104 protein-coding genes and 3 pseudogenes are annotated in these 93799 nt (G+C 50.0%); 40 read left to right on the forward strand and 67 right to left on the reverse strand.

Features of this window, described 5'->3' with window-relative positions; all coding sequences use genetic code 11:
• The first annotated feature begins 228 nt into the window (after positions 1 to 228).
• Complete coding sequence (locus NNN64_RS06150; protein ID WP_271440819.1) at positions 229 to 900, forward strand: SOS response-associated peptidase; 672 nt, start codon at positions 229 to 231, stop codon at positions 898 to 900.
• A gap of 175 nt (positions 901 to 1075) precedes the next feature.
• On the opposite strand, the gene NNN64_RS06155 is transcribed toward NNN64_RS06150, so the two are convergent.
• Both NNN64_RS06155 and NNN64_RS06160 read right to left on the reverse strand, forming a co-directional pair.
• Positions 1076 to 1462 carry a hypothetical protein gene (locus NNN64_RS06155; protein ID WP_271440820.1) on the reverse strand — a complete coding sequence of 129 codons (387 nt, stop codon included), beginning with the start codon at positions 1460 to 1462 and terminating at the stop codon, positions 1076 to 1078.
• A 95-nt stretch (positions 1463 to 1557) separates the two neighbouring features.
• Positions 1558 to 1866 (reverse strand): annotated as a pseudogene (locus tag NNN64_RS06160) (HumD family translesion DNA polymerase).
• A gap of 65 nt (positions 1867 to 1931) precedes the next feature.
• On the opposite strand from NNN64_RS06160, the pseudogene NNN64_RS06165 reads away from it, so the two are divergent.
• Positions 1932 to 1997, forward strand: a pseudogene (locus NNN64_RS06165) (DinI family protein); the annotation flags it as partial.
• Between the two features lie 104 nt (positions 1998 to 2101).
• Here NNN64_RS06165 and NNN64_RS06170 read toward each other — a convergent pair.
• The 9 genes from NNN64_RS06170 to NNN64_RS06210 all read right to left on the reverse strand — a co-directional run bounded on the left by NNN64_RS06170 (position 2102) and on the right by NNN64_RS06210 (position 10882).
• Positions 2102 to 3319: a tail fiber domain-containing protein gene (locus NNN64_RS06170; protein ID WP_271440821.1), complete on the reverse strand. Its 1218-nt coding sequence runs from the start codon at positions 3317 to 3319 to the stop codon at positions 2102 to 2104.
• A 65-nt stretch (positions 3320 to 3384) separates the two neighbouring features.
• Positions 3385 to 3615, reverse strand: coding sequence for a phage exclusion lipoprotein Cor (gene cor / locus NNN64_RS06175; protein WP_271440822.1), 231 nt, complete (start codon positions 3613 to 3615; stop codon positions 3385 to 3387).
• Between the two features lie 108 nt (positions 3616 to 3723).
• A complete protein-coding gene (locus NNN64_RS06180; RefSeq protein WP_271440823.1) occupies positions 3724 to 4386 on the reverse strand; it encodes a hypothetical protein in 663 nt (220 codons plus the stop codon).
• Positions 4387 to 4713: 327 nt separating this feature from the next.
• On the reverse strand, positions 4714 to 7923 hold the full coding sequence (locus NNN64_RS06185) for a host specificity protein J (protein ID WP_271440824.1): 3210 nt from the start codon (positions 7921 to 7923) through the stop codon (positions 4714 to 4716).
• A 53-nt stretch (positions 7924 to 7976) separates the two neighbouring features.
• On the reverse strand, positions 7977 to 8345 hold the full coding sequence (locus NNN64_RS06190; protein ID WP_271440825.1) for a hypothetical protein: 369 nt from the start codon (positions 8343 to 8345) through the stop codon (positions 7977 to 7979).
• Between the two features lie 79 nt (positions 8346 to 8424).
• Positions 8425 to 9018 carry a tail assembly protein gene (locus NNN64_RS06195; protein WP_271440826.1) on the reverse strand — a complete coding sequence of 198 codons (594 nt, stop codon included), beginning with the start codon at positions 9016 to 9018 and terminating at the stop codon, positions 8425 to 8427.
• Complete coding sequence (locus tag NNN64_RS06200; protein ID WP_271440827.1) at positions 9006 to 9737, reverse strand: C40 family peptidase; 732 nt, start codon at positions 9735 to 9737, stop codon at positions 9006 to 9008. Before NNN64_RS06200 ends, NNN64_RS06195 begins: the two co-directional genes overlap by 13 nt.
• 12 nt (positions 9738 to 9749) lie before the next feature.
• A complete protein-coding gene (locus tag NNN64_RS06205; RefSeq protein ID WP_271440828.1) occupies positions 9750 to 10523 on the reverse strand; it encodes a phage minor tail protein L in 774 nt (257 codons plus the stop codon).
• An 8-nt stretch (positions 10524 to 10531) separates the two neighbouring features.
• Entirely contained in the window at positions 10532 to 10882 is a 351-nt protein-coding gene (locus NNN64_RS06210; protein ID WP_271440829.1) for a phage tail protein, read from the reverse strand.
• 191 nt (positions 10883 to 11073) lie between these two features.
• On the opposite strand from NNN64_RS06210, the gene NNN64_RS06215 reads away from it, so the two are divergent.
• Positions 11074 to 12687: a DUF4041 domain-containing protein gene (locus NNN64_RS06215; RefSeq protein WP_271440830.1), complete on the forward strand. Its 1614-nt coding sequence runs from the start codon at positions 11074 to 11076 to the stop codon at positions 12685 to 12687.
• A gap of 60 nt (positions 12688 to 12747) precedes the next feature.
• Here the strand turns inward: NNN64_RS06215 and NNN64_RS06220 are convergent, their stop codons facing one another.
• From NNN64_RS06220 to NNN64_RS06295, 16 genes are all read right to left on the reverse strand, one after another.
• Positions 12748 to 13230, reverse strand: coding sequence for a hypothetical protein (locus NNN64_RS06220; protein ID WP_271440831.1), 483 nt, complete (start codon positions 13228 to 13230; stop codon positions 12748 to 12750).
• 102 nt (positions 13231 to 13332) lie between these two features.
• On the reverse strand, positions 13333 to 16380 hold the full coding sequence (locus tag NNN64_RS06225; protein WP_271440832.1) for a phage tail tape measure protein: 3048 nt from the start codon (positions 16378 to 16380) through the stop codon (positions 13333 to 13335).
• The gene (locus NNN64_RS06230) at positions 16380 to 16667 is read right to left on the reverse strand and encodes a DUF1799 domain-containing protein (protein ID WP_136391998.1); all 288 of its coding nucleotides are present in this window, start codon (positions 16665 to 16667) and stop codon (positions 16380 to 16382) included. Before NNN64_RS06230 ends, NNN64_RS06225 begins: the two co-directional genes overlap by 1 nt.
• A gap of 17 nt (positions 16668 to 16684) precedes the next feature.
• Positions 16685 to 17023 carry a phage tail assembly chaperone gene (locus tag NNN64_RS06235; protein WP_271440833.1) on the reverse strand — a complete coding sequence of 113 codons (339 nt, stop codon included), beginning with the start codon at positions 17021 to 17023 and terminating at the stop codon, positions 16685 to 16687.
• A gap of 41 nt (positions 17024 to 17064) precedes the next feature.
• A complete protein-coding gene (locus NNN64_RS06240) occupies positions 17065 to 17997 on the reverse strand; it encodes a phage tail tube protein (protein ID WP_271440834.1) in 933 nt (310 codons plus the stop codon).
• Between the two features lie 46 nt (positions 17998 to 18043).
• Positions 18044 to 18493 carry a phage tail terminator-like protein gene (locus NNN64_RS06245; RefSeq protein ID WP_271440835.1) on the reverse strand — a complete coding sequence of 150 codons (450 nt, stop codon included), beginning with the start codon at positions 18491 to 18493 and terminating at the stop codon, positions 18044 to 18046.
• On the reverse strand, positions 18483 to 19082 hold the full coding sequence (locus NNN64_RS06250) for a hypothetical protein (RefSeq protein ID WP_271440836.1): 600 nt from the start codon (positions 19080 to 19082) through the stop codon (positions 18483 to 18485). Before NNN64_RS06250 ends, NNN64_RS06245 begins: the two co-directional genes overlap by 11 nt.
• A 2-nt stretch (positions 19083 to 19084) precedes the next feature.
• A complete protein-coding gene (locus tag NNN64_RS06255; RefSeq protein WP_271440837.1) occupies positions 19085 to 19438 on the reverse strand; it encodes a hypothetical protein in 354 nt (117 codons plus the stop codon).
• A gap of 1 nt (position 19439) precedes the next feature.
• A complete protein-coding gene (locus NNN64_RS06260) occupies positions 19440 to 19922 on the reverse strand; it encodes a DnaT-like ssDNA-binding protein (RefSeq protein ID WP_271440838.1) in 483 nt (160 codons plus the stop codon).
• Between the two features lie 2 nt (positions 19923 to 19924).
• Positions 19925 to 20146 carry a hypothetical protein gene (locus NNN64_RS06265; protein ID WP_271440839.1) on the reverse strand — a complete coding sequence of 74 codons (222 nt, stop codon included), beginning with the start codon at positions 20144 to 20146 and terminating at the stop codon, positions 19925 to 19927.
• A gap of 39 nt (positions 20147 to 20185) precedes the next feature.
• On the reverse strand, positions 20186 to 21325 hold the full coding sequence (locus NNN64_RS06270) for a P22 phage major capsid protein family protein (protein ID WP_271440840.1): 1140 nt from the start codon (positions 21323 to 21325) through the stop codon (positions 20186 to 20188).
• Between the two features lie 16 nt (positions 21326 to 21341).
• The gene (locus tag NNN64_RS06275) at positions 21342 to 22094 is read right to left on the reverse strand and encodes a DUF6651 domain-containing protein (protein WP_271440841.1); all 753 of its coding nucleotides are present in this window, start codon (positions 22092 to 22094) and stop codon (positions 21342 to 21344) included.
• A 124-nt stretch (positions 22095 to 22218) separates the two neighbouring features.
• Positions 22219 to 23322: a hypothetical protein gene (locus tag NNN64_RS06280; protein WP_271440842.1), complete on the reverse strand. Its 1104-nt coding sequence runs from the start codon at positions 23320 to 23322 to the stop codon at positions 22219 to 22221.
• Between the two features lies 1 nt (position 23323).
• Positions 23324 to 24727, reverse strand: a complete 1404-nt coding sequence (locus tag NNN64_RS06285; protein WP_271440843.1) for a DUF4055 domain-containing protein — start codon at positions 24725 to 24727, stop codon at positions 23324 to 23326.
• 4 nt (positions 24728 to 24731) lie between these two features.
• On the reverse strand, positions 24732 to 26303 hold the full coding sequence (locus tag NNN64_RS06290; RefSeq protein WP_271440844.1) for a terminase: 1572 nt from the start codon (positions 26301 to 26303) through the stop codon (positions 24732 to 24734).
• Complete coding sequence (locus tag NNN64_RS06295) at positions 26300 to 26872, reverse strand: terminase small subunit (protein WP_271440845.1); 573 nt, start codon at positions 26870 to 26872, stop codon at positions 26300 to 26302. Before NNN64_RS06295 ends, NNN64_RS06290 begins: the two co-directional genes overlap by 4 nt.
• 34 nt (positions 26873 to 26906) lie before the next feature.
• On the opposite strand from NNN64_RS06295, the gene NNN64_RS06300 reads away from it, so the two are divergent.
• Positions 26907 to 27098, forward strand: coding sequence for a hypothetical protein (locus NNN64_RS06300; RefSeq protein WP_271440846.1), 192 nt, complete (start codon positions 26907 to 26909; stop codon positions 27096 to 27098).
• A 208-nt stretch (positions 27099 to 27306) separates the two neighbouring features.
• Positions 27307 to 27933 (forward strand): hypothetical protein, encoded by a 627-nt coding sequence (locus NNN64_RS06305; RefSeq protein ID WP_271440847.1) that lies wholly within the window; start codon positions 27307 to 27309, stop codon positions 27931 to 27933.
• Positions 27934 to 28066: 133 nt separating this feature from the next.
• Here NNN64_RS06305 and NNN64_RS06310 read toward each other — a convergent pair whose 3' ends face one another.
• Positions 28067 to 28291: a hypothetical protein gene (locus NNN64_RS06310; RefSeq protein WP_271440848.1), complete on the reverse strand. Its 225-nt coding sequence runs from the start codon at positions 28289 to 28291 to the stop codon at positions 28067 to 28069.
• A 119-nt stretch (positions 28292 to 28410) separates the two neighbouring features.
• Complete coding sequence (locus NNN64_RS06315) at positions 28411 to 28581, reverse strand: hypothetical protein (RefSeq protein WP_271440849.1); 171 nt, start codon at positions 28579 to 28581, stop codon at positions 28411 to 28413.
• Between NNN64_RS06315 and NNN64_RS06320 the strand changes: the two genes are divergently transcribed.
• Positions 28560 to 28772, forward strand: a complete 213-nt coding sequence (locus tag NNN64_RS06320; RefSeq protein WP_071684699.1) for a KTSC domain-containing protein — start codon at positions 28560 to 28562, stop codon at positions 28770 to 28772. The genes NNN64_RS06315 and NNN64_RS06320 overlap by 22 nt on opposite strands.
• Here NNN64_RS06320 and NNN64_RS06325 read toward each other — a convergent pair whose 3' ends face one another.
• From NNN64_RS06325 to NNN64_RS06405, 17 genes are all read right to left on the reverse strand, one after another.
• Complete coding sequence (locus tag NNN64_RS06325) at positions 28773 to 29309, reverse strand: DUF2514 domain-containing protein (protein ID WP_271440850.1); 537 nt, start codon at positions 29307 to 29309, stop codon at positions 28773 to 28775.
• The gene (locus NNN64_RS06330; protein ID WP_271440851.1) at positions 29306 to 29854 is read right to left on the reverse strand and encodes a lysozyme; all 549 of its coding nucleotides are present in this window, start codon (positions 29852 to 29854) and stop codon (positions 29306 to 29308) included. Before NNN64_RS06330 ends, NNN64_RS06325 begins: the two co-directional genes overlap by 4 nt.
• Positions 29826 to 30104: a phage holin gene (locus NNN64_RS06335; RefSeq protein ID WP_001568784.1), complete on the reverse strand. Its 279-nt coding sequence runs from the start codon at positions 30102 to 30104 to the stop codon at positions 29826 to 29828. Before NNN64_RS06335 ends, NNN64_RS06330 begins: the two co-directional genes overlap by 29 nt.
• 157 nt (positions 30105 to 30261) lie before the next feature.
• Positions 30262 to 30450, reverse strand: a complete 189-nt coding sequence (locus NNN64_RS06340) for a hypothetical protein (RefSeq protein WP_271440852.1) — start codon at positions 30448 to 30450, stop codon at positions 30262 to 30264.
• A 176-nt stretch (positions 30451 to 30626) separates the two neighbouring features.
• A complete protein-coding gene (locus NNN64_RS06345; protein WP_271440853.1) occupies positions 30627 to 31316 on the reverse strand; it encodes a bacteriophage antitermination protein Q in 690 nt (229 codons plus the stop codon).
• Entirely contained in the window at positions 31313 to 31450 is a 138-nt protein-coding gene (locus tag NNN64_RS06350) for a YlcG family protein (protein WP_016156248.1), read from the reverse strand. The genes NNN64_RS06345 and NNN64_RS06350 overlap by 4 nt, the downstream gene beginning before the upstream one ends.
• Positions 31447 to 32055: a recombination protein NinG gene (locus NNN64_RS06355; protein ID WP_271440854.1), complete on the reverse strand. Its 609-nt coding sequence runs from the start codon at positions 32053 to 32055 to the stop codon at positions 31447 to 31449. Before NNN64_RS06355 ends, NNN64_RS06350 begins: the two co-directional genes overlap by 4 nt.
• Positions 32056 to 32057: 2 nt before the next feature.
• Positions 32058 to 32264, reverse strand: coding sequence for a hypothetical protein (locus NNN64_RS06360; protein ID WP_271440855.1), 207 nt, complete (start codon positions 32262 to 32264; stop codon positions 32058 to 32060).
• Entirely contained in the window at positions 32264 to 32863 is a 600-nt protein-coding gene (locus tag NNN64_RS06365) for a DUF1367 family protein (protein WP_271440895.1), read from the reverse strand. The genes NNN64_RS06360 and NNN64_RS06365 overlap by 1 nt, the downstream gene beginning before the upstream one ends.
• Positions 32864 to 32959: 96 nt before the next feature.
• The gene (locus NNN64_RS06370) at positions 32960 to 33160 is read right to left on the reverse strand and encodes a hypothetical protein (RefSeq protein ID WP_075847211.1); all 201 of its coding nucleotides are present in this window, start codon (positions 33158 to 33160) and stop codon (positions 32960 to 32962) included.
• Between the two features lie 141 nt (positions 33161 to 33301).
• The gene (locus tag NNN64_RS06375; protein ID WP_271440856.1) at positions 33302 to 33688 is read right to left on the reverse strand and encodes a hypothetical protein; all 387 of its coding nucleotides are present in this window, start codon (positions 33686 to 33688) and stop codon (positions 33302 to 33304) included.
• Between the two features lie 147 nt (positions 33689 to 33835).
• On the reverse strand, positions 33836 to 34699 hold the full coding sequence (locus tag NNN64_RS06380) for a DNA adenine methylase (protein WP_271440857.1): 864 nt from the start codon (positions 34697 to 34699) through the stop codon (positions 33836 to 33838).
• Positions 34696 to 35235: a hypothetical protein gene (locus tag NNN64_RS06385; protein WP_271440858.1), complete on the reverse strand. Its 540-nt coding sequence runs from the start codon at positions 35233 to 35235 to the stop codon at positions 34696 to 34698. Before NNN64_RS06385 ends, NNN64_RS06380 begins: the two co-directional genes overlap by 4 nt.
• Entirely contained in the window at positions 35232 to 35570 is a 339-nt protein-coding gene (locus NNN64_RS06390; protein WP_048235134.1) for a DUF977 family protein, read from the reverse strand. Before NNN64_RS06390 ends, NNN64_RS06385 begins: the two co-directional genes overlap by 4 nt.
• A gap of 2 nt (positions 35571 to 35572) precedes the next feature.
• Complete coding sequence (locus NNN64_RS06395) at positions 35573 to 36484, reverse strand: replication protein (RefSeq protein WP_271440859.1); 912 nt, start codon at positions 36482 to 36484, stop codon at positions 35573 to 35575.
• Between the two features lie 84 nt (positions 36485 to 36568).
• The gene (locus NNN64_RS06400; RefSeq protein WP_271440860.1) at positions 36569 to 37108 is read right to left on the reverse strand and encodes a toxin YdaT domain-containing protein; all 540 of its coding nucleotides are present in this window, start codon (positions 37106 to 37108) and stop codon (positions 36569 to 36571) included.
• A 30-nt stretch (positions 37109 to 37138) separates the two neighbouring features.
• The gene (locus NNN64_RS06405; RefSeq protein WP_016156713.1) at positions 37139 to 37366 is read right to left on the reverse strand and encodes a hypothetical protein; all 228 of its coding nucleotides are present in this window, start codon (positions 37364 to 37366) and stop codon (positions 37139 to 37141) included.
• A 68-nt stretch (positions 37367 to 37434) separates the two neighbouring features.
• Between NNN64_RS06405 and NNN64_RS06410 the strand changes: the two genes are divergently transcribed.
• The 4 genes from NNN64_RS06410 to NNN64_RS06425 all read left to right on the forward strand — a co-directional run bounded on the left by NNN64_RS06410 (position 37435) and on the right by NNN64_RS06425 (position 39558).
• Positions 37435 to 38157, forward strand: a complete 723-nt coding sequence (locus tag NNN64_RS06410; protein WP_271440861.1) for an XRE family transcriptional regulator — start codon at positions 37435 to 37437, stop codon at positions 38155 to 38157.
• A gap of 87 nt (positions 38158 to 38244) precedes the next feature.
• On the forward strand, positions 38245 to 38556 hold the full coding sequence (locus NNN64_RS06415) for a hypothetical protein (protein ID WP_271440862.1): 312 nt from the start codon (positions 38245 to 38247) through the stop codon (positions 38554 to 38556).
• Positions 38549 to 39142: a type II toxin-antitoxin system HicB family antitoxin gene (locus tag NNN64_RS06420; protein WP_271440863.1), complete on the forward strand. Its 594-nt coding sequence runs from the start codon at positions 38549 to 38551 to the stop codon at positions 39140 to 39142. Before NNN64_RS06415 ends, NNN64_RS06420 begins: the two co-directional genes overlap by 8 nt.
• The gene (locus tag NNN64_RS06425; RefSeq protein ID WP_271440864.1) at positions 39136 to 39558 is read left to right on the forward strand and encodes a hypothetical protein; all 423 of its coding nucleotides are present in this window, start codon (positions 39136 to 39138) and stop codon (positions 39556 to 39558) included. The genes NNN64_RS06420 and NNN64_RS06425 overlap by 7 nt, the downstream gene beginning before the upstream one ends.
• A 30-nt stretch (positions 39559 to 39588) precedes the next feature.
• Here NNN64_RS06425 and NNN64_RS06430 read toward each other — a convergent pair whose 3' ends face one another.
• Positions 39589 to 39795 (reverse strand): hypothetical protein, encoded by a 207-nt coding sequence (locus NNN64_RS06430; protein ID WP_271440865.1) that lies wholly within the window; start codon positions 39793 to 39795, stop codon positions 39589 to 39591.
• A gap of 332 nt (positions 39796 to 40127) precedes the next feature.
• Here NNN64_RS06430 and NNN64_RS06435 point away from each other — a divergent pair.
• From NNN64_RS06435 to roxA, 12 genes and pseudogenes are all read left to right on the forward strand, one after another.
• Positions 40128 to 40244: pseudogene (locus tag NNN64_RS06435) on the forward strand (hypothetical protein); the annotation flags it as partial.
• Positions 40237 to 40401 (forward strand): YdaE family protein, encoded by a 165-nt coding sequence (locus tag NNN64_RS06440; protein ID WP_271440866.1) that lies wholly within the window; start codon positions 40237 to 40239, stop codon positions 40399 to 40401. The pseudogene NNN64_RS06435 and the gene NNN64_RS06440, both read left to right, overlap by 8 nt.
• 139 nt (positions 40402 to 40540) lie before the next feature.
• Positions 40541 to 43372, forward strand: a complete 2832-nt coding sequence (locus NNN64_RS06445; protein ID WP_271440867.1) for a RecE family exodeoxyribonuclease — start codon at positions 40541 to 40543, stop codon at positions 43370 to 43372.
• Positions 43373 to 43386: 14 nt separating this feature from the next.
• The gene (locus NNN64_RS06450; protein WP_271440868.1) at positions 43387 to 44427 is read left to right on the forward strand and encodes a RecT family recombinase; all 1041 of its coding nucleotides are present in this window, start codon (positions 43387 to 43389) and stop codon (positions 44425 to 44427) included.
• A gap of 34 nt (positions 44428 to 44461) precedes the next feature.
• Positions 44462 to 44815, forward strand: coding sequence for a hypothetical protein (locus NNN64_RS06455; protein ID WP_271440869.1), 354 nt, complete (start codon positions 44462 to 44464; stop codon positions 44813 to 44815).
• Complete coding sequence (locus tag NNN64_RS06460) at positions 44808 to 45434, forward strand: morphogenetic protein (RefSeq protein ID WP_271440870.1); 627 nt, start codon at positions 44808 to 44810, stop codon at positions 45432 to 45434. The genes NNN64_RS06455 and NNN64_RS06460 overlap by 8 nt, the downstream gene beginning before the upstream one ends.
• Positions 45421 to 45663 (forward strand): DUF4060 family protein, encoded by a 243-nt coding sequence (locus tag NNN64_RS06465; RefSeq protein ID WP_005121071.1) that lies wholly within the window; start codon positions 45421 to 45423, stop codon positions 45661 to 45663. Before NNN64_RS06460 ends, NNN64_RS06465 begins: the two co-directional genes overlap by 14 nt.
• A gap of 64 nt (positions 45664 to 45727) precedes the next feature.
• On the forward strand, positions 45728 to 45943 hold the full coding sequence (gene xisR, locus NNN64_RS06470) for an excisionase family protein (protein WP_040231984.1): 216 nt from the start codon (positions 45728 to 45730) through the stop codon (positions 45941 to 45943).
• Entirely contained in the window at positions 45943 to 47229 is a 1287-nt protein-coding gene (locus NNN64_RS06475) for a site-specific integrase (protein WP_271440896.1), read from the forward strand. Before xisR ends, NNN64_RS06475 begins: the two co-directional genes overlap by 1 nt.
• Positions 47230 to 47302: 73 nt before the next feature.
• On the forward strand, positions 47303 to 47974 hold the full coding sequence (gene phoP / locus NNN64_RS06480; protein WP_137382962.1) for a two-component system response regulator PhoP: 672 nt from the start codon (positions 47303 to 47305) through the stop codon (positions 47972 to 47974).
• Complete coding sequence (phoQ, locus tag NNN64_RS06485; protein ID WP_271440871.1) at positions 47974 to 49437, forward strand: two-component system sensor histidine kinase PhoQ; 1464 nt, start codon at positions 47974 to 47976, stop codon at positions 49435 to 49437. The genes phoP and phoQ overlap by 1 nt, the downstream gene beginning before the upstream one ends.
• 92 nt (positions 49438 to 49529) lie before the next feature.
• Positions 49530 to 50651: a [50S ribosomal protein L16]-arginine 3-hydroxylase gene (roxA, locus tag NNN64_RS06490; RefSeq protein WP_271440872.1), complete on the forward strand. Its 1122-nt coding sequence runs from the start codon at positions 49530 to 49532 to the stop codon at positions 50649 to 50651.
• 106 nt (positions 50652 to 50757) lie between these two features.
• Here roxA and pepT read toward each other — a convergent pair whose 3' ends face one another.
• On the reverse strand, positions 50758 to 51981 hold the full coding sequence (gene pepT, locus NNN64_RS06495; protein WP_271440873.1) for a peptidase T: 1224 nt from the start codon (positions 51979 to 51981) through the stop codon (positions 50758 to 50760).
• A 249-nt stretch (positions 51982 to 52230) separates the two neighbouring features.
• On the opposite strand from pepT, the gene potA reads away from it, so the two are divergent.
• The 4 genes from potA to potD are packed head-to-tail and all read left to right on the forward strand — an operon-like array spanning position 52231 to position 56055.
• The gene (gene potA / locus NNN64_RS06500; protein WP_202038886.1) at positions 52231 to 53367 is read left to right on the forward strand and encodes a spermidine/putrescine ABC transporter ATP-binding protein PotA; all 1137 of its coding nucleotides are present in this window, start codon (positions 52231 to 52233) and stop codon (positions 53365 to 53367) included.
• A complete protein-coding gene (potB, locus tag NNN64_RS06505; protein WP_271440874.1) occupies positions 53351 to 54208 on the forward strand; it encodes a spermidine/putrescine ABC transporter permease PotB in 858 nt (285 codons plus the stop codon). The genes potA and potB overlap by 17 nt, the downstream gene beginning before the upstream one ends.
• Positions 54205 to 54984 (forward strand): spermidine/putrescine ABC transporter permease PotC, encoded by a 780-nt coding sequence (gene potC / locus NNN64_RS06510; RefSeq protein ID WP_003030794.1) that lies wholly within the window; start codon positions 54205 to 54207, stop codon positions 54982 to 54984. The genes potB and potC overlap by 4 nt, the downstream gene beginning before the upstream one ends.
• Positions 54985 to 55008: 24 nt before the next feature.
• Positions 55009 to 56055 (forward strand): spermidine/putrescine ABC transporter substrate-binding protein PotD, encoded by a 1047-nt coding sequence (gene potD / locus NNN64_RS06515; RefSeq protein ID WP_005121082.1) that lies wholly within the window; start codon positions 55009 to 55011, stop codon positions 56053 to 56055.
• Between the two features lie 88 nt (positions 56056 to 56143).
• Here potD and cobB read toward each other — a convergent pair whose 3' ends face one another.
• The 5 genes from cobB to lolC all read right to left on the reverse strand — a co-directional run bounded on the left by cobB (position 56144) and on the right by lolC (position 61175).
• The gene (gene cobB, locus NNN64_RS06520; RefSeq protein WP_040231971.1) at positions 56144 to 56965 is read right to left on the reverse strand and encodes a Sir2 family NAD+-dependent deacetylase; all 822 of its coding nucleotides are present in this window, start codon (positions 56963 to 56965) and stop codon (positions 56144 to 56146) included.
• A gap of 15 nt (positions 56966 to 56980) precedes the next feature.
• Positions 56981 to 57892, reverse strand: coding sequence for an N-acetylglucosamine kinase (gene nagK, locus NNN64_RS06525; RefSeq protein WP_137382946.1), 912 nt, complete (start codon positions 57890 to 57892; stop codon positions 56981 to 56983).
• A 145-nt stretch (positions 57893 to 58037) separates the two neighbouring features.
• Positions 58038 to 59282, reverse strand: a complete 1245-nt coding sequence (gene lolE, locus NNN64_RS06530; RefSeq protein ID WP_271440875.1) for a lipoprotein-releasing ABC transporter permease subunit LolE — start codon at positions 59280 to 59282, stop codon at positions 58038 to 58040.
• Positions 59282 to 59983 (reverse strand): lipoprotein-releasing ABC transporter ATP-binding protein LolD, encoded by a 702-nt coding sequence (gene lolD / locus NNN64_RS06535; protein ID WP_003832278.1) that lies wholly within the window; start codon positions 59981 to 59983, stop codon positions 59282 to 59284. Before lolD ends, lolE begins: the two co-directional genes overlap by 1 nt.
• Positions 59976 to 61175, reverse strand: coding sequence for a lipoprotein-releasing ABC transporter permease subunit LolC (gene lolC / locus NNN64_RS06540; RefSeq protein WP_137382949.1), 1200 nt, complete (start codon positions 61173 to 61175; stop codon positions 59976 to 59978). Before lolC ends, lolD begins: the two co-directional genes overlap by 8 nt.
• Before the next feature lie 260 nt (positions 61176 to 61435).
• Between lolC and NNN64_RS06545 the strand changes: the two genes are divergently transcribed.
• The 3 genes from NNN64_RS06545 (at position 61436) to ldtC (ending at position 67180) form a co-directional block, all read left to right on the forward strand.
• Positions 61436 to 62500 carry an acyltransferase family protein gene (locus tag NNN64_RS06545; RefSeq protein ID WP_271440897.1) on the forward strand — a complete coding sequence of 355 codons (1065 nt, stop codon included), beginning with the start codon at positions 61436 to 61438 and terminating at the stop codon, positions 62498 to 62500.
• A gap of 119 nt (positions 62501 to 62619) precedes the next feature.
• Complete coding sequence (gene mfd, locus NNN64_RS06550; protein WP_271440876.1) at positions 62620 to 66066, forward strand: transcription-repair coupling factor; 3447 nt, start codon at positions 62620 to 62622, stop codon at positions 66064 to 66066.
• Between the two features lie 148 nt (positions 66067 to 66214).
• The gene (ldtC, locus tag NNN64_RS06555; protein ID WP_271440877.1) at positions 66215 to 67180 is read left to right on the forward strand and encodes a L,D-transpeptidase LdtC; all 966 of its coding nucleotides are present in this window, start codon (positions 66215 to 66217) and stop codon (positions 67178 to 67180) included.
• 84 nt (positions 67181 to 67264) lie between these two features.
• Here ldtC and bhsA read toward each other — a convergent pair whose 3' ends face one another.
• Positions 67265 to 67522, reverse strand: a complete 258-nt coding sequence (bhsA, locus tag NNN64_RS06560; RefSeq protein WP_040231961.1) for a multiple stress resistance protein BhsA — start codon at positions 67520 to 67522, stop codon at positions 67265 to 67267.
• Between the two features lie 243 nt (positions 67523 to 67765).
• Here bhsA and comR point away from each other — a divergent pair, with 243 nt between their 5' ends.
• A complete protein-coding gene (gene comR, locus NNN64_RS06565; RefSeq protein WP_271440878.1) occupies positions 67766 to 68401 on the forward strand; it encodes a TetR family copper-responsive transcriptional repressor ComR in 636 nt (211 codons plus the stop codon).
• Between the two features lie 254 nt (positions 68402 to 68655).
• A complete protein-coding gene (locus tag NNN64_RS06570; RefSeq protein ID WP_271440879.1) occupies positions 68656 to 70836 on the forward strand; it encodes a TonB-dependent siderophore receptor in 2181 nt (726 codons plus the stop codon).
• 56 nt (positions 70837 to 70892) lie between these two features.
• Here the strand turns inward: NNN64_RS06570 and NNN64_RS06575 are convergent, their stop codons facing one another.
• From NNN64_RS06575 to hinT, 8 genes are all read right to left on the reverse strand, one after another.
• Positions 70893 to 71432 (reverse strand): glycine zipper 2TM domain-containing protein, encoded by a 540-nt coding sequence (locus NNN64_RS06575; protein WP_048211960.1) that lies wholly within the window; start codon positions 71430 to 71432, stop codon positions 70893 to 70895.
• Between the two features lie 168 nt (positions 71433 to 71600).
• A complete protein-coding gene (ndh, locus tag NNN64_RS06580) occupies positions 71601 to 72905 on the reverse strand; it encodes an NADH-quinone dehydrogenase (protein ID WP_271440880.1) in 1305 nt (434 codons plus the stop codon).
• Positions 72906 to 73874: 969 nt separating this feature from the next.
• Positions 73875 to 74417, reverse strand: a complete 543-nt coding sequence (gene ycfP / locus NNN64_RS06585) for an alpha/beta hydrolase YcfP (RefSeq protein ID WP_061067733.1) — start codon at positions 74415 to 74417, stop codon at positions 73875 to 73877.
• Positions 74418 to 74438: 21 nt separating this feature from the next.
• Positions 74439 to 75464 (reverse strand): beta-N-acetylhexosaminidase, encoded by a 1026-nt coding sequence (gene nagZ, locus NNN64_RS06590; protein ID WP_137382957.1) that lies wholly within the window; start codon positions 75462 to 75464, stop codon positions 74439 to 74441.
• A 10-nt stretch (positions 75465 to 75474) separates the two neighbouring features.
• Positions 75475 to 76299 carry a thiamine kinase gene (gene thiK / locus NNN64_RS06595; RefSeq protein ID WP_271440881.1) on the reverse strand — a complete coding sequence of 275 codons (825 nt, stop codon included), beginning with the start codon at positions 76297 to 76299 and terminating at the stop codon, positions 75475 to 75477.
• On the reverse strand, positions 76280 to 76912 hold the full coding sequence (gene lpoB, locus NNN64_RS06600) for a penicillin-binding protein activator LpoB (RefSeq protein ID WP_048212601.1): 633 nt from the start codon (positions 76910 to 76912) through the stop codon (positions 76280 to 76282). Before lpoB ends, thiK begins: the two co-directional genes overlap by 20 nt.
• A 22-nt stretch (positions 76913 to 76934) precedes the next feature.
• The gene (locus NNN64_RS06605) at positions 76935 to 77309 is read right to left on the reverse strand and encodes a YcfL family protein (protein WP_137382959.1); all 375 of its coding nucleotides are present in this window, start codon (positions 77307 to 77309) and stop codon (positions 76935 to 76937) included.
• Positions 77310 to 77311: 2 nt separating this feature from the next.
• The gene (gene hinT, locus NNN64_RS06610; protein WP_005121105.1) at positions 77312 to 77671 is read right to left on the reverse strand and encodes a purine nucleoside phosphoramidase; all 360 of its coding nucleotides are present in this window, start codon (positions 77669 to 77671) and stop codon (positions 77312 to 77314) included.
• A gap of 348 nt (positions 77672 to 78019) precedes the next feature.
• On the opposite strand from hinT, the gene fhuE reads away from it, so the two are divergent.
• The 6 genes from fhuE (at position 78020) to NNN64_RS06640 (ending at position 86114) form a co-directional block, all read left to right on the forward strand.
• Positions 78020 to 80206, forward strand: coding sequence for a ferric-rhodotorulic acid/ferric-coprogen receptor FhuE (fhuE, locus tag NNN64_RS06615; protein WP_271440882.1), 2187 nt, complete (start codon positions 78020 to 78022; stop codon positions 80204 to 80206).
• Positions 80207 to 80592: 386 nt separating this feature from the next.
• Positions 80593 to 80970: a RidA family protein gene (locus NNN64_RS06620; protein WP_271440883.1), complete on the forward strand. Its 378-nt coding sequence runs from the start codon at positions 80593 to 80595 to the stop codon at positions 80968 to 80970.
• Between the two features lie 510 nt (positions 80971 to 81480).
• Positions 81481 to 82704, forward strand: coding sequence for an ABC-three component system protein (locus NNN64_RS06625; protein WP_271440884.1), 1224 nt, complete (start codon positions 81481 to 81483; stop codon positions 82702 to 82704).
• Entirely contained in the window at positions 82701 to 83189 is a 489-nt protein-coding gene (locus NNN64_RS06630; RefSeq protein WP_087816416.1) for a three component ABC system middle component, read from the forward strand. Before NNN64_RS06625 ends, NNN64_RS06630 begins: the two co-directional genes overlap by 4 nt.
• Positions 83186 to 85147, forward strand: a complete 1962-nt coding sequence (locus NNN64_RS06635) for a DUF3732 domain-containing protein (protein ID WP_271440885.1) — start codon at positions 83186 to 83188, stop codon at positions 85145 to 85147. The genes NNN64_RS06630 and NNN64_RS06635 overlap by 4 nt, the downstream gene beginning before the upstream one ends.
• 190 nt (positions 85148 to 85337) lie before the next feature.
• Complete coding sequence (locus tag NNN64_RS06640) at positions 85338 to 86114, forward strand: hypothetical protein (protein ID WP_271440886.1); 777 nt, start codon at positions 85338 to 85340, stop codon at positions 86112 to 86114.
• A 360-nt stretch (positions 86115 to 86474) separates the two neighbouring features.
• Here NNN64_RS06640 and NNN64_RS06645 read toward each other — a convergent pair whose 3' ends face one another.
• The 4 genes from NNN64_RS06645 to NNN64_RS06660 form a co-directional block, all read right to left on the reverse strand.
• On the reverse strand, positions 86475 to 86825 hold the full coding sequence (locus tag NNN64_RS06645) for a hypothetical protein (protein WP_271440887.1): 351 nt from the start codon (positions 86823 to 86825) through the stop codon (positions 86475 to 86477).
• Positions 86806 to 87666, reverse strand: coding sequence for a hypothetical protein (locus tag NNN64_RS06650; protein WP_271440888.1), 861 nt, complete (start codon positions 87664 to 87666; stop codon positions 86806 to 86808). Before NNN64_RS06650 ends, NNN64_RS06645 begins: the two co-directional genes overlap by 20 nt.
• Positions 87656 to 88570, reverse strand: a complete 915-nt coding sequence (locus tag NNN64_RS06655) for an MvdC/MvdD family ATP grasp protein (RefSeq protein WP_271440889.1) — start codon at positions 88568 to 88570, stop codon at positions 87656 to 87658. The genes NNN64_RS06650 and NNN64_RS06655 overlap by 11 nt, the downstream gene beginning before the upstream one ends.
• A gap of 356 nt (positions 88571 to 88926) precedes the next feature.
• Positions 88927 to 89799: an integrase domain-containing protein gene (locus NNN64_RS06660; RefSeq protein ID WP_271440890.1), complete on the reverse strand. Its 873-nt coding sequence runs from the start codon at positions 89797 to 89799 to the stop codon at positions 88927 to 88929.
• Between the two features lie 243 nt (positions 89800 to 90042).
• On the opposite strand from NNN64_RS06660, the gene NNN64_RS06665 reads away from it, so the two are divergent.
• Positions 90043 to 90225, forward strand: a complete 183-nt coding sequence (locus NNN64_RS06665) for a hypothetical protein (RefSeq protein ID WP_271440891.1) — start codon at positions 90043 to 90045, stop codon at positions 90223 to 90225.
• A 601-nt stretch (positions 90226 to 90826) separates the two neighbouring features.
• On the opposite strand, the gene NNN64_RS06670 is transcribed toward NNN64_RS06665, so the two are convergent.
• Positions 90827 to 91762, reverse strand: coding sequence for a LysR family transcriptional regulator (locus NNN64_RS06670; RefSeq protein ID WP_271440892.1), 936 nt, complete (start codon positions 91760 to 91762; stop codon positions 90827 to 90829).
• 116 nt (positions 91763 to 91878) lie between these two features.
• On the opposite strand from NNN64_RS06670, the gene NNN64_RS06675 reads away from it, so the two are divergent.
• Positions 91879 to 92850 carry a transporter substrate-binding domain-containing protein gene (locus NNN64_RS06675; RefSeq protein ID WP_271440893.1) on the forward strand — a complete coding sequence of 324 codons (972 nt, stop codon included), beginning with the start codon at positions 91879 to 91881 and terminating at the stop codon, positions 92848 to 92850.
• A 29-nt stretch (positions 92851 to 92879) separates the two neighbouring features.
• Entirely contained in the window at positions 92880 to 93770 is an 891-nt protein-coding gene (hilA, locus tag NNN64_RS06680; protein ID WP_271440894.1) for an L-isoleucine 3(1)-dioxygenase, read from the forward strand.
• Positions 93771 to 93799 lie beyond the last annotated feature (29 nt).

The raw sequence follows: 93799 nt of genomic DNA on the forward strand, positions 1-93799 counted from the left end.
CAATCACAGGCAATATGAGTCATTTCATCGCCCCAAATCATGCCCCTAACTGATTTTTGCCCCCAAATTTGCCCCCAAAAAAGTAACAATGGGTAGTGGTTTATCGGCCATATAACAGCCTCGAAAAGGTAGCAAAACGTAATGGAATATTAGTGGTGTGGAGGTTCAAATACTCTCGTACTAACCAATATCCTATACTTTCAGTCTGACAGTTAACTGGAGGTTTCTATGTGTGGACGCTTTTCACAGTCAATGACACGTGAAGACTATCTCGCCCTGCTCTCAGATGAAGCTGAGCGCGATATTCCATACGATCCAGAACCCATCGGGCGTTTCAACGTAGCGCCAGGCACCAAAGTTCTGCTTCTGAGTGAACGTGATGAACAACTGCATCTTGATCCAGTTATCTGGGGTTACGCCCCTGGGTGGTGGGATAAATCACCGCTAATTAACGCAAGGTCTGAAACTGCGGCCACCAGCAGAATGTTTAAACCGCTCTGGCAGCATGGCCGCGCAATTTGCTTTGCTGATGGTTGGTACGAGTGGAAAAAGGAAGGCGATAATAAACAGCCCTACTTCATTCATCGGACCGATGGTCAGCCAATATTCATAGCGGCAATTGGCAGCACACCATTTGAACGAGGTGATGAAGCAGAAGGTTTTCTGATAGTTACAGCTGCAGCTGACAAAGGACTGCTTGATATTCACGACAGGCGACCGCTAGTACTATCGCCAGATGCAGCTCGCGAATGGATGAGGCAGGATGTTGGAGGGAAAGAAGCTGCGGAAATTGCAGTCGACGGTGCCGTGCCGGCTGAAAAATTTATATGGCACGCCGTAACACGTGCCGTTGGGAATGTTAGGAATCAAGGACCAGAGTTAATAGACGCTATCCGTTGATACAGCGTGAGAAAATGCCTGTTTTGAGCGAGAGGCAGAAGTTCGTAACCATAACCACATCGTGTGTATCACTAACGATTCATTGTATATCATCATCCATGAGCAGATCCAAGTCACATAGTTCGTGGCTTTTCACCTGATGAGCACTGTCATTAAGGTAAATTGAACCAGTAAACTACTGGCCTACATTATGGGAGACCAATGCCTGACACCTGTCTGATACTTGCCGAGATAGTGCAAGGGAAAAATCACGAGTGATGTCATCCGGTACTCCCTTCATTGGGATATTTAAACCGCTAAGGATTTCTTTTTCCAGTTTATCGCATTCGCTATATGCTCCTTTACTGGCGGTATCAAGAATCACACCCTGCATCTTATCGATCAATTCATCATTTAATTCGGCTGCTTCCTGCGCACTTGGCCCATTATCAATACGTAACAGTGCATTTATGGCATTCTGCCGTTCAATTTGTTCCGCAGTGATGAAATTACTTTCGTTACTTCCGTATGCAGCGCCAGCTGTGAAAATCAGAGTAAGGAATACTGCGTTAATCACTTTCATGTTATTTCTCAGTTTTGTCGATAGTATATAGTGCTCTATTACTGTGTCGATTGTAAATCCTGAGCACATCGACTTTACCGTAAAATTTCAGCGATTCACATCACTGGGCAGTCATCAAACTCCGCGTTCCTGGCATCATTAATAATGTACGTGATCACCCCGAATATAGCGGGTGCAGAACTGTAACCGTCATCATCTACTGGCAGCGCCTCCCTTCTCCCGTTCTCCAGATTAACCAGGTGGGGCTGAGGATGAGTCCGATATCGCTTGATCCTGAACTCTCCGTCTATCGCGCATATCAGCAGCGAGCCATCGCATGGCGATAAGGATTAATCGATAATCAGAAGCGCACCGTTCAGTATCCCTTCACGATAATACGAAGCCGCAGGTGATGGGATTCCCATGTCGGCACCCTCTCTTGAATACCGGATAGAAATACAGCACAAAAACTGCATATACATCCAGCAATGAGCAGATAAGCCGTACTGTTCAGGAAATGTTTGAAGAGGCTGAGTTCTGGCTGGTTTCAGACTAAGAAATGGCGCTGCTGTCCTGGATAAATATAATCTGCGACGACTGGTGGCTATTTGTTGCCAATCGCCGCAACTACTCCTGTCAGAGCTTCGCATTCAATCAGGTTCACTGTGAGCTACCCATATTCTTTAGAATGCTAATTTCTCGCCTCAACTCCTGAACAACCACGACCAGATCTGCAATGACTGCGCGGTCATCAACATTCATCACTGCAAAGTCATCACCGTTTTCATCTGTCGCCGTACCGCCGAAAAATGTGTAGCGATCATCTATGTTTGTCATTTGCTGCGCCAGGAAACCGCGACGCCGTATATTGCTCCCTTTATAGCAATATTCCATAACACCAATTTGGTCTATACGTTCGCCCGCTCCGTCAGAAGCAGGTTCAAAGCCATACTTAATACGTACATCTGATCCATTCCACTGTACAGATCCGTTTCTTCCATTGATGTTTCCATCCTCAACAAAAGCAAAGTTGGCAGCTACAGAAGCATCGCTGGTTATCTGGATTAGGGCGCGGCGGATAGAACCACCATCGAAATTGGCAAAGAACTGGGCTTCACACCTGCTGGTGTCGTTAGTAGCAATTCTTGATACTAATAATGGCCCTTGTGTATTAGCTAATGACCCATCGGGAACATTTTTAATCATGCCAATATTGGCATTACCAGTAGCTGAGCTTGTGAATAAACCACCAGTAAACACCTGAGGTGCAGACCAGGCGTTAGCTCCGCTCAGTAGCGGGATCGAATTACCACTGGTTCCGATACTGGTAGTGGCTGCACTGGTTAATTCCAAACCGGTGCGTGCAGTCGCTGGATTGTTCCCTCCCGTGCCTCCTTGAGTAACACTTAACGGCGTCGTCAGCCCTGTAAGGCTGGTAATATCTGAGTTGTTCCCTTTTTTAGCCTTGTCACTGACGCTGTTTATTAACTTTTTCGCTGATGGTCCTGTTGTCTGGCTGGTATCAGGGAGCGTAATGGTTACATCACCATCTGCAGTGAAAAATTGCTGCCAGTTCTGTTTGTCGTAGTTCAGGCCGCGAAGCGCCTCCGCGCTCTGGGTCACCAGCGCGGCAGTAACCATATTCTGTGCCACACGTGGAACTGCTGACCATGCTGCACCCGATTGCGTGGGACCGGTAAAGTTACTGGCCAGCGTCAGCCCCGTATTGCTTTCGATTGTTTTGACCGGGAGCGTATACGAGATGCCGCCTACAGTAGCAACAACAAAATCGCCTACCGCGAGTTCGGTAGTAAATGAAGTCCCTGCCCCTGATACCTGGGCAGAGTTATTCGTCAGGGTGAGTGTTCCTGCTGACATAGATTTTTCCTGAATTTAGATAATAAAAAACCCTGCCGGAGCAGGGTTCGATATTCATAATTTGATTACTGACATGTGGTACGTGTGAAATTAGTCTTACTGACCCATTTCCAGTTAAACGGGTAGCCAGCCTGATATTGTGTCTGGTTTGCAACCTTGCGGACACCATAAATAGAAACAGCCGTTTTCTGACCACCAACTATTGCGGTTGCAGTGCATACTGGCGATTGTCGTTCGAGAATACCAGAGCATGCAGACAAGGCTAAAACCGCAGGGATAATTAATAAAGTTTTCATATTTTCACTCAACGTGAGTTATTTATAATGAAAATAACAACAGCATGTAATAATAGATAATTGATTTAACAGATCGTTTTAATGATATTGATCGTCAGAAACGATCAATTAATCATAAATATCAACTCTGGTGATAATGACATTCCCATGCCCGTTGGTAAATCCAAGCCCTGACACTCCTGTCGAGGAGCCACCATCACTGTAAGCAACTATCCGTGTGCCCGCCCCCTCACCGCACGCTATGACGCGTATATTCGACTGCCAGGGGCGCGGTAACGGGTCATTAATAACCCCGACAGCAATCCCCAGATACTCAGGTACAACACCCCACTTGCCTGATTTTAAGATATTAGTATTAATCCCGTTATCTGACGCCGTTCCGACGCCCCCTACTTTTTCCAGGTCGGATAAGGTTCGGGTCTCGTTGGTTAAAATGCAGGTTCTGGATGCATCCCAGATGGCGAGACCATAATCAGGCAACGACTGCGGGAATATAGAGAAGAAATAAACGTCCATCCGCGTACCGACTGCGGCATTGCGCAATGATATCGTGCAGGTTCCGTTGGCAATATCTGACCATAGCGCCCCCTGGCCAGTGGTATAGACAAACGGGATTATAGGCTGACTGACATCATAACTTTGTGTTACTGACGTGATTGTGGACGCCGTTGCAACGGTAACGCTTTTCTTCACAAACAGCGCCAGAGGAATGCTTTCCGGGCTAACCCATACTTCACCGGATGATGTTGCTAATAAAACCCCGTATGACATATCACCCCTTCTCTATGGTAATGACCAGGAATGCGCGGGCTGCCTGGAATGTATCGGCGGCGTACTCCGTATCGCCGGCAGCGGACACTGTTATCGTATTACCTGACACGCTAACTCTGCGTCTGCCACTACCCATCCCTCCGGAGCTCGTCTCCGATGCGTTTGCGACGTGGTAATAATTTAACTTTAAGCCTGGCGGCAAAGGGACAGTCCATGAACCTGACTTCTGCCCATTGGCTAATACTTGCGTCCCGTATACCGAAACAGGCTTTATGCCATAGTTATTAGGGACGCCGCTCGCGTTCCATGTTTGTACGCCCCATACCATCAGAACACTCCCGTTATTTTTCCAATTTGTACACGGAGAACGCCATTCCCGTCCTTAACGCTCTGGGTTGTGTTGGTGATTTTCATTGCCCCCTCACCGGCCACAGCCCCATTAACCTCAAACGTTCCGTCTGATTTCATGATGGTTCCCGTTTGCCCCTGTACATAATTTGCAGACCGTAGTTCACCAATTTTTGCCAGCGTTATATTTCCGTACTGGATAAACGCATCACTGATAAAGACCTGACCATTGACCACCGCAAAGGGTGAATATTGCGTATCACCGCTACCACTCATCAGGACAAACTGATTAGCATTAAACCCGACACGGGTGACTACCGGCTTACCCGCGTCAGCCAGCACTGCTATCGACATCCCGGCGTTATACATCACGCCGTTAATACGGACACCGGTTTTGAGGGTATAAATCGCAGATGCCCCGGTAGCGTCAACGACAGCGGTGAGCTTATCTTCCAGTGCGGCGGTCACGCCATTAAACTGGGCCTGCACCTGCGTGGACATTTCCGCCATAGCCTGACTCACATCGGCGATCGTGGTTTTCACCACCAGAATGTCTGCGCGGACCTCGCCGTACTGCGCAAACTGATGTTCAACGGTTCCATGGTTGGCCAGCGCATTCTGCAGAATACCTTCAAGGTTGGTATTAATATCCCCCGTAAGACGGTCGCCATCAGCAGATGTCAGGAAGTCATCAGCGATATCACCAAGATAATCATCGGCGTTATCGTTGGACATACCGCGAACCCAGTCCGTCCAGTCACTCTGATTACCAATGCGGTCAATCAGACGAGCCCGATACCAGAATTCAACGCCAGCCTTTAAGCCCAACTGGGTATATGTGTGTTGCGGATACGGAACACCGGCAAGCAACAGAGGGTTATCTCCATTACCATTCACTGAATACTGCAGTTCGGTCTGGAGGGTGTCGCCTGTATCTGCCGGGAAGGACCAGTCGATCTGTATGCCCCAGTTAATGGCAGTGGTACGCAGACCAACGGGTTTTGGTACATCCCCCGCACGCCCAGTAAGGTGTGTCAGGACAGAAGAGGCCCACAAACTGGACGCTCCACCGGAGTTAATGGCGCGGACTCGCACGAGGTAATCGCCTGAGAAAATCCCGGAAACCTCTATATTGCGCAAGCCTGTTTCGGGAATATTGATCCACTCATTATTACCGCGTTTCCACTGTACCTGGTAAGCAACGATATCTGCCTGAGGTTTCCCGTTTTTATCTACTGGCGCATCCCAACTCGCAACCATGGTGGCGATACGTTGCCCCTGACGAACGGAATCATAGCTGCTGATCGTGATATTCATCGGTTGCCCCACCAGGCCTGTCGGTATCAGGCTAATCGGTGGAGTATCCAGCCGGGCGTTGTTATCAACGGCATCATATTTCGCCCCGTTGTATTCTGCGCCGGTGATGGTATAGGTGTTCTCCTCATCGTTAAATGTCAGATTGGTGACGCGGAAATACTGAAGTCGCAGCTGACCAGCATCGATAACAAAAATGGCATTTGGTAATGGTTCAGCGGTAAACGACATCGCCAGTATCAGTTGCTGACCGTTAACCGCCTGAATGATCCGACTCTCAACAATGCCGCCTTTGGTTCGAATCATCAGCGTATCCCCAGCGACCGCACTTGTTCCGCGATCAGTAGTTACTGATTTCAACCCTGAATTGTAATCAGTGATACGTCCACCATAGACACGACCAGACAGCCGTTCATCGGCAAAAGCGAACACAGTACCAGGAACGTATGCGAATCCATCCAGCCCGGTCTGAACACTGATAATGCGGTCCAGAGAATTGGAGTACACTGCCCAACCACCTCGGCGCTGTGCTTCGCTTTCACGTGTACAGCCAATGGCCGTCAATTGCGTCTGCTTAAACTTGAACTGCTTAACCAAATCGGGAAACATCACTGCCGTTGTGCGGTCCTGATAGTGGTTATCCGGATCGCTAAAGTTAATCAACGCTGAGCTATAGCGGTTCTTCTCACTACCACTGGAATAGGTCGGTTTCCCGACCACTGAGGCGCGCGTGAGGATCTGGAGTTTTGAGGTATCTGCCGGCATATCCGAGACAACATTGAACATATTGTTGCCCCAGAACGTCATACCATTGAAACCGGCAGCGATGTCCTTAATCACCTGCCAAGCATCGGCCTGTGACTGGATATAGGCATCAAACATAAATCGCGGTTCTGTCCCGCTGCCACCCTTCCCGTCTGGCACTTTCTGATCGCAGCGCTGGGCGATACGGTAAAGCTCCCATTTGTCGAGCATATCCATCGATACACGACGACCTAGACCAAAACGAGGTTCGGTCAGTGCATCGAACCAAATCCATGCAGGGTTATTGGTCCATCCCCATTTGAAAGTACCGTCCCATGAGCCACCGTATGTGCGTGCAATCGGATCGTAATTCTGGGGGATACGGATTATCCTTCCTTTCGGCTTACACGAAATCTTCGGGATGTTGCTGAAAGCTTTTGCATTAAATGACACATACAGCAGCGCGGTGTGAGGATAACGCAGACGAGCGTCTATCACCTCAGTGATAGCCTGCACCTGGGTTTTGTTCTGAAGCATCTGGCTGGTGCTGTCATCAGTATCGCGAACAACCCGGATTTGCCAGCCGGTGTTTGCTTTCGGCAGATTAATACGATGGGTGATCTCGTACAGTGAACTTAGCTTCTCCGTAACCGTTTTGGTCATCACCGTAGAATACGCGCCACCATCAACGGCGAGATCAATATGGTATTGCACGGTTGTACCAACGATATCACCATCATTTTCCTGCTGCTGAAGTCCTGGAATACCAATGCGCACCAGTACGGCATCGATCTGGGTATTGCTGATAGCTCGAGTCCATGGGGTGACTTTCGTCAGCGAAACACCAATGCTGGTTTCATTTTCAACTGCCGGGAATCCGGGGATTGGTGTCTGAACCTGAGTGCCAGGACGAAAATCCCAGGATACATTCTCAAAATTCATTGAGCCGTCGGCATTGCCCAGCGGTGTGCCATCCAGGAATATGCGCGTAGCGTCCAACCCACCTGCAAACTCACCTTCCCCGAGCGCCAGAAGCATGCGGCAGCGAGCCATTGATTGCGCAGAGTCCGGCTGTTCTACAGGTGTATGCTGTTTTTGGCTACCACCCTTCGCACCAGTAATCGTTGCCATATTGCATCCATAAAAAAACCCGCCGAAGCGGGTTGGAGTTTTCTGAGGTTATATTATTCAAAATACGTTATTGAGACTATTTTGTAATTGTACGTATGATCGGCTCCGGGCTTTTCCACATGGGTGATGATTTCCCCTGGATGTAACTGCCTTCCAAGTACATCAATTGTTGAATTATATTTCTGATAATCTCTACCCCAGTCCATTCTTAGGCATTTCTCATCGTCAGCAATTTTACTGACAAATGAATAATCACCTGGCGGAAGAGAACCGTGTCCATATCCTGTTATTACGCCATAAACCCGGTTTTCAGGTTTGATATGTCCATTTGCCCCTATCGCTGCAACAAATTCTAGGGTAGAACTGAGAATGATATCGTTTTCCGGCTTGCACCATTCTGCAATTATTTTGATGGCTGGCATCTATGTTTTTCCTTTAATGAAATGCCAAAGAAAGTAGCATAGTACTTTACTGATTGACCATGACCTATGATGCTGAAATCTAAATGTCCTCAGCAACAATACCGGCACTAATGATGGCGCCGCCAATCTCGCGCTCACCGTAGAGCACCGCTACCGGGTTACCCATGGCAAGAGTGTTTACCGAACCACCGAAAGCATAGCTGGGTTTGTTATCGGGGTCATCTCGTCCCTGTAGCCCTTTGGGCTGTGGAGAAAGCATCTGATAGATACCTCCGGCCATCATGCCGATACCAGCGGATATCATGGCACCACCTACAGGGGAAGCCCAACCATACGAAAGACCAGTTACCACGATACCTGCAACTATCATTACAGCCCCCAAAATTGTCTGGAAAACCCCCGCCTTCTTAGAGCCTTCCATAATCGGCGCAATACGGATGTCGCTCGTGCCGGAAAGCTCTTTGTAGTCCTCTATCCCTATGTTTCGCTTTCCACGGAATACTGCGAATGTCATGCCGTTCTGTTGTGCATTGCGGAGATACTCTTCCAGCCCGTCAAAGTTCACGCATAGTGCCTTTACCGCCTCCGCTGACGTCTGTACTGCCATTTTATGCACCCGGCCAAATCGAGCCCCTAATGCGCCATACAGGCGAATCGTTGTTAACCGCGCCATGGTTTTATCTCCTGAGGTAAGTTTTTATGTCGGACGCATATCATCGTCCGGTCTTTGAAATAGCCACGCACATACGGAGTAATGGAGGAGGGCTGTCCATACAGATGGTGAAGCAGTTCACCTTCCTCGGTGAGAATTCCCGCATGATTCCACTTTCCGGATTCAACCTGCATGATGACCATGCAACCAGGCGCAGGATCGCACTCGACGAACCCTTCCTGCTCCCAGTTATCGAAGTAGAGGTTGTCCGGATACTGGCTTTCCCACCAGGGGTACTCGACGCGGAAATCGGTCAGCGTTACTCCCTGAGTAGCATGCCAATCCATTATCAGCCCCCAGCAATCGTGCGAGCCAAGGATGAATGGGCGACCAATTAGCGGGATGGAGCCCGGTGTTATCTCGGCATATTCATCACAGTCTGGCGCGTAGACACCCCAGACCACACCGGACTGGTTGCACTGCTGCCGGTCAAGGTCTGATGGGATAGCTCTGGCACCATCGCCTGGGTGCGAGTGAATCACGCGGATAATAGTGCCGATGTCTTCAGCATTCGCCCACTGCTCAGCATCGATGCGGAAATGCTCTGTCGGATTATCGTGGCTATTCGGTACCGGGAAGTAACGCTGACGCCGTCCTGACTGAATGACAAAGCCGCAGCACTCGCGTGGCGATTCCTCCAGAGCATGCTTCCGGATGGCATTCATTATCGTTTTGTTCATTTTGAAGTCCGGTTATCGGGAGAAGAGAACAGTTGCCGGGAACCCACCAAAATCAAGAATAGCAGCGTTTGGCTCAGCCAGCCCCGCGCCAAAGCGCTTGCGGCAATCGCTCAGACAGCCGCCGCATACATCGAGCGCAGGGTCAGCGACCGAATTCCCCTTCGCATCAAAATACACCGTGCCGTTGTAGGTGCAGCCGTCTCCGCTACGGTATTGGCCGCGCAGCGACCACTCACAGAGTGATGTGATCTGTCGGGTGGGAATAACCATGTTCTGCAAATCCGCCGGGCTAGTCAGCGTCCAGGAGACCACCTCATCATCCTCTGAGGTTTTCATGTCCAGCCAGAAAGTCTGAAGTGTATACATCGTCGGATCTGCTGTCTGGTTTATGCCCCCGGGGAAGTTGGCCGCATCAAGATAAACAGCATAGGTATCGATGATGCTCACCTTCGCATTCACCATGTCTTTAAATTGCAGACAGAGCGCAGTGATATGACCATCGAGATTAGACATGCTCAGCTTCGGTTCTGCAGTCTGGTCGGTTGACAGTGCAAGATCGTAAATCTGGAAGGGCCAGAAATCGAAGATTTTTCCATCCCAGATGATGGGTTTTGGTCCTAGCTTTGCCTCATCGCCGTTCGCAGCATCAATCTCGGCGGGAGAATGAGGAAATGGTGAATAATGGAAGCGGTGAATACCGCCGCTGAACTCTGAAGCATCTACTTCAACCAGCCGGACTCTACCGCCCGGCACCAGCATTGCAGCTGTATCAATCAGTACTGTCATGCTCCACCTCAGGCATAGACGCCATAGGCACGCTTAATCGTGAATGTCAGCTCAGCGAATTTGCTGCTGAGTTGGTTTTTACGTACAGAGTCGGACACCACCCGATACAGCCCCATCTCCTCGCCAGGCGGCGTGATGACAAATGCTTTAACGGTATGCGCCAACAGGAAGTCGCGAACAGTATTCACTTCAGAGTCAGCACCCACATGCTTCATCGGTACCTGAATGGCGGTAGAGTTAATGCCGTTCTCGGCTACCTGCTCATAACCATCACCGAATTGCGCAGACCGTATCGTTTGACTGTATTCGACAGCACCCGCACCGAGCTGCGAGTGCCAGTTGTAGGTATCTACTGCCATTTTTACTCCATAAAAAACCCATCCGGAGCTGGGTTAAAAGTTAGGTTATTTATTTGGCTAATGAAAAATTGACTTGAAACAACGTCATTGAAAAAAGAATTAGTTACTTCACATATATAAAATGATGAAATATGCGACACTCCGTCGATATTTTTATCCATCATAGCTAACCAATTCACAGGGATAGTTTAATGAATATTGTGCATTATGCAGCCATTGGAGCTGTAGCTTTCGTAGTTGTTCTAACGATTTTGGTGATTAACATTATTAAATTAAAGTCAGCCAGGGCTGATGCAGCAGAAAAGGCAGCAAAACTTGAGCGCTACGCGACAATCACCAATGCTGAAACAGAAGCTGAGCGAATCGTGAATGCAGCTAAGCAAACCGCAGAAGAGTTAATTATTGATTCGCAAAACAACCTTGACGAAGCAAAAGCTGTGGCAGCCAAAACTATTGCAGCCAGTGAAAAAGATGCAAAATCTATAACTCAGCGTGCGGAGGATATTCTATCAGATGCTCGTTTAGCAGCTAAGCGAATGAACACAGAAGCGCTGACTGCTGTAGAAACACAAAGAGTCAAGCGTACAGAAATTGAGAAGCAGATTGATGAGCTGCGCAAATCCTATCGTGAGAAAAAAATCACTTACGATGAGTTGGAAGAAGCACTATCAATCTATAAAGATGATATGGAATTTGCCGACATGGGGTTCTATGCACCACACTTCGATTTTGAAACATCGGCCAGTTTTCAGGATGCGATCAAGGCATGTCGCGAACGACAAAAAAATCTGCTACGTGACAAAACTGAATTTGGCGCAATACATTGCCCTACTGAATGGACGGTAGGTGGCTCTAAAAGTGAAGGTCGGAAAATGACCACTCGCGGCATTCAGATGACAGCACGTGCATTCAATGGTGAATGTGATGCAGCTATTGCAAACTGTACATTTAAAAACGTTTATCAAATGGAGCAAAGAATTTATAAAGCATTTGATGCCTTGAATAAGATGAATGAGGTTAACCAGATTTATATCAATCGTGCTTTTTTAGATTTGAAGCTAGATGAACTTCGACTTACACATGAATATCGTTTAAAAAAACAAGAAGAAAGAGAAGAACAACGTGAAATCCGCGCTCAGATGGCTGAGGAGAAGCGAGCTCAAGCCGAAATTGATCGTGCACTTCGAGAGGCTGAAGATGAAGAACGTCGCGCCAAAAAAGCGTTGGATAAAGCCCGTAAAGAAATGGAATCGAAGCTAGCCCAAATGACAGCTGAGCAAGTAGAGAAGCACCAAGCGAAGGTATCCGAACTAGAGCATGCCTTAGAAGAGGCGTTGTTGAAAGGTCAAAAAGCTCTTTCAATGGCTCAGCAAACTAAACGCGGCCATGTGTACGTTATTTCTAATATTGGTTCGTTTGGTGATGATGTTTTTAAAATAGGAATGACGCGTCGACTTGATCCTCAAGATCGAGTCGACGAACTGGGTAGTGCATCAGTCCCATTCCTATTCGATGTTCATGCAATGATTTTCAGTGAAGATGCCCCAGCAATGGAAAGCATGCTCCATCAGCGTTTCAATGAGCAACGCACTAACCTAGTTAATAAGCGTAAGGAGTTTTTCAATGTAAAATTGAGCGATATCAAAGATGCTGTATTTGAGATCGCAGGAAATGATGTAGATTTTATCGAAACAGCAACTGCTCAGCATTACTATGAAACAAAGGCAATTCGTAAGCAGAAAGCGGATATCATTTCAGTTGTTCCTCAAGAGGAAAAACTACCTAGATTTGCGGACGCAATATAACATTTCAATGGCAAATTTAAGGGCGATTTTTTATCGCCCTTTTATATTAAAAGTAATTAGTTACATGTTTTTGTAATAACCGACTTTAGAATCGAAACTCTGCTTAGATAGTGGCGTTTGGCTTGTCACATAAGCCTCCCAAGAGCTGTACGCCTCAACAAGCGCGCGCTTTTCATCTGCATTAATGGTGCTCGCTTTCATCCACTCGAAAGCACCTGATGCCATTTGCTTCCGCTTATCTTTTCTTGCTGCCCCACACGATGCAATGGAGTCGGCTACAGAATCACTCCACCCAACCAACTGCAGGATCTCCAACCTCTTTTGAATCACGAACTGATCCGCAGACGCATTCCGTGCCTGAGTCGACAGGTATTCAGCAAACTCCATTTTGTTCTTTGGGGCCTGAGAGGGGTTATCAATATTTACATCACACTTCGAAAGCTCATCATACTTGGCTTGTTTTTGTTCGTTATTGCCTGAACCATTCCCGGCACACGCAGAAAGAGCCATTGCTAACACAACAGTCGTGAAGACCTTTTTCATTATCATCCCCTGATTAGTATGGTTTTGAGCATAATAACCAAGGGATGCTGTGGTGTAACCAGGTGCGGGTGATATTACTGTCTCAGGATCAGAGTCAGACTACTACTTTGACTGGAACTGCCTGCCAAGCAACCCATCGCTGCGGGCGGCTCTCGCCAGGATCTCAGTCACTTTAGCTTCGATTTCCTTTCCTAAAGCCCTCGCGGCGGCATTCCCATCTCCAGATGTGGTTGATGATGCGTTGCCCTTGTTGTCCACATAGATGTCTATGTTGACCTGCGGTTGCGTACCCCCTCCACCTTGCGCCCTAACACCAAGCCGCCCGGCGGAATCTCGCGTCAGCGGCATGATCGCCTCTGCTCCGGCCTCTGCAAAAACACCGCCTTTAGCAAACTTTGACGCACCCTGAAAGGTAAAATACTGAGGTGAGTCGTATACCCCGTTTACGTACTGATGTAGGCCTTGTGACTCATACACCCCACCTTTTGCGTTCGGGGCAAATGACGGAACCGCGAAGGATTGCCCAGCACCCGCCGAAGCGCTAGAGCCACCACTAATCCACCCCATGGCCGCCTGCAAGGTGTATGCGACCATAAGCCTGTTGGTAACATCCAGGATCATCCTGAGCATGGACTTGCCGAACTCTTTTATCGATGCCTTTCCTGTCATCATGAGGTCGGTAAGCATGTCAGATAGCCCGGTCAAAGTTGAACCGGCAACACCTTTCACAGCGTCGTATGTATTTGTCGCTGCTTCCAGATACTCATTCCACCCACTAACGGCGCCATCCTTCCAATCACCGCGCAGCTTATCCTCTTCGGCATAGTAACTTCGAAGCGCTGCCAGCTCTTTCTCGTAGCCAGCATCTTCAAGTTTTCCGCCGCCGTTCAGCCATCCCTGACGTAGCTGAGCCTCCTCAGTCATTCGTTGAGCCATGCGGCTACTCAAGCCAGACCCGCTTCTGAGTGCCCCGGACTTCTCTGTCATCTGTGTGACGTACTTGTTAGCCTGCTTTGCCAGGCTGTTAATCTTCTGCTGGGCCTCTACTTCCTTGTTTTTCTGATCCACAACCTTGGCTGCGTTCAGAATGGCTTCACGGCTCGACAGGAGAGATTTCTCCTGCGCGGTGAGGGCCCGGGTTTTGGCAGCCACATCCAGCTCAGCAAAGTGGGATTGCTGTTTGCTGAACTCAGTATTTTTGGCGTGCGTTTCCCCAGTCTGACGCAGGGTCTCGAGGGTTTCCGTTAACGTTCTGGCCTGTGCCCGGTAGTTCTCAAGGGTGCGATCGCCTGCATCGAGTGTTGCTTTCGCTTCTTTGGTCTTTTTGGCTGAGTCTTCGGCTAATTTCGAAACCGCATTCCTGGACTCGCGGCTGGTACCACCGTCCCCGGAAACTCCTGCCCCCTTTGCTTCAGCCTCATAATTGGCCTGGGCATTAGGAGCGGAAACACGTTCCAACAACTTGTTGTAACGCTTTTTATTCTCGGCGATCTGTTTATCTGCTTCTGCCCCGGCCTTTTTCATTGCCTCGACGTCCATACCGAGGAAATTAGCTAATGCCCCGCCGCCAGGTATCTTTTCTGCCCACCCAGCAACAGTACCAGTGAATTTGGCATCCAACGATGTGATATTGAGAAACAGGTCTTTTATCGACGCTTCTACCAAGTTGAAGATATCGATCACCTGGTTCCCCCAGGCACGGACAGTAATACCAATATCCCGGAAGTTGTCGGATGCGCTTTTTTTCAGCGTATCCCATACTCTGCCGATGTTATCAGTAGCCTTGTTCGTTTCTTCAGCGCGCCTGGACATAACATCAGCGTAAAGCTGAATGGCCTCTGCTACGGCAGCCTCTTCACCCTTCTGCTTACGCAACTGGATGATGTGCTTCATCATGGCTTCATCAACAAAGCCATATTGCTCATTCAGGCTGGACAGCCCTTTCACCGGGTCGCTGACAATCTTGCCGAAGTCGGACATCGCCGTTTTAGTGTCACTGCCAGCCTTACCCATCAGGGTGATGGACGTGGCGATCTGCTTCATCTGGCTGGCGGTATATTTACCAGTGTCATTCAGCGTAACCAGCGTATCTACTGTGGAACTGATGGATGTATTCGTCTTGCCGGCCACCTCTTCAGCAGCCTCATTTAGCTGCTGCATTGAGGCGAAGCCAGCGCCGCCCATCATGATGACCGATCGCGCCACCTGGTCGAATTGCTCGGATGAATTGTACGCGGCGGCAGCCAAGAGTCCGATCGTACCAATCAGACCGGCCAGAGCGATCGTGGTTGGGTTAATCATCCCGACCATGCTGCGGATGTATTCACCAACACCCGACAGCGCGCCCTGTACTGAGCCAAACTGGTCTTTAATTTGCCCGCCCTGCTGGAGCAGAATCAGGAACGGAGACTGCCCACCAGCTAGCTGTGTGGCGATATCGGTGAACTGTGCAGGAAGTGTGCGCATCGCGGCGCTGTACTGACCCACGGAGATACCGGCACGACGCGCCGCTGCCTCCTGGCGGGATAGTGCCTCTGGCAGCACGTCGGCCACACCGGTGAGTCGCTCACGCGTCTGGTTCAGGATGGTGTTGAAGTGCTCGAATTGAGCACTATTGATGCGCCCTGACTCGAAATGCGCCACCAGCTGAGCGTGCTGTTCATCCAGCGAGTTGAATGCCCGGATCGTCGGGTCGATGGAACCCAGGAGGTTTTTCAGCGCTGCGGATTGTTTCTCGGAGGCCTGGGTGGCTGCCAGTTCTGCCTGCGCTTTCGCCGCAGCTTCGCCAGTGTCGGTCAGCTTTAGGCGGGTGTCATCGAGGATTTTGTTGTAGTACTGGAAATCGTCGGTATCCAGTAAGCCTTTAGTCTGGAAGTTACGCAGCGCGGCCTGCTGTTCATCAAGCCTGTTCAGTGCCTTGTTTACCGGGTCGATATTATCCAGCAGACCTTTGAGTGCTTCTCGCTGCTCCCGAATTCCCTCTGCGCCTTCCTGAGCTGATGGTTTTACCCGTTTCGCCGCATTAGCCAAAGCATCAGCACCTGCTACCGCACCCGCAGCAGCCTCATTCAGTTTATCCAGTTCATTGCTGGCCGTTTTCAGCTCAGAAACATCAGCCCGCAAAGTAATCGAGGCGATTTGGTCAGACATTATTTCGTCTCCTTGTGCATTACTTTGAGAGCCTCGCTTTCCATGACTTGAAGGTCAGCCATGCAGGCCGCCGCATCTTTTACCCCGTGTAGTTCAAAAATCCAGGGGAGAACGTTGTAATCAAGACCGGTCGCACCACTCGCGCCGACGCGCCATTGGGTAGCCAGCGCGGAGAAGACGGTGAAGGCCTCCCATATGGATGGCAGTATCCTCACCTCCTCTTCGACGTCCTCAGGCGTTAAACCAAAAGCACTTAGCTCCGCCAGAGTCGGCCCTGGCGTATACAAAGCTGCGGCGACCTGTCTCAGTTTTTTTCGCGGATGCCCATCAGCTCTTTGGTGTAGGCCAAGCCGATGCTGTCGAACGCACGAGGGTAGTTTTTCAGAAGGACAACCACGTTTTCGCGGTTGAATTCGTCCGGTAGCGCCCAGCCATCGACGATCTCCATCAGATAGTCAGCCTGCGGTTCGACGGGGGCTTTTTTACCTTCAGCTGATTTCTGCAACTTCTCATCCATTACGCGCAGCTCTTCGAGCGTCTTATGGCGAAAGGTGAAGGTCAGTTTGCCGTCTTCAGCGCCGGCGCGCGGGATGCTGGCGGTTACGGAAAAGGTAGGATTCGGGATCAGAGAGAATTTGGTCATGAAGTTATCTCAGAATGGCCCGGCGAACCGGGCATCATTGGTTAGCTGATAGTGACAACGCACGCAGCAGATGTGATGGTCTTGCCTGCGGCGTCGGTGACTTCGCAGGTGTAAGAGCCAGCATCACCGGATGCCACAGACGGGATGTTGAACGTCGAGGCCGTTTTGCCCGGAATGGCTGTGCCCCCCTTCTTCCACACGTAGGTGTAAGGCGCTGAACCACCCTGCATGACCACAGCCAGGTCCAGTGCTGCGCCAGTAGCAACAGATTGTGTTGGGGGCAGGTCGGTCAGGAACGCCAGCGGCACAGCGGAGGAATCAGCGATCGGGTAAATCTGCATATCCGATTCGAAGTTCATGCGCGCTTCGTTGCTTTCTACGGCATTGATTTCGGTACGTGGTACCTTCTGGAAGGACACTTTGGCAGAGTAGTAGCGATCAGCTTTACCGCGTGGGTTATGGAACCATACCGCCGTAGTATCGCTCGACTCGTCGAGTTCAATCAGGCGCTTGTAGATAGCCAACTGCGGGTCATGAGCGAAAGTGTAGACCTGCACCACGGCGTTTTTAAACGTCGGGATAGTACGAGCCTTATCATCCTCCAGGAACTGGATGCTGATGGTCTGCTGGTCGCCACCTTCGGTAGATAAGGTCATGACCTGAGGCATGGTGATCCACGAATCGATTTTACGCAGCGTACCCGCACCGGTACCTGCCGGAAATTTCGTGGTATCGGTGGTATCGAACGCTTCCAGCACGATTTTAGTACCGGTGACTGATTTGACGCGCACCACCATGTTGTCGAGCTTCAGCCAGCCAGAGCTGACCTGGACGACATCACCCGCGAGGATGCCAGCCGCAGAGGCAACGGTCAGTTCGCATTCCGTTGCATTGGATGCCGCTGTGAAGACAATCGGCGCAAGATAGGCCTTGGCCACGTTTACACGCGACCCATTGGGGATTGCGAATGCCATTGCATTCTCCTGAATTTAGGTAATAAAAAACCCGCCGAGTGACGGGTCAGTAATCAGCGCGGTATTGCATGCTGATGGGGATGGTATAGGTTATGGAGCCGCTGCTGCCGTTTGGTGCAGATGTCGGACGGTCCTGTATTGGTGAACGAATCTGTGGCGGCCCGTTGATGTAAGTCGTGAGGTCACCATCCACCAGCGGTAGCCCTTCGGGGAAAGCGTCAGCGATGTACTGAGCCAGTCCTCTGGCCTGAGTCACGCCGCTACCCGCCGGAGCGATGATGTTGAGCTGGAGAATGCCCTGATATGTTCGCAGTTGGCCTTCCATATCTTGCCCAACTGTTTGAGCCGGCAAGATGTAAACGCGCCCGTACGGCGCATTATCCGGAGGGGTGAACGCGATGTTCGGCCAGGCGACAGGCAGACCGAGCGATGAGCAGATAACCGCGACACGGCTTTCCAGCAGGTCAGCGATCCGCATTGACTGTTCACCGACCATTTCGCACCTCGCTCATTGCCTCACGGAACAGCTGCGCGGCATCCAGCGCAGTTATACCAACCATGCCGCCAGGCGCCTGTCCAGAATGCCCATTCTCCAGGGCTACGGCATAAGGCAGGTTATTGGTGAAGTAAATCGAATTAACCTGCCCTACCCGGAACACCTCGAGCACCGTCATTCCACGTGAGTTAGAACCCTGCCCGGACGCATCTGGCGTCTCGTTCGATTCGGTTGGCTGACTATCAAATCCCACGTACCAGTTATTTTTGAAACGGCCTCCAACATACCCGTCAGGCTTTTTGATATCCATCGAGTCATTAACACGCAGCCCGCGCTTAAGTCGCCCTGACTTTGTGAGGTTGTCCGGGTCATCACGCAAAGCCGCGTTATGTTCCCGAACCGCAGTGTTGTAAGAGGTTGCCGTCTGGTTCACCTGCCAGATATCCGGCTGCCCGACGGGGGACATATCCACCAGCCGTCCGAGTATTTTGATACCTGTCCGGCGCACCACCTGGTCTATGTCCTCCTTTGAGCCATCGACGAACAGCTGAATAGCAGCCAGGAACGGCTGATTAGCAGTGTCAGCCATAGTTACGCCCTCAGTTGGATGTTGTAGGAGATAAGCACATCAGCAGGCTTAACCGGGTTCGGTTGAACCACTCGCCATTTCTTGCCGTCGATTTCGATGTGGTCATCGATACGCACTTCCGTTTCAAACGTGGCCGCCAGTTTTTTATCGCCCGTGGCAATCAGGGAACCGTCGATTTCTCGGGATGAATACTCGGTGATAACACCGGTGACGGTCGCAGTGATTTCCGGAGTGGTGATCTCTTTCCCAAACTGGTCGCGGATAGTCGTGCCGCCACGGGAAAGCTGATATGCCTTCCCGTTTTCGGTCAGCAGCCGAGTGGCTGTCGCACGCATGCGCAGATAGTTAATTGCCATTTCAGCCCCTTTCAATACGGACCTGATTGCCGCCGACCACCAGCCCTCGCAGCAAGGAGTAGAGCCAAGGGAATGATGGTGCAGCCTTGTTGGTACCCGCTTCGTACTGAACGGTTACCGCACCCTCGACGCGTTCCATCGTCACCGCGCCGCCACCAGCAACCGAAGGCGTTAAGTCAATCTCCTGCGATTCGATGGCCAGTCGGCACTGAGCATCAACCAGACGCTGCGGGATGGCGTCGTCCGGCAGGTCAACACCGTCGAAGCGAACACCTGCGCGCGGCCAGGACAGCGCTTGTGATGCGCTGGACCGCTGCCCGCGCCATTGCTGCCCCTCCAGATAATCCATCGCCTGCATCAGCATCTGGCCGCACTCGCCATCATCGGCAGGAGCGGTATACCCGCGACCTGCCGCGAATGTGCGCAGGTTGAGAACACTGGCGTAGGTGTTGAAATCTGGCGAATGAGGATCGGCCACCAGCATGGTTATTCCTCCAGACGCCAGTCCAGCGCCAGCCAGTTATCAACTTCGTCAGGGTGAACCTCGGCGCTCAGCGGACCGCCGGGGAACTCTGGGGTATCACGCACCATGACCACCAGCTCATTGCCGGTAGATTCCTGCTGAGCAGGAGCATGTTCAGCGTCGTTCTGCACCGCTAGCTTTTCAGCCTCACGCTGCGCGCGCTGCTCTTTGGTCAATCCGGCCATTTGGCCTCCTGAAAAACAAAGGGGCCGAAGCCCCATTGGTTAGCCCATGATGATGCATGCGTGGCGTGGCTTAACGGCAGCAACACCCCACGACAGACCGACTTCATAGCGCACTTGGCGGTACTGGCGGTACAGCGCCACCTGGAAGGTAATGCCGGAAACCGGATCGGTCACGTTCATGACATCATCTGCGGTATCACCACCTTCTGGCATCGCCGGGGTGCGACTCGCAAGCAGGAATGCGTTACGGGCAAAGGCCATGTTTGGCGCAAACTCGCTCAGCACAGTGACCGCAGCCTGGTCAGCCAGATCCTGACGCAGACCAGGAGCGCTGATGGTGATGCTTGAGGAGGTGGCAGCCACAACCATGTACTGGTTATCGTCTCCGGCAAATTTCACCGCGGTGCCAGCTGCGATCCCGCCTGTACCAGCAGAGATAGCAACAATGATGTCGCCAGCCACCTTCGCGCCATTGACCTTATAGCCAGCAGCTGTGCTCTTCGAGGTGCGGCCGATATTGAATGACTCATGGAGATTGAACCCCATGATTTTGCCGATGATGCCTTCACGCAGCATCCGGTCAGTTCCTGCCTCATTCGTTTTAAACAGCACAGACTGCTTACCACGAATAGATGCCATTGCCTCACCGCCAAGCACCATGCGCATATCAGTAGTTGGAGCACCATTATCGGTCAGAATCTGACGCGCCAGTGCCGCATCGGTCAGGTCGTCTTTGATACTGAACGGGGTATCCTTAGGTGCACCAACAGCGCGGGACGAGTTAAAGAACAGCGCCGCGAGGTCTGCATCCACTTCGTTTGCCAGCGCACGGAACGCCTCCTGGAATTGGTCTGCGAGAATAATGTTGTAGGTGCCAGCCGGGCCAAGCGCCAACTGTTCTTCACCGTTCCACTTGACCGGGGCCATTTTGGACTTGGTGATGGTTACATCAACCCCATCAATCACCTGATCGCCAGTGTTTGGCGCGGAGGCTCCGGGGGTGATGTCTTCAGTTTTAGCTGTTGGCGCAACTGGCGCACGAACAATCTGGCCTTTGGCTGCGGCATCTGCTTTTGCATTTCGCGCAACGGCTGGAATAAACCCAGTTTGCTCACGGGAAACAACGTTCAGTGCAGTATAAATGGTCGGGATCAGACCAGTAAGGGTGTTGCCTGCCATTTATGGCTCCTTTCAATTAATCGACGATGTTGACGCCATCGCTAAGCGCAGCCTGCTTGCCTGCACCATCCAGAGCGTCAAACGCACCGCGTTTCATGGTTTTCTGCCCGGCCTGATGCTGCGACTGCTGCGAGCCGCCGCCGCTGTTACCGGACGCTTTGAGGATGTAGTCTTTCTGCGGATGCAACTCGACCAGAGATTCCAGCGCTTCGTCGAAACCAGCCAGTTCGCCAGGCTTGGTACGGGAGAACACCTTGTTGCCCTGCCCGTCGTAGGCCACGACCTTGCCGTCTTCGATTTTGAAGTTCTGCCCGAAATGGGAACGCACGAACTCAGCCGGGATCGCCATCTTCTCGGAAATGAACTTCGAACCACCGAAGCGGCCGCCGATCATCTCGTCGTAGAGTTGGGTTTCCAGTTTCTGGCTGCGCCCATTGGCTTCGTCCAGTTGCTGCTGGAATGCCTTGGTGATTTCGGCCTTCACCTGGTCAACGGCACCAGCGTCGATCAGTTTCTTCTGGTCGATTTTGGTCATCATCTCCAGGGCTTCAAGCGCCTTGGTCGGGTCGGTGATGCCAGCGAATTTCGCGAGACCGGCTTCCGCCGCTTCCTTCGCCTCGCGGTGAGTTTTTGCTTCACCGTTTAATGAGGTGATTTTGGTCATCGCTGCGACCGCGTCGAACGGGATTTCTTTGCCGTCATCATGTACGTAGACAGGCATCCCGTTTTCAACGACCACATTGCCGTTAGCATCGAGTTTGAGTTTCATTGTTTTGCTCCAGCCTTCCGGCCATTGGTAGTAGGTCATCCGACCCGGTCACCGCATCGCATCCGCTCAGCGGCAGGCATAAAAAAAGCCGCCCGGAGGCAGCCTGATGTTCATGGGGTTTGTGCTACTGGAACGCCGACGCATCCACGCGGCGCAATTCGTCTAGGGTCAGGAACTCACCGGCATCGTTGAACATCTCTGGTACCGTGATTTTTCCGTCGCGAAGCATCATGGCGCGAGTAACTCCCAGCACCTGCTCCTGTCGCGCGTACGGCTGCCGGGTGAGCCAGTCGGCATAACTCGTATGTGCTGGCACCTGGCCGTCCATGGACGCCCTGGTTGCGTTGCTCAGTTCGTCAGGTGGTATCTGCAATTCCTCCCACGATTTCGTAATAAGGATTTCGCCGGAGCGACAGCAGAAGTGGATTTTGCCGGGGCCGCGCAGGTACGGAACCACATGCCCCAGCGGCTTGCCGTCGAGGGTGTAAAGCCTGCGGTCGCGGATGATGCACCACTGGCTCGTATGGGTATCAAGCGTGGATGACCACTGTTTGGCCTTCACGATGTCGCTGTTTGCCCGAGCGAAGTCCTGACGGGCTGAGGCGGCCATATGGTTCACCGCAGTACGGGTCACAACCGCCAGGTCACGCCGGGAGGCATTGATTATCCCGTCTTCACGGTTGAGTTTCGGCGTACCAGCAACACGTTTGACGATTTGCTCTACTGTTTCGCCCTGGAGGAAGCCGGATCGCACAGCGTTGGTGATTTTATCCAGGCGATCCGATTCGAGTTTCTGGCCCCACTCTTTCAGCAAACGCCCCTGGAATGGCTGTGCTACAGCCGCGGCGTAAACCTGCTCAGGAGCAATGTTCTGGAGCGGAATGTGCTGGAGTATCTGTTTCGGAATGACACTGCTGAACAAGTCCAGTTGATACCCGGCCTCATACTCAACGTAGCGCGTCAGCTCTCGGGCAAGCGCGGCATTAACCGGTTCGTAGGCCTGCTGGTTGAGGTCCCGCACACCAGCCAGAAGCGAAGCCAGGCGGCGGGCACTGTAGGTATCAGCGCGCTTACCATCCAGCAGCACCAGCAGTTTGGCAGCCAGGTCAGCATCCATCTTGCTGAGCAACGCCACCATGCGCCGGGCAACGCCAGTACCGTAGCGGTTCACATACAGGCCGTGCGCTATCGTCTCGTCCTGCAGGCGATCATTAACTGAGCGAGCCATATCACACCTCACCTAGTGGCGGTTCGGTCAGCGAGGCTGATTCAACCAGTAGTTCACTCAGCACCACATCGGGATCTGCATCAGCATCGATGATGTTGAGCTTCTGGAGCGACTTAATCGCGTCAACACGACGTATATCGCCGCCCTGGCGCAGCGACTGGATGGCCAGCGCTGCCGGAGGATTGAACTCTTTCGACTCAACATCCAGTTCAGTGCGGACATCAACGTTACCGCCTTCGGATTCACCGATGTACTCAGCCATAATCTGCAGGATATTGTCGATTGCATCTTCAAGGCTGGTTGCCATGGTGTAGAGCGGCGATTGCTCCTGCATTTTCTCTTCTGAGGTCTGGTCAACAGACTTGGTCGAGGTATTGTCGGTACGCAGCAGCTTCGCGCCAGCCTGGCGCATTTGCTCTACCAGGTCAGTCAGGGACTCTTTACCGGCACTGATTGACGTTCCAGTGTGCTCGACATATTCAAGCCCCTGTTTCTGTCGATCGGAGAACTGAGTTGCAGACGAAGAGCCAATTACCAGTTCCTGCCCATCCTCCAGGCCGAATACCGTAAGCAACGGGACGCGCGCTACGTGCAGGATGTTGTCCTGTTCGCTCTGACTCTGCCAGTGCTTCACGTTCAGCAGCGCCATATTCAACAGCGGAGGAGAACCGCACATAAAACCAGTGCGCTTGGTGTAGAGCGTGACCAGCGTGATGTCCTGCCGCGACGTTTGCCATTCTTCGTGTAGCGCCCAGTTCGCCTGTGCATTATCGCCGGTAGCCTTACGATAAATCTGCACCAGTCCAGGTGTTAGCAATCGAATTTGCTCGACTTTTGTCTGCCCGAAGTCATCACCGTCCTCGACTACCACCTCTTTGATGCGCAGCTCCGTGAGCACGACCTTGCCTGCAGTCATCTTTGACTTCCAGCCAATTACCTGTCGGGGATTGAGCATCGTTACATATGGCCGCGCGCCAGTAGCTTTCTCATCTGCTTTGGTCTTTACCTGTTCTGCGTCTACCCGGGGATAATCCACCAGCGCATGAGATAGGCCATACTGCATCGCCAGGCTGAAGAACGCCTGCGCCCAAACGTCAAGGCGACTACCTTCCAGATCCACGTCCTTTGCAAACTCGCGAAGCGCATCCGGGACGTTCTCACCCAACTGGATTGGCTCAGCGAATACACGCCCAACGTTCTGGTTAATCGTCTCTTCGTACGCTGGGAGCAGCGTTGCCACTGCCAGGCGCTTTTTGTAGCCCTCTTTATCTTCTTTCGGCCAGCGTGGCAGATATGCCTCACCAAGCTGGCGCATATACAGCGTACCGCCCATCAGGGCGTCGTTAATGTCCCACGCCTGCACCATGTTCCCATAGTCCAGATTGGGTGTTGAAATATCAGGCATGGCATTAAATCCGTAGGTTGGTGACTTTGCCGACTTTCTTCGGCGGTGAATGCAGCACTGCGTAGCGCGTGCCGTCCCAGTCGTGGTCTTCCTGCTGGGTGTCTACGTCGTCTGGATTTTTGCTGTCGCGAACGAGCACAGGCACGCGACTTATCCAGCCACGACAATACTCGAAGACGTAAAACGCTGGTTTCTCGGGCATCCCTGACTCCAGCTTTTTACCTTCAATGACCGCTTCGAGCATGTCAGCGAACAAGGCGGCACCGTTCACGCGAGAGCCCGGTTTTTTATTGGATGGCACCCATTTAACGCCCTGTGTTTCCATCTTCTGGGCAATCGATAGCTCATCATCGCCAGTGTTATAGATCGCCCCATCAGCAGGGCCTGTCGCAATCTTCTTGCAGATGCCAGGCCTGATGTTTAACTGCCCCTGTGTCACTCCGTTGAGTTTTATCTCTTCAGGTTCGGCGACCTCTTCACCCACCAACCGCTTATCAACCCACGCAACGCCCTTGGCGACGTTCGTCGAGGACATATTGAGGCCTTTATTTAGCTCGTCAGGCGGGCAGCCGTACCACTCGCCAATCAGGATCAGCGACCCGGCAGGTGGGCAGAACTGGCGACCGTCCGGCAGCTCTGCTGCGGTGCCATCGGCGCGCGCCCACCAGAGGTTAGAGAACGGCTTCGACTCGCCCCAGTCATGGGAGCGGTCGACGGTCCAGCTATCCGGTATGCGGAACGGCTTAATGACATGCAGCGATGCATTCCACAGGTGGTCAAAGCGCCCGCCGCTGGTGACGTCCCACGAGCCCTCTACCCACGCTTTGCGGCGATTAGGGTCTTTGATGGCCATCAGCGTTGCGATGTACTGGGGATCGAGGTACGGGTTCTCTTTGAACGAGCCGTGAATAGCCACTCGCGTCAGCGTCACATCCTCTTCACGTTCGGTCTGCGGGTTAAACACCTTCTGCGTTTCACGAATGATAGTGCCGCGCGGCGCTGGCTCGATGAAGCGTTTCTTTACCCAGGTATGGCCAATGCCAAACGGATTGGTCGTGCTGAACGTCTCCAGGGGGATCGGTCTAAGCAGCGAGCCATCATCCAGCGGATAGTTTTCCGGCCGGAACGATGAGCGCCGGCAGGAGAACATCATTTCGTAGAACTCACCCGACTGCTGTTTGGTCAGCTCGTTGAAGCCGATGAACGGAAACTCCTGACCGTGATAATCCCAGTAATCACCCTCTTCCTTCCCGAAGCGGAACAGCAGCTCTTCGCCAGTAGGCCATACCCAACGTAATTCACTGGCCGATGCCAGATAGCGTGCGCCGTCGTTAAATAGGCGATACATACGCTTTGACTGGGTAATGATGTCGGTGAGGTTCTTATACTCGGTATCGAATATCACGCCACGCCAGAACGAGCCATAGCCCAGACCAACCAGGCGACGAAAGCGCGCCAGCTGCGCGGCAGTTTTACCCGGTCCGCGCGTTCCTTCGTAGAGGATCTCGTTACATGGGCAGCTCAGGGAGAGCGATTGCGATCCCGGCAAAGGTTTCCAGACGGCTTTGTAATTCATCCACCAAGAACCTCGCTCTGCTGTTTCTGTGCTGCTGCTTCCCAGTCGTCGACGTTATCGCAGGACGGGACCGGCATAATGCTGTGGGTTGCTGTGACCTTCTGTTCAACCTGCTCTTTGAACGCCTGCACTTTGATGTGCTTGCCGAGCAGTTCAAGGTTCTTGACCTTATCCGGCCACTTAACCTTTTTGAGGATGGTTTCCGCCGTCTCCTCGTCGAAGTTCTGAATGGTCGTGCTGATGTCCAAGCCGGTCAGAGAAATTCGCCAGGCTTTTGGCCATGAGGTGATCGGCTTGAGGCTGCCGTCGTCATTGAGAATGTCCAGAACGTCCATCTGATCGATCTCAACCAAGCGACGGAGCACATAATCGGCATCAATACCCACATCTTCGTTGCGCTTCGCTTTGAGTTCGGCGATTCTGTTTTGGATGTCAACTTTTGACAACAACTTAGCGGCGATGCGGTTTGCAGTCTTGACGCTGTACCCCGCCCGAATAGCCGCTTGCGTAGCGTTTAAATCGATGAGGTACTCGCGGCAGAACATTTCTTGCTTGTCGGTGAGTGCCATAGTTTATTTCATTTTAGACTTGGTAGGAGTGGCTATGGTTAGAGTTGAATTCAACAAAATCACATACGACATCGGCTATGAAAATGGTATTTACTTCGCAAGATCATCTGCAGGACCATCCCCGATAGGAAAAACAATTGATGAGTTAAGCGATGGTTTGTCTGCGTGTACTGGTGCAAAAAAAAGCGATCTGATTAGATACCTTAAGGAAATTCTATCTCAATAATTTTAAAGGGCGCGATCACAGCTGCGCCCTTCTCATCATTTTAACCCACAGAATTATCAAGTAATATACAACGTCTTCGCTTGATTCCAATGCTGTTAGGAAATTACTGATTCAGCATGCTCGGCAAGGAACTGGTTTTGCAAAGCTCCCCAGTCCGGTTTTGCCATGTATAATCCTTGCTACTATTTTGAATAAATTAAGGGATACGATGATTCAGGAATTGCTATTCCAAGCGATCAAACATGAAAGGATGCAAAAAAAACTGAATGAGTTGAATGCTCACTTTTACAACCGGAAGCATGAGACTCAGATTCGAGACGAGCTGGTCGTTATCATCAATCAGATGAATTCAGTGATTGCTATTAGTGAACATCCGAAACTAAGGATCGGTGCTGTTGACTTATCAATCTACAATCCAACACGACAGGGCAATGAGGAAAGTGACTGCATCGCCACCATAGAACTGAAACACCACTATCCGCGAGATTTGCTTCTTGAACAGGTGCAAAGAGGCATCCTATCCGACCTCTCAAGGAAAGTTGTTTCACCAACCTCTCACTTTATTCATGTAATCCAACAAAGAACAGTTCTCCCTTGCCCATTAATTGGGAAAGTAAAGTTTCTCGAAAGAAACGCCGACGACATATCCTTTTATGTTGAAACGTTGGAAAACCTGCCATCTTTCCCGCCAAGTTTTCAGAAAAAGACCGTCTGCATTGATGTTCCGGGAATAGTGAGATCGACATATACTTTCAACATTTACGCCTTGCCAGTCAAACAGACCTCCAGTCTTGAGATGAAAAGATCCACAAACTCTATGTCTGAACAGATTTAATAAATCCTGGCTGATCAATAGCACCTCTTTTTTACTCCATTACGATTGGTCTGCCCATGGTGATGGCAATAAAAAGCCACTCGAAAGTGGCCTTTGTGATGGTCATATAACAACATCCCCTCATAAGGGGGAATTATTCACTTTCAAGGTCTAATGCATCCTGAATTGCATCTGCTAGCTCAGACACTTTACTAGCCGCAAAGTCTAAATCTTGATACATCGTCCCACCTGATGAGTCCCCTGACGCCGAAGAAGCCGATGCCTTAGCTATCTCCAGTGCAGCCTTAACCGCAAGTAAGCGTTGATGCTCTTCTCTCGAAACCCCAGGGTCAGTCAGACCAAAATATCCATCAAGCATTTCATTCTCCTTTTACCACAGCCTATCTGTGTCTATTAGAAGATTGGGGCCAAGTTTAAAAATATCAACTGCGGCAATACATTATCGAAGCCCCTCTGTGAAGAACTTCTGTAATGCGGTCAGGCCTGCGCTTTACTGGCAAGCTCAACCAAATCTTTGAAGTCCTGGCACATATCCAGTCGATGACCATGATCGTCGACAAAGTTATACCCTTTGAATAGCTCTACGATTTCCTCGGGACCTTTCCCATTCAAACGAGGAAACCGCTTTGATTCGTCAACCTGTTTCATCTTCTAATCTCCAGTCAGTAGGATATGATCCCGCTACAAACGTTCTTGAAATTGCCTTTCATGGTGGCGGCATTTATCAGTATTCAGGTGTTCCATCGACAGTACATCTGGGCCTGCTTTCAGCCGGGTCAAAAGGCGTTTACTTTCACCAACACATCAAAAATGTTTACGGCTACCGCAAGGTAGGCTAATCATCTGCGGGGATTCGTCCCCGCTTTTTGCCAGTTCCCGTTATTTGACTCTCTCACCGAGTCGTAAATACGCTCACATGTCATTCCTGCCCGGTAGCTTTCGTCAGCTCGCTCAGCATAATATCGAACTTCTTCTGCAAGGCTTCCGAGCATGTTGGCAAGCATTGTAGGGTCGGCCATGGCTGTTTTGCTTCTGACGGCAGCGGCAAGATCTGCGGTGTGCTTTGCGGCGTCCAGGCGGGCGGCAAGCTTTGTTGCTTCGGTGCGCAGCTGGCTAACAGTAGCAGACAGACCAGCAGCAGTGGCAGCTGATTTAGCCGCTTGTGCTTGTGCATCTTTTACAGCCTCATCACGGGCAATAATACGCCCTTGTTCAATCATGCGGGCTGCGGTCTGTGCGTTCGCTGTTTGCGATGATTCTACGCTGTCACGCTCGGCCCACTTCTTTTCCCAACCGCGGCTGCTCCATACATTCCCAGCAATGAATGCAACGGACACCAGCAGCAAAATGGCAATAAACCGATAGCGCAGGCTCACTGGTCTATCCCCCAGCACGTCAAAGCGCTTTCTTGGTCTCGTCTTTCTACCTGCCCATAGCAGCCATTTTTCTGGCCTTTGGTCAGGCGACAGTCTCGGCCACCGTCTTTAATCCACCAGCGGATCGCTTCACAGGCGCCTTCACGGTCGCCAGCATTTATTCGCTTATAAAACGTAGACGGGAAACATTTACCGGGGCCGATGTTGTAGGGACAAAAAGACGCGATCCCGGCTTTCTGTGGTTCTGTCAGTGGTACCTTGATATTGCGGTCCACCCAGGCCAGCGCTTTATCGCGTTCAATGGCGTTTACCTGGGCGCATTTCTCAGCTGACAGCTTCATGCCCTGCACTACCGGCTTGCCATCAACCATCGTGGCGCCACGGCAAATTGTCCAGATTCCTCCGCCGTCGCGATACGCCGTCAGACTATTACCCTCTTTCTCATCCAGAAACTGATCGAGAATAACGGGTGCGGAAGCCCCGGCAAGAATCAAACCAACGACCGCTGCGCTCAGTTTATTCTTCAGCTTTGGTGGCATAGCCATTGCGCCGATCCTCCCGTTCTTTCCAGCGGAAATACCAGTTCACTGCACAGGTGATAACAGTGCATGCGATACCGACAATAATTGCCCAGTCGCTCAGGCTTAACCCTGCAATTCTGTCGGCCAACATCCAGGACACCTCTTTTGCTGTTTTAGCTGTTTCGGCATATGCCTTCGCTGATACACCGCAGCCGGTCAGCGTGGTTCCTGTTCCATATGAAAGTCTGCTGTAAATGGTGCTCATTCTGGTCATAGCCTCACCTCCGATTTTTCGGATGGCGCTGTGTGTGTATGAAAAGGGTCAGGCTTCACGGGCTGAATTTATCAACAAAGCACGTAGCGGATGATTCCCGTGAGCCTGAAATGAAAAATCCCCGGCGGGAAGCCAGGGATTGGATGTTTGGTATTTTTTATTGCGGTGGCTGCAATGGTCCTTCGAGAACCTCAGCTTCCCCGTTATGGCAGATGTCGTCGCCTCTGGTTAGATGCCAGACTCCAGTGATCATTTTACCTGTCTCCAGGTCTTCAAAAATCTCATTGGTAAAATATGCCACCTGAGCAGTCCCGTTAAACTGGATCCAGTAAAACCCGTTATCCATATCCCCTCCTATATGTATGGGGGAATTATACGGGGCTGGTCTCAGAGTGGTTTTAGAAATTCTTAAATCGCTATAAAGCAAAAAGCCCAAGGCGTTAACCTCAGGCTCGAAAACTCATTTACTGCCAGTGCATACAACAATGGCACAATATCAGATTTACACGAAATATATCCATTTCAGTTCGGTTTTGCAAGACTTACATCCAAATTTGTCGCCTTTTGTTGTGAACGTGATCGCGTTACTGATATCAGAGCGCCGCTATCGAGCCGCGTAAAGATGCTACGCATTGCCAGCCAGTGTGGGAGATAGGTTTCTGTCCAGGTCGACTTAGCCACGCCAACCAGCTCCGCCAACTTTTGGTATTCATACACCTCACTCCCGGCCAGATCTGCTTTAACATCCTGCGCAGCCAGCCAGATTAAGGCTTTCAACCTGTCCATCGTTTTTCCGGCCACTTTCTTGGTGCCCATTTGAGCCCTGAACTCGCCCCATGCCCACTGAGTAATCAGCACCTGATTCTCCCACTGCACATTCTCGCTGTAGTTCCATAGAAGCCAGGCCTTCTGGTGCTCTTCGAGCGCCATCAGCGCACGGCGCCACGATGCGGTGGAGTATTCAACCGGCTGCACCAGCGGAATATGCGACCCCTTGGCATGCGATTGCTTGCCGGGGATTGGTGGGTTATCCAGTGTTATCATTTCCCCGGTCACTTCATCCAGCACTCGAGGCTTTTTACGTTTAAACGTTCCAGTATCGAACTGCGCGTTCTCCAACCAGGCCATTAACTGCCCTTTCGTAGCACCACTTAAATCAGCGGTGGCCACCATCAGCTGCTGGCGCACGTATTCGAGAAATTGAGTGTTCATACAGCACCGCCTATGGTTTTGATATAATTCTTCAGTATTCGGTAGTCCGTCAGCACAGAGCCGGGAAAGTGATATAAGCGCAATCGTTGCCAACGAACGCGGAGGTGATCAGCAAAATAGGATTCAAATGTCATGCGGCCTCCCTGCTCTTAATTAATCCACGACGAAGTGCGCTGTAGCGCTTCCTGATGGCTTCGAGTTCTTCGATTGTGTATCGGTGCGGAAAGTTGTTGTTTTCGAGCGCCTCGACGCGAACAGAGCCGATTTTCTCGATAAGCCCAAGACGGTACTGCTGCTGATTTCCCGACAGCTGAACGTTACAGTGGTGACACTGTTTATTAATATTGTCTTCGTGATAGCGGAGATGTGATGCCTTACCGCGTGAGCGGTAGTGACCTGCTTCCCACTGGACGGTGTCGAACGTCCCACAACTGATGCATGGCAAATCATGGTCACGCTCGCGAATATAGTCATTGACGACGCGCTGGGTTAAATCCTCCCAGTGCTTCAGCGGCTTAGCAGCTGCTTTCCGTTTCCGCCAAGTGGCGCGTTCTTTTTTCTCAGCATTGCGCTGCCGGGCAAGCTCTTTACGCTGTAAGGCTTCCCGAGCTTTTCTGGTCTGTTCTTTGCCGACGACGCTGGCACACCCGAAGGAGCACACCAACTGCCCGTTACGCGCAGGGTGAAACCACTGCCGGCATTCTTTGTTCGCGCACTTACGGCGCGGCAATTTAGCCATGATCACCCCCACACCTTGCTTTGCCAGACACGGCTTGGGCGCGGCGCCCTCTCGCTTTCCGGCAGCTGCGCGCTGATAGTCCAGGTGATGTTGTCGTGGTTAAGACTGCGCTCAACCTTTACGCCACGGCGGCGGTAATTAGCCACCAGCTCGTCTGCCTGTTCGGTTGTGCATTCGTGATGGTGGAACCAGGAATATTTCATCGCCATCACCCCGCAAAACTCATGAGCTGAGCGGCGGCGTTCTCGGCTTCACGCTGGTCCTTGAAAGCCCGGGACAATACCCAGCGCCACAGAACATCGAACGCAGCTTTGTACAGCTGCTGGAACTCGGTTTCGTCCATGTTGGCAAAGGCAATGCTGCGTGGATGTTTGCGAAGGGTACCGTCAGGTAGCTGAATAGCGTCGTAGTGGCCAGACTCGACGATCACCCATGCACGGTATGCGTCATAGGATTTGCAGATACTGATGCTACCTGCGCGCTTATCGGCGATGCGGTCCAGATACTGTTCAGCCGCATCCAGGAGTGCAGCTTCACTTCCCGCGAAAGAGGCAAGGAATTTAGCGTACCCGGTCACCAATTTACGTTCGTTGGAAGAGATCGCCCCGCCAGTAGGTTCCCAGTATTCAAATCCGAGATTGAGTAATGCGAAGAAGCGACGGTGAAAAGCCGGGTTGCGTACCTGCCGGAACTCAGCCACCAGCACGGCACCGAGTTTGATTTTCGATTGCAGTAAATCGCTGGTCTCCGGCGTAGCGGGGATCAGGATTCCTGATGACTGCTTGATTAGTTGTAACTGCGCCATGATGCTCTCCGTGGCGCATAAGGTTGTCAGTTGCTCAGGCTGACACTGACATTATGTACAGTTGATAATGGAAAATCAATGCAAGAAAAAACCGCAGTATCAGGCTGGTTCAGTCCCTGTCGAATTGGTTTTATGATGCAATGGACGCTCCAGCCAGACAATCCATGCTACAGCCGCCTCCCATGATATATATCCATTACCGCCATTTTTCGCTCTGCGGAGATCAACTGCATCACCAAACCTTTCAATGATGAATTTTTCAAATTCTATACGTTTTTCTTCGTCGTTCGTTGAATCCATGCATTCCCCAGTTGCGTCCGACTAATCGCTCTTATTGCATAAAAAATAGCATATTCAATAGAGAGTGAAAAACCCGCCGTAGCGGGTTTAAATAGAGAAATTGATTACTATGATGTAACCCTAAAGTTCTATGAAACTCTTCTATATCACCCGAACCACAGCCTTTTCATTTCTCCACGGCAGAAGAAGTAAAGAAAAAAACGTCATTTTTATAACCACACCTAACGTGATGAGAAGAGCCAGTTTTATGTTATACGCCCCAGTCACATCTAAGTGGCTCAAAACTTGCCAGGCATTTATTGCAGCCAGTGAGAGAAGAACCACGTAATATTTTAATAGTCGAGTTCTTTCCCAGCACCCTCTTGTTTTTGCCCAATCAATCAATACGGCATAAAACGCAATGCAGATGATAATAGCATCAGCACCCTTACCGTAAATGTAGACACTCAAGATACCCGCAAGTACCAGCAATGTGATTAACGTGCCACATAAAGCCTTAATTAAGAGCGTCTTAATATTCATTTTCACCCACTAACCAGCCAAAATAAGTCATTTTAATAACCATCACCCCACATCTCGTCTATTGAAGCATGCTAGCAACGTCTTTGCTATCCACCAGTAGCAAGATTTCCAGTTCGGCGATGCGCTTTGTAGCGTATTCCAGTTGAGGTTCCATCACTCCCCCTTCACGCCAATGCCAGCGGCCGCCGCTTCACGCTGTGTTGCCGGATTAAACCAGAGGCATTCAGTGCGCACTTTCGTACCGCGCCCTGCACTGATACGTGATGCCTTTTTGGTTTTGGTCCAACCCAGCAACATGTCGTTGTACAACTCGCAGTCATAGCCGCTGATTATCACCATGCCGGTCATCGTTCTGGCCACAGCTAACAGTTGCTCATGCCCTTCAACGGTCATTTCATGGTTGTAATAGCGGTTACCCTGTACGCGCGTTTCCGGCACATAAGGCGGATCTATGTAATGCAGAGTGGTATCGGCGTCGTGGGCGCGCATCACTGCCAGGGCGTCTTTGTTCTCGATAATGACACCCTGCAGGCGCTGGCATATCGCAGCCAGGTTCTCTGGATAGCGCTCCCACAGATGCGCAGCAGTTGCGTATTTACGCTTGCTGTCACTGCGAAATCCCGAGTTACCACCGATACCGGATGCAGAGCCAAAACCCATACATGCGCGGACAACCATGCGGCGGGCGCGCTCTACAGGTTCCGTGACGATCTCCCTGGCTGCGCAGAACTCATCACGTGAGTAAGGTGTTAATGCGCAGGCATCACGCAGACTCTGATTCATGTCTGGATCTCGCAGGACAGTAAACAGGTTCACTACCTCGCTATCGAGATCGTTATAGACTTCTGCGTAGCTGCGCGGTTTTTGAAGTAGCACCCCAGCCGCTCCACCGAATGGCTCTACATAGCAAACATGCTCTGGCATCTGATCGATAATCCATGGCGCCAGACGGAACTTGCCACCGTGATAACGGATTGCGGGATGTTTGATCGGCGCCTGTTTGTTGAGTGCTGTCATTGGGCTGCCTCCTTACGGATTTCATTCGCGAAATCAGCAGCGTCATCTGCGCGTTGGCGATATTTCAGGCGAGATGAATCGCTGATGTTAATCCCTGTGTCCGTTTCGTTTGCAATCGCGTACCAGGCATTCGCCAACCTCTCCACACCCTGCGCCCGCACTTCAGCCAAGAAAGCGTCGGTGGCTGGGGTTATTGCATATACGGAATCCACCGTTTGCAGCAGTTCGGTTGCGTCCTCCATCGCGCCACGCCAGTCCATGCGGCCGCCGCTATGCTCAAGAATCGAAACTGCCAACGCACGGATGAATACATGGCGCTCACGCGCATGAGCATTTTCCGTCCCCAGCTCCCTGCGCTTGCTCTCGGCGTTAGCGAGCTGTACTGCCATGTCTGCGTTTTGTGATTGCAGCTCTTCGATACCTGCTTTTGCAATATCACTGGCCTTTTCCACGACATTCATCAACTCGTTAATCGCAGCCAGTTTTGATTGCTGCAATGCGCATTTTTTCTCTAATTCTTCGTATGATGGTTTCATGCTGGCATTCTCCCTACGATATCTATAACCCGGCGCATAACTGCACTTCCCCGAAAATCTGCTGGCAACTCAGTCACAGGCTTACTCGAACCGTATGAAAAACGCTGGAGATCGAAATCAATCACAGCCTTCTGGTCCCTGAACAAACCAAGACGACCGTAACGAATGAGTTCGCCGCGTTCGGCTGCTACGCGGAAATACTTCTCAGCAGTCTGACGATGCAGCGACAACATCTGTGATGCCTCACTAACGGTTAAACGACCGCGGATTTTCACCTCTTCGATGATCACTCTGATAAGTGCCGCCTGCTCTTCTGGTGTATTTGGTCTTGGCATGCTTACCCCCTGAACCCCGTTGGGATGGTTTTATCTGGCTCAGAAATGCGATTCACATCCCTGCCCGTTTTGCGGTCGTTGAGAGCAAATTTCGGTTTGAACAGTCCCTGATATCCGTTAGCGATACTGGTGTTGATCACATCAACCGGGTCATGCCCTTCATCCAGGCAAGCCTTGAGCAACTTGAAAGCTTTGGTGACCGTCATTTCGGTCTTGATGGCTTTTCCAGACTGTTGGCGGTAGGCAACCCACTCATTCCAGGACACAGAATCAAGCCACTCAGGAACGGGAATCGTCAGCGGGTCAAACTTACCCTTCCCCTTTGGGGGATTAGAGGGGGTTAGATCTGTATTTATATTTGTATTTGGAAGAATGTCTTTGGTGTTCCCTGTTTTCAGGGATACCTCTCCCTGTTTTTGGGGATGGTTATCCCCGTTTTCAGGGATGGTTGAATGGGTAAAATTGCTATCCCTGAATTCGGGGATGGTAATAACCCATGTAACAACTTCAGCAGCAGGAAACACCGCTGGACACTTCATGCAATTTGGCTTGGTATACGCCCATTTATCCAGGCTGGTATTAATCCCTATGTATCTGGTTTGCCCAATGCGGCGCAGGATGATGATGTTCCGATAGGCAAGGCTCAACACGGCCTCAGAGACGTGCTTCACCTTCAGCGTCGTTTTATCTGCAATGAGGCTATTGGCGATGCGGTCAGAACTCTTAGACCAGCCATAGGTCAGACGAACGATAGCATTCAGCACCCTAAACTCGCGCCCGGATAGCTCGACGATACACAGGGCATCCTGAATCTGGTTGGCCAGGCGCAAATAGCCTTTCTCCAGATCAGCCATGCTGCTCTCCTGTTTCCCCTGCTGTGTGGGGAATTTGAATATTTCAGCGGTATTTGACATACTGCTCTCCGCAATTACGCTCAGTTTTTGCACCTGAAAGCCGTTGGTGTTCTAGCACCGCGGCTTTCGCCATTTTTGAACCCGTCATACAACCCCCAACATCAGCTGCACCATCTCCATCAGCGGACCGGTTAAGCCAGGGTCAACGCGGTACATCTCCACGATCCCCTCACTCAGCTCTTTCAGCTTCTGATGCCGTGGCGCATCCATTGCGACAGCTATCTTCGCTTCACTGGTTTCCTTCTCCATACGCGCCAGGCGAGCCATGATGTTGTCTTCTGGCAGCAGGCGGTTGCGGAACTCAATCGGCAGAACTGCGAGGATTGCCGGAGTCAGCTGGCGGACGTTCTCGCGGTAACGTTCGCTGTTGAAATGGTTGTCCAGGAAGCGGAAAAGCTTCTGGCGCTTTCGGCAGAGATCGTCAGGGAAAGCGATGTCGTCTCCCCCTTGAGCCTGGTACTCTTCGATAATCAGAGCCGTAACTACGTCCTGACCATCGGCACCAGCCCAGGAGCGGACCGCGTCACGAATGGCATCATGTTTATCGCCATGCTCTTGTTGAGTGCGATTTATCATCGCGGACGAATGGAATCCGGTATTTTGTTGGTACGTAAGTGATTGCATAGTGCTTTCCCTTTCGTGGTTAATTTGCTGTCAGGCTGCTTTTGGTTTGCTGATCTCAAGAATTTGGGTGGTGGTAAATCGCCCCTCTGAAGCTTCAGCAATCTTCGACGCATAATCCGTCTCACCGGTGTAATCAGTGCGTGGTAAACAGCCGCTATTGATCCATTTGTAAATTGCGCGCGGACTGCGCTCACAAGCTTTTGCTACTACAGGTACGCGAATCATTTTGATGATTTCGCCAAGACTAATAGGTTGCATTCTTTGACCCTCAAATTGAACTGTAAGTACATATTATGTTGGAACTGATAGTTCACGCAAGTGATATTATGATTGAACCTATGGTTCAGGAAGAAAAAGCGCGAAAAGACTTTTCCCATAGGCTAGCGCTGGCCTGCGATAAAGCTGGTTTGCCGGTACATGGTCGTCAGGCTGAAATAGCCAAAAATATGAAGCTGACACCAAAAGCTGTAAGCAAATGGTTTAACGGGGAATCAATTCCAAGGCGTGGGAAGCTGCAAGAGCTTGCTGCGAGCATAGGTACAACTTCAGCTTACCTGCTAGGTGACAGCGTGGCTGATGGTATTGCGGAGGGGCACTTACAGAAATCGACCGAAACATTTCGTATAGACGTACTCGATGTAGCTGTTAGCGCTGGGCCGGGCGTGATCAATAGTGAGTTCGTAGAAGTATTACGCTCCGTGGAGTACTCAGTAGAAGATGCGCGTCAGATGTTTAATGGTCGTAAACAGGAACAGATCCGCATCATCAACGTTCGCGGTGACAGCATGTCTGGAACGATTGAGCCTGGTGATTTGCTGTTTGTCGATATAAGCGTTCAACACTTTGATGGTGATGGGATTTACGCTTTCATTTATGACGACACATCCCATGTGAAGCGACTTCAGAAGATGAAAGATAAACTCTTGGTCATCTCAGACAACCAGACCTATCGACCGTGGGAGCCGATTGAGAAGGCAGAGATGAACAAAATATTCGTATTCGGAAAGGTGATCGGTAGCATGCCGCAGACCTACCGTAAGCATGGTTAGCAGATGAACAGTTGAATACATAGTAATCCGAAATTACAATTTTCATGATGACACCACCTGTAGTGTCAACTAAGATAAGAACATAAAATGACCCGAATAGAACTTATCATTGAAGATTTAGAGAGAAGAGTCAAAACCATTGGATGTGGGGGGAGGTCGGGTTTACTTTTATATCTAGAAGAACTGGGTTTTAATGCGAAATCAGGAAAAAGTGATAACCATAAGGTTCTTACGCACCCAGAACTTTCAAGATTAAGTGAATTTCGCACAATAGGCATAGACTGCGGACATGGTACAGCAAAATCCGTGAAACCATGTTATGGAAGAACAGTTCTATCCACGCTAAAGAAGTACAAAGAAGAGTTAGAAATAATCTATAAGGCGAATAATCATGTATAACGCAGAAGAATATACCATTTCAGTACGCAAAGAGCGTATGGATGAGGACGTCTACTGGGTTGCAAGAGTGGAAGAACTCCCAGACATATTGGAGTTTGGTGAAACTCGTGATGAAGCATATGAACTTGCCATAGACACTATCAATACTGGGCAGGAAATGTGTTTTGCAGAAGGAACCCATTTCCCATCACCTAAAAATTTTGCAGATACTAATGTTTCAGGACGGGTGACACTTCGTCTTCCTAAATCTGTTCATGCCAACTGTATAAAACTTGCTGAAGAAGAAGGCGTAAGTCTCAACTCCTACATTTTGACTTGCATTACGTCTTACAGATCTGTTCAGGAAACAGTAATTAGAACATCATTATTTGAAGATTTCAGGAATAGCTTGATATCTATTACTAATTTGAGAAGTCATGGAGCTTTATTTGACCAATCTGAATTTGCATATTCGCGTAGGGGTCAATTTAAGATCGCACTAGACCATATCAACGGCGACGACAACTACGAGTCTCGGGCGATTAGTTCCATATCTCCTTTTGACGATATCAATGAACAAGGATGGAGCTCAGTTTCAGCATGTTAAGACTTTTAAGCAGTGTAGAATTGCAAGCAATCTCTACTAGAAAGCAATTCATTGATTTTACACGTGATGCGATACCCAAAGATGATGGAATAAATCTAAGTTTTATCATTGAGTTAGGGCTTAATGATAATGAAGAGGATAAATGTTGCTATTTAATTTTGGGATGCAAAAGCCAAGTTAATGACATACCAGAAGGTGAAGTAAACCCACTAAAAGTAGAAATTACAATCGCTTATAAATTCAATGTCTTAGAGCCTGATGTATTTCATCAAGCTGATGATGAACTTAAAGCCACATTATTATCTAACCTAGTGTATTTGGATTTTAGAAGTAAACTCACAGCAGCTTTCTCAAGTGTTGGATTATCAAAGATAAGATTCCCTCTGACCTTCGAAAAAATAAAATCTATGAGTTAGAAATTACAACCCGGCCACCGCGCCGGGTTTTTACTGCCCTCTTCTCACCATCGCAGCCGCATCCCGCAATACACCTTTGTGAATCACATTCCCCACCGCCCTGCGCTTAGCCTCTAGGCTATTCACTATCGCATCGCGGCTTATCACTATCCCGTTAGCTATCAGACTGACAACTGCACCTCCAATCTCGCCGGCGATGAATGCTGCGCGGTCTTCTTCAAGCTCGTCACGTTCCATTTCTTTGCTCCTCTGATGTTTTTTTGAGCATAACAGGAATCAAATAAAAAATAAATTACCTTAAAGTTCATAGAATTATGACCAACTGAACTAACTTATTTATTAAAATGTACTTTAGGTACTTTACTTCAGTGAACTCATGGTACATTATCACCTCATCGCGAAACACTAAGCGCATAAGGTTTAACGCTCAGCTGGCCGGCTATAAGGCAAAACAGAAGTGAGCTTCGCGGTGGTGAACTGCAGAGTTAAAACGCTCAACTGTGAAGATCAGCATCACGGCGCCACCAGCGAAGTTCACTTAGTTCCAGCGACAAGGTATCGAGGGTGAGATGAAAGACTTTGCACGCAAATCAGTCCGGCAGCAGGCCGTAACACTGAACTGGGTAGAAGTGATTATTCGTCGTTTTTGTTACCTGCTTGCGCAGAAGGGAAATCCTGATGTGTAACTCAACAAAATGCGGTTACTGCAGTAAGCCGGTTAAACCGGAAGAAGTAATCAAAAGTACCCTTCTCTATCGCAACGGCTCACAGCTGGCGCGTAAAGAGAACGAATATTGTTCCAGACGTTGCGCTTCGCACGACCAGATGGCTCACGAAGGCTAACGTAAAACCCGCACAAGGCGGGATCTACGTCCGGTGCCACCGACCAAAGTTACACCGGAAACAACATTAAAACCAAAGTTAACCCAATGGGCGCTATCAATGGTCCGGGGATTCTAACACCCAAAAATGAGGATCTCACATGGAATTTCCATATGTAGTTAAAGCCACACAAAAGTCGGGAAAGCCTGATGCTTTTGTCTGGTTCACTGCAAAAACTGAGGCTCGCGCCAACCTGATGCTGGACGTTGCGCTGGAAGATGCAGGTATCGAAACTGGGCGCGGTAAGGATTACGCCAAACCAATTCGCACTGATTTTCCTGTTGTTGATGACCTGCCAGATGAAGGTGAAGTTGATTTCACCTGGTGTGATCGTTACGAACTGGCCGAAGACCAGCGCACCTGGAATTTGAAATTGAAAACTGATGATGCGGCACAGGAAGAAAACCACCAGACTGATGACAATGTCGTTGATGGTGAAACCGGCCATGCAGAAGAATCTCAGCAGACAGAAAAGCCGAACCTCATCGTCGTAGCCACCCTGCCATTCCGTCAGCGCGTACTGGCTCAGTTCATCGGCGATGGTGAATATTTCTATCACATCGACGCTGGGCAGAAAAACGAGATTGTCCGCCTTGAGATGGACACTGATAACACGTACATCCAGAACCTGCTGCTGGCTGCTGAGAATGTGGAAGCATTCAAAAAAGCCATTGAACACGATATTCATAAGGTCGTGAATGCCGTTAAGAAAGTCTTCCCTGTCGACGGTAAAAAACCGGAGCTGGCAACAGTTATTCAGTTCCTGACGGTGTGGTTCAAAACTGAATACATCGATCGCGGCCTGCTGGTCAAGGAATGGCAGAAAGGCAACCGCGTTGCACAGATTCAACGCACTGACGTCAAAGCCAACGCTGGCGGTGGAAATAAGACCGATCGCAATACCGACTACGTCCACACACTGGACACTCTGGATGTTGAAATTGCGCTGGCCACCTTGCCAATGGATTTCAATATCTACGACATTCCTGGTGGGGTCTACCGTCGCGCTAAAGAGATTGTCAGCAAGAAAGAAAGTCCGTTCAGCGAATGGTCTGAGGCGCTGCGCAAAACCGCTGGCATCCTGGACTATTCACGCGCCGCCATCTTTGCACTCATCCGCGGCACATCATCCGAATTGGTTAACTTTCCTGGGCGGTTGCGGGCATATATCAATGCCAATCTAACCGAAAATGACCACTCAAATCCCTCAGAAGAAACGCTGGTTGATGCTGGTCATACGCCGGACGTCAGCTGGGAAAACGAGATTAACGAGAAGGTCGCAGCAGAGCTGAAAACAGCTGCGGAACAACCACAAATCACCAACATGGGCAACGGCGTATTCTCCATAGAAGGCCTGATGGGTGATCAACAAACACAAACAGATGACCGTTCACCAGTTAAAGAGGAAACCACCAGCGATGTGCAGATGGAAGAAACTGTCAGTGATGAAGAACAGGCTGGTAATGAAGTGCAGTCAGGCGAAAGCAGTCTGGAAACTGGTCAAGAGTCACATACCGGCCAGCAAGCCGATGTAAACCAGAATGCGGATTCTGTTAGCCAAAACAGCGATTCTGTAAACCAAACCGAACCGGTTGCGGCACAAACCGAGCCAGAAGCGCAATCTGACGAACCGGCTGTTGTGTATCCCGCTTACTTCGAGCCAGGCCGCTATGAAGGTCTGCCGAACGAGGTTTATCACGCAGCGAACGGTATCAGCTCTACCCAGGTTAAAGATGCGCGTGTGTCGCTGATGTACTTCAATGCGCGCCACGTAGAGAAAACCATTATCAAAGAACGCTCTCCTGTTCTGGACATGGGAAACCTGGTACATGCTCTGGCGCTGCAGCCCGAACTGCTGGATGCCGAATTCAGCGTTGAACCGGTAATCCCGGAAGGCGCATTCACCACAACGGCAACGATCCGCACGTTTATCGATGAGTATAACGCAAGCCTGCCGGCGCAGCTGTCAGCCGACGACATCAAAGCGCTGCTTGAAGAATACAACGCCACACTACCGGCACAGCTGCCGCTCGGCGCATCGCTGGAAGAAACTGGGCAAAGCTACATGGCGCTGCCTGCCGAGTACCAGCGTATTGAAGACGGCCAGAAGCAGACCGCAGCGGCGATGAAAGCCTGCATCAAAGAGTACAACGCCACCCTGCCTGCTCAAGTGAAAACCAGCGGTAGCCGTGATGCGCTACTCGAGCAACTGGCAATCATCAATCCTGACCTGGTGGCACAGGAGGCGCAGAAGCCTCAATCACTGAAAGTGTCCGGTACCAAAGCAGATCTGATTCAGGCCGTGAAGTCTGTTAATCCGGACGCCGTCTTCGCCGACGAACTGTTGGATGCGTGGCGCGAGAATCCACAAGGGAAAGTACTGGTCACCCGTCAGCAACTGAGCACTGCACTGACCATTCAAAAAGCCCTGCTCCAGCACCCGACCGCCGGGATGCTTCTCCAGCACCCGAGTCGCGCCGTTGAGGTGAGTTATTTCGGCTTTGACGACGAAACCGGACTTGAAGTCCGCGTGCGTCCTGACCTTGAGATCGACCTGGACGGCGTTCGCATCGGTGCCGACCTGAAAACCATCAGCATGTGGAACGTTAAGCAGGAAGGCCTGCGCGCCAAGCTGCACCGGGAAATCATCGACCGTGACTACCACCTGAGCGCCGCCATGTATTGCGAGACCGCAGCACTGGACCAGTTCTTCTGGATTTTTGTCAACAAAGACGAGAACTACCACTGGATTGCCATCATCGAGGCATCCGCCGAACTGCTGGAGCTGGGCATGCTTGAGTACCGCAAATCGATGCGCGCTATCGCTACCGGCTTTGACACTGGCGAATGGCCAGCACCGATCACCGCTGATTACACCGACGAACTGAACGACTTCGACCTGCGCCGCCTTGAAGCGCTGCGTCTGGCTTAAGGGAGGATTTGACCATGCAAAATACCAACATCATTACGACTGAGCAGGCTCCTAACACCATTTCCGCCAGCAACGCTGTATTCAACGTGCAGGCGCTCGGCCAGCTTACTTCTTTCGCTGAATTGATGGCGCAGTCTGCCGTCACTGTTCCCAAACACCTGGCGGGGAAACCTGCCGACTGTATGGCTATCGTCATGCAGGCTATGCAGTGGGGAATGAACCCATATGCAGTTGCCCAGAAAACGCACCTGGTGAATGGCGTTCTTGGTTACGAAGCGCAGCTGGTTAACGCAGTGATTTCCAGTTCCAGCGCCATTATTGGTCGCTTCCATTACGAATATGGCGGTGACTGGGAGAAGATCGCCGGGAAAAAAGACGGCCGTGATGAATTAGGTCTGTTTATCCGGGTTGGTGCCGTACTGCGCGGAGAAGACGAAATCACCTGGGGCGAGCCAATCTACCTGGCAGATATCACCACACGTAACTCGCCACTGTGGAAAACAGCGCCGAAGCAGCAGATCGCTTATCTGGCAGTGAAGTACTGGGCTCGCCTGTACTGCCCAGAAGTCATCCTCGGCGTCTACAGTCCAGATGAAGTTGAGCCACGCACTGAGAAAGAGATTAACCCAGCACCGAAACACGTTAACCTGGCTGATATCTCAGGTGACACCGTCACAACCACTCAGAGCGCACAGGAATCATCGGTAAATATCGATTCACTGGCTGATGATTTCCGCGAACGCATCGATGCTGCACAGGATGTTGATAGTGCAAAAGCACTGCGCGCTGATATCGAAAGCGCGAAGGCCACACTCGGATCTGCCCTGTTCACCGAGCTGAAGAATAAGGCAGTGAAACGCTATTACCTGGTTGATTCACGTAACAAGGTTGAGGCCGCGATCAACTCCCTGCCGTCTCCGGACGAACCGGATGCAGCTGAACGATTCGCCGAAGTTGAGCGAGTGCTGGTAGCCAATAAGCGTCACATGGGCGACGAACTGCACGATCAGTTCAGCATCACCCTGGCGGATATGAAACCGGAATACGTGGGCTAAGGGAGGCGGGAGGGTTCGCCCTCCCGGTAACGAGATGAGCAAATCATTAAATGCACGTTGCATCCGTCGCTGGACCGTCGAATTTAAAGGTCGTTGCGACTCGAAAGATAGCCCGTACTGGCGCAAGTATCACCTTCGCAGTTACATCCGGGAATGTGCCCTGACTACCGCTGATAGCATGGTGGACAGTCTGGCTTACAACAATGCGATGCTTGATTACTTTACTGAAGTTGGTGATGACAGTGGTTGGTCTCCAGACTTTGCAGCCTGGTATAGAGGTCGTTCTGAAAAGTATCTCAAAGAGGCGTTGGATTACCTGAACGAAGATGCCACCAATGAGGAAATCGACGAGGAAATTCTGAACGAACTGGAGGCCTGGAATGACTGAACGCGGAATGATTTTTAACAGTGAAATGGTTCGCGCCATTCTCGACAGCAGGAAGACGCAAACGCGCCGCCCGGTTAAGTTCCCATTCAAGGATCGTAATCTTGGCTGTGAATTATCCGGCAACGAACTCGCCGGGGAGCTGTCTTCTGGGAACTATTTGAACAGTCCGTTTGGTAAACCGGGTGATCGCATCTGGGTACGCGAGACTTTTCAGGGCCCGTTATTCGACTTCGATCAGATGGATGCCTATTGCAAAGACTCTGCACCATTTGAGAAGGCACGGTTCTGCGTTTACAAGGCTGATGGCAAGCCTGCACCAGAGTTTTTCGATGCTGACGATAATCTGCATTGCTGCTGGCGGCCATCAATCCACATGCCACGCTGGGCATCCCGCCTTCTTCTGGAGATTACCAGCGTTCGAGTGGAGCGTATACGGAGCATGAGCCAGGACGATGCCCGGGCCGAAGGCGTTATTGCAGCATCTGGCCCAATGGAGGCCGGTTTAGCATTCCGTGAGCTGTGGGACTCAATCTATGGCGAAGAGTCCTGGAAAGCTAACCCATGGGTCTGGGTTATTGAGTTTGAGCGTATCGAAGGAGACGACCATGCGACTGATTAACCGAGGCAATCAGCAATCCCCGTTAGCACGTCAGGCATGCGATATCGCGCTGGCCACTCATCACGAACGTTACGGTGACTACGGGCGCAGCAAGATGAAGGAAACGTACACGGTGAGAGTTGAAGGTGTGAAGGTCTGGGTGGAAGTGGTGAACCGTAAGGCGAGCTACGTGGCCACAGCAATGACAGGTATGCGCCGGTTGCGCGCGCTGCCTGGACAGGTGAGTTGATATTGAATTATCAGTGTAAGGCGGCAGGCCTGTTTATACTCGGCTTGCTGCCTGTGAGGTAAGCATGGCGCAGCTAATTTTTAATGAAGAGTGGATAGTTGAAACTCGTCTTAGTGAAAGAACGGGGCTAACCGAGAGACAAATTAAAAGTTATCGGTTGAATTTGTGGATCGAAGGCGTGCATTTCAAACATCTGACAGCTCTCGGGGAAACTGACAATTCTAAAGGTCTGCTTTGGTACAACTATCCAAAGATTAACCAATTAGTACAGGAAGCATGATGGACTTTCCAACCGGCGTCGAGCTGCATAATGGAAAAATACGGATCACATTTACCTATCGCGGCAAACGTTGCCGCGAAGTCCTTCGGGGCTGGACGGTGAACAGCAGCAACATCAAAAAAGCTGGAAATCTTCGTGCGCTCATAACAAGTGAAATACAGCTCGGTAAGTTCGACTATGCGGAACGTTTCCCGGAATCCAAAGCGCTTAAGAAGTTCATCACAACAAAAAAAATCACCACGTTTAAAGAACTGAGTGATTTTTTTACAGACACCAAAGCGTTAGAGGTATCTGGTGCAACCCTGCTATCGCTTACTTCGGTCGTAAATACGTTACTGCGTGTAATCGGAGAAAATACCCGTCTGGTAGATATTGAGCATGCCGATATTTTGCATTACCGAAAGGAGTTATTGACCGGGACAATTATTAACCCGGCAATGCCGAATCTGGCCAGGCAGGGCCGCGCGCCCTCAACAGTCAATAAACAGATGGCAGTTTTATCAGAAATGCTTAAGCTCGCAAACCGAAGCCAGTTTATATTGCATGCTCCTTATGAAGGAGTGTCGCGACTCAAGTTATCTAAAAATGATCCCGACCCACTTTTACTTCATGAGTACCATGCACTGATAGCCGCCCTTCCCCGTAGCCAGGCATTAATCATCATTGTTGCCGTACATACGGGGATGAGGCCGGGCGAGATATGCGCCCTGGCATGGGAAGACATTGATTTGGTAAAAGGTGAAATCCACGTATCCAGAAGTTTGACGAATAAGCGAGTATTTGTACCCCCTAAGACAGATGCCGGAATAAGGACGATAACGTTGCTAAAACCTGCTCTGGATGCACTGAAGGAACAAAACGAAGTCACCGGCGCTAATCCGAAGCAAGAAATTCGATTTCACCATCGGGAGATCGGAAAAACTGAGCAGCAATCTCTTCGCTTCGTTTTTTCACCGACAGCATATTCGTCAAAAAAAGGCAGTTACTTCTCCAAGAACTCGATTGCCTATGGCTGGAAGCGAGGTACTAAACTTGCCAATATCCGCGAAAGGAATCCTTATCAGTCACGGCATACCTATGCCTGCTGGACGTTGATGGCCGGAGCGAACCCGTCATTCATAGCGAGTCAGATGGGACATGAAGATGCGCGAATGGTGTACGAGGTTTACTCCAAGTGGATTGGCGACATGAACCAGGATCAGGTCAACATGCTGAACAATCAGATGCCAACAGCACTGCCCCCAGGACGCCCCCACGGGCGAGGGAGCATGAAAAAAGTTATTTAATTTCATAGCGCTGCTTACAATATACATAATCAGCGTTAAACTATTCGTACCATGAATTTAGGGAGAAACAATGATGCGCGTGCTGGTTGTTGAGGATAATGCATTATTACGCCACCACCTTAAGGTTCAGCTACAGGATTTAGGCCACCAGGTGGATGATGCAGAAGATGCAAAGGAAGCAGACTATTTTCTTAATGAACACCTGCCGGATATTGCGATCGTCGATTTAGGGCTCCCCGATGAAGACGGACTGTCGCTGATCCGCCGATGGCGCAGCAATGATGTTTCGTTGCCCATTCTGGTATTAACCGCCCGTGAAGGCTGGCAGGACAAAGTGGAAGTGCTCAGCGCCGGTGCAGACGATTACGTCACAAAACCGTTTCACATTGAAGAAGTGGCTGCAAGAATGCAGGCACTGATGCGTCGCAATAGTGGTCTGGCCTCGCAGATTATCTCGCTGCCGCCATTTCAGGTGGATCTTTCTCGTCGCGAACTGTCCGTGAACGATGAGGTGATCAAACTCACGGCGTTCGAATACACCATTATGGAAACGCTGATCCGTAATAGCGGCAAAGTCGTTAGTAAAGATTCGCTTATGTTACAACTCTACCCGGATGCTGAACTGCGAGAAAGTCACACCATTGATGTCTTAATGGGGCGTCTGCGCAAAAAAATTCAGGCGCAATATCCGGACGATGTGATCACCACGGTACGTGGACAAGGTTATCTTTTTGAACTGCGCTGATGAATAAATTACTGCGTCATTTTTTCCCGTTATCACTGCGGGTGCGCTTTTTGCTGGCAACCGCAGGCGTTGTACTGGTCCTCTCGCTGGCTTACGGCATGGTGGCTTTGGTTGGCTACAGCGTCAGCTTTGATAAAACAACATTTCGTCTGCTGCGTGGCGAAAGTAATCTGTTCTATACACTGGCCAAATGGGAAAACGGCAAAATCAATGTCGAGCTACCTGAAAATCTCGATATGCAAAGCCCCACAATGTCGCTGATTTATAATGAAAACGGCAAACTGCTCTGGGCCCAACGCGACGTTCCCTGGCTGGTACAACGTATTCAACCAGACTGGCTAAAGACAAATGGTTTTCATGAGATTGAAGCCAATGTCGACGCCACCAGCACATTGCTACGCGAAGATCATTCGGCGCAACAGAAGCTAAGAGAAGTCAGAGAAGATGACGATAACGCAGAAATGACCCACTCCGTGGCAGTGAACATCTACCCTGCCACCGCCAGAATGCCACAACTGACCATTGTGGTTGTTGATACCATTCCTATTGAGCTCAAACGCTCATATATGGTCTGGAGCTGGTTTATTTATGTGCTGGTTGCCAATTTGCTGTTGGTTATCCCGCTGCTGTGGGTCGCAGCCTGGTGGAGTCTGAGACCAATCGAATCACTGGCGCGCGAAGTCCGTGAGCTTGAAGAGCATCATCGCGAGATGCTTAATCCTGCCACCACGCGTGAACTCACTAGTCTGGTGCGCAACCTCAACCGCTTATTAAAGAGCGAACGTGAGCGCTACGATAAATACCGCACCACGTTAACGGATCTCACCCACAGCCTGAAAACACCGTTGGCCGTGTTGCAAAGCACGCTACGTTCGATGCGTAATGAGAAAATGAGCGTGAGCGATGCTGAACCCGTCATGCTGGAGCAAATCAGCCGTATTTCTCAGCAAATTGGCTATTATCTGCATCGTGCCAGCATGCGTGGCAGTAGCGCCCTTCTCAGCCGGGAATTGCATCCGGTTGCACCGTTGCTGGATAAACTGACCTCTGCATTAAACAAGGTGTATCAGCGTAAAGGGGTTAACATTAATCTCGATATTTCGCCTGAGACAAGCTTTGTGGGTGAACAGAACGATTTCGTCGAAGTACTGGGCAACGTCCTGGATAACGCCTGTAAATATTGTCTGGAATTTGTCGAGATCTCAGCGCAATTAACGGAAGATCATCTGCACATTGTGGTGGAGGATGACGGCCCCGGTATTCCACGCAGTAAACGTGAAGTGGTGTTCGACCGTGGTCAGCGCGTGGATACCTTACGCCCCGGGCAAGGTGTGGGCCTGGCCGTCGCACGTGAGATCACCGAGCAATATGACGGGCAGATTATCGCTGGCGACAGTCTGCTGGGCGGAGCGCGCATGGAAGTTATTTTCGGCCGCCAACATCCGGGACAAAAAGACGAGTAATCTTTATATGTAATAAATATGTACTGACTTCACGCTTGCGGTTAAGTATCCGTTATAATCGGTTGCAGATACCAGCCTGCGGGATGCTCATTATGGAATACCAACTCACTCTTAACTGGCCCGATTTTCTTGAACGCCACTGGCAAAAACGCCCGGTGGTCTTAAAACGCGGCTTTAACAACTTTATTGATCCACTCTCCCCTGACGAACTGGCTGGGCTGGCAATGGAAAGCGAAGTCGACAGCCGGTTGGTCAGCCACCAGGATGGCAAATGGCAGGTTAGTCACGGTCCTTTCGAGAGCTATGACCATCTTGGTGAAAGCAACTGGTCACTGCTGGTCCAGGCCGTAAACCACTGGCACGAACCTACCGCAGCGCTGATGCGACCATTCCGTGAATTGCCGGACTGGCGCATTGACGATTTGATGATCTCATTTTCTGTACCCGGCGGCGGCGTTGGCCCGCATCTGGATCAATATGATGTGTTCATCATCCAGGGAACCGGTCGCCGTCGCTGGCGTGTGGGTGAAAAACTGCAGTTGAAGCAGCATTGTCCGCACCCTGACCTGCTCCAGGTCGATCCGTTTGAAGCCATCATTGATGAAGAACTGGAGCCGGGCGATATTCTGTATATTCCACCTGGATTCCCGCACGAAGGCTACGCGTTGGAAAACGCGATGAACTACTCGGTCGGTTTCCGCGCACCGAATACCCGGGAGCTGATCAGCGGATTTGCTGATTACGTTCTGCAACGCGAACTGGGTAGCACGTACTACAGCGATCCCGATCTGCCACCGCGCGACCATCCGGCAGACGTGCTGCCACAGGAAATGGACAAGCTGCGCGAAATGATGTTGGGACTCATTAACCAGCCGGAACATTTTAAACAGTGGTTTGGCGAGTTTATCTCTCAGTCGCGTCATGAACTTGACGTTGCTCCGCCTGAGCCGCCTTATCAGCCTGATGAAATCTATGATGCCCTGAAGCAAGGCGATGTCCTGGTCCGTCTGGGTGGGTTGCGCGTACTGCGCATTGGCGATGACGTTTATGTAAATGGTGAGAAAATTGACTCACCGCACCGTCCGGCGCTGGACGCACTCGCCAGCCATATTGCGCTGACAGCGGAAAACTTTGAGGATGCGCTGGAAGATCCGTCTTTCCTCGCCATGCTTGCCGCACTGGTGAATAGCGGATACTGGTTCTTCGAAGGATAAACTATTGAGAGTGCGCCGGATGGCGCTTCGCTTATCCGGCCTACAAATATCGTATCCCGTAGGCCGGATAAGCGAAGCGCCATCCGGCCTCTACCGACAAAAGTGGCTACTGTTTCGCCGTCAATTCCGCAATACGCACAATCACCTGTACGGCTTTTTCCATGCCTTCCAGTGTCACAAACTCATGCTTACCATGATAGTTATAGCCACCGGTGAACAGATTCGGGCAAGGTAATCCCATGAACGACAGTTGCGCGCCGTCGGTGCCGCCACGAATGGGTTTAAGATCCGGCTCAATGTCACAATCACGCATTGCCTGCTGGGCGATATCCAGCACATGCGGATGCTCGATCACTTTCTCGCGCATATTGTAGTAACTGTCTTCAATCACCAGCTCGATATAGCAGTCCGGATGTAACCCTTTACCGACCTTTTTGGCGATATCCATGATTTTGCGTTTACGCGCTTCAAACTGCTTACGGTCAAAATCGCGGATAATGTAGTGCATATCAGCCCGATCAACCGTCCCTTTCATGCTTGCCAGATGGTAAAAACCTTCATAGCCTTCCGTCGCTTCCGGGCTTTCATCGGCAGGAACTTCGGCATGGATGCGAGCCGCCAGCGACAACGCGTTCACCATCACCCCTTTTGCCGTACCCGGATGCACATTGTTACCGACGATCTTGATATTGACCGACGCTGCGTTGAAGTTTTCAAACTCCAGTTCACCCACACCGCCACCGTCGACGGTATAGGCCCACTTCGCGTCAAATGCTGCAACGTCGAAATGTTTCGCGCCTTTACCGACTTCTTCATCTGGCGTGAAGGCCACGCGGATATCACCGTGTGGAATATCTTTTTGTATCAATACGGCCAGTGCGGTCATGATTTCCGCCACGCCTGCTTTATCATCCGCCCCCAGCAACGTTTTACCGTCTGTGGTGATCAGCGTTTGCCCCAAAAGTTGATGCAGCACCGGGAACATCACCGGCGATAAAACTTCATCACCAATGCCTAACGCAATATCGCCACCGCGATAGTTTTCAACGATTTGCGGATTAACATTTTTACCGCTGAAATCCGGTGAGGTATCCACATGGGAAATAAAGCCGATCGCGGGAATATTGCCGGCAACGTTTGCGGGCAACGTTGCCATCAACGTCCCCTTGTCGCTCAAGGTAATATTGACCAGCCCCATCTCTTCGAGTTGCTGCTTAAGCAACTGCAATAACTTCCACTGTCCTTCAGTGCTGGGTACCTGCCGCACGCCCGATTTTGATTGGGTGTCCAGCGACACGTAGTGTAAAAAACGCTCAAGTAGTTTATCCATGCAGTCACCCTCACTTTTTGTGACAACATTATCAATAAGCAACAAAAGACAAATATTGCGTCAGGTCACTTTTATCCCCGCAAGTGAGAATATTTCGCCATGACATCCTTCTGAATATAAAGCTAAGTCAGTAATTCGCAACAAGGATTGGCGATTACAACGCTTTGCCGTAGAATAACGGCCCTCATTAAGAGTCATCAAGGTGGTTAACCACAAACCCCGCATCGGTCAGCCATCCGTTGCGTTTACATGGGACAGAGTAAAAAATTGAATAAACAACCGCGTTCGCTTTCTCCACTGGTGCAACTAGCGGGAATTCGCAAGAGTTTCGATGGCAAAGAGGTGATTTCCAACCTGGATTTGACCATCAATAATGGCGAATTTCTCACGCTACTTGGCCCCTCTGGCTGCGGTAAAACAACCGTTCTTCGCCTGATTGCCGGTCTGGAAACGGTTGATTCCGGTCATATTATGCTGGACAACCAGGACATCACTCACGTTCCTGCGGAAAACCGCTACGTGAATACCGTATTCCAAAGTTATGCCCTATTCCCCCACATGACCGTTTTTGAAAATGTGGCCTTTGGTTTACGCATGCAAAAAACCCCCGCAGCCGATATTCCTCCGCGCGTCACCGAAGCCCTGCGCATGGTGCAACTGGAAGAGTTCGCTCAGCGAAAACCGCATCAACTCTCCGGTGGCCAACAGCAACGCGTGGCGATTGCCCGTGCAGTGGTCAATAAACCGCGTTTGCTTCTGCTGGATGAGTCTCTCTCTGCGCTGGACTATAAACTGCGTAAGCAGATGCAGAACGAACTGAAAGCGTTACAGCGTAAACTCGGTATCACTTTTGTTTTTGTCACCCACGATCAGGAAGAAGCACTGACAATGTCAGACCGTATTGTGGTCATGCGTGATGGCAAAATTGAGCAGGATGGCACACCGCGAGAAATCTACGAAGAACCGAAGAATCTGTTCGTCGCCGGGTTCATCGGTGAAATCAATATGTTTAACGCGACGGTCATTGAACGTCTGGACGAACAGCGTGTCCGTGCTAACGTTGAAGGTCGCGAGTGTAATATTTACGTGAACTTCGCGGTAGTCCCCGGACAGAAGCTACACGTACTGTTGCGTCCGGAAGATCTGCGTGTTGACGAGATCAACGACGATAATCATATTGAAGGACTTATCGGTTACGTGCGTGAACGTAACTATAAAGGCATGACGCTGGAGTCAGTTGTTGAACTGGAAAACGGCAAGATGGTAATGGTCAGCGAATTCTTCAACGAAGACGATCCTGACTTCGACCACTCGCTCGACCAGAAAATGGCGATTAACTGGGTAGAAAGCTGGGAGGTCGTACTGGCTGATGAAGAACACAAGTAAATTCCAGAGTGTGGTGATCGTCACCGTTGTCGGTTGGCTTGTGTTGTTTGTCTTTCTGCCCAACCTGATGATCATCGGCACCAGCTTTTTGACCCGTGACGACGCTAATTTCGTCAAAATGGTCTTTACGCTGGAAAACTATGCTCGCCTGCTCGATCCGCTCTATTTTGAGGTGCTGGTTCACTCCCTCAATATGGCGCTGATTGCCACACTCGCCTGCCTGGTACTCGGCTATCCGTTTGCCTGGTTTTTGGTAAAGCTGCCGGAGAAAGTGCGTCCACTGCTGCTCTTCCTCCTGATTGTTCCGTTCTGGACCAACTCGCTTATTCGCATCTACGGACTCAAAATTTTCCTCAGTACCAAAGGCTATCTCAACGAGTTTCTACTCTGGCTCGGCGTGATTGATACGCCCATTCGCATTATGTTTACCCCCAGCGCGGTCATTATTGGCCTGGTGTATATCCTGCTGCCATTTATGGTGATGCCGCTCTACTCCAGCATTGAGAAACTGGATAAACCGTTACTCGAAGCTGCGCGCGATCTGGGTGCCAGCAAACTTCAGACCTTCACCCGCATTATTATCCCGCTGACAATGCCGGGAATTATTGCCGGATGTTTGCTGGTTATGCTGCCAGCCATGGGGCTGTTTTACGTATCCGACCTGATGGGCGGCGCGAAAAACCTGCTGATTGGTAATGTGATTAAAGTGCAGTTCCTGAACATCCGCGACTGGCCGTTTGGGGCCGCCACCAGTATTACCCTGACCATCGTCATGGGGCTGATGCTGCTGATCTACTGGCGCGCTTCCCGCTTGCTGAACAAGAAGGTGGAACTCGAATGATCGGTCGACTGCTTCGCGGCGGTTTTATGACCGCTATCTACGCGTACCTGTACATTCCAATCATCATTTTGATTGTGAACTCCTTTAACAGCTCGCGCTTCGGCATTAACTGGCAAGGCTTTACCACCAAATGGTACGGCCTGCTGATGAACAACGACAGTTTGCTGCAGGCGGCACAGCACTCACTGACGATGGCCGTGCTCTCCGCGACCTTTGCCACACTGATCGGTTCACTGACTGCGGTCGCTCTGTATCGTTACCGTTTTCGTGGCAAGCCATTTGTCAGCGGCATGTTGTTTGTGGTGATGATGTCGCCGGATATCGTGATGGCAATTTCGCTGCTGGTGCTGTTTATGCTGATTGGCATTCAGTTGGGCTTCTGGTCGTTGCTGTTTTCGCATATTACCTTCTGCCTGCCTTTTGTGGTGGTGACAGTCTACTCACGTTTGAAAGGCTTCGACGTACGTATGCTTGAGGCAGCAAAAGACCTGGGTGCCAGCGAAGTGACTATTCTGCGCAAAATCATTCTGCCATTGGCCATGCCTGCGGTAGCTGCGGGTTGGTTGCTGAGCTTTACGCTGTCGATGGATGATGTCGTGGTTTCGTCCTTCGTCACCGGACCCGGCTATGAAATTTTGCCATTAAAAATCTACTCAATGGTTAAAGTCGGCGTATCACCAGAAGTGAACGCACTGGCAACCATTTTGTTGGTTCTGTCGCTGGTTATGGTGATCGCCAGCCAGCTTATTGCACGTGATAAAACCAAGGGCCGTTGAGGCCCTTCATTCAGGGGACGTTAAATGAAAAAATGGTCACGCCACCTGCTCGCGGCGGGTGCTCTGGCACTGGGCATGAGCGCCGCTCACGCTGATGATAACAACACGCTGTATTTCTATAACTGGACCGAGTACGTTCCGCCTGGGCTACTGGAACAGTTCACTAAAGAGACCGGGATCAAGGTCATCTATTCGACCTACGAGTCGAATGAGACCATGTACGCCAAGCTCAAAACCTACAAAGACGGTGCGTACGATCTGGTGGTGCCTTCCACCTATTACGTCGACAAAATGCGCAAGGAAGGCATGATCCAAAAGATCGATAAGTCGAAGTTAACCAACTTCCACAACCTCGATCCGGAAATGCTCAATAAGCCGTTTGACCCGAACAACGACTACTCAATCCCGTATATCTGGGGTGCGACAGCCATTGGTATTAACAGTGATGCCATTGATCCCAAAACCGTGACCAGCTGGGCTGACCTGTGGAAACCGGAATACAAAGGCAGCCTGCTGTTAACGGATGATGCCCGCGAAGTATTCCAGATGGCGCTGCGCAAGCTGGGATACTCCGGGAATACCACCGACCCGAAAGAGATTGAAGCCGCGTATAACGAGCTCAAGAAGCTAATGCCTAACGTTGCAGCCTTCAACTCCGATAACCCGGCTAATCCGTATATGGAAGGCGAAGTTAATCTGGGGATGGTGTGGAACGGTTCTGCATTCGTGGCCCGTCAGGCGGGTACACCGCTGGAAGTCGTCTGGCCGAAAGAAGGGGGTATTTTCTGGATGGACAGCCTGTCTATTCCGGCAAATGCTAAAAACAAAGAAGGTGCGCTGAAGCTAATTAACTTCCTGTTGCGCCCGGATGTGGCGAAAGAAGTCGCGGAAACCATTGGTTACCCGACGCCAAACCTGGCGGCACGTAAGCTGTTAAGCCCGGAAGTGGCGAACGATAAAACGCTCTACCCGGATGCGGAGACCATCAACAAAGGGGAATGGCAGAACGATGTCGGTTCCGCCAGCGCTATCTATGAAGAGTATTATCAGAAGCTGAAAGCAGGACGCTAATTGCCCTCCTCGTAGGCCGGATAAGACGCACCAGCGTCGCATCCGGCGTATCGTCACTGCCCGATGGCGCTACGCTTATCGGGCCTGCTCACAGCCCTTTTAATAACTTCTCAACAAACTCAGGCACCACCTGGCTTGCCGGGCCGTAATACTTCTCTTCAAACTCGCTACCCACCTGGCTTGGCTCAAGATTTAACTCCACCGTATGCGCCCCATGCAAACGCGCTTCGTGGACAAAACCCGCGGCCGGATAAACATGTCCTGACGTGCCGATGGCAATGAAAACATCTGCCATCGCCAGTGCCATATAAATTTCATCCATCCCCAGAGGCATTTCACCAAACCAGACAACGTGCGGTCGCAGTGGCGCTGGGAACTGGCAGCAATGGCATTTGTCTTCCGGCGTGACGTCCCCTGTCCAGTCTAAAATCTGCCCGCTTTGCGAACAGCGAACCTTAAGGAGCTCGCCGTGCATATGGATAACGTTCTGGCTACCCGCACGTTCGTGCAGATTATCGATATTTTGCGTTACCAGTAGAAAGCGATCACCCAGCTCGGCTTCGAGTTTTGCCAACGCAATATGCGCCGCGTTTGGTTGAATTTCGGGCTGCTGTAACTGGTGACGACGGGCGTTATAAAATGACTGAACCAATCCAGGATTACGGCTAAATCCTTCCGGCGTTGCCACATCCTCAACCCGATGTTCTTCCCAAAGACCATCTGCAGCACGGAAAGTACGAATCCCTGATTCAGCGGAAATCCCCGCACCAGTCAGGACTAATACCCTTGGTTTTTCCACCAGCTCAGGCACCACTCTGTCTCTGAAAAAGATCCGTTGACGCAGGCGATCGCGCAAATGGCGTTTATTTTTACGAAAACGGCTTAATCGATGACCCCGACGCGACAGCATAACAACCTCTTTGTATTAATCGGTAAGATGTAGGAAAGCGGCTCCGCGCATCCCACCCGCATCACCGTGTCGTGCCTGCTCAATACGCGGCACACGGGCAACGGGCAGCAAATGACGTGGCAGTCGATCCGCCAGTTGCGTCGTAATAGCGGTAAAGTTCGACAAGCCACCGCCAATCACCACTAAATCTGGATCGACGATAGTCAGGATATTCCCCAGGCAAACGGCCAGCAAATCCAGATAACGCTCTACATGCGCACGCGCATGCTCATCGCCTTGCTCCCAGAGGGCGATAATTTCACGGGCATCCAGAGGTTGATGGTAGTAATGCTGGTACAACCATGCAAATCCGCCACCGGAAAGATAGCTTTCGATGCACCCCAGTTGACCACATCCGCAACGACGCAGTGGGAAATCAAATCCCATCAACGTCAACGCATCAACAGGCAAACGGATATGGCCGAACTCGCCGGTAATATAGCTACGTCCAGTGATAGACTTTCCGTTAAGCACCAGGCCACCACCGACACCAGTGCCGAGGATTAAGCCCATGACTAACGGATACTGGGTGAACTCATCGTCCCAGGCTTCGGAGAGTGCAAAACAGTTGGCATCATTATCCAGACGCACATCGCGATCCAGTCGTGCGCTGAGATCGGCCCGCAGCGGTTTGCCACTGGCGGCAGGAACGTTAGCCGCATACAGCGTGCCGTCTTCGGTCTCGGGCATGCCCGGAATACCAATCCCTACTGACCCCTTAACGCCAAAGCGCTGGTCCGCCTCTGTCACCAGAGCGCACACCGCATCAAGGAAAGCGTCATAGCTGTCGCGTGGCGTAGGGACACGTTTCTCCCACTGCAACCGACGGTGATTATCGAAGACGCCTAACGCAATTTTTGTTCCGCCAATGTCAAACCCGTAATACATCACCGCTCCTTGATACACGTCTTCCTTCAGGCTGCCTCTGCGTTGGCTGCACCCTCACACCCCGTCACATCGTTGTTTATGCGTCTGGTGATTTTCGGGCTTGCCGCCTTGAGACAGCATGAATGCCTTAGTGTATATATTGTTGTTATTGGCCGCTAAGTACTCTCGCAGGGTCAATATTGCTGGCGCGACGCGCCGGATACCAACTTGCCAAAAGACTCAGCAACAATGCTGTCACCAACACGTAAATCACATCCAGCCAGTGCAATTCAGATGGCAGGAAGTCAATAAAATAAATATCGCCCGAGAGAAACTGATGGCCGATCAGCGCCTCAATACCATTAATGATCGGTGTGAGCTGCAGAGAAACAACAACACCAATAACCACACCTATCAGACTACCGAACAGACCCGCCAGCAGTCCATACCAGACGAAGATAGCGCGGATCAGCCCGTCTTTCGCCCCCAGCGTTCTTAATACCGCAATATCACCGCTCTTGTCTTTTACCGCCATCACTAACGTTGAAACGATATTGAAACAGGCAACGCCAATCACCAACACCATGGCCAGATACATAATGGCGCGAATCATCTGGATATCGCGATACATATAGCCGTAAGTACCGATCCAGCTCTTAATGTAGACATAGTTGTTGGTCACTTCACCGGCGTCTCTGACCAACTTATTGGCGTTAAAGACATCGTTGACCTTCAGGGCAATCCCGGAAACGCTGGAGCCCATATCCAGGTACTGCTGCGCGTCTTCCATTGGGATCATGGCGAAGCTGTGATCGAGCTGACCGCTCAGTTGCAGAATACCGGTAACGTGCAAACGCACACGTTTAGGCTGCTGTAGCTTGTGATCGGCGCTGGCATTGGGGATCATAATCGACACCCAATCCCCCTGCTTCACCTTCAGCGCGTCAGCAATCCCCTTGCCAATAATGACCTGCTGCTCACCCGCTTTGAAATTATCCCAGGCATGGTTTTGCACAAATGACGGTAGCGCACTTAAACGTTGCTCCTGCTTCGGATCCACGCCTTTTACCTGTACGGCACGCAAGTTCGCCCCACTCTCCACCAGCCCGGTGAAATTGATATACGGTGCAGCCGCGACAATACCCGGTACCTTCTGCACGTTGACCAGCGCTTCCCGCCAGTTATTCCACGGCTGGTTCACCGCTTCTATCTCACCGTGCGGCACAACCGCCAGAATACGGTTGTTCAACTCGCGCTCAAAACCGTTCATGGCGCTCAAACCGACAATCAATACCGCCACACCTAATGCAATACCGATGGTGGAGATGACGGAAATCAGCGAAACCATACCACCGCGCCGCCGACCACGGCTAAAACGTAACCCAATCAATAACGATAAAGGCGAAGCCATTACTCTGCTCCCATCAGGCTCAGTTCGGCCGTCAGGCGACCATCGCGCATTTCAAGCTGGCGGCTCATGCGCTTCGCCAGTTGCAGATCGTGCGTCACAACCAGAAATGCTGTGCCCTGAGAACGGTTCAACTCACCCAGAAGCTCAAAAATACTGTCCGCGTTACGCGCATCAAGGTTACCTGTTGGCTCATCTGCCAACACCAGACGCGGGTTATTCACCAGCGCACGGGCAATCGCAACACGTTGACGCTCGCCGCCTGAGAGTTCGGACGGACGGTGGCTGGCACGGTGATCCAGCCCAACCGCTTTCAGCATGTCACGTGCGCGCTCGGTAATTTCAGCCGGCTTCTTCTTGCCAATCAGTAGCGGCATCGCCACGTTTTCCAGCGCGGTAAAGTCTGGCAACAAATGGTGGAACTGGTAAATAAATCCGAGCTTCTGATTACGCAGTTCCGCTTTCGCCGCTGACGAGAGTTTGCTCATCGGTTGACCGCTAAAAATGACGTCGCCGGAAGTCGGCGTATCCAGCCCGCCGAGCAGATGAAGCAATGTACTTTTGCCGGAGCCTGAGCTGCCGACAATCGCCATCATCTCACCCTCGCCGACGCAAAAACTGACATCGTGCAGAACATCAGTCTGCACCGTGCCTTCCTGATAGCGTTTGCACAGGTTGTCGCATTGCAACAGGATCTTATTCATAACGTAAAGCCTCAGCGGGTTGAGTGGCGGCAGCGCGCCAGGAAGGATAAAGCGTAGACAGCAGTGCGATGGCCATTGCCACCAGTGCAATAACGATCACCTGCAACGGCTCAATAGCGACAGGCAACGCGGCACCGTCCAGCAGCACGCCGATAATCGGCATCAGGTTGTTCAGTTGGCTGGCAAGCAACGCGCCCAGCACGGCCCCCAGCAGCGCGCCGATAATCCCGGCACTGGCCCCCTGAACCATAAACACCATCATTATTTGCCGCGGCGTGAGCCCCTGCGTTTGTAAAATCGCCACTTCCCCTTGCTTCTCCATTACCATCAGACCCAGCGAGGTAATAATATTAAACGCCGCTACCGCTACGATCAGGCTCAGCAACAGCCCCATCATATTTTTTTCCATCCGCACAGCCTGGAACAGCTCACCTTTACGCTCGCGCCAGTCCTGCCATTTGGTGCCTTGCGGCAACGTTTGTTGACTCAGCGTATCAACCTTGAGCGGTTCATTTAGCCACAGACGCCAGCCGGTGATATTGCCTGCCGGATAACGCATCAGACGTGACGCATCCTGGATGTTGGTCAACATCTGATAACCATCGACTTCACTATTGGCGGCAAAGGTACCAATCACCGTAAACAAACGCTGGCTCGGCAAGCGTCCCATTGGCGTAAACTGGCTGGCAGAAGGCACCATCACGCGAATTTGATCGCCGCGATTCACACCTAACTGTCCGGCAAGCTGCTCACCGAGGATGACATTATACTTACCCGGTTCGAGATCTGTTTGCTTCACATTGACCAGATACGGCGTTAACGGATCTTTTTGCGCCGGGTCGATGCCCAGCATCACCCCTACCGCCACGCTACGCGCACTCTGTAGGACCACATCGCCCGTTGTTAGCGGCGCAACACGGTTGACGCCGTTCAATACCACGGCTTTTTCCGGCAACTGCTGCGGGTTAAGAGAGCCTTGCTCAGCCGAGAGAATAGCCTGAGGCATCAGACCAAGGATGTTATTTTGCAGCTCGCGTTCGAAACCGTTCATCACCGACAATACCGTGACCAGCGCCATTACCCCAAGAGTAATGCCAATGGTAGAGAGCCAGGAAACGAAACGACCGAAGCGATCTGCTGCACGCCCACGCATATAACGCAGGCCAATGAATAGAGCGACAGGTTGGTACATGAAATCCGTCTGGTTGCTGTTAGCAAAGTCACGAGTATATAAGCGAAAGCGGGACGGGTAAATGACTGAACCGTAAGTGTTCGTCAGCATTGTTCTGAAAAGTATAACCAAATCAATTCGCTAAAGTTCCCACTTTTCCCTCATCCTTTGTTCCTGATCTTTATCTTAAAAAAATAAAAAGCAGACGGTTACGCATTACAGCAAAGGCAGGGTTTTGCAGGATGGCAGGCTATCTCACACACTATGGATACGCCACTGCAATGAATAAAAAAGAGTTATGGATTAATCAAATCAAAGGGTTATGTATCTGCCTGGTAGTTATTTACCACTCGGTCATTACCTTTTATCCCCATCTCACCGCCTTTCAGCATCCACTCTCACAGGTGCTAACCAAATGCTGGATCTACCTCAATCTGTATCTGGCACCGTTTCGCATGCCAGTCTTTTTCTTTATTTCGGGCTATCTGATCCGCCGCTACATTGCAAACGTCCCGTGGACAACCTGTGTAGACAAGCGTATCTGGAGTATTGCCTGGGTGCTGATACTGTGGGGAATCGTGCAATGGCTGGCGTTGACCACGCTCAATAACTGGCTGGCTCCGCAACGCGACCTGGGCCATGCGGCCAATGCCGCCTATGCCGGTTCACTGGGAGACTTTACCCGGGGAATGCTCACAGCCAGCACCAGTCTGTGGTATCTGTATGCGCTGATTGTCTATTTTGTCTTGTGTAAGATCTTCAGCCGCTGGGCATTGCCGCTACTGGGACTGTTTGCATTGCTGAGTGTGGCAATCAACTTTTTCCCGACCCCATGGTGGGGGCTAAACAGCGTAATACGTAATTTGCCCTGGTACAGTCTCGGTGCCTGGTTTGGCGCAACGCTGATGACGTGGATCAAAGACGTTCCCCTGCGCCGTCACGCAGTCATCGTAACGGTGAGTACACTGGTGGCTGTCATCGCCTGGCGGGCAAATATCTCGCTATTACTCTCACTTGTTTCCATCGTACTCATCATGAAGTTGTTTTATCAATTTGAACAACGTCTTGGCATGAGTGCATCCAGTCCATTAAGCGTGATAGGTTCCAATACTATCGCCATCTACACCACCCATCGAATTCTGGTGGAACTGATTAGCTTAACGCTACTTCCCAAACTCAATCATACCGTCTGGTCCGCAAACGTAGAGCTGGCCCTGCTACTGATGTACCCGTTCGTCTGCTTACTGTTGTGTACGCTGGTCGGACTAATGGTTCGAAAGATTTCACAAAAAACCGTTGCCGACCTGCTCTTCTCACCGCCGTCTTTCTCCATCGTTTCCCGCTAAACCTTACGCGCTTTTTGCCCCCATCCGGGGGCGAATCAATTTGCTTATGAGAAACGATCACGGATAATAAAGAAACATTGCTTATCAGACGTATATCCAAACGAGATCCTGACAACCGAATGCCTGAACAACATCGTTACACGCTTCCAGCCGGCGCTTCCGATCAGCGCCAGTTGGGTGAACTTACCGGTGCCGCCTGCGCGACGCTGGTCGCAGAAATCGCCGAACACCATCCGGGACCCGTGGTGCTTATCGCGCCAGACATGCAAAATGCCTTGCGTCTGCATGATGAAATTCGTCAGTTTACCGACCAGATGGTGATGAATCTGGCTGACTGGGAAACACTGCCCTATGACAGTTTTTCCCCGCATCAGGAAATTATCTCCTCGCGACTCTCCTCGTTGTATCAACTGCCTGCGATGCAACGCGGTGTGCTGATCGTACCGGTCAACACGTTGATGCAGCGCGTCTGCCCGCACAGCTATCTACACGGTCATGCGCTGGTGATGAAAAAGGGTCAGCGCCTGTCGCGTGATACCCTGCGTGAGCAACTGGACAGCGCCGGTTATCGCCATGTTGATCAGGTTATGGAGCACGGTGAATACGCCACACGCGGTGCGTTATTGGACTTGTTCCCAATGGGCAGTGAACTGCCTTATCGCCTTGATTTCTTTGATGACGAAATCGACAGTCTGCGTCTGTTTGATACCGACACCCAGCGCACGCTGGAAGAAGTCGACGCCATTAATTTGCTGCCTGCCCACGAATTTCCTACCGATAAAACAGCCATTGAGCTGTTCCGCAGCCAGTGGCGTGATACCTTTGAAGTTAAACGTGACGCCGAACATATTTACCAGCAGGTCAGCAAAGGCACGTTACCTGCCGGGATTGAATACTGGCAACCGCTGTTTTTCAGTGAACCGCTACCACCGCTGTTCAGCTACTTCCCTGCCAATACGCTGTTAGTGAATACCGGTGATATTGAAACCAGCGCAGAACGTTTCCAGGCAGATACACTGTCACGCTTTGAGAATCGGGGTGTCGATCCGATGCGCCCACTGCTGCCGCCAGAATCGCTGTGGCTACGGGTTGATGAGCTTTTTTCTGAACTTAAACGCTGGCCTCGCGTCCAGCTCAAAACCGAAAGTCTGGCAAACAAAGCGGCAAACACTAATCTGGGATTCCAGAAGCTGCCGGACATCGCCGTACAAGCGCAACAGAAATCGCCGCTGGATGCGCTGCGTAAATTCCTGGAAACCTTTAACGGTCCGGTCATTTTCTCGGTAGAGAGTGAAGGCCGCCGTGAAGCACTCGGCGAACTTCTGGCTCGCATCAAAGTTGCGCCAAAACGTATTTTACGCCTTGATGAAGCCGCCGACAGCGGTCGTTATCTGATGATTGGTGCGGCAGAACATGGTTTCATTGATACCAAACGCAACCTGGCGCTGATTTGCGAAAGCGATCTGCTTGGGGAACGCGTGGCCCGCCGCCGCCAGGATTCCCGCCGCACGATTAACCCGGATACATTGATCCGAAACCTCGCTGAGCTGCATCCGGGGCAGCCCGTCGTGCATCTTGAGCACGGCGTGGGTCGCTATGCCGGGATGACCACGCTGGAAGCAGGCGGCATTACAGGCGAATACCTGATGCTCACCTACGCCAACGACGCCAAATTGTATGTACCGGTGTCATCGTTGCATTTGATAAGCCGCTATGCCGGAGGCGCGGAAGAGAATGCTCCGCTGCATAAACTTGGCGGAGATGCCTGGTCGCGCGCCCGGCAGAAAGCCGCCGAGAAGGTGCGTGACGTCGCAGCGGAGTTGCTGGATATTTACGCCCAGCGTGCGGCAAAAGAAGGTTTTGCCTTTAAGCACGACCGCGAGCAGTATCAGCTGTTTTGTGACAGCTTCCCGTTTGAAACCACACCCGATCAGGCGCAGGCCATCAACGCGGTACTCAGCGATATGTGCCAACCGCTGGCAATGGACCGTCTGGTGTGTGGTGACGTCGGCTTCGGCAAAACCGAAGTGGCGATGCGCGCCGCATTCCTCGCCGTCGAGAACCACAAACAGGTGGCCGTTTTAGTGCCGACTACCCTGCTCGCTCAGCAGCATTTCGACAACTTCCGTGACCGCTTTGCCAACTGGCCCGTGCGCATTGAGATGCTGTCCCGTTTTCGTAGCGCCAAAGAGCAAGCGCAGATTCTGGAGCAGGTTGCCGAAGGTAAAATCGATATTCTCATCGGCACGCACAAACTGCTGCAAAGCGATGTGAAACTCAAAGATTTGGGTCTGCTGATTGTCGATGAAGAGCACCGCTTCGGTGTCCGTCACAAAGAGCGTATTAAAGCGATGCGCGCCGATGTCGATATTCTGACGCTGACCGCAACCCCTATCCCGCGTACGCTCAATATGGCGATGAGCGGCATGCGCGATCTGTCAATTATCGCCACACCGCCAGCGCGTCGTTTGGCCGTCAAAACCTTTGTGCGCGAGTATGACAATCTGGTGGTGCGCGAGGCTATCCTGCGTGAAGTGCTACGCGGCGGGCAGGTCTACTACCTGTTCAACGATGTTGAAAACATCCAGAAAACCGCTGACAGGCTGGCAGAGCTGGTACCGGAAGCACGTATCGGGATTGGACACGGGCAAATGCGCGAACGCGAGTTGGAACGTGTGATGAACGATTTCCACCATCAGCGCTTCAACGTGCTGGTGTGTACCACCATCATCGAAACCGGGATCGACATTCCAACCGCTAACACCATTATTATCGAGCGCGCTGACCATTTCGGGTTGGCACAATTGCACCAGCTACGCGGCCGCGTGGGACGTTCACACCATCAGGCCTATGCCTGGCTGTTGACGCCGCATCCGAAAGCGATGACCACCGATGCACAAAAACGCCTTGAGGCAATTGCCTCACTGGAAGATTTGGGTGCAGGTTTTGCGCTGGCCACTCACGACCTCGAGATCCGCGGCGCGGGAGAACTTTTGGGTGAAGATCAGAGCGGTTCGATGGAAACCATCGGCTTCTCACTGTACATGGAACTGCTGGAAAATGCGGTTGATGCGCTAAAAGAGGGACGCGAACCGTCGCTCGAAGATCTTACCAACCAGCAAACTGAAGTCGAGCTGCGGATGCCTTCGTTACTGCCAGATGACTACATTCCCGATGTGAATACGCGACTGTCGTTCTACAAGCGTATTGCCAGTGCAAAAGGCGAAAACGAGCTGGAAGAGATTAAAGTTGAACTGATTGACCGTTTTGGTTTGTTGCCTGACCCGGCCCGTACGCTGCTGGATATTGCCCGTTTGCGCCAGCAAGCGCAAAAACTGGGTATCAGAAAGCTAGAAGGCAATGAAAAAGGCGGGACGATTGAGTTTGCCGAGAAGAACCACGTCAACCCGGTGTGGCTGATTGGCTTATTACAAAAGCAACCCCAACACTTCCGTCTGGATGGCCCAACCCGGCTGAAGTTCATGCAAGATTTGAGCGAGCGTAAAACCCGTATCGACTGGGTACGTCAATTTATGCGTCAACTTGAAGAAAACGCCATAGCGTAGCGTTCCTGCCGGGTGAGCGCGGTGCTTACCCGGCCGATGAATTTACAAACTCTTTGCACTTCCCTGCACTTCCCGACACAGCAAACCGCCATAATTCCTGTTTACTTTTACATTATAAAAACCACGTAAAAACAATGGATTTATGGTGATGTTAAACAATAAACAACTCTCTCGCTGGCTAACGCTTTTTACGCTCGCGGCGACCGTCGCGTTAGCGCTTCCGGCTAAAGCGAATACCTGGCCGCTCCCGCCGCCAGGCAGTAAACTGGTGGGTGAAAATGCCACTCACGTTGTCGAAAACAACGGCGGATCGCTGGAAGCCATTGCGAAAAAATACAACGTCGGCTTTTTAGCGCTGCTGCAGGCTAACCCCGGCGTCGATCCATACGTACCTCGCCCGGGCAGTGTTTTAACCATCCCATTGCAAACTCTGCTGCCGGATGCCCCACGCGAAGGGATTGTCATTAACCTCGCCGAACTGCGTCTTTACTATTACCAGCCAGGGACAAAATCGGTGACCGTGTATCCCATTGGCATTGGCCAGTTAGGCGGCGACACCCTGACCCCAACAATGGTCACCACCATCTCTGATAAGCGTGCCAACCCGACCTGGACACCAACGGCGAATATCCGCGCACGGTATAAAGCCAATGGTATCGACCTCCCTGCTGTAGTACCTGCCGGGCCAGATAACCCGATGGGGCATCATGCTATCCGCTTAGCGGCTTACGGCGGTGTGTATTTGCTGCATGGGACCAACGCGGATTTTGGCATCGGTATGCGTGTCAGTTCTGGGTGTATTCGCCTGCGTGACGGTGATATTGAAACCTTATTCCGTCAGGTTACGCCGGGAACCAAAGTGAACATCATCAACACGCCGATTAAAGCCTCCGTTGAACCTAACGGTATGCGCCTGGTTGAAGTACACCAACCGCTGTCAGAAAAGATTAATGACGACCCGCAGTTACTGCCAATCGTGTTGAATTCATCAATGCAGAGCTTTAAAAATGCGGCACAGACAGACGCCGCTGTAATGGAGCATGCAATGGAGCTACGCTCAGGCATGCCGGTAGACGTGACACGCCACCACGATGTTCCCGCACAAACGCTGTAAATTCAGGTTATAAAAAAACCCCCGCCGGTTTGTTCCCGCGGGGGTTTTTTATTGAATTCGCAGTGGCATGCGAGGGTTTACAACTTATTTGTAGATAACTGCAGTCCCGTGAAGGGTGTTAGGACCGGTAACAGAAGTAATACGGAATGACTTCGCACCCATTTCATCGGCTTTCTGTGCCAGTTGATCTTCCAGAGAACCTAAGTTAGTCCCGGCGTTGGCAGAGATAATACCGACTTTCTGTTGGCCTGCAGGTGTAGCCTGAACTTCAACAGCGGCAAAGCTTGCAAATGAAAGTGAGCTCAGGACAGCAGCGACAAAAAGAGTTTTTACGTTTTTCATGATAGTGACCTTTAGCAGATGAATATATGCCGTAAGCGATTAACTTAACGATCGATAGGTAAATCATAGATGTGATCCAAGTCACACGTCAACATTTTTTTATAACGATTGTTATTTAAAAAATAAAGGCCTTATTTTTCATATCAATAGCATTGAATTATTTTTATCGTGAATGCACTGGAGTGTCTGCGTGATTATTTTTATAATGGTTATTCAATAAACCCAACCAGGTACAACGGCACCATGACAACTGAAATGACAAGTTGTGCAAAAAAAAGCCGTGGCCGACCAAAAGTGTTCGACAGGGAAGCCGCGCTTGATAAGGCCATGACACTCTTCTGGCAGCACGGATATGAAGCGACATCGCTCGCCGATCTCGTAGAAGCAACCGGGGCAAAAGCGCCTACGCTGTATGCAGAATTTACCAATAAGGAAGGACTGTTTCGTGCCGTGCTGGACCGCTATATCAGTCGCTTCGCGGCAAAACACGAAGCCCAACTGTTTTGTGAAGAAAAAAGCCTCGAATCCGCACTTGAGGACTATTTCACCGCAATAGCGACCTGCTTCACCAGCAAAGACACGCCCGCGGGATGTTTTATGATTAACACATCCGCTACGCTGGCCGCCTCCTCCCGGGATATTGCGCACACGGTTAAATCCCGTCACGCCATGCAGGAGCAGACGCTGGCTCAGTTTCTGCATCAACGACAGGAACATGGTGAAATACCGGCACACTGCGATGTACAAAAGTTGGCTGAGTATCTGAACTGTATTTTGCAGGGTATGTCGATCAGCGCCCGCGAAGGAGCCACATTCGAAAAACTGATGCAGATCGCGCACACCACGTTACGATTGTGGCCTGAACTGATTAAAGATTAACCTTCTCCACACTCCCCACGTCTTACTGTCATCACCGGGATCTTACGCCGTTCCCGGTGATAACGGCACTTCTTAACCCCTACATTCTTTATTGTTTTCATTGGGTTAATGCATTTCTTTTGTAAAATACATTGATAATGTCAATCATTATCAGCAATATTCGCATTTGTTTTAATGCCCATTTCATAATGTAACGATCGGTTTCTATCGCCGTAAAAATAAAAGCAGACCAACAAATTTTATAAGGAATACAAATGAATAAGCATCTCTGGGTGCTCAATCCTCTGTTACTGTCTTTAACCCTACCGGCAATGGCGGCAGAAGAAGAAGATCTCATCGTCAGCGCCAACCGTAGTCAACGTACCGTGTCTCAAATGGCACAAACTACATGGGTTATCGAAGGCAGAGAGATTGAACAGCAGGTTCAGGGGGGGAAAGAGTTTAAGGATGTTCTTGCTCAGTTGATCCCCGGAATCGACGTCAGCAGCCAGGGACGGACCAACTACGGGATGAACATGCGTGGTCGCGCCATCGTTGTGCTTATTGACGGTGTTCGTCTCAACTCTTCCCGCACTGACAGCCGTCAGCTCGACTCCATTGATCCGTTTAATATTGCACACATTGAAGTTATCTCCGGGGCAACATCGCTGTATGGCGGCGGAAGTACCGGTGGTTTGATCAACATCGTCACCAAAAAAGGTCAGCCTAAGCGTGAAGTTGAACTCGAGCTGGGCAGCAAAAGCGGATTCAACAACAGTAACGATCATGACGAACGGGTTGCCGCCGCAGTTAGCGGAGGAACCGACCGCGCATCCGGACGCATGTCTGTCGCTTATCAACGGTTTGGGGGGTGGTATGATGCCAACCACGACGCCTTAATGCTCGATAATACCCAAACCGGTTTGCAGCATTCCGACCGCCTGGACCTGATGGGTACCGGGACGATTGAGCTTGATGACGACCGCCAGCTGCAGTTGGTTACGCAGTACTACAAAAGCCAGGGCGATGACGACTACGGACTGAATCTCGGCGAGAACATGTCAGCCGTGACGGGAACCGGTAACGCTAATACCAGTAGCGGTCTTAATTCCGACCGAATCCCCGGCACGGAACGGCATCTGATCAGTCTGCAATATTCCGATGCTAATTTCTTCGGCCAGAATCTGGTCAGCCAGATCTATTACCGTGACGAATCACTAAAATTCTATCCTTTCCCTACGCTGAGCAAAGGTAAGGTCACCAGTTTCTCCGCATCACAACAGGATACTGACCAGTTTGGTGCCAAAATCACCCTCAACAGCCAGCTGATGGAAAACTGGGAGCTGACATGGGGGATCGACGCCGATCACGAAACATTCGATTCCAATCAAGAATTCTTCGATCTGGCTTATTCTCTCCCCTCCGGCGGTATGGATAACCGAACGGCCTACACCACCGGGCGCTATCCCGGTTACAGCATCACCAACTTTGCGCCTTTCCTGCAAAACAGCTACGACATTAATGACATCTTTACGCTTAGCGGCGGTATCCGCTACCAGTGGACTGAAAACCGCGTTGATGATTTTGTCGGCTATACGCAGCAGCAAGGCATCGCCACGGGCCTGGCGAACTCTGCAGATAGTATTCCGGGTGGCAAAGCAGATTATGATAACTTCCTGTTTAACGCGGGCATCCTCGCACACCTGACCGACCGCCAGCAGACCTGGTTCAACTTCTCTCAAGGTGTGGAACTTCCCGACCCCGGAAAATACTACGGCAACGGTACCTACTCGCTGGTTGGCGATCATTATCAGCTCCAGCGCAGCGTTAACGTAGCGGATTCACGCCTGGAAGGCATTAAAGTTAACTCTTACGAACTGGGGTGGCGCTACACCGGCGATAATCTGCGTACACAGCTCGCCGCTTACTATTCCACGTCTGATAAATCGATCGTCGTTAACCGCGACGATATGACCATTAACGTAAAGCCCGACGATCGCCGTATTTATGGCCTTGAAGGCGCGGTGGATTATTTCATTGCTGATACGGACTGGAGTCTGGGAAGTAACTTCAACATCATTAAATCAGAAGTGAAGAAAAACGGTAAATGGCAAAAATGGGATGTCACTCTGGCTTCGCCATCTAAAGCCACCGCATGGGTTGGCTGGGCACCGGAACCGTGGTCGCTGCGAGTACAGAGTCAGCAGACATTTGACCTGAGCGACGCCAGTGGCAACAAACTGGATGGGTACAATACGATGGACTTTATCGGCAGCTATCAGCTCCCACTGGGTAAATTGACCTTTAGCGTTGAGAACCTGCTGAATGAAGAGTACACCACCCTCTGGGGACAGCGTGCACCGTTACTCTACAGCCCGACTTATGGCAGTCCATCCTTATATGAATACAAAGGCCGGGGTCGCACCTTTGGTTTGAACTATGCCTTAACCTTCTAATAAAAAAAGCCCCCCAGCCTGAGCGATGGGGGGCTAATGTTCAGGATAACGCTATTTTACGCCTTGTTATTCAGAACCAACTGGCCGTTGTTATCCAGCGGAATTTGCGTACCGGGATCTTTATCCATCCGGATTTTGCCCTGCTGATCGCCAATTTTATACGTGACGTCGTAGCCCAGCATTTTTTCTGATTTGTCATACACTGTTTTACAACGTTGTTGTGTGGTCGTGTACGTATCGTTTTCCTGCATTGAACCCTGAATTTGGTTACCTGCATAACCGCCACCTAACGCACCGGCAACGGTCGCAATGTCTTTTCCGCGTCCACCACCAAACTGATGACCAATTACGCCCCCGGCAACCGCGCCCAGCACGGAACCGGCGATACGGTTTTCATCCTGTACAGGTTTACGGTGAGTAACCGTCACGTTACGACACTCCTGGCGCGGTGTTTTTACCGTTTCTTTAATCGGTGTTGCAGAGACGACTTGTGCAAACTGTGGGCCACGCTCAAAAACGTTTAGACTGGCCACCGCTGCCACACCCAGCGCAGCAGCTACGCCAATCCCTATACCCGCCAACATTGATTTATTCACGGGACTTCCTCCTTTTTTGCTATTAGCAACAACTTTGCAACAGAAGGTAAATAATGCCAATCAGATTACGGATGAAAATCGCGGGGATAGGGGGGAAAGCAGCATGATTCAGAGAACTCTGAAAGAAAGTGCCGGATGAAGCATTTCATCCGGCATTACAAGCCAGTATTAGTGCAGTTTAAGACGCGGACGAATCACACGGTTAATGCTGCCAACCAACATCATCAGGCCGGTTTTGAAGTAACCATGCAGCGCAATCTGGTGCATACGGTACAGTGAAATATAGACAAAGCGCGCAATACGCCCTTCCACCATCATTGAGCCACGTGTCAGATTCCCCATCAGGCTACCCACGGTAGAGAAGTTGGAGAGAGAAACCAGAGAACCGTGATCTTTATACTGATACGCTTTCAGCGGTTTACCGTTCATCTGTGCCAGAATGTTGTTCATCGCGCAGGATGCCATCTGGTGCGCAGCCTGGGCACGCGGCGGCACAAAACCCCCTTCCGGACGCGCACAGGAAGCACAGTCACCAATCGCATAGATGTCCGGATCACGCGACGTCTGCAGGGTCGGTTCAACCACCAACTGGTTGATACGGTTGGTTTCAAGACCACCAATTTCTTTCATAAAGTCTGGCGCTTTGATACCTGCTGCCCACACCATCAGATCGGCTTTGATGTACTCACCCTCTTTGGTATGCAACCCACCTTCGTCAGCGCTGGTTACCATCGTCTGAGTCAGTACACGTACGCCCAGTTTGGTTAATTCGTTATGCGCAGCACTGGAGATCCGTGGCGGCAACGCTGGCAGAATACGTTCACCGGCTTCCACCAGTGTGACGTTCAGCGCTTCGTTGGTCAGCCCTTTATAACCATAGCTATGCAACTGTTTTACCGCATTGTGCAGCTCAGCGGAGAGTTCTACCCCCGTTGCACCACCACCGACGATAGCGATGTTCACTTTGCCGTTCGCGCCCAGGTTTGCGGAATACTTAAGGAACAGATTCAGCATTTCCTGGTGGAAGCGACGCGCCTGGTGCGGGTTATCGAGGAAAATACAGTTTTCTTTGACGCCTGGCGTGTTGAAATCGTTGGACGTACTGCCCAGCGCCATCACCAGCGTGTCATACGGCACTTTACGCTCGGGGACCAGCAGATCGCCCTTCTCATCTCGCAGCTCAGCAATCGTGATAGTCTTCGCTTCACGATCGATATCCATCACCGACCCCAACTGGAACTGGAACCCGTGGTTACGGGCATGCGCCAAATAGCTCAGCGCATCAACACCTTCATCCAGCGATCCTGTTGCCACTTCGTGCAGCAACGGTTTCCACAGGTGGCTGTGGTTTCTGTCTACCAGCGTGATTTTTGCCTTCTTCTTACGACCCAGTTTTTTACCCAACTGCGTCGCCATTTCCAGTCCGCCAGCACCGCCGCCGACAATCACGATCCTTTTCAATGGTGTAGTCAACGTGACCCCCTCAAATTTATTAACCAATTGTTAATTAAAAGTTATTCGCATAGCCTTTAATTAACAACAAGTTACGATAATGAAAATGTTCTTCGAGACTGAGAATAACACGAACGGTGCATTGGTCATACCAAAATTGATGTGTATCAAGTTTTGATGCTGAAAAGATAGACAACGCAAACTTTTAGGACAAAAAAACCAGCCCGAAGGCTGTAATGCCAGTCAGTTAGCGCCTCAGTTTCAGAAAGCTTCAACCTGTGCTGGCCGAGGTAAAGAACATGCTATCTCGGAGAAAGAGTTCCGTTCACCTCATGCTCATCATTTCTCTTAAGCACCGATTCCTGTGAACGTGTAAAGGGCGTTCTCCGCCACGCCCTTTACAATCCCGGCTCCCGGCAGGAAAATTGTTGCTGCGCAATACCCTCCGCTTATTCCTCCAGGCTACCGGGCCGGGCGCGAGGAAGCGTCCTTGCAAAGCGCGCCCTGAGCCAGCATCCATGCTGGCTCTCCCGGCCTTACGGAAACACGTCGGCAATTTTCAGCCGGACCAGCCCACACCTGACCATCTGCGTTTTTTGTTTAAACAGCAAAAAAGATTTAACTGGAAGTCAGTGCGTTGAAGCGATGGCCCCGGTCCGGCTGAAAATCGATGAGACGTTGACGGCTGACCGGGTCTGCCCGCAGGGATGCGGGCAGAGGGGACGGCCTGCATGGACGCAGGCTCGACCCCGACCCGACAGGCAGACGGCATAAGACGAATAACTCGCGCAGCGACGATTTTCCCGCCGGGAGCCTGGGTTGCAAGGGAGGCGGCGGTGAGCCTCCCTTGCACGTTCACAGGTATCTGCGCTTCAGAGAAATGACACCACTGAGGTGAACGGAACCCTGAGCCAGAATCACATGTTCACCATACGTTCGTAACTGACGAGCATTAGCCTGGCGGCTGTTTTTTTAAACGCTCAATAAGGATTAACCTAACGTCTTGAACGCTTTGATTCGCTGCAAATGTGGGGAGATATTTTTGAATTTATGGGTTTGTTCTTCATCCCATACAATTTCATAGTAATGATGCAGTTCCTCCGACGAACGCTGGCTGTTCAGGGCTTCATCATGGCGCGACAGAATAACCAGGCAGCGATCGCGATTCTTCTCGCGGAAGTTGGTCACACATTTTGTAGCGATATCAGCATACTCTTCCGGCCTGTCGATTTTCCCTTCCATATTCTCATACGGGAACAGGTTAGGGTTAAACACCACCTGACGAATATCACACAGGAAACCAATCCGCTCAGCCCAATACCCCCCCAACCCAACGCCGCAAATCAATGGTCGATCATCCACATTAAGCTGCAACATTTTGTCCACTTCTTTCAGCAGATGCTGCATATCATGTTTAGGATGCCGCGTACTGTAGCTAATCAGCCTGACATCCGGGTCAATGAATTGCAGTTGCAATACTTTCTCGTGGTTGCCCGGACTGTTAGAGTCAAAACCGTGTAAATAGATAATCATCGCATCCTCGCCAAACTTGCGTTAATGACCTGCTTTCTCTTCCTGCCAACGCTCATGAAGCTGGTTGAGCTGGGCGCTTACTGTCTTCCAGCGAGCCGAGTCCATCAGTTCCTGACGTGAAAATGAACCTTTATGATACAAACGTGTAACACGTTCTGCATTGATCGGCGACAGATTATCTAAAACACTGACCGCACCCTTACGATTATTGCAGACCAGGATCATATCACAACCTGCATCCAGTGATGCCTGCCCGCGCTCTGCGTAGCTCCCCATAATTGCTGCGCCTTCCATCGACAAATCGTCGGAGAAAATCACGCCATCGAAACCGAGCTCCTGGCGAAGCACTGTTTTCAGCCAGTGGGGTGAGCCGCTTGCGGGTCGCGGGTCTACATCACTGTAAATGACGTGCGCCGGCATAATTGCATCCAGTTTGTTTTCAGTGATTAACGTCTGGAATACCGACATATCTTTCGCACGGATCTCGGCTTCCGGACGCGGATCGGTTGGCGTTTCTTTATGCGAATCCGCCGTCACTGCACCATGTCCTGGGAAGTGTTTACCGGTCGTTTTCATTCCAGCCGCATGCATGCCATCAATAAAGCGGGTTGCCATCGCCAACGCTTTCGCGGGTTCGGCATGATAAGAACGTTCACCAATCGCAGCACTGATATGTCCCACATCCAGAACGGGCGCAAAGCTAATATCAATATCCATTGCGATCATTTCACTGGCCATCAGCCATCCAGCTTCCTGAGCCAGTTTGCCCCCCTCTTCCAGCCCATGCAGTGCAGCAAAAGATTGCGCCGCAGGCAGACGGGTAAAACCTTCACGAAAGCGCTGGACGCGTCCCCCTTCCTGATCCACTGCCACTACCAGATGATTGCGCGACGCGGCACGGATCTGGCGAACCAGTTCACGTAGCTGTTCCGGGTCATGATAATTTCGGGTAAAGAGGATTAACCCGCCTACCAGTGGATGCGCCAGAATCTCACGCTCTTCAGCGTCCAGCTCATACCCTTCGACATCCAACATTACTGGGCCCACACTGCTCTCCTTATCCTTTTATTGTTAGCTGCCGCCAGGTTTCATCGGCCAGCCTGATAAATTGCCGATCGCCGGTTTGTTGCCAGCGATACTCAAACCATCCCACCTTCAGCATCATCACCCACAGCTGCCAACGTCTGACCTGCCGCCACAGGGCATCGGGTTCAATATGCGCATGTTTGGCATAGGCATCGACCAACTGTCGGTGCTGGGATTCATCCGCGGCCCACACTGCCGCGAGTTCAAGAGCAATATCACCGTCTCCGGCGTATTCCCAGTCGATTAACCGCAGTCCCGACGCCGTGCGTACAATATTGTCGCCGTGAACATCCATATGCAATGGTCCCAAACGTAAGGGATGCGGCTCACCTTTGGTTCTTAGTCGCTTTAGCAGTTGCAACCAGCGCGGCGTTCGGCGCGCCGGATCGCTACACTGCCAGTACTGTTCGAGCAGTGGCAACAGGTTGATTCGCCAGCCCAGACGGGGTTGCTGATGCAAATAATACAGCAAGCCTGCGAGTTCGTCGGCTTCCGGTAATCTGGATTCTACCTTACCGTGAAAAAAATCGACTGCCATCCATCCCCGCGTATAAAAACGAGGTCTGGGGGCAAGATTCTCAGGCAGATGTTTTAACGCGCGATACTGACGTAGAAAATGCGATTCTGGCGCGTAAGGATCGTGATGACAGCGCAGCACTAAACGGTGGGCTTGATGTTCGATGATGCAGCTCCCGCCGCTCAAACCGCTTTGGCTGGAGACGACGGGATGATACTGCGGGAAATAGCGCGACAGAACCTCATCGCGCGTCAGTCTGTTATTGTTGCTGAACGGCACCTTTACCTGACCAGATTATCTCGCCAGTTTGTACCAGCATTAATTGCATTTGCAGAGCAGGTGAATTGACGTTACCAGAAGCGCTGGAATAGAGCACATACTGAGCGCCAACGTTACGGGCAATACCAATCGCTTTGCTGCGTGTTCCCAGGCTGTCGTTCGGCGACAGACCTAACTGCTGCTTGGCTACTGCCAACTGCTGCGCAGAAACCAGGGTAAATTTACCATTATTCGCCAGTGCATTTCGCAAAGTCTCGGTGGCTTCACCTGCGTTTAACGAGCCGTTGGTACGGTTATTTACGCTATCAACCAGCAGTACACCCCCAGCTTTCACACCCTCAGCCTGCAGCATTTTGCCGACCATCGGCTGCATTGCCCCGTTCCAGTCATAATGACGCTGACGTGGGGTTGGCTGCGCCGTTTGGTCCTCGTGCTCAATCGGACCCGGCTGCTGCGGTATGGTTGGCACCGTTGGTACCACCGGAACTGGCTGTTGCGGTTGCACGGGTTGTTCCGGCACCGGCTTCACTTCCTCTACCGGCGCTGGCTCACGTTGAGCCACACAGCCAGAGAGAAACATCGCCAGCGCGGCAATCAATGCGTAGCGATTCATTTTGATCTTCACGATTCACCCCTTACAAATAAAGATAAAGCCTAACCTTGTGCGCCCCCAGATAATTGGCGCTGCCGTACAGCGTTACCGACGAACGAGCCGGAATAGTGATGCTGCGTGGCGCTTCCAGAGGGTGCATCTCCAGCCCTCTGGCGTCATACCAGTAAAACCGATAATGAACGGTGACAGGTTCTTGTCTTTCGTTATAGAGTCGTGAGGATGCAGAGGCCTGAATATCAGACGTTGTTAACTCAGGCGGCTCTGCGGTGATACCCGCCGCCAGTATTGTTGATTCCATCACCAGAGACTGTTCATCACTGACCGGAATTTCCGGGTGTGAACGGCAGCCAGCCAGCAACAGCAGACCCAACGTAAGCGCAATGCATCCTCTGGTCATTATTAAAGACCTTTATGCGCGAGCATTGGACCAAGCGCACGTCCACCCAGCAGATGCATATGAATGTGATACACCTCCTGACCGCCGTGACGGTTGGTATTCATAATCAAACGGTATCCATCTTCGGCAATGCCTTCCTGCTCAGCGATTTTCGCCGCCACTGTGATCATTCGTCCCAGCGCCTGCTCATGCTCTGCCGTCACATCGTTGACGGTTGGGATTAAAACGTTCGGGATGATCAGAATATGCGTTGGTGCCTGAGGTGAAATATCACGAAACGCAGTGACCAGCTCATCCTGGTATACGATGTCCGACGGAATTTCACGACGAATAATTTTGCTGAATATAGTTTCTTCTGCCACGACGTTTTCCTTTTTCATTAAGAGCCCATGCGTTGTGCCATGCTACGCCGGGTGACTCTGCGAGTATAGAGTATGAGCGAGTTACTCACGCTCTTTCAACTTTAACCCTCGATTTTTTAAGCAAAAAGCCCTGCCAGTGCTGTTCTTATAACCATTTCCCGGCGCTATCGCTCAGACATAGTACTGAAACAATATTTCATTTATGCGTAGCATTTGTTTACACATTGAATATGAATGCGTATATTTCGCATTTGCATTCTCATGCAAGAAAAATAATTAACAGCCAAAGGGTTCATTACGCACTCACGTGATTCGAACTTAATATTAATAATTATCAAGGACTTTCCGATGTCTTTCACAACACACTATAGGGACGAACAGCATCGTTCTGCCATTGTCCCATCCCTCCTGACTGCCTGCATCGCGGCGGCGTTATTGCCTTGTACCAGCCTCGCCGCCTCCGCAGAAGAGACGGTGATCGTTGATGGTTCAGCCTCCGCCACATCCAGTGATGAGCAGGATTACAGCGTTAAATCGACATCCGCAGGCACAAAAATGCAGATGACACAGCGAGATATCCCGCAATCCGTCAGCATCGTCAGCCAACAGCGTATGGAAGATCAGCAGCTCCAGACACTGGGCGATGTGATGGACAACACTCTGGGGATCAGCAAAAGCCAGGCGGACTCTGACCGCAGCAGCTATTTTTCTCGCGGATTCCAGATCGATAACTACATGATCGATGGGATCCCGACCTATTTTGAATCCCGTTGGAATCTCGGCGATGCCCTTTCTGACACAGCTTTGTTTGAACGTGTAGAAGTGGTTCGTGGTGCAAACGGGTTAATGACCGGCACGGGGAATCCTTCGGCATCGATTAACATGATCCGTAAACATGCAACCAGCCGCGAGTTCACGGGGAATGTCTCCGCGGAATACGGCAGTTGGAATAAGCAACGCTATGTGACTGATTTGCAAAGCCCATTGACGGCAGACGGCAACGTGCGCGCTCGCATCGTGGCAGGTTATCAAAATAACGATTCCTGGCTTGACCGCTACAACAATGAAAAAATGTTTTTCTCGGGGATTGTCGATGCCGATCTGGGCGACACCACCAGCCTGTCGGCAGGTTACGAATACCAGCGTATTGATATCAACAGTCCAACCTGGGGCGGCTTGCCGCGCTGGAATACCGATGGCAGCAAAAACAGCTACGACCGCTCGCGCAGTACCTCGCCGGACTGGACCTACAATGACAAGAACATCAACAAAGTCTTCGTGACACTCAAACAGCGTTTCGCGGATACCTGGCAAACAACCCTGAATGCCACACACTCCGAGGTCAAGTTCGACAGCAAGATGATGTACGTCGACGCTTACGTTAATAAAGCTGACGGCACACTGATTGGTCCCTATGGCAACTATGGACCGGGCTATGATTACGTTGGTGGAACAGGCTGGAACAGCGGGAAACGTAAAGTCGATGCCGTCGATCTCTTTGCCGATGGTGGCTACGACCTGTTTGGTCGTCAGCATAACCTGATGCTGGGCGGCAGTTACAGCAAGCAAAATAACCGTTATGAAAGCTCGTGGGCAAATGTATTCCCTAACGAAATAGGTAGCTTCTATACCTACGACGGTAACTTCCCGGAAACCAACTGGAATCCACAATCGCTGGCCCAGGACGATACCACGCACATGAAATCGCTGTATGCCGCGACACGCATTTCGCTGGCCGACCCATTGCATTTGATCGTCGGCGCGCGTTATACCAACTGGCGTATCGATACCCTGACCTACAGCATGGAACAAAACCACACTACGCCCTATGCGGGTCTGGTTTATGACATCGATGATAACTGGTCCACTTACGCCAGCTATACCTCTATCTTCCAGCCGCAAAACAAACGCGACAGTTCCGGTAAATATCTCGCCCCGATTACCGGCAACAACTACGAGGTTGGTCTGAAATCAGACTGGATGAACAGCCGTTTAACCACCACCCTCGCTGTATTCCGCATTGAGCAGGATAACGTGGCGCAATCAACCGGCGTACCAATCGCCGGTAGCAATGGCGACACCGCCTATAAAGCGATGGATGGAACGGTCAGCAAAGGCGTTGAATTCGAAGTAAACGGTGCGATCACGGATAACTGGCAGATGACTTTCGGTGCAACGCGGTACGTTGCGGATGACAACGAAGGCAATGCCGTCAATCCGAACCTGCCGCGTACTACGGTAAAATTGTTCACCCGTTATAACCTGCCTGCCCTGCCGGCACTGACCGTGGGGGGTGGAGTTAACTGGCAGAATCGCGTGTATAGCGATACCGTGACGCCATACGGCACGTTCCGTGCAGAACAGGGAAGCTACGCGCTGGTGGATTTATTCACTCGCTACCAGGTAACGAAGAACTTCGCCATCCAGGGCAACATCAACAACCTGTTCGATAAAACCTACGATACCAATGTCGAAGGCTCTATCGTCTATGGTGAGCCGCGTAACGTCAGCCTCACCGCCAGCTACCAGTTCTGATAATACCCAGTCTGTAAAGTATCCACCTGCATGTCAGGTGGATTTACCGAAAAGCTAAAAAGCAAAAAGCCCGCTCAAGTTTCCTTAAGCAGGCTTCTTAAATATGGCTCCTCTGACTGGATGCGGATTCTAATGTATTAAATTGAATTTAAAGTAATTTTATTTTAAAAATTGAAATGAGGCCCTCAATAAGGCCCCAAATGCTACACCCGATTCAAAGTGTGATTCACATCACATTTTAAATTGTTGTTCTGGCTGTAGATAGATATGGCAGTCGGCCTTGTGCCAGAGGACGTTGCGTACTTTATATCATGCCAATCAACGTTGAATATTCACAATGGAATGGTAAAGTTGTGCCTTACTTCCCTTTCAAAAGGATCATTGGTATGAGTAACCTAATAAGAAAAAATTATTCTGAATTAGGTGAAGTAAAGGCCCCTTATGTCCATTCAGTAAAGCATAGTAACACGCTCTATATTTCAGGCATGACGGCGTTTGGCACCACGGCCCAACACCAGGGCATTGCTGAGCAGGCTGAAGAAATATTCAGCCAAATCAGAAAAATCGCCAGCGTAGAAGGTACAGATTTTTCGGCGCTAATCAAAGTGACCATCTTCATCACCTCTTTTGAGGAGATCAATGAGCTACGCAAAGTACTGTATCGAAATTATGGTGATTACTTGCCAGCCAGTTCGCTCGTTGAAGTCAGTCGCCTCTTCTCACCTGACCTCTCAATAGAAATTGAGGCTATATTCGGCCTTTGATTCAATGCCCATTGCCGGATAGTGACAACTGTTCGGTTCTAATGCCATTTTATCAAGCCAGAGTTAAGCGTCCGCGCCTCGCCTGTAACAGACCACACGACTCCTCAATAGCTCCGCTTTGTGCCAGGAGCGGATCTTTATGCCCATTTAAGCTTGTCACAGCGGAGTTATATAAGGGGACAGTTTGGTAAACGGTTTTTTGTACGTTATGAGCATCATTTAACAAGCATATATAGGTAACTTATTGATTTATCAGTTGTGACTATCATCTAGGTTCAACATACATGTTTTGAAGAGTGAGATTAAGTTACCGATAAAGTGGAAGCCATTCACTTCACATTTAGCATCCCCAGGTACTTACTTTTTTCTATTCACGCAGGAAACACAGTGGTATTGTTTTTAGTCAATACAGATACTGTGATACTTATCGCCAAACGTTGGATGGTAGCTCGTTGCTTTCGTGAGTCATTTTGCCATACAGCTGAAAAGCAATCCACGCAGGGACTAAACATGACCGGAGCAACTAGCGATCAATACGCTGCTGGTGAACAGGGCTTAGGGTATATCTATCAGCCTCGTTTTGCGCTACTTAAACTTCTACAGTGGCCAGAAGATACATCGGTTTTGATCGAAAAAGATGATGATCTAGACTTCGTCAATTCTGATGGTGTCAAAACACTGGCATCGCTCAAACACAAGGGGAATGGGGATACTCTAACCGACCTGTCTACTGATTTTTGGAAGTCAGTTCGCATCTGGCTTGACCGCTATAATCGTGATGGTAAAACCGAAGCAAACCTTCGTTTCTTTCTGTTTACGACCGGAACTATCTCAAACGCCTCGTTCCTGCAACACTTCTTAGTAGAACCGCCAACAAAAGACGATAATTTAGTATCAATAACTCACCTCACCAACACAGTTCTGGCTAGAAGCAGGTCAAAACTGATCATGGCAATAGCCGATGAGTTCAATAAACTGACTGATGAGCAAAAAGATGACTTCTTATCACGGATAGTCATATTTGATGGTGGGCCTCGCATTGAAGACCTTCCAACAATTATTAAAAATCAGCACATGCGTATCATTAGACGCGATAACCGAGATGCTATTTTTGAACGACTTGAAGGGTGGTGGAATAACACCATAGTCGATCTGCTAACAGGGAAACGTAAAGAGGCGATTTTTGGTTATGAGATTTCCGACAAACTTGCAGCATTTTCTGAAGAGTACAAATCGGACAATCTGCCGATTACGTTTAGAGGAAAAATGCCCGTTGGAGAAATCGACGCGATGAATGATCCCAGGCTCTTTGTTGTGCAGCTCCGTGAAATAGGGGTTTCCTCTAATCGTATCCGAAACGCTATTCTCGACTACTACCGAGCATTTGAGCAGCGTTCTTCATGGGCTCGTGAAAACCTTTTGGTTACAGGAGAGATGGAAGATTATGAAGACCGCCTTGTTGATGAATGGAGTCGCTATAAAGACGTCGTTTTTGAAGAATTAGATGAAAATTCAGCTGATGAAGTGCTTATTACTGCGGGAAAAGCGTTGTATCAATGGGCCGATCTTGAAAGTGGTAATATTCACTCATTGCGTATCCGAGAACGAGTGACTGAGCCTTATGTAGTTCGAGGGGGATTTCACATCCTTGCGAACAGTAGGCCACTACCCAAAATTTTCTGGCACCCCCACTTCCTAAATAGAGTTGGTCAATTGTTAGGAGCTCAAGCATGAAACAATGGGATCAGCGCCCATTCGAGATAAGGAATCTTTTCAATCCTGCATTTTGTGGTGTTGTACTATTCAGAGCAATGCAGAGCTACGAAGAGGAAAACTCACAGGGCATGCCATTTTCTCTGGCTCTTCTCGTTTTACCATTGTGTCTGCAAAAAGATTCTCGCCAAGTGTTTGCTGAAAACCCTCGCCGCTACCTTTTGAAAACTATAGAAAACAACCCCAAATTACTCGTTAATTTTGCTAACCGCGTCAATAATATGCTTCCATTTACGCTTGAAGCTTTTGGAGTGCTCATGGAACGAGGATGTTTTGTTGTAACGCAAGACGGCCGATTGAAAACAGTACCTAATAAAGTTCGTAAATCGGTCATAGGGACTGAAGAATCTATCTCATGCCAGCGTGTCGCGCGCTATATAGGAAAAGAATTTGCCCGTATTGCAGATCGCGTTACGGTGTACACGACCTTTGGAATACGCCCATGAAAATTAAGTCGATTCATGTCTACAGCCATGATGGCCAACGTCGGGACCTGCAATTTAAGGTTAATGGTTTAAATATCATTACTGGCCGTTCTTCAACCGGTAAATCAGCTCTTTCTGAGATCATTGAATACTGCATGGGTCGCTCTACCTTTAACGTACCAGAAGGTATTATTCGCGATAAAGTGTCATGGTTCGCAGTCATTTATCAATTTTCACAGGAACAGGTACTGATCGCGAAACCGACACCAAATGCAGGAGCCACAAGCTGTGGCACCGTTATGCTGCGACGAGGGAATGAACTGACCGCACCGAATTTCAAAGACCTCTCGGTTAATACCGATGATGATTCGGTAGTCGCACTGTTGTCACGATTACTTGGCATCCGCGAGAACCGTACAGATGTGGCAATTGGGCACAGCAGAGAAAGCTTTGATGCAAACATCAAGCATACTTTTTATTACCTTTTCCAAAAGCAGGGCCTTGTAGCAAATAAAGATCAACTTTTTTATCGACAAAATGAGGCATTTCAGCCACAAACTATTCGTGACACATTGCCGATTCTTCTAGGCATTTCATCAAATGATCGTTATGAACTTGAGGCCAAACTCCGTACAGCACAGCGAGATCTGAAAGTCAACGCCAAACGTCTTGAACAAGCTCGCGATACAATCGATACATCATTGCTAAAAGGTTCTGGACTTTTATCTGAAGCCAGAGCCGTAGGTATTATCACACAAGACAAAGACAGAATCGGAGCTGACGAAGTAATTAATGTTTTGCGTTCTGCAATGCAATGGATTCCGTCACCCATACCTGAAGATGATGGACATAGAATATCCATTCTTGAAAATGAAATCGCGGGTTTACGACAAGACAGACGTCAGATCCAGTTACGAATTGATTCTGCTCGGTTATATGCGAAGCAATCAGGTAATTTTGAAAACGAAGTTTTAGAACAGCAAGACCGATTATCTTCTATCAAGGCACTACCGAAAAATCCGGAAACCGGCGAATGGCAATGGCCATTCTGTGAAGCAAATTTAGCACTGGAATCTCCAATTGCAAAAGCACTCCTGAGCGAACTAACAACTCTCGACGCTGAAATGAGCATTGTGGTTAGCCAACGCCCTAAAATGGATGCTTATCTTACTGAACTAGAAGATGAGGTTCAGACCATTGTAAGTACGATAAGAGCCAAAGAAGTGGAGCTTGCTGCGGCAATCGCGGCAAACGAAGTTATTGAGCAATTAGGCACACGCAATAATGCTGCGGCAAGAGTAATCGGTCGTATTAGTTTGTTTCTGGAGGACCTTGTACCTAACTCAGAGCTGGCAACATATGAAGCAGAAAATCGTCGTCTAAAGCTCAAAGTCGAAGAACTACAAAGGAAAGTTGGAGCTGATAGCAGCCATGAAAGACTCATATCTATTCTGAATAACATTTCGTCACAGATTACACGCTACATCATGGCTTTTGATGCAGAATTTAAGGGGCTCCCTGCACGGTTTGATCTAAGCCAAATGACTGTTATCTTTGATCGTACAGATCGTCCGGTACCTATGAGTCGAACTGGCGGTGGCGAAAATCATCTCGCTTATCACCTGTCTGCATTGTTAGCCCTTCATCTCTTTGCCTCAAAGAACAATTGTCCCATCCCTCAATTTCTTTTAATTGATCAGCCTACCCAAGTTTATTTCCCTTCTGAAAAAATTTACCAGGAAGCTGATGGTACTGTTCAGAAAACGGAAGCGGATGCTGACTTATCAGCAGTACGTAGGCTGTTTGCGTTACTGCTGAAGTTTACACAAGAAGAAGTCCCGGGCTTCCAGCTTATCGTGACAGAGCACGCAAATCTTCGCGACCAGTGGTTCCAAGATGCTTTAACCGAGCTTCCCTGGACCAAGCCCCCTGCCTTAGTACCAGAAGACTGGCCTTTACCGACAGAACTACCAAATTAATAAAAAGTAGTTTTGAAAGACAAATAAGAACAGAGGCCGCTAGAGCAATCAGAAAAATATCGGCAGGTTAATATTTGAGCTATAGCGGCATAAAGTACCAAAACGCTTGTTCAATACAGTTTGTAGGGATAAATTTCCTAGCAGGTTTGCAAACATAGTTATGACTAATAGGGTTTACAGGGTCACTTACATGGCAACGTTATTCAAAAAATTGAGAATATTGAGACGAAACAGAGCGCCCATTACTTCTAAGTTGGATGCAAAACTCAGGCCCCTTCATTTCGCAAAATGTAAAACTGACAGGCGCTTTGCCGGAATTTTGCTAGACCTATCACAGCCAAAATTTCTCACCATTTCAGAACTTGCTCCAGCAGACGTTCTCTTCTGCGCATGCGATGACAATAAACTGGCTCATGGAATAATTTCACATGGCTCATCTGGCGACTATATGCATGTTGCGATCTACGTCGGCGATGGAAAAGTAGTTGAGGCAATAAAGCCGGGCGTTGTAGAAAATACTCTGACCAATGTGGTAGCTCGCTATCCTTACGTAGCTATTTGTCGGTGCCCTGGCGCGAAACCCAACGGACTACCAGAGCTTAGTGACAAAGTTGTAGCATTCTGTAAAGAGCACGTTGAGCAACAAACACCATACAATCTTTTGGGTGCAATCATATCCCCCATACTTGAACTAAGAGAGCTGAAAAAACAGTCCAAATGGCCTAGGCGGTTCGTTGAGAAACAGAGAAAAAGAGGGCCTAGGAACTCTTTCTTTTGTTCAGAATTTGTTATAGAGGCCTTTACTTATGGTGGATATATTAGCGAGGAGACAATGGACTCTGCCAAGTACTCACCAACAGCTCTTGCTGAAGAGAATGATTTTTGGTTGATCGGCTATCTTGGTAATCCTAATATGGTTGAACACATCCGTAAGTATGACCTCTTTCTAACAGGAGGGATAACTTGACCACAGTACCTTTCAGCCCAGTATTGGACTAATTAGTCTCGTCCAGCTTAAACATTTATTTTCATGATAATGAGCACAAGATCGTGGTCATAAGCCATTATTAAGCATTGAAATCAATGATACTTTAGAGATCTCTGGTCTGCTCCCCATTGATTAAGTCACCACAAGGTACATAATACCTTATGAACTTCTGCTTCTCGCTCACAACGGACCTTCAGGCCTGTCAGATGACCGCTTTGTTCCAGGAGCGAACGTTATTTTCATCAATGTATGCTAGTTACGGGGAGTACGCCAATTGTTAAATTGCGCATCCCCATTTCTTAATTCACATTGATAATCACTATAAGCAAACAAATTTTTTTAGTCAGCGTCCGTTGATTCTAGCGTTTTTGTAATTGTGGTGCTATCTGCGAAAATAGTTATTCCCTCATGATCTGAGGTTTCAAGAGTTCTGGTCATAGATGTTCCAGCAATATAGGTATCTTGATCTGAATGTTCAACGACGTTTGTTACTATTGTAGAACTGGCATCATAAATATCGTAATCTACATGCTCCAGACTTTCAGTCACGATTGTTTCATCTATTAACACATCATCAGAATCACTGTTCTCAATCGAAAACGTTTTAACCGTACCTCCTTTTAAACATTGTTCTATTTGGGAAGGAACCATCTGAATTGTTTCACTGTAATTAAATAAATACGGTTTCATTTTTAAATATGCCTTCAAATGTTAGTGATGAGGAATTTTTTACAACATAGTAAACTGGTATACTCGATATTTTTTGATTAAGAACTTTTTCTTCAGGGAAAGTCTGTATAAACGCCCATAATAATATAGAAAAACAAAATACTCTCACACTATATTTTATGGCGTTTTTCAAAAGGCTTATGACATTTACTCTTTCTGCATCACCAGCCTTCCATTCGAAGTAATGATATAGCAACTCAAAGTTCTCTCCTTTGGATGAAGATAATTCCTTGAATTTATACCTCACGTAACCATTTACATTCAGTATTTCGAAAATAAACACACCAGCATTTATTATATTTACGAAAGAACTCGCCACTAGGAACCAGAGGACAGTGGTTTTCAAGTATGATTGAGAGTGGTACTCAGAGATTGTCGGTAACAAAAATGTAAGCAATCCCACTACCGAGGTTATAAAAGCCAGAAAAAAACTCGCTTTATTATGAGCCCCGGAAATAGCATTCTTGTTATCGGATTTCTTTTCTTTGAGAAAATCAATTTGAGCATCATGAATATCACTCTTACCTAATAGTGTCTGATTGAACGCATTTACTTTATCCATGATAATGGCAGAATCAACAGGTGGCACGAGATCTTTAAAGCTAATTTTGTGAAACCATGAAAAACGTTCAGTCTTCAAGCAATATGTAAAAAAATAAAAATGAGACATTGCAATATTCAAATGCAGCAATGAAATCCTAACAGGAAGACTTGATTGATAAGTGTCAAAATTTTTATCACATGATGTGTGCAAAAAAAATGAAAAATTTAACATGTGTAAAATTAATTGTTTAAACTTCATATCCTAATACCTTCATTATTGCAGCAGATATTTCAACTCCTGTAACGAGTTCAAGCCATAACCATTGCCCATTAGCATTCATCTCAAGAAAATACCAAACATTATTTTTTATGATGAAGTCGAAACAACCAAATTTCATATCAAAGCATTCCATATATTTCAGGCAGTTGATACGCACATTTTCAGGTATGATGTTTACTGAGTACGAAGTCCTGTTATTCTGTTTTCTCCAATCAATTTTGTTGTCAGAATCGATTCTGATACAAAAAAAAGATCCATCAACAACAGTAACCCTAGTCTCGTAATCTTTTTCTTGATAAACTTGGAAGTAGACAGGTGAATATTTAAGCATCTCCTCTGTCATGTCTGAACAATACAAATTTGTTTGCACAAACTCCTTCGTTAGCCCATCTGAAACAACCCCACTAGCCAGTGGTTTCACTATGTATTTTTCATCACACTCATCTTTTTCAATGATGAGCTCACTATGATTTCCAATTAAGAATGTTGGAATTTTGAAGCCGACCTTTTTTGCGATACTGGCCTGTATGATTTTATTATCAGCTTTACGCATTTTTGATGGTGATGATAAACACAATCCATCAAAAGAATCAGCAATACCTTCGATTAAGGATATGCACTCTTTATGGATAAAATTTCTATACTTAGGCTCAATGACATTTTCAAGATCCTGATTTGCAGGCTTACGATAATATATAGATGAGCAATCAGTCGATGCAATGGACTCTCCATTATTGTTTACTATTTTGAAACCATCCCTTCCATAGGAGATTTTGTACTCATAGAAATAGTCAGTATTCAATCTAAAAAAACTTGCATCAGGGTATTTATTAATTAAAAAGTCGCACGTATGATCATAACTGCTGGTAATTATTAGTATCATGATTATGCCATGTTCCTTCACGAGATGTGCAAGATGTTATTCTATATTAATTAGCAAGTAAGCTGCAACTAAGCGACTATGATAGAATTTATTCGGGTAACAAGCGACCTACTCCCCATTGCTTAATACACGACGATGCGCGTAGGGCCTCCTGTAGGTGGTAAATCGACCGCTTATCGCTCAGGCTGTGTGAAAACGTTAGTGATGACATAACCGGCCAAGAATAGAGCCGAAAATGCCCTTCCTACGTAAAATTTGGCGTTGTTGACCAGTCGATCGATTCCAGATTTTGCATAGCCTCACGCACTTCGGTTTTTGGTTAGGGTTTTCACACAGCCTGCGCTCTTAACAGACTGTCAAATTTGCCCATAAACCTGCGCTACATACCGCCCACGACCGTCACCATGCCCCAGATCCATCGCCACCATTGCCAGCGCCTCTTTCCTGCTGAATCCCTGCGCCAGATAATGATGTATGGCATCCTGTGCCCACGCATAACGTAGAGAATGCGGGGAATATGCGCCAGTTAGACCAATGCGCACTGCCTGGTTATGCCAGTAGTCCATCGCGCTTTTCAGATCCGGCTTGTCAATCAACCGGCCATTACGGCTTTCTGTGACAGCTAACGCATTATCCAGTGCTTTTTTCACTGCGCCAGTATCCAGAATCACCGTTTCGCGAGGTCGTCCGCCTTTGGTGCCGAAAACCACGGTTAAGCGCGTATCGCCACGTTCAAGGGCCTGTTTCCACGTTTTTAGTGACTGAGCACTTTGCACCACCTCCTGTGAGCGCAATCCCATCAGCCGCGACAGTTCCAGTGCTGCCGCCAGTCCCGGATCTTTTGCGTGGGCCGTTTCCAGTACATGCCGATAATGATACGGTGTGATGGCCTGCCGCGTACCGCTGCGGGATGCGCCAGACAACCCCAGGGATTTATTTGTCAGTCTCTCATGCTCAGCAATCTGTTTGCGCCCGGCCTGTTGCAGTACAACACGTAGTGAGGCCATTTCATTCTGTAGCGTGCGTTTGCTGATCCCCTGTGCCAGCCTGTCATGAATGTAGTTTTCGATGTGGCGAACCTTAATCTGCGCCACACGCTGGATCTGGACGTTCAGCGCCCGTAAATGCTGATCAAAACGTTGCACGATATGGATGCGATCGTTCACTGTTTTATGACTACCGCCACAGTGCTTTGCCAGCGCCTTCATTTCACCACCTAACTTGCCCATATACTCCCCCTTAATTTTGGGAACACAAACGGTCTCCGGCGTATGCTTTTTGGCTGCGCCAGAACGATACCTTCACGCCGGAGTGGCAGCTTGTTGAGGTATAGGGAGTTTCAGCCAGTACAGGGTACGGACTGCCTGCCAGAGCAGGAATTCTCCGGGGCATCATGCCCCCCTCGGTATCGATCTTTTTCTTCTCTTTTTTGCTGACAGCGGCCCCAAAAAGGACGTATCAGATTAGGGAATATGCGCAGAAGCCCTGAAAACAGTGGCATGGCGCGGTGTGGTGGTTGTGCGTCACTTTGTCGCTTTGCGCGACGCAAAGTGACGCATCGGTTGAGTGCCGGGCGCGAAAGATCGCGGATTCTGGCGCAGATTGACGGTCACGCGGCAGCAAAGCCTGGCGGCAATGCAGGCCGCAGCCCGTAGGGTAAAGGAGGCTGATCCATAGCCGGACAGGGATTGACCCGGAAATTTCAGGTGTCGTGGAATGCTGACCAGCGAGCTGGCGCAGCGAAAGGACGTTTTGTCGGTAAAGTATGACCTCTGTCGCAGTGACCTGCGAGCCGGTGTTTGCGGAGGTATTCACCGGTAGGGGCTGCCATCCTGAGTTCCTCAGGCGCTTCTTTCAGGCCATGAAGCATGGGCGCTGTCAACGACAGCATTGTGCAATCCGGAGCTTACATCCGGTCGATGGACGTGAAAAGGGGAAACTCTTTTTTGATAAAAAAGAGTTTCCTGTAGATTTTTTCGAAATTTTATGAGTGTAAATCTGCCGCGCGTTGCTTGTCTTCTTCCGTTCAGTCATCAGCAAAAAACTGGTGACTGAACGAAAGAAGTTGCCCGGTAATCCACTTGCTCAGAGGTTTAAGTCTTTTGGCCTTTTCGGGCAAGCCCGTTACCCTTAAAAATCCCTTACCTTTAAGCCTTTTATCTTTTGGCCTTTTCTGGTTCTGGTACAACAGGCTTTATTTTCGTTATGTAGCAACAAAAAAATGATGAATAAAGGCTCTTTGTGACGTAATAACGATCAATCTGTATTACCGTCTGGTTCTCTGGTCGCTTTTAACCACGCCATAAAATCATCAATAAACACCCGCGTTTTCAAAGGCAATAAACGGCTGGGCAACGTAATGGCCCATGCGGTCGCTGGTATCGGATTCTCAATACGCCAGTCCGGTAGTACCCGTTTCAGTTGACCGTTTTGCAGATAACGGGCGGCAATAAATGTGGGGATAAGAGCAATACCGACTCCCTGCAAAATCGCATCAATCATTGCATCGCTGTTATTGATCATCAGGCGCGGAGTAAGCAGCACGCTTTCCTGGTGGTCATGCAACCAGAAGCGCCATTCACCATGAAACCGGGGATCGCCGGGAAAGAAAATATTGTGCTGGCTCAGGTTAGCCGGGGTTTCAGGCAATTCCATGTCATACCCTTGCGCGCAAACCAGAACATAATCGACGGGCATCAGCGCTCGCGCCACCATATTTACCGGAGGCGTCTCTGTCACACGTAATGCGAGATCGTAGGTTTCATGGGTCAGATTCACCAGCCTGTCGGTAAGATTCAGTTCTACATTAATTTCCGGGTAACAACGTAAAAAACCAGGAAGAAACGGCGTGAGCAGAATTTTCCCCAGTGTATTTGGCGCAGTAATACGCAGTAACCCTCTGGGTTTATCACTGTAGCTGTCTGCCCGGGAAAATAAAGCATTCGTGGCGGCGATCACGGTTAGTGCCTGTCCGTATATTTCCTGACCTGCTTCAGTAATCAATAACGCACGGGTGGTTCGGGTGAACAGGATCAAATTCAGGCGTTTCTCCAGCCTGTCGATCATCCTGCTGACCGAAGACGGAGACATTGAGAGCGCCCGGCCTGCGGCGGAAAAACTTCCTTTCTCAACCACCTGCACAAAAAGCGTCAGGCCAGACAGGACTTCGGTTAACTCATTTATGTTCTTCATGCATAGCTCTTTTGCTTTTCAACTGTCTAGTCAGTCCGGCACGGAACAGTATGATGTTTAACAGCGGAGTATGTGTCGTAAACCTTACCATCATAAACTATCTCCAGCGGTGATCTATGTCTGAAACATCTGTCGTTAGCCGTATTAAGCAGCATGATGTACTTAATGTCGGCGTGAGTCTGGGCTTTAAAGGGCTTTCGCTGTATGACTCAATTCATCAGCGCTGGGATGGATTCGATATCGACCTGGCGCGCGCGGTTGCCATTGCGGTTCTGGGTAACGATAGCAAAATTAATTTTCTGCCTTTGCAGTCGGCGGATCGGTTTAAGGCATTGCACGACGGCGTCATTGACCTGGGTACATTTAATTCAAGCGTTACCTTTCGGCGTGAAGTTGAATTTGGTATCAGTTTTGTCCATCCGATGCTGTTTGATGGCGAAGTATTAATGACGTCGCGCAGCAATCTGACAGACGCTATACCAAAGGCGCAGTTCACTCGCCGCAGACGCATTGCCGCGATGCGTGGCTCTACCACAGAAGAGAATCTGATACGCTATTTTACCGCGCTGAATTTATCCTGTGAAATTATCCAGTTTGATTCTCCGCAGCAGGCTCGCCAGGCTTATCAACATGGTGAGTGTGACATTTACTGCCTGGATAGCTATCTTCTGGCTGGCGAGCATGTGCAACTGCCCGATAGTGAGCAGCATCTGATTCTGGATGATCGTATTTCACTTGAAGCTATGGCCCCGGCTGTCACCGCAGAGGATCCACAGTGGCGCACTGCCGTTTGCTGGATAATGCGTGCGTTAATTGAGGCAGAAAATCTGGGGCTGGACAGGCTGAACATCAATGAAAAAAGCCACAATCCTTCCGGCTATCTGCGAACTTTCCTCTGCCCGGATGAGCTGATCTGTCAGCGCCTTGGCCTGCTGCCAGATTTTATTCGCAACATCATTATCCATACCGGAAACTACGGTGATATTTTTGAACGTCATCTGGGTAAATATTCCTTATTAAAACAACCTCGCCGGGATAATAAACTCTGGGCCGATGGAGGCATGCTCTGGTCTCCTTTATTTATCTGAAATAATTACTCTACACACAGGGATATACTATGAATACATTATCAGCAGTAAAATCAGGGGAAAAACAAATAACTGGCTCATCGAAAACTAATTTTGGTTATCTGGAGTCAACAAACGGAGAGATCGACTTTTCCATTGTGAAAAACATTATTTGTAATGGGCACCATAATGGCAAGGTTCTCTATATTATTCGTAATTATGCCGATAAAAATGTCTGCCATGCTGTAGCGGATAAATTCAATCACATGGTCGCTGAAAATGGTGGCAATCGACCCAATGATGGCTATGTGCTGACTTATCAGGTTGGAGCCACCCAGTTCTCCCGTAATGGTGAACAGTACATACGCGAAGTTAACCGGGTCAATCAGGACGTCATCGGTCTGATGACTGTAACCGATGAACAAGGCATTGAATCTTTATTCCTTCACTCAACGCTGGAAACAGGATTTCTGGCGCAGAACGTTCACTTTGGCCCGGCGCGTTTTAAAAATGGCTATGCCTGTTTTGCCACGTTCCGTCGCTGGCTGGATAATGGTGCGATGTCCCTGATGCCGCATGAAGATATTGCACAGGTCTATTTTGCCAGGGAGGACGATTTCGAGATTGCCTGTACGCAGACTGTTACAGCCTATAACGTTTGTCTTGAGGCAGCCAAAGAGGGCGGGCAGTTACAAATCTGGAATATGATCCCGGATAACGAGAGTCGTGAGCGTCTTGGGGTCTCCCGTACTGGTTATCCTTACCCGCCAGATTTGCTGGGTAATATTGAATCGCTTTCAGTGCAGCTCAATGTCGGGGATATTTATTTTATGAATGCCTGCCATTTGCATGGCGTCAGCAGCATCAGTGATGGAAGCCGCCTGACTGCCGGGCGATTTATTGGTAAGTTGAATGATCGAAAAGTGGTTTACTGGACCTGATATTGTTTATCAACATATCTGATCATATT

Source organism: Citrobacter sp. Igbk 14, assembly GCF_028069825.1.
Classification (GTDB): domain Bacteria; phylum Pseudomonadota; class Gammaproteobacteria; order Enterobacterales; family Enterobacteriaceae; genus Citrobacter.

Bases quoted from the DNA above. Each gene is read 5' to 3' on its own strand.
- comR (WP_271440878.1), top strand. From the start codon at position 67,766: ATGACAACTGAAATGACAAGTTGTGCAAAAAAAAGCCGTGGCCGACCA.
- NNN64_RS06210 (WP_271440829.1), bottom strand. From the start codon at position 10,882: ATGGCAGTAGATACCTACAACTGGCACTCGCAGCTCGGTGCGGGTGCT.
- NNN64_RS06635 (WP_271440885.1), top strand. From the start codon at position 83,186: ATGAAAATTAAGTCGATTCATGTCTACAGCCATGATGGCCAACGTCGG.
- phoQ (WP_271440871.1), top strand. From the start codon at position 47,974: ATGAATAAATTACTGCGTCATTTTTTCCCGTTATCACTGCGGGTGCGC.
- NNN64_RS06265 (WP_271440839.1), bottom strand. From the start codon at position 20,146: ATGGCCGGATTGACCAAAGAGCAGCGCGCGCAGCGTGAGGCTGAAAAG.
- lolD (WP_003832278.1), bottom strand. From the start codon at position 59,983: ATGAATAAGATCCTGTTGCAATGCGACAACCTGTGCAAACGCTATCAG.
- NNN64_RS06335 (WP_001568784.1), bottom strand. From the start codon at position 30,104: ATGACCAGAATGAGCACCATTTACAGCAGACTTTCATATGGAACAGGA.
- NNN64_RS06150 (WP_271440819.1), top strand. From the start codon at position 229: ATGTGTGGACGCTTTTCACAGTCAATGACACGTGAAGACTATCTCGCC.
- NNN64_RS06385 (WP_271440858.1), bottom strand. From the start codon at position 35,235: ATGAAACCATCATACGAAGAATTAGAGAAAAAATGCGCATTGCAGCAA.
- NNN64_RS06605 (WP_137382959.1), bottom strand. From the start codon at position 77,309: ATGACCAGAGGATGCATTGCGCTTACGTTGGGTCTGCTGTTGCTGGCT.
- hilA (WP_271440894.1), top strand. From the start codon at position 92,880: ATGAATACATTATCAGCAGTAAAATCAGGGGAAAAACAAATAACTGGC.
- NNN64_RS06315 (WP_271440849.1), bottom strand. From the start codon at position 28,581: ATGAAACAGGTTGACGAATCAAAGCGGTTTCCTCGTTTGAATGGGAAA.
- NNN64_RS06655 (WP_271440889.1), bottom strand. From the start codon at position 88,570: ATGATACTAATAATTACCAGCAGTTATGATCATACGTGCGACTTTTTA.
- NNN64_RS06445 (WP_271440867.1), top strand. From the start codon at position 40,541: ATGGAATTTCCATATGTAGTTAAAGCCACACAAAAGTCGGGAAAGCCT.
- NNN64_RS06215 (WP_271440830.1), top strand. From the start codon at position 11,074: ATGAATATTGTGCATTATGCAGCCATTGGAGCTGTAGCTTTCGTAGTT.
- pepT (WP_271440873.1), bottom strand. From the start codon at position 51,981: ATGGATAAACTACTTGAGCGTTTTTTACACTACGTGTCGCTGGACACC.
- NNN64_RS06665 (WP_271440891.1), top strand. From the start codon at position 90,043: ATGCGCAGAAGCCCTGAAAACAGTGGCATGGCGCGGTGTGGTGGTTGT.
- NNN64_RS06245 (WP_271440835.1), bottom strand. From the start codon at position 18,493: ATGGTCGGTGAACAGTCAATGCGGATCGCTGACCTGCTGGAAAGCCGT.
- NNN64_RS06205 (WP_271440828.1), bottom strand. From the start codon at position 10,523: ATGACAGTACTGATTGATACAGCTGCAATGCTGGTGCCGGGCGGTAGA.
- NNN64_RS06370 (WP_075847211.1), bottom strand. From the start codon at position 33,160: ATGGATTCAACGAACGACGAAGAAAAACGTATAGAATTTGAAAAATTC.
- NNN64_RS06310 (WP_271440848.1), bottom strand. From the start codon at position 28,291: ATGCTTGATGGATATTTTGGTCTGACTGACCCTGGGGTTTCGAGAGAA.
- nagK (WP_137382946.1), bottom strand. From the start codon at position 57,892: ATGTATTACGGGTTTGACATTGGCGGAACAAAAATTGCGTTAGGCGTC.
- potB (WP_271440874.1), top strand. From the start codon at position 53,351: ATGAAGAACACAAGTAAATTCCAGAGTGTGGTGATCGTCACCGTTGTC.
- NNN64_RS06400 (WP_271440860.1), bottom strand. From the start codon at position 37,108: ATGCAATCACTTACGTACCAACAAAATACCGGATTCCATTCGTCCGCG.
- NNN64_RS06465 (WP_005121071.1), top strand. From the start codon at position 45,421: ATGCGACTGATTAACCGAGGCAATCAGCAATCCCCGTTAGCACGTCAG.
- lolE (WP_271440875.1), bottom strand. From the start codon at position 59,282: ATGGCTTCGCCTTTATCGTTATTGATTGGGTTACGTTTTAGCCGTGGT.
- NNN64_RS06650 (WP_271440888.1), bottom strand. From the start codon at position 87,666: ATGAAGTTTAAACAATTAATTTTACACATGTTAAATTTTTCATTTTTT.
- NNN64_RS06440 (WP_271440866.1), top strand. From the start codon at position 40,237: ATGTGTAACTCAACAAAATGCGGTTACTGCAGTAAGCCGGTTAAACCG.
- NNN64_RS06405 (WP_016156713.1), bottom strand. From the start codon at position 37,366: ATGCAACCTATTAGTCTTGGCGAAATCATCAAAATGATTCGCGTACCT.
- NNN64_RS06415 (WP_271440862.1), top strand. From the start codon at position 38,245: ATGACCCGAATAGAACTTATCATTGAAGATTTAGAGAGAAGAGTCAAA.
- NNN64_RS06275 (WP_271440841.1), bottom strand. From the start codon at position 22,094: ATGAAACTCAAACTCGATGCTAACGGCAATGTGGTCGTTGAAAACGGG.
- NNN64_RS06350 (WP_016156248.1), bottom strand. From the start codon at position 31,450: ATGACATTTGAATCCTATTTTGCTGATCACCTCCGCGTTCGTTGGCAA.
- mfd (WP_271440876.1), top strand. From the start codon at position 62,620: ATGCCTGAACAACATCGTTACACGCTTCCAGCCGGCGCTTCCGATCAG.
- NNN64_RS06630 (WP_087816416.1), top strand. From the start codon at position 82,701: ATGAAACAATGGGATCAGCGCCCATTCGAGATAAGGAATCTTTTCAAT.
- ycfP (WP_061067733.1), bottom strand. From the start codon at position 74,417: ATGATTATCTATTTACACGGTTTTGACTCTAACAGTCCGGGCAACCAC.
- NNN64_RS06260 (WP_271440838.1), bottom strand. From the start codon at position 19,922: ATGCTGGTGGCCGATCCTCATTCGCCAGATTTCAACACCTACGCCAGT.
- NNN64_RS06450 (WP_271440868.1), top strand. From the start codon at position 43,387: ATGCAAAATACCAACATCATTACGACTGAGCAGGCTCCTAACACCATT.
- NNN64_RS06345 (WP_271440853.1), bottom strand. From the start codon at position 31,316: ATGAACACTCAATTTCTCGAATACGTGCGCCAGCAGCTGATGGTGGCC.
- NNN64_RS06425 (WP_271440864.1), top strand. From the start codon at position 39,136: ATGTTAAGACTTTTAAGCAGTGTAGAATTGCAAGCAATCTCTACTAGA.
- NNN64_RS06250 (WP_271440836.1), bottom strand. From the start codon at position 19,082: ATGGCTGACACTGCTAATCAGCCGTTCCTGGCTGCTATTCAGCTGTTC.
- NNN64_RS06620 (WP_271440883.1), top strand. From the start codon at position 80,593: ATGAGTAACCTAATAAGAAAAAATTATTCTGAATTAGGTGAAGTAAAG.
- NNN64_RS06460 (WP_271440870.1), top strand. From the start codon at position 44,808: ATGACTGAACGCGGAATGATTTTTAACAGTGAAATGGTTCGCGCCATT.
- roxA (WP_271440872.1), top strand. From the start codon at position 49,530: ATGGAATACCAACTCACTCTTAACTGGCCCGATTTTCTTGAACGCCAC.
- potD (WP_005121082.1), top strand. From the start codon at position 55,009: ATGAAAAAATGGTCACGCCACCTGCTCGCGGCGGGTGCTCTGGCACTG.
- NNN64_RS06570 (WP_271440879.1), top strand. From the start codon at position 68,656: ATGAATAAGCATCTCTGGGTGCTCAATCCTCTGTTACTGTCTTTAACC.
- cobB (WP_040231971.1), bottom strand. From the start codon at position 56,965: ATGCTGTCGCGTCGGGGTCATCGATTAAGCCGTTTTCGTAAAAATAAA.
- NNN64_RS06670 (WP_271440892.1), bottom strand. From the start codon at position 91,762: ATGAAGAACATAAATGAGTTAACCGAAGTCCTGTCTGGCCTGACGCTT.
- NNN64_RS06295 (WP_271440845.1), bottom strand. From the start codon at position 26,872: ATGGCACTCACCGACAAGCAAGAAATGTTCTGCCGCGAGTACCTCATC.
- xisR (WP_040231984.1), top strand. From the start codon at position 45,728: ATGGCGCAGCTAATTTTTAATGAAGAGTGGATAGTTGAAACTCGTCTT.
- NNN64_RS06300 (WP_271440846.1), top strand. From the start codon at position 26,907: ATGGTTAGAGTTGAATTCAACAAAATCACATACGACATCGGCTATGAA.
- NNN64_RS06280 (WP_271440842.1), bottom strand. From the start codon at position 23,322: ATGGCTCGCTCAGTTAATGATCGCCTGCAGGACGAGACGATAGCGCAC.
- NNN64_RS06640 (WP_271440886.1), top strand. From the start codon at position 85,338: ATGGCAACGTTATTCAAAAAATTGAGAATATTGAGACGAAACAGAGCG.
- NNN64_RS06180 (WP_271440823.1), bottom strand. From the start codon at position 4,386: ATGTCATACGGGGTTTTATTAGCAACATCATCCGGTGAAGTATGGGTT.
- lpoB (WP_048212601.1), bottom strand. From the start codon at position 76,912: ATGAATCGCTACGCATTGATTGCCGCGCTGGCGATGTTTCTCTCTGGC.
- NNN64_RS06430 (WP_271440865.1), bottom strand. From the start codon at position 39,795: ATGGAACGTGACGAGCTTGAAGAAGACCGCGCAGCATTCATCGCCGGC.
- NNN64_RS06475 (WP_271440896.1), top strand. From the start codon at position 45,943: ATGGACTTTCCAACCGGCGTCGAGCTGCATAATGGAAAAATACGGATC.
- NNN64_RS06645 (WP_271440887.1), bottom strand. From the start codon at position 86,825: ATGAAACCGTATTTATTTAATTACAGTGAAACAATTCAGATGGTTCCT.
- NNN64_RS06185 (WP_271440824.1), bottom strand. From the start codon at position 7,923: ATGGCAACGATTACTGGTGCGAAGGGTGGTAGCCAAAAACAGCATACA.
- lolC (WP_137382949.1), bottom strand. From the start codon at position 61,175: ATGTACCAACCTGTCGCTCTATTCATTGGCCTGCGTTATATGCGTGGG.
- NNN64_RS06155 (WP_271440820.1), bottom strand. From the start codon at position 1,462: ATGAAAGTGATTAACGCAGTATTCCTTACTCTGATTTTCACAGCTGGC.
- potA (WP_202038886.1), top strand. From the start codon at position 52,231: ATGGGACAGAGTAAAAAATTGAATAAACAACCGCGTTCGCTTTCTCCA.
- NNN64_RS06340 (WP_271440852.1), bottom strand. From the start codon at position 30,450: ATGGATAACGGGTTTTACTGGATCCAGTTTAACGGGACTGCTCAGGTG.
- NNN64_RS06660 (WP_271440890.1), bottom strand. From the start codon at position 89,799: ATGGGCAAGTTAGGTGGTGAAATGAAGGCGCTGGCAAAGCACTGTGGC.
- NNN64_RS06285 (WP_271440843.1), bottom strand. From the start codon at position 24,727: ATGCCTGATATTTCAACACCCAATCTGGACTATGGGAACATGGTGCAG.
- NNN64_RS06410 (WP_271440861.1), top strand. From the start codon at position 37,435: ATGATTGAACCTATGGTTCAGGAAGAAAAAGCGCGAAAAGACTTTTCC.
- NNN64_RS06290 (WP_271440844.1), bottom strand. From the start codon at position 26,303: ATGAATTACAAAGCCGTCTGGAAACCTTTGCCGGGATCGCAATCGCTC.
- NNN64_RS06225 (WP_271440832.1), bottom strand. From the start codon at position 16,380: ATGTCTGACCAAATCGCCTCGATTACTTTGCGGGCTGATGTTTCTGAG.
- NNN64_RS06240 (WP_271440834.1), bottom strand. From the start codon at position 17,997: ATGGCATTCGCAATCCCCAATGGGTCGCGTGTAAACGTGGCCAAGGCC.
- NNN64_RS06390 (WP_048235134.1), bottom strand. From the start codon at position 35,570: ATGCCAAGACCAAATACACCAGAAGAGCAGGCGGCACTTATCAGAGTG.
- NNN64_RS06395 (WP_271440859.1), bottom strand. From the start codon at position 36,484: ATGTCAAATACCGCTGAAATATTCAAATTCCCCACACAGCAGGGGAAA.
- NNN64_RS06305 (WP_271440847.1), top strand. From the start codon at position 27,307: ATGATTCAGGAATTGCTATTCCAAGCGATCAAACATGAAAGGATGCAA.
- NNN64_RS06675 (WP_271440893.1), top strand. From the start codon at position 91,879: ATGTCTGAAACATCTGTCGTTAGCCGTATTAAGCAGCATGATGTACTT.
- NNN64_RS06195 (WP_271440826.1), bottom strand. From the start codon at position 9,018: ATGGCGCGGTTAACAACGATTCGCCTGTATGGCGCATTAGGGGCTCGA.
- ldtC (WP_271440877.1), top strand. From the start codon at position 66,215: ATGTTAAACAATAAACAACTCTCTCGCTGGCTAACGCTTTTTACGCTC.
- NNN64_RS06625 (WP_271440884.1), top strand. From the start codon at position 81,481: ATGACCGGAGCAACTAGCGATCAATACGCTGCTGGTGAACAGGGCTTA.
- fhuE (WP_271440882.1), top strand. From the start codon at position 78,020: ATGTCTTTCACAACACACTATAGGGACGAACAGCATCGTTCTGCCATT.
- phoP (WP_137382962.1), top strand. From the start codon at position 47,303: ATGCGCGTGCTGGTTGTTGAGGATAATGCATTATTACGCCACCACCTT.
- NNN64_RS06200 (WP_271440827.1), bottom strand. From the start codon at position 9,737: ATGAACAAAACGATAATGAATGCCATCCGGAAGCATGCTCTGGAGGAA.
- NNN64_RS06355 (WP_271440854.1), bottom strand. From the start codon at position 32,055: ATGGCTAAATTGCCGCGCCGTAAGTGCGCGAACAAAGAATGCCGGCAG.
- NNN64_RS06330 (WP_271440851.1), bottom strand. From the start codon at position 29,854: ATGGCTATGCCACCAAAGCTGAAGAATAAACTGAGCGCAGCGGTCGTT.
- NNN64_RS06190 (WP_271440825.1), bottom strand. From the start codon at position 8,345: ATGCCAGCCATCAAAATAATTGCAGAATGGTGCAAGCCGGAAAACGAT.
- NNN64_RS06170 (WP_271440821.1), bottom strand. From the start codon at position 3,319: ATGTCAGCAGGAACACTCACCCTGACGAATAACTCTGCCCAGGTATCA.
- bhsA (WP_040231961.1), bottom strand. From the start codon at position 67,522: ATGAAAAACGTAAAAACTCTTTTTGTCGCTGCTGTCCTGAGCTCACTT.
- NNN64_RS06455 (WP_271440869.1), top strand. From the start codon at position 44,462: ATGAGCAAATCATTAAATGCACGTTGCATCCGTCGCTGGACCGTCGAA.
- NNN64_RS06545 (WP_271440897.1), top strand. From the start codon at position 61,436: ATGAATAAAAAAGAGTTATGGATTAATCAAATCAAAGGGTTATGTATC.
- cor (WP_271440822.1), bottom strand. From the start codon at position 3,615: ATGAAAACTTTATTAATTATCCCTGCGGTTTTAGCCTTGTCTGCATGC.
- potC (WP_003030794.1), top strand. From the start codon at position 54,205: ATGATCGGTCGACTGCTTCGCGGCGGTTTTATGACCGCTATCTACGCG.
- NNN64_RS06380 (WP_271440857.1), bottom strand. From the start codon at position 34,699: ATGACAGCACTCAACAAACAGGCGCCGATCAAACATCCCGCAATCCGT.
- NNN64_RS06235 (WP_271440833.1), bottom strand. From the start codon at position 17,023: ATGACCAAATTCTCTCTGATCCCGAATCCTACCTTTTCCGTAACCGCC.
- NNN64_RS06220 (WP_271440831.1), bottom strand. From the start codon at position 13,230: ATGAAAAAGGTCTTCACGACTGTTGTGTTAGCAATGGCTCTTTCTGCG.
- NNN64_RS06270 (WP_271440840.1), bottom strand. From the start codon at position 21,325: ATGGCAGGCAACACCCTTACTGGTCTGATCCCGACCATTTATACTGCA.
- NNN64_RS06360 (WP_271440855.1), bottom strand. From the start codon at position 32,264: ATGGCGATGAAATATTCCTGGTTCCACCATCACGAATGCACAACCGAA.
- NNN64_RS06255 (WP_271440837.1), bottom strand. From the start codon at position 19,438: ATGGCAATTAACTATCTGCGCATGCGTGCGACAGCCACTCGGCTGCTG.
- NNN64_RS06420 (WP_271440863.1), top strand. From the start codon at position 38,549: ATGTATAACGCAGAAGAATATACCATTTCAGTACGCAAAGAGCGTATG.